Here is a 114,940-nt window from a genome sequence, read left to right as displayed (position 1 = left end):
ATCGCCGAGCCGCTCGGAATGGAGGAGTTCTGGTACCGGGTGCCGCAGGACCAGCGTCATCGCATCGCACGAGTCTTCCCCAAGATCAACTTTCTGCCCGCGCCGTGGGCCACCGCGGGTGCGGTGCTCGCCCGGACACCCGGTCTGCGTGGACTCGCTGAGGCCGGCATGGCCGAGGGATTCGACGAGTTGATGCGCAGCCCGCGAGCACACGATTCGGTGATGCCCGGCTGGAACGGTGTCTTCACCGCCCGCGCGCTCGCTCGGATGTACGCGGCGATCGCAGGCGGAGGAATGATCGACGACGTCCGTCTGCTGAAGAAGGACACCGTTGCCCAGTTGCTCGAAGTGCAGACCCGGCGTCGCGATTACGTGCTCGGAATCCGGGCCAATTGGCGACTCGGCTACCACCCCGCATGGGTCGCCCTGCGGCAACAGCCGTTGCGTTCCGTCGGCCATTACGGCTTCGGTGGCTCCGGTGCCTTCGCGGACCCCGACACGGGGTTGTCGGTCGCATTCGTCACCAACCGGATGGGCAACGCGTTCAGCACGCTCTCGGACGGGCGTTTTCCGCGGATCGGCGCCGCAGCGGTGACCGCTGCGCGCCGAGCCACGTGATCACACGTCGATACTCGGGCACTGCGATGCGGGCGGGACCTGTTCCGGCTTCGAATCGGAACCTCGGCCGCGCAGGTACTGCGCGCAGCGCGCTACCCGGCCGCGCCGGCGAAGCGCGCGGTCGGGTACCGGGACCGGTCCGTTCAGTGATCGCGGAAGCAGGCGATATGGAAGGGCCGGGCAGCAGGCTTACCGGTCGCGTCGTAGGTGTGGACCCTCATACGGTTCGGATCTTCGTCCAGTGACACCGTGATGAGTCCCGGTTCGACGGGCTCGGTCAGTGCGCTGCCGATGGTTCCCGCAAAGTTGGTTTTGGCCTCCCCTTGAAGTGGGACCTTCCAGGTCAGGATGTATTCGTTCTCCCCGACCAACTCACAGTCCGATATCAGGTAGCCACGTGCGATGCTGCCGTCTGCAGCGATCACGCAGGCGAGGCGGTTCTCGAATGTCATCGGTCCTCCGGCGGTTCGGTTGGGTGGTGCTTCCGGACATCGTTTTGCGGATCAGCGTTTTCGGGAGGCTCACCTACGTCCGCTGCTTTTGTCCGGGATGCCCAGGGCGCCCCGGCGCGGCGGTCGTACGGCTGTGGTACGTCGCCAAACGGGCGTACGACGCCAAATGCCCATATGTAACTGAGTTTTCGCAGATCCCGATAGGCTCCCCAGCTGGAACCCGGTGGCGGGATCGCGCTCTCTCTCCAACTCCCCGGCGAAAAGAGTCATGACCCGCCCGACCAATGACCGTCCTTGTCTCTCAACGGTTTCGTCGGCCTGCACCGATCTGTCGAGCATCGGTCTTGGCAACGATACTCGGGCCGAGTGCTCTTCGGGATGGAATCGTAAAGAGGCACAGATGCATTGACGATGTTCCTGATCGTGCCGTCGGTCCGCGTGAAAAAGGTGCGTCTACTCTCCCGCAAAGAGTTGAACGTTGGCGTGGGCACGCACATACACGGTGCCATCCATACCGCAGATCACCGTCTCGATCGAGGCGAGGCGGCGCCCGGCACGGGTCACCTCGGACTTGATGCGCACAGCAGGGCCCGGTGCGGCAGGGGAACGCAGGTAGTCGGCGCTGATCTGGAGGATCCGGTATCGCCCGCCGACACCGGTGAGGGTCTGTGCGGCCAGACCGGACACGATCTCCGCCATCGACATGAGCACACCGCCGTGAATGGATGCGATCGGATTCGCCATCCACGCGAGCGGGACGATCTCACCGTCCACGGTGCCGTGCCGGACGTCGGTCAGGGTCATGCCCAGCAGCCCCGCGAGCGGGCCGCGCGGCAACCTCCCCGCCGCGATTTCTTGGACGATCTCGAGACCCGCCAGTTCCGCGAGGACTCCCGTGTCGGCCCATCCCTCGGGCTCGACGTCGGTGATGGACGGGTGAGTGCTGTCCGGTGCACGCAGATCGTCGGACGGCGCGCGGCCCACCACGATCGATCGTCCGGTCAGGTGCATGACCGGGTTGCCGTCGTCGTCGAACATCGTTGCTTCGGCGAGCCCGGTGGTGTCGTCGAAGTACACACCCCGTCCGCGTCCCGACACGGAACCCTCGGTGGGGAATGCGTGCGCGGAGGACACCGTGATCTGGGACATCACCGTCTGCGGCCGTTCGCCGGTCGCGTGCAATCGCGCGACGGCGACAGCTGCGCCCACCGACACGTCGGTGAGCACGCCGACCGAACCGATCGTCGTCTGTCCACGGTGGTCGAGGAACTGTGGGCCGACGGGCTGGGATACCGCTATCTCGTTGTCGCCGACGATCGACAGGGCTATGCCCGTGAACGAGGTGGGCCTGTCGAGAGGGAAGGGTGCTGCGCCGGTGATCATGCCCCTTCTCTATCAGGGGCACCGATCGCCCCGCTTCGCGGGTGGCCGGTGTCGAGTCGTGTCGTCAGCGTAGGTCCGGCGGGAACGCCGGCAATCCGAAGCGGGCGAACAGGGCGCTGGTGTCATCGGCGAAGAAGGCAGTGGTGTGTGCGACCTTCCTGCCCACGATGTCGAGCACCTGCAGCTGAAAAGGGCGATGCAGCCCGTCTTCGCCACGCATGTAGAGCCCGAAAGCAGGCTGGCCGTTTGCGACCGTGCGGACCATGACCTGATCGCCAGGCTCCTTCGCCGGGCAATTGAGCTTGATGAGCCGGACGATGGCGTCGGCTCCCTGGTACCAGCCGTCGAACGGCGGCATCTCCCAGATGGCGTCCTTCGTGAGCATGTCGACGAGCGAGTCGATGTCGTACTTCTCGAAACCTTCGACCCACCGCTCGAGCAGCGCTTTCGCTTCCGCGCTGTCGGGTTCGGTCAGGTCGTCCGAGGTCACCTGCGCATCCTTGAGCTGCGCCCGAGCGCGCTGGAGCAGGCTGTTCACGGCAGCCGTCGACGTATCGAGGGCTGTTGCGACCTCGGCCGCACGCCATTGCAGCACGTCGCGCAGCAGCAGCACGGCGCGCTGCCGGGCGGAGAGATGCTGTAGCGCCGCAACGAACGCCAATCTGATCGAATCGCGTGATGCGACGATCGTCGCGGGGTCGGACGGGTCGTCGGAACGACCGTCGTCCGTGTAGGTGCCGGGGATGGGTTCGAGCCACGGAACCTCTTGGCGGATCACGAGATCGTCGGCAGGGTCGGAGCTCGGTGCGCCGAGACCGGTAGGCAAAGGACGGCGTTTGCGTCCTTCGAGCGCGGTCAGGCAGACATTGGTCGCGATGCGATGGAGCCACGTGCGAAGTGACGAGCGGCCACCGAAGTTGTCGTAGCCCCGCCACGCGCGGAGATAGGTCTCCTGCACGAGGTCTTCCGCATCGTGGAGCGACCCGCTCATCCGGTAGCAATGGGCGAGAAGCTCGCGCCGGAAGGGCTCCGCCAGTCCCATGAAATCGGTCTCGTCGGCGACAGTGCCGGGGGGACCGGGGAGAAGTTGTTCTGCCATACCGCACCCACTCTGATCGTCGGCCCGAACGACTACCCGTCAAAGGGTAGTCGGGGGCACCGACACAGAACACCCTAGAAATACCCCGAGAACTCACGTTCGAGAGTTCGTGCCTCTCGATCCTGCTGACCTCTCCGGGTAGCGTGCTCACAGCCGCGCCGTCGGGTGCGCGCATCGGTGAAGGAGTTGGGGGCACTCGGTGCAGAATCACACACTGCGCGACCAGGCATCGGAGGTCACCGTGGGGGCGGCGCAACTACCGCCTCGCGGACCCGTGGGGCCGTGCTCGGGTGGCCCGTCGGCCGAGGCGCTACGGGTGGACCGGCCGCCGCTCGACCGGTTCGGTCTCGCCGAACTCGGCCGCGCCGTGGTGGTGGGCGTGGTTCTCGTGACTTTCGTGCTGTGGGCGGTGCTTCGCTGGGTTGTGCGTCCGCGTGAGCGGGGCGTTGTCGCCGCGGCCGCGCACGGCACGGTCGATGCGTTCGAACATCTCGGCCCCACCTTCGTGAAGCTCGGTCAGCTCATCGCTTCGTCGCCCGGATTGTTTCCCGTGGCCCTCGCGGATGCGTGCCTGCGGATGCTCGACGACGTCCCGACGTTTCCTTCCGCGGAAGCGCGCGCGGTGATCGAAGCGGATCTCGGACACCGGATCGAGGAGATGTTCGCGTCGTTCGAGGATGTTCCGCTCGCGGCTGCCTCTGTCGCTCAGGTGCACGGGTGCGTGTTGCGCGACGGGCGCCGCGCCGTGGTGAAGGTGCAGCGCCCCGGAATCGCCCGGCGCATGCTCGTCGACCTGCGTGCCGCCTACATGGGTGCCCGGCTCCTGCAGGTGTTCGAGTTCTTCCGGATCGCCAACACACCCGCGATCATCCGCGACCTCTACAACGCGACCATGACCGAACTCAACGCCACGGTCGAGGCGGACCGGCAGGACCGGTTCCGGCGCAACATCGCGGCCTTCGGCGACAACAGATTCGTGACCGTCCCCGAGGTGTACTGGGACTGGTGCGGCCCGCGCGTGATCTGCATGGAGCGCCTCAGCGGCCGACCGCTCGACCGTGTCGTTCCGGGGCAGGACGGTATCGACACCGCGCTGCTGGTGCGGCGGGGAGTGAAGGTGTGGATCGAGGCGGTGCTGTGCCACGGGCCGTTCCACGGGGACGTGCACGCGGGAAATCTCTGGCTCCTCGACGACGGCCGGGTCGCGCTACTCGACTTCGGGATCGTCGGCGAGTTGCCCGAGAAATGGCGTGAGTTGCTCCGGTCGCTGTTCCGGGCCGCACTGCTCGAGGGAGATTTCACCGAGGTGGCCCGCAGTGTGCGGGCGCTGGGTGTCGCGGCGGATCTCGACGTCGACGATGTGGAGGTGGGCCGGCAAGTGGCCGAAACCTTCGGGCCGCTGCTCGGTCGGGATATGGGGGAGTTGCGGCTCAGCGAGTTGATCGGCGCTCTCGTGTCGCTCGGACGCAAATGGAACACCTCGAGCCCCGAGGAACTCGTTCTCTTCGGGAAACAGCTCGGGTACTTCGAGCGGTACGCCACGGCGCTCGCGCCCGGATGGGTCCTGGGCCAGGATCCGTTCGTGTTCCGCAACGTCTTTCCCGACGAAGTTCGCATACGAATCGCCGAATCGGGTATGAGTCTGCCCGACTGACCGGACACCCCTCGGGGTCTTTACAGTCACGTGCCCTGTCCGTAGTTTAACGATCGTTCGACCAAATCACGGCTCGAGCCACCTCGGCGACGGAAGGACCACGACCCCTATGACGACAGCGCAGGACGTCGTACTCAGTGAGCGCAACGGAAACGTCGTCACGTGGACGATCAACCTTCCGGATGCCCGCAACCCGATCTCGGGAGACGACGTCGTCGAGCGCCTCGTGTATCTGGTCGACGAAGCGAACAACGACATCGACACCCGCGTCGTTATCCTCACCGGTGCCGGAACCGCCTTTTCCGCCGGCGGCAACGTCAAGGACATGGACGAGCGCGCCGGAATGTTCGCGGGCGCTCCGCACGCGCTCCGGGAGGGTTACCGCCGCGGCATCCAGCGTCTACCCAAAGCGATCTACCACTGCGAGGTACCGATCATCGCTGCCGTCAACGGCCCGGCGGTCGGCGCGGGGTGCGACCTGGCGATGATGTGCGACATGCGAATTGCCTCCACGAAGGCGTTCTTCGCCGAGAGTTTCGTCAAGCTCGGCATCATCCCGGGCGACGGCGGCGCATGGCTGCTTCCCCGCGCGGTCGGTGCTGCCAGGGCCGCCGAGATGGCGTTCACCGGAGATCGTGTCGACGCCGCGACCGCACTCGAATGGGGCATGGTGTCGCAGGTCGTCGAACCCGAAGAACTGCTCGCGGCAGCGAACGCACTGGCCGCGCGGGTCGCGGTCAATCCGCCGAATGCCCTGCGCATGACGAAAAAGCTTCTCCGCGAGGGCCAGCGCGTGGATCTCGACACCCTGCTCGAACTCTCTGCCTCCCTGCAAGCACTGTCACACCACACCCAAGACCACCGTGAGGCCCTTTCCGCGTTCCTCGAACGCCGCCCCGGCAACTTCACGGGTAACTGACCCCGCCTCAGCGCCGTTCGAAGGACGCACCATGCATCGCACGATCATGACCGAAGAGCACGAGCAATTCCGTAAGATGTTGCGGGACTTCATCGAAAAGGAGGTCGTTCCCCACCGCGAGGAGTGGGACGAACTCGGACGTCCCCCGCGCGAATTCTTCACTCGACTCGGTGAACTCGGTGTTCTGGGCATCCAGGTACCCGAGGAATTCGGTGGGGGCGGAGAATCGAGCTTCGTCTACAACACGATCGTGTTCGAAGAGGTCGCCCTCGCCGGAGTCTCGTTCGGCTCGTACACCGTTCACGCGTGCCTGATCCTGCCGTACCTGCTCGAGTACGCCACCGAGGAGCAGAAGAGGCGCTGGCTTCCGGGCTTCGCGGACGGCTCGATCATGACGGCCATCGCAATGACCGAACCGGGCACCGGTTCCGACCTCGCCAACATCGCGACCACCGCAAAGTTGTCGGAAGACGGCTCGCACTACGTCGTCAACGGAGCGAAGACCTTCATCACGGGCGGGGTGACCGCCGATCTGATCCTCACGGTGTGCCGGACTTCGCCGTTCGACCCGGAGAACCGTCGAGGGGGCCTGTCGATCATCGCCGTGCCCACCGACACCGAAGGATTCTCCGTCGGGCGCAAACTCGACAAGATCGGCCTGCACCAACAGGACACGGCCGAACTGTCGTACAACGACGTCCGCGTTCCCGTCGAAAACCTTCTCGGCGAGGAGGGTGCCGGCTTCGGATACCTCACCCACAACCTGCCGCAGGAGCGCCTGAGTATCGCGCTCAACCAGGTCGGATTCGCTGAAGCCGCGATTGCGCACGCGCTCGAGTACACCAGGGACCGCAAGGTGTTCGGGAAGCCGGTCGCGGCATTCCAGAACACCAAATTCGTCCTCGCGGAGTGCTCCGCGGAGACCCAGGCCGCGCGCGTCTACGTCGACCACTGCCTCGAACTGCTCGACCGCAAGGAACTGAGCGTCGCCGATGCCGCCCGTGCGAAGCTGTTCTGCACCGAGGTCGCCGGGCGCGTGATCGACAAGTGTCTTCAATTGCACGGCGGCTACGGGTACATCACCGAGTACCCCATCGCCCGCCTGTATGCGGACACCCGAGTCACCCGAATCTACGGCGGCACCAGCGAAGTGATGAAGACGATCATCTCGAAGGATCTGGGGCTCTAGAGATGTACCCGGGCCGATACGCAGCCGCGGAACCGGATCGGCCCGCCGTGCACGACGTCGCGACGGGCCGGACGATCACCTACCGTCAGCTCGAGGACTCGTCGGTCCGGTTCGCGCATTGGCTCCGCGCCCACGGTGTCGGAGTCGGTGATCATATCGCCGTACTGTCGGTCAACGACGCGTCGGTATTCGAACTGTATTGGGGTGCCCTGCGATCCGGGGCGTACATCACGTTCGTCAACTCGCATCTGGCCCCCGCGGAGGCCGGGTACATCGTCGACGACTGCGGCGCGACAGTACTGGCGGTCTCGGCGCCGCTCGCACAACTCGCCGAAGAGATCGTCGCGCTCACACCCGAAGTGAAGCACCGGCTCGCCTTCTCCGGTCCGATCACGGGACACCTCGTGTACGAGGACGAAGTTGCAGGATTGCCCACAGAACCACCGGCAGATCAGCCGCGTGGTAGCGACATGCTGTATTCGTCGGGTACCACCGGACGACCCAAGGGCATCAAACCCCCGCTCACCGGTGCCCGGATCGAGGACGAGCCCGGTCCACCGCTCCTGAAGACGGTGCGCGGCTTCGGCTTCGGCGAGGACTCGGTGTACCTGTCGCCTGCGCCGATCTACCACTCGGCACCCTTGCGCTACAGCGTGTCGACCCAGGCGCTCGGGGGCACCGTGGTGCTCATGGAACGGTTCGATCCGGAGCTCGCACTCGAATGTATCGAGCGCTATCGAGTCACCCACAGTCAGTGGGTGCCCACGCATTTCGTACGGCTGCTGAAACTCCCCCGAGAGGTGCGTGACCGGTACGACCTGTCGTCGATGCGGTACGCGCTCCACTCCGCGGCGCCGTGCCCGGTCGAGGTCAAACAGGAACTCATGCGGTGGTGGGGTGAGATCGTCTACGAGTACTACTCCGCGACCGAGGCGATCGGCAGTACGGTGGTCACCCCGCAGGAGTGGCTCCGTAAACCCGGGTGTGTCGGCCGGACCGGGGGACCGGGCACCCTGGGGCTCGCACGGATCTGCGACGAAGCCGGTCACGTGCTCCCCGCAGGAGAGGTCGGGACCGTGTATTTCGAGCGCCGGGACTTCTCCTTCGAATATCACAAGGATCCGGTCAAGACCGAGTCCGCCCGACACCCCTTCCGAGAATCCTGGTATACGACAGGCGATCTCGGATACCTGGACGACGACGATGTCCTGTTCCTCGCCGGTCGTGAGAATTTCACGATCATCTCGGGTGGCGTCAATATCTATCCGCAGGAAGTCGAGAGCGTTCTGGCGCTGCACCCCCTCGTTCACGACGTCGCGGTCGTGGGCGTGCCCGATGCCGATCTCGGCGAGCGCGTCGAGGCGTTCGTGCAGCTTTCCCCGGGCGTTGCGTACACTGACGATCCCGAGCGCGAGATCATCGAGTTCTGCCGGAAACGATTGTCTCTCTTCAAGTGCCCGAGACAGATTCGCATCGTCGAGGGACTGCCGCGCACACCGACCGGAAAGATGGTCAAAGGTGAACTCCGCGACCTCATCGCGAGGTACGGCGACTCCGGGGTGCCGTCGTGAGAGCGCCGTCGCCGAAGCAACGGATCTTCATCGACGCCGGCCGGAGGGAGTTCGTTCGCAACGGGTACGGCTCGTCGTCGATCCGCACGATCGCGCACGAGGCCGGTGTAAGCCTGTCGGCGCTGTACTACCACTACAAGAACAAACAAGAGTTGCTCCTCGCCACGCTGATGGACGGTGTCGACACGTACGACGCCGTGTGCGATGCCGAACTCGCCGAGTCCGGTGACGATGCGATAGAGCAACTGCGCGCTTTCGTGCGCGGTAACGTCAAGTTCCGTACGCAGTTCCCTGATCACGGCCGGATGATCGCCACCGAGGTGCGCAACCTCGAACCGGAAGGCGCGCGACTGTACGAGGAACGACGACGGGCCGGTCGACGCCGGATCCGGGACATCATCGACGCCGGAATCGAGGAGGGTGTATTCACGACCCGTTACCCCGACGACTGCCGCCGGTCGATCCTGGCGATGACCTCCGCCATCGCGAACTGGTACGACCCCACCGGTCCGGATTCACCCGACGTCATCGCCGAACGATACGCAGAACTGTCCTTGAATCTGCTGTGCCCGGGTGGCGTTCCGGTGCCGGCGACCGACGGAAGAGATGAACCATGAGCACACGCTTGGTGCCACAGGCCGGACCCGAGGATGCCGCACTCACCGAACTGCGCGCCCAGGTCCGCACGTTTCTGAAAGAGCAGATCGATGCGGGCGTGTTCGTGCCCGGGATCGACACGTGGCTGACGCGCTGGGACAGCGACTTCACCCGTCGCCTCGCCGCGCAAGGATGGGTCGGCATGACGATCCCGGTGGAGTACGGCGGTCACGGGCGGACCTTCATGGAGCGTTTCGTCGTCACGGAGGAACTTCTCGCGGTCGGCGCCCCGGTCGCCGCGCAATGGGTTGCCGACCGGCAGGCTGCACCGTCGCTGCTGAAATACGGCACCGAAGAGCAGAAGCAACGGTTTCTTCCCGGCATCGCTGCGGGCGAGATCTGCTGGGCCATCGGCATGTCCGAACCCGAATCGGGCTCCGACCTCGCGAGCGTCAAGACGAGAGCCACACAGGTCGACGGTGGTTGGCGGATCACGGGAACCAAGCTGTGGACCTCCGGTGCGCACCACGCCGACGCCTTCTTCGCGCTGGCTCGATCCGCCCCGTTCGACCCGGCGCACCGGCACGACGGCCTGAGCCAGTTCATCGTGTTGCTCGATTCGCCGGGCGTGACGATACGGCCGATCCTGTCGATGTCCGGCGACCATCATTTCAACGAGGTGCAACTCGAGGAGGTCTTCGTCCCCGACAACCTCGTTCTGGGGCAGGTCGGTGCCGGCTGGGAGCAGGTGACGAGTGAACTCGGGTACGAACGGAGCGGACCGGAGAGATTCCTGTCCACCTTCGGTGTGCTCGACGGCCTCGTCCGGGCGGTCGCGGACTGTGCTCTCGAACCCGACACGAGGATCGGGGCCACGATCGCGCGCATCGTAGGTCTGCACTACATGTCCACCGCGGTGTCCGAGTCGCTCGAGCGCGGTGAGAATGCGGAACTCGCGGCGTCCGTCGTCAAGGTGCTCGGCACGAAGACAGAAGGAGACATCGCCGACCTCGCGGACGAGATCACCGGGTACACCGCCACCGATGATCAGCTCCGCAGTCTCGTCCGGACAGGCGTCATGCAACGGCCAGGCTTCACGCTGCGCGGCGGAACCAGCGAGATCCTGCGCGGGGTCATCGCACGAGGATTGGGAATGAGATGACCGAGCCCACCGAACTGCGCGACCTCGCGCAGATGCTGTCCGAAGTCTTCACGGCTGGAGACGACCACCGTGTCGGTGATGTCGTCGAGTTCGACCGCACCCTGTGGTCGACGCTCGGTGAACTCGGGCTGGACCGGTTGACCGGAAACGAATCCGACGGCGGCAGCGGCGCAGGCTGGACCGAGGCAGCGCTACTTCTCGGTGCTGCCGGTGGTTCCGCAGCGGCTGTGCCGGTCGCGGAGAACGACCTGCTCGCGGGGTGGCTGCTCGAACAGGCCGGTCTCCGAGCCGGCAGCGGGGTGCGCACAGCGGCCCTGCTGGACGAGAACGGCGGTGCCTGCCACGTACCGTGGGCACGCTTCGCCGACACGATCGTCGTGTTGTGGCCTGCCGCCGACGCATCGTGGCGAGTCGCGGAGGTTCCGGTCGCGGAGATCGAACTGACCGAAGACGTGAACCTCGCTTCCGAACCGCGCGACCACATTCGGGTCGATACCTCGGCGCTCGCCGGCACCGAGGTACCGGAAATGCTCGCCGAAGAGTTTCGCTACCGTGGCGCACTCGTGCGGGTTCTCGCGTCGGTCGGTGCGATGGACAGAATCCTCGAACTCGTCGTCGAGCACACCACCGCGCGCGTGCAATTCGGCCGTGCCATCGGAAAGTTCCAGGCAGTCCAAGCGCTGGTAGCCGACCTCGCGGCAGAATCGGCGCTCGCCCGTGCCGCCGCCGATGCCGCTGTCGCCGCTGTCGTCGACCACGGCTTCGACAGCGCCCGGACCCGGTTCGCCATTGCTGCCGCGGCGTCGTGTAGCGGACACGCAGCAGCGGTGATCGTGCGTAACGCGCATCAGGCTCTCGGCGCGATCGGCTTCACAATGGAGCACGAACTGCACCGCCACGCGAACAGAATCCTCTCCTGGCGCAGCGAGTTCGGAACGGTGGCGTCCTGGGACGCAGAGATCCTGTGCACCGCGGTCGGCTCGGACGACCTCTGGCCGCTCGTCACCGACGGTCCCGCCGGCTGACGCGTGGCCCCACGAAAGGACGTCTCTGTGACGAAGAATCGATCGGACCCGTCACGCGCGGGGGCCGCGGCCGAATTGCCGCTCGAAGGACTGACGGTGGTGAGCCTCGAGCAGGCCGTCGCGGCACCTCTGGCCACCCGGCACCTCGCGGATCTGGGCGCTCGGGTGGTGAAGGTCGAACGAGTGGGAGACGGCGATTTCGCCCGTGACTACGACAGTGCGGTGCTCGGCCTCGCCGCACATTTCGTCTGGCTCAACCGCGGCAAGGAGTCGTTCGCGGTGGATCTGAAGTCCCCGGCCGGTATCGACGCCGTCACATCACTGATCGCCGGTGCAGACGTGTTCCTTCAGAATCTCGCGCCCGGCGCCGCCGAACGTCTCGGACTCGGCGCCGACGTGCTCCGGGCCGGCCACCCGGAACTGGTCGTGGTGAACATGTCTGGGTACGGCGCCGAGGGGCCGATGCGCGACCGGAAGGCTTATGACCTGCTGGTCCAATCGGAGACCGGCCTGTGCTCGATCACGGGGACGCCCGAGACAGCCGTGAAGACGGGAATCCCGACCTCCGACATCGCCGCCGGAATGTACGCGTTGACCGCAATCCAGGCGGCTCTGCTGCGCAGGCATCGCACGGGGGTCGGCGCGACGATCGACGTGTCGATGTTCGACGCGACGGCGGAGTGGCTGGGCTACCCGATGTACCTGCAGATGTACCAGGACCGGCAGGTTCCCCGCATGGGCTTGGCGCACACGTCGATCGCCCCGTACGACAAGTACCCGACATCGGACGGCGAGATCCTCATCGGTGTGCAGAACGACCGCGGGTGGCGGACGTTGGTGACCGAGGTGCTGGGCATGCCCGAACTGGCACACGATCCGCGGTATTCCACGAACGTCGAACGCGTACGCCGCCGCCACGAGGTCGACAAGCTTGTCGGCGACGCGACGAGCTGTTTCGCGAGCGCCGACCTGGACGAGAAGCTCGCGGCCGCCGGCATTCCCGCCGCTCAGCTGCGGGACCTGCGCGGACTCATCGAACACCCGCAGGTCACCGCCCGGGATCGATGGCGCGAGGTGGAAACCGAGGCGGGCGTGGTGCGAGGGCTCCTGCCGCCGATGAACTTTCGCGATGTCGAACTCCCGATGCGGCCGGTGCCCGCACTCGGACAGCACACCGACACGGTTCTCGCCGGGCTGGGCCTGACGGGCGCGCAGATTGCAGGACTGCGCGAGGCGGGGATCGTCGGCTGACGGTGACGCGGTCGGTGTTCAGTGCTGGGCGGCGAGCGAGTCGATCGCGGCCTGCAGGCGTTTTCCGGCGTCCTCGGCGACAGGCTCGAGTTCGGGCTCTCCGGTGACCTGCACCATCAGCTGCGGGTTCATCGCTTCCACCAGGACAGCGCCTTCGACGGTCGGATCCTCGCGCACGATGACGTTGCAGGGCAGCAGCAGCCCGATCTGACGGTTCACCTCGACCGCGCGGTGCGCGAGCGGCGGGTTGCAGGCGCCCAGGATGAGGTAATGCTCCATGTCCTCGCCGAGCTTGGCCTTCAGGGTGGCCTGCATGTCGATTTCGGTGAGTACCCCGAACCCCTGTTCCTGCAACGCGGTTCGGGTCTTCTCGACGGCGTCGGCGAAAGTGGTCTGCAATGTGGTGGACAGTGCGAGGTTCATGATCGGTCTCCGTTCGCCCCGAAGGGCTGTTTCAGCAGGTTCGGGTGGTTGTCGGCGAGACGCGGCAGCCCGCGCGCTCCAGGCCGGCCTTCTCCATGATCAGGCTTGCGGGGCACCACCCGGCCGCGGAGTAGAAGACGAGGTTGGCGCCCACGAATCCGGTGAGAATCAGCCACCAGGGGGAGAAGGTCAGCGTCAGTGCCACGCTCAGCAGGACCATGACGCCGGCCATGAGCGGAACAACGCGTTCGACGGTCCAACCATCGTGATGTGGAAGGCTTGTCACGGGCATTCCTTTCTTGCATATTCGTCACGCGAGGGCGAGGAAGAGCTTCTCCAGTTCGGCTTCGCTCATGGGTTCCTTGCCGTCGTCGGGTTCCCCGGTGAGGCATTCGCGTAGACCGACGGCCACGATCTTGAATCCGGCCTTGTCGAGCGCACGCGACACCGCGGCGAGCTGTGTCACCACGTCGGTGCACTCGCGACCGTCCTCGATCATCGAGATCACTCCCGCGAGTTGCCCGTGTGCCCGACGCAAACGGTTGAGCACCAGTGCGATGCTCTCGTCGTTCCCCACCATCGCGACTCCCTTCAAATGTACTCCATTATACCCCAGGGGGTATGCGGTGGCGGGTTGACTCCCGCCACGCATACCTCGGGTCAGCTGTGCGAGAAACTGATGGCAGGCAGGATCCGGCGCAGCCAGGCCGGCGACCACCAGGCTGCGTGGCCGGTCAGGCGCAGCAGCACCGGGAGCAGCACGAGGCGGATGAGGACCGCGTCGAGCAGGACGGCGACACCGAGGATGATGCCCATCTCCTTCGGCGGCAGCGGTTCGGCGAAAGCGAACGTGAAGAACACCGCCACCATGACAGCCGCCGCGGCAGCGATGACCCTGCCGGAATGCGCCAGGCCCATGACCTGGGCGACCTTCGGGTCACCCGACTCCTCGTAGTGCTCCTTGGCGGTCGAGAGCAGGAACACCGTGTAGTCCATCGCGATGGCGAAGATCATCGCGAAGAAGAACACGGGTCCCCAACCGTCGAGGAAGCCCTGCGGGGTGAAGCCGAGAAGTCCGGCTCCGTGTCCGTCCTGGAAGATCAGCTTGGCAACGCCGAACGCCGCCGCGGTCGAGAGGAGGCTGACCAATGTGCCCAGGATGGCGATCAGCGGGGCCTGCAGCGCGACCAGCAGCAACAGGAATCCGAGGGCGAGGATGACGCCGACGATCACCGGAAGATAGTCGTTGAGCGCCTGCTGCAAGTCGAGGTTCTCTGCGGGTGCACCGCCGACCAGGGCCTCGGACGGCAGGTCGGAACGCAATCGATTTACGATCGAGCCCATCGCGTCGTCCGATGGGTCGACGTTCGGGACGGCCTGCAGCATCACGTAGTCGGAACCGTCCATCGCCGGCATCGGTGGGGTGACCATCGTGACGCCTTCGGTCGCCCGCGCCGTGGCCGCTGCCGAGTCGGCGTCGGCCGCCGGGCTGATGATCTGGAGCATTCCCGGTGCGCCGTCGCCCATCTGGGCCTGGACGAGTTCGTAGCCCTGGCGGACGGGCGCGTCGGTGGGAACGACCTGGATCGAGGGCATCGCAACCTTGAGCCCCAGTACCGGAATCGAGAGTGCGATCAGCACCAGAAGCGACCCGATGGCGAACGGCCACGGATGCTTGTGCAGCAGGTTGCCCCATGCCTCGAACTTCGGAGACCGGTGCTGCTGCCGCTTGGCGTAGGGGAGCGAACCGGCATTGACCTTCGCGCCGATCTTTCCCAGCACCGCGGGGAGCAACGTCAAGGTCGCGGCAAGGACGAACGTCACCGCAAGCATGATCCCTACGGCCATCGTCCGGACTGCGGGAGCCGGCACCAGGAGCACCGCGGACAGGCTCACCAATACCGTCAGGCCCGACAACACGACAGCCTTGCCGGCGGTGTCCATCGTCTCGGCCACCGCGGCGCGCGGGTCTCCGCTCTTGCTCAGTGCGTCCCGGAACCGCGCAACGATGAACAGGGCGTAGTCGATACCGAGCGCGAGTGCGAACATCATCGCGAAGTTCATGGCCCACACCGAGATCGGAGTGACCGTGTTGAGTAGGACCAGTCCACCCGCCGAGGCCACGAGCCCGGCCAGCGTCAGCAGCAGCGGCAGTCCCGCGGCGACGAGGGAGCCGAACGCGAGCACCATGATCGCGAGCGTCACGGGCCAGGAGAACAGTTCCGCCTTGATCATCGCGTCGTGGTTGGCCTCGTTGAAGTCACTCCAGAGCGCGGACGCCCCGGTCGGGTAGACCTCGATGCCGTCCCCGGACAGGGCGGTGAGTTCGGCCTTCAATTCGTCGACGGCCTTGACCATCCCGTCGGTGCTCGCGTTCGCGCCCGCGATCAGGATGCCGGTGTGCCCGTCGGGGCTGATCGACATCCCGGGTTGGGGTGCGATGACCGCGCCGAACCGGGGGTCGTCGGCGAACACCGCGGTGGCCTCGCCGAGGACTTGCTGGACAGCGGGATCGGAGACCTGCTCGGTGTCCGAGTGCACGACCACCTGGACCGCGGCAGAGGAGTTGCCGCCGAAGTGCTCCTGGGCGAGCTCGCGGACCTGCACGGATTCCGAGCCGTTCGCCTGCCAGCCGGCGCCGGCGAGTGAGCTGAACACAGTGGGGGCTGCGGCACCGAGTGCGATCAGGGCGATCAGCCACGCGCCGAAAACCCATTTCGCGTGCGTGGCCATGACCGCGCCCATGCGTGCCAGCACGCCGCCCGCCCCCTTCGGAGGGGCGGTCCCCGGCTTCTGTGTCGTTGTCCCCGGCGACCGATCGCCGTCGACAGCGTGCTTGCTGTTCATATCTTGCGAAGCTCCTTATACGGGTGGGGGTATTTATCCGAGCGCAGTGCACCCCGGGAAATTCGCAGGGGTCGACGCGGACGTCCTGGGGTGCTCGACTGCGGTCGCCGGTACGAGGGTATACCCCAGGGGGTAATTTAATGCCCCGGGGGGTACCCGGCGGGCGTGGGGGTCGGACGGCGCGAAGTCGACAGCGCGAAGGGGATGGGCCTCGGGACGAGAGATCGCGGGCCCCGGACAGTCCGGAAGGTTCACGGACTGTCGTCGGTGGTGTTGTGTGTTCCGGGGGCGGGTAGGGCGGCCCCCGCATCGGCGAGGCGGGGCCGCCCGATCGTCTTTACGTCGGTCAGCGACCGAAGAGTCGGCCGAAGAACCCGGGCGTGGAGTCGGTTGCGGCGTCCGTCGTGCATTCGCAGCGACGGGAGGCGGGAACGGACTTCATGACGCTGTCCACGTGCGCGCCACACCCGCCCCAGGTCGTCTTCTTACAGGTCGAGCAGGTGACGGGGTAACACACAGGGGCTCCTTCGAGGTTGGGGATCCGTTCCACCATACCCCCAGGGGTATCCTCGCGCGAGGTGTCTGTTGCCACAGGTGCTCCGTCCTTGAGCCCATTGCCCTCGCTGTGCGGCGCCCTGGCTTTTCCAGGGCCCGTGTCTGCGCGCCTGCGCCGTCAGCCGACGTTCGTGACGGGGATCAGCGCGCCCGTGACGGGCGAGCCCGCGTCGGAGATCAGGAACTCGATCACCTTGGCGACGTCGGCCGGCTGCGACCACTTGCTGGTATCGGCGTCGGGCATTGCCGCGCGGTTGGCAGGCGTGTCGATCACGACGGGCAGCAAGGCGTTGACCCGGATGTGGTCTTCGCGGTACTCGAGTGCCATCGTCTCGACGAGAGCGGAGACCGCTGCCTTCGAGGCGATGTAGGACGCGCCGCCCGGGAACGGGCTGCGCGTCGCGGCGGTGGAGATGCAGACGATCGATCCACCGCCGCGACGGATCAGGTGCGGCAGCGCAGCCTGGCTGACGGAGTACGCGGTCCGCAGGTTGAGGTCGAGCTGGGAGTCGAGGACCTCGATGGGTGTCTCGTGGACCTTCGGACCCGAGGCGAATCCACCGACGAGATTGACGACGCCGAACAGCGGCGCATCCGGATCTTCCCCGGCGACCGCCAGCGCATCTTCGAGTTGCTGGTCGTCGGTGAGGTTCGCCTGCACGAGATGCAGGTTGGGGTGGGTGCCGACGCGGCTGAGTTCTTCGCGCACGAGCCAGGGCACGACTACTCGCCACCCGCTATCGAGCAGGTGTTTCGTCACGGCTGCTCCGAGACCGCCGGTGCCGCCACTGACCAATACGGTGCGAGTCATGCCACCGCCCCTTCCTGACAGGTTCGCTCGGTCGCCGGGAGGCTCCGAAGTACTCTCGGCATCGGTCGCCGAGGTGATGAGAGCCACACTATCGCAAACGGAAATGGAATTCTCCAAATTTTTCCGGCGATGAGATCGGCATCGGCTCGGACTCCGTACGAAGATCGTCACGGGCCGGAGTTCCGGCCCGACACCGCGAAGGGACCATCCGTGACCGACATCGAAGCGAACTTCCTCCACGTCGGAGAACTGCGCGCCTACCTCGCCCGGCCCACCGGAGGCAGCACCGGCGCGATGCTGCTCCTGCCGATGATCACCGGTATCGGCGCCCAGGTCCGCGAATACGCCGAGGACATCGCGCGCGCCGGGGCCACGGCGCTCGTGTGGGACCCGTGGCACGGGCCGAGCGCCGACGACACCCCGCAAGACCGACTCGCCGAGATGATGGGCCGACTCGACGACGAGGCGTCCCTCGCCGAGATGGGAACGCTGCTGGACTACGCCTTCGACGAGTTGGGCGTGTCGAAGATCGGCGTGATCGGGTGGTGCCTCGGGGGCCGCCTCGCGCTGCTCCTCGCCGCACGCGACGAGCGGCCCGCCGCTGCGGTCGCGTATCACCCCTCCATCTGGGACGCGGCTCCGCCGAACCACACCCTCGATGCGGTCGAACAGGCCTCGACGATCACCGCGCCGGTCATGGTGCTGCACGCCGGCGCCGACACCGTGATGTCCGCGGAGACCTTCCGTGACCTGCAGCAAGCGCTCCAGCAGCGCGGAACCGGGGCAACCATCGTGCACGTCTACCCGGGTGCGGAGCACGGCTTCAGTGCGCGGTCACGACACGGCAACCAGGTCAATGCGGACGCCTACGCGCTCTCCTGGCCGCAGGTACTGCGCTTCGTCGCCGACACCACGCTCGGCTGAGCCGCGCGGCCGGCCGACACGCAGTTCGGGGCGGCCCGGACGAGAAAGTTCCGAGAACGGGTTGCGGAAATGCGCATGAAGACGACCATGGAGCACACCCGACCCCCAGCGCACGCCGGGGGAAGAAGGAGCCGACCGTATGACGTCGAGACCGACCGTCAGGAAGCTGGAACAAGTCGTCATCCGCATCGCCGGTGACTCCGGCGACGGTATGCAACTTGCCGGTGATCGCTTCACCGCCGAGGCCGCCGCGTTCGGCAACGACCTCGCCACCCAACCCAACTTCCCCGCCGAGATTCGCGCACCCCAGGGCACACTGCACGGCGTCTCGAGCTTTCAGATCCAGATCGCCGACTACGACGTCCTCACCGCGGGGGACCGGCCCGACGTGCTCGTCGCAATGAATCCGGCCGCATTGAAGTCCAACCTTGCCGACCTGCCTGCGGGTGGAATCCTCATCGTCAACAGCGACGAGTTCACCAAGCGCAATCTGAGCAAGGTCGGATACGACGGCAACCCGCTCGAGACCGACCTCGTCGAGCCGTTCGTAGTTCACGCGATCCCCATGAGTACCCTCACCGCAGGCGCGGTCGAGCCGTCCGGTGTCGGGAAGAAGGACGCCCACCGCGCCAAGAACATGTTCGCGCTCGGAGTGTTGTCGTGGATGTACGGGCGCCCACTGGCCCCTGTCGAGGAATTCCTCGAGCGTAAGTTCGCCGCGAATCCGGACATCGCGCAGGCCAACATCCTGGCGCTGCGCGCGGGATGGAACTACGGCGAGACCACCGAGGCGTTCGCCACCACCTACGAGGTGGGCAAAGCCGCGTTACCGCCCGGGCGATACCGGCAGATCACCGGAAACACCGCACTCGCGTACGGCCTCGTCTCCGCCGGACGGTCCGCGGGGATGGACGTGTTCCTCGGGACCTATCCGATCACCCCGGCGTCCGACATCCTGCACGAACTGAGCAAACTCAAACGGTTCGGTGTGCACACCTTCCAGGCCGAGGACGAGATCGCGGGGATCGGTGCTGCGATCGGCGCGTCCTACGGCGGATCCCTCGGCGTGACCAGCACGTCGGGCCCGGGTCTCGCCCTGAAGTCGGAAGCAATCGGCCTTGCAGTGATGACCGAGTTGCCGCTGATCGTCGTCGACGTGCAGCGAGGGGGACCGTCCACCGGTCTGCCCACCAAGACCGAGCAGGCCGACCTGCTCCAGGCGCTGTTCGGCCGCAACGGGGAATCTCCGGTCGCCGTCGTCGCGCCGCAGTCCCCGTCCGACTGCTTCGACGTGGCACGGGAAGCGGCGCGCATTGCCGTCACCTACCGGACGCCGGTGATGGTCTTGTCCGACGGCGCGATAGCGAACGGTTCGGAGCCGTGGCGCATTCCGGACGCCGACGCCCTCCCGGCCATCGAACCCGGATTCGCCACGCCGCCGGAGGACGGCGACGCCGGCCACCTGCCCTACGCGCGGGACCCCGAGACCCTCGCCCGGGACTGGGCGATCCCGGGTACCCCGGGCCGAGAGCACCGCATCGGCGGTCTCGAGAAGGCCAACGGCACCGGCGACATCTCGTACCACCACACCAATCACGAACTGATGACCCGGGTTCGGGTCGCCCGCATCGCGGGTATCGCCGTACCCGATCTCGAGGTCGACGACCCCGGCGACGACGCGGACATCCTGGTCCTCGGCTGGGGTTCGTCCTACGGACCTATCGGGGAGGCCGTCCGCAGGGCACGTCGCGGGGGCCATTCGGTGGCCCGGGCACACCTTCGTCATCTCAACCCGATGCCCGCGAACCTCGGTGACGTGCTCGGCCGGTACCGGCGGGTACTGGTGCCGGAGATGAACCTCGGTCAGCTGTCCATGATCCTTCGGGCACGGTACGACGCGGACATCCAGCCGGTGACCAAAGTTGCCGGCATGGCGTTCCGCGCCGACGAACTCCACGAGGCGCTGCTCGACGAGTTCGAGGACGGACTGCGCAGCGCCGAATCCGCAAAGACCCCAGCCGCGGTGGCGGCCGTCGTGACACGCTGACGCGCCACCGAAGATCGGAGATCCGACAGATGACGGGAACGATGCACAACGGCACGGCCCACGAGACCGGTGCGGTCGGAAGGGATCTGGGTCTCAGTGGCCTCGCCCATGTACCCCGCACCGACGTGCCGCAGAAGGCGAAGGACTTCACCACCGACCAGGAGGTCCGGTGGTGTCCCGGATGCGGCGACTACGTCATCCTCGCGACCGTGCGCAGCATGCTGCCGCAGTTGGGGCTCGCGAGAGAGAACATCGTGTTCGTGTCGGGTATCGGATGCTCGTCGAGGTTCCCGTACTACCTCGACACCTACGGCGTGCATTCCATCCACGGTCGCGCGCCGACACTGGCCACCGGACTGGCCGTCACCCGTCCCGACCTGTCGGTGTGGGTGGTCACCGGTGACGGCGACGCACTCTCGATCGGCGGCAACCACCTGATCCACGCGCTGCGCCGCAACGTGAACATGCGGATCTTGTTGTTCAACAACAGGATCTATGGACTGACCAAGGGTCAGTACTCACCGACCTCCGAGGTCGGCAAGGTCACCAAATCCACACCCATGGGCTCGGTCGACGCCCCGTTCAACACGATGTCGCTCGCGCTCGGAGCGGACGCGAGTTTCGTTGCCCGTGCGCTCGATTCGGACCGGGAAGGATTGACGGAAGTGTTGCGCGCCGCGGCGCATCACCGAGGTGCGGCGTTCGTCGAGATATTGCAGGACTGCCCGATCTTCAACGACGGGTCGTTCGACGTACTCCGGAAGGACGGCGCCGGCTCCCGGTTGATCCACGTGCGGCACGGCGAGCCGATCATCTTCGGAACCGACGACGAACTCTGCGTCGTGCGACGCGGTTTCGGTCTGCGAGTGGCGCAGCGTGCCGACGTGGACCCCGGCGACATCGTGGTCCACGACGCGCACACCGACGACCTCGAATACGCCTACGCCCTGTCGCGGCTGTCGGACCAGAATCTCGAGTACACGGTCACCGGGATCGTACGGGCAGGACGGCGGCCGGCATTCGACGACGGTGCGCGCGACCAGGTGGCGCGGGCGAAAGCCGAGGCGCCCGCAGACCTCCAGCAACTCCTCGACGGCCCCCACACCTGGACCGTGTCCTGACGACTCTCCCCACCTTCCGGCATCATCCGTGCACGACACGACCGCCGATGACGGTGGCACGCACCGTAGACGACGACGACGGCGCCGCGAGAACGTCGGCGAGAGGTGCGCGGAGGAGCACCACATCTCCGGGTCGCCCGATCCGGATCGTCCTCGGTTGCCCACCCGGATCGTCTGCGGCCGAGAGGAAACCGGCGAGCGCCTGGGAAGGATCGAGAATCTCGGGGTGTCCGAGGACCGCGCCCGACTCGGTCGTCCGTGTCGTGGCGGCCTCGATAATCCGCCACGGGTCGAGCGGCCCGTACGGGGCGTCGCTCGACAGCGCGAGAGGTACGCCCGCGTCGAGCAGGCTGCGGCATCGGTACAGGTCGCCGAGGTCCCGGGGGTCCACGTCGCGGAGGTAGCTGTCGCCACGATCGGCGAGGAACCCGGGCTGGGACACGACCCGCAGACCGAGCAGGCGCAGATCGTCGATCGATTCAGGGGGTATGAGAGCACCGTGCTCGATCCGGTCACCGGGACGGGCACCCACTTCGGTGAAGGCGGCAAGCAGGATTGCGAACGCTTCTCTGCTCACACAGTGCACTGCGACCCCGCGCCCGGCGGCGTGCACGCTTCGGATCGTCTCGGCGAGCGCGTGGAGGTCTGGGAGCCCGGAATCGGCGAGCACGATCTTGTAGGGACCGGAGGTGAGAGTGCCGCTGGGGGAGACGAAGCCGGACGGTGCACCGAGAAGATGCAGGCGCTGGGGGAGAGCACCGACGACGTGCGCGTCCGCGAGAGCGGTGAGCGAGCTCGGTGACAGGTCCGGTGTCGCGTCGGTGAGGCCGGTGACCCCGTACGCCGCGAGCTGGGCGCCGATCGCATCGAGCGGGGGTGGCGCGGTGGGGGGCAACCGGTCGCGTAACCAGGTATCGGCGCGCCACACGCGTCCAGTCGGGCGCCCGTCGCCGTACCGTTCGACGCCCGGATGGTCGGCGGTATCGAGTCGGGCGAGCGCCGCGGCCGCGGAGTTCAGGACCCAGAGTGCGCCGCTGCGATGCTGCACCCGCACCGGACGTTGCGCGTGCATCAGGTCGAGAGCCTCGGAATCGAGTTCTCCCGCTACGGATTCGAAGTAGCCGACTCCGCGGACCGAGTCACCCGGTGCCGTCCGCAACACTCGCGCGAGGTCGTCGGCGGTACGGACCTGCGGGGGTCCGCAGCGCACCGACAACCGTTCGGCAGCCGTTGCATGCAGGTGGATATGGTGGTCGTGCAGGCCCGGTACGAGTGCTCCGCCACCACCGTCGATCACGTCGGTGTTCTCGGCCGGTTCGAGCCCGATCCCCACCTCGGCGATCACCCCGTCCCGGATCACGACCGCCGAACCGGGAACACCGTCGAGTTCGACGTCGCGCAGCATCAGCGACGTCATCGACGGATTCCCAGTTCTCCCAGTAACTGTGCGGTGTCCCGTCCCGATCGAGCGGCCTCGCCGTGCGGTTCACGTGGGCACGGTGGGGCGATCTCCACCGGGTCCGTTTCCGCGTCCACCCACCACCGGTCGTCGCGCCGATATGCCTGCGGTGCAGGAGAATGCGATGCGTCCAACGTTGCTGCGACGACGGCGGACATCGACACGTCCCACAGCACGCCGGACCCGTCGGCGGGGGCCGACAGTGCAAGGGTTGCGGCGGTCAGTCCGGTGAGGGGATCGGCGAACGCATCACCCACGAAGACCGGACCGTGCGCGTCGTGGGCGACCAATCCGGCGCTCGCGGCGACATCGTCGCCGAAGCCGACGCGCATCGACCCGCGACCGTGCGCGGTGATCGACACCCACGTGCCGCCGCGCGCCACCACTGTCTCGGCGTCGAGCCCGAAACCGGCGAGGGCACGGGGACGCGACGCCTCGACGACGATGTCCGCAGCATCGACCAGGGCGGCCAGTTCCCGGCGTTGCCGGTCGTCGGACGGGTCCAGCACCACCGATTCGTGGCCCCCGTGCAACAGGCGATAGAACTCGGAGTTGCCGCGTCGTGCTCCGTCGGGCCGATCGGGCGTCTCGACCTTCACGACGCGTGCCCCCGCCAGTCCCAGCACGTGAGCGCACAGCGGACCGGCCCACAGAGCGCTGAAATCGACGACGAGCAGTCCGTCGACCGGCCGTGATTCCAGTGGCACGGGCGGCGTACCGGTGGGCGGCGTCACCGGTCCGGCGGCGATGCCGAGCAGTTCCGCGCGGTCGGCGAGTTCTGTGCCGGTGTGGCCGGCGAGCCACGCCGTGACGGCCGGCCATGGATCGTCGCCCACGTCGGCGCCGACAAGTGCGCCCAGAAGCAGGGGGTCGCCGGGACGTGCGCACGACACCGCTGCCCACCCGTCTGCGGTGGGCAACAACCGGCACGCTCCGCCCACCGACGTGGCGCCGGCCCTGCGGGCGCCGGTGAACGCGGCACGCTCGGACAGCAGGTGGGCGCCGTCGAATTGTACCGATCCGGCGGTGGCGGACGCGATCCGTGCCGTCAGTTCCCTCGCCGTGGTTGCCGCCCGGCCCGGTGGGATCAAGGGCGGACCCTCGAGTCTCCCGGTCAGAGAAGCAATTCCGCTCTCCGCCCAGTCCCTGACCGGGTCGTCAGCGGGGGAGGAGGGCATGAGCGTGATGCTACATTCCATCGCGAGGGGGCCGGAGTCGAGCGCGAAGGCACAAGATATGGACCCGACGACAGCCGTCACGATTTCCGTTGCCGATCTCGCGGACGGGGCAGCCGACGAGCCTTTCTTCGCGGAAGGGGGCACGGCCGACCGGCCGATGCTGATCGTCGACCTCGACGATGCTCCCGCGTCGGTGCTCGAGCGGGCGGCTCACCGGGCTGCGATATCCGATCGCCTGCTGGTCGGCCGGGCGACGATGCCACTCGATCCGGACGCCTTCGCTCCGCTGCTCGGCGCGCTCGACCTCACGTATGCCACCGGCCCCGATCCGGTGGCGACGACGGTGATCGGGACGCCCGATGCCGGTACGAGCGCCGCAACACTCCTCGGCGCTGTGACAGAGAATCCGCTGGCGGCGCTGGTGTTGCGGCAAGTGCTGCGCGCCGCCGACACCCTTGCGGTGTCCGGCGCGCTCGATGTCGAATCACTGGGGTATTCGACGTTGCAGGGCGGACCCGAGTTCGCGCGGTGGCTCGACGATCGGGGCCCCCGCCCGCTGCCCCCGCCCGCGTCCGGGGACCCCGTGCTCCTCGCGCGCGACGACGACACGCTGTACGTGACGCTCAATCGCCCGGAACGGCGCAACGCGTACGGCACGCAGTTGCGCGACGCGCTTGTCGGCGCGCTCCGGTTGCCTTTGGTCGACGAGAGCATCGAGCGTGTCGTGCTCGACGGTGCGGGACCGTCGTTCTGCGCGGGCGGTGACCTCGACGAGTTCGGGCGCACCCCTGACGCGGCGACCGCGCACCTGATCCGTACCCGTGGGGGCGCGGGACGACTCGTCGCACAACTCGCGGGCCGGATCGAGGTGCGTCTGCACGGTCACTGCGTCGGTGCCGGCATCGAGATTCCGGCGTTCGCGGGCAGAGTGGTGGCCCATCCGGCCACGGTGTTCCGGCTTCCCGAAGTGTCGATGGGGCTGATCCCCGGCGCAGGTGGCACGGTGAGCATCCCCCGTCGCATCGGGCGGTGGCGCGCGATGCATCTGTTCGTCACGGCGCTGCCGTTGGACGCGGAGCGTGCGTTGGCGTGGGGCTTGATCGACGAGATCCGCGCCGACTGACCCGTCCGTGACCGGTCAGGCCATGAGGACGGTGAAACGCCAATCCAGGACGGGCGCCGGCTCGGTGGTCGCACGGTGTGCGTACACGAGAGACCGCAGCGCGAGCACACCTCCGCCCTGCGGGAGCGGTTCGGCGGACTCGACGTGCAGGTCGCTGGTGAGGGTGTCGCCCTCGTGTACGGGACCGGTGTGGTCGCACGACCGCCACCCGAGCACGGTCACCATATTCGGCAGTGCACGCGTCGCCTGGGACAGTGCGAGCCCGATCGTGTGTCCGCCGTACACCAGTCGCCCCGCCGACCCGACGCGCTCGTCGTGGTGTGTCGCGGCGATATTGAGGCTCAGGCGCGCGAGTTCGGGTGCACCGGACACGACGTCTCCACTCGATCGCAGCACGGCACCGGCGAGCGCGGGATCGAAATGGGTTCCGGGGACTCGGCTCCGATACAGGTCGAGGTCCCAGTTGCCGGGCGAGGACCAGATCGGCTGGTCCCGAGGTCCGATAGCGGACAGGTCCTCCGCGTGGACGATCCGGCCGGGATCAGGAGTCTCGCTCAACGGCAGCATCGCACAGCGGTAGAAATCGAGTACTGTCCTGCCATCCTGGTCCACGGTGTTTACGCGCAGCGCCGCCAGGCCGGTGGGCCTACGACCCGGCTTCCCCGAATTCTCTTTCAGCCCCACTACTTCGGTGGTCGTGTAGAGCGTGTCGCCGATGAAGGGGAATCGGTGGAAACGTAGTCCTCGGTAGAACAGGTTGGCCTTGACGTGGTGGGTCACCAGCGTCGACTGGCCGATCGCGATGTCGGTGACGAAGCCGGCGTGCGCGAGCGCACCGCCCGCGACTGCGGTCGAGAGGTGCCGGTCGAGGGGAAGACGGAACCGGTCGCCGAGGATCGCCTGGTGGGTCGCCGCGAGCCCGTCGGTGAGGGTGACTGCGGGTGCGGTGTCGAAGACGCGGCCGACAGTGAGTTCGTCGAAGTAGGGGCCGCCGACGGAAACGGGATTCGTGGTCATGTCAGGCTCCGGCTTTCGACAGGGCGCGGCGGGAACGGCTCGCCGTCGGAGGAGTGTGGCTCGGACGTCACGGAGAACCTCGTGGATTTCGGGACAGCGGGGGAACGCGGTGAATGTACGGCCATTGTGGGGTGCTGCGCCAGCGTTATAGGCAGATGTAGCCACACGTATTGCTGAAAACTCTGGATTTTCGGGAGGATTCGAGTGCTCGACCATTGACACGGCTGTGCATGGTCCACAAAATGGCCGTACAAAGTTTGGTCGGGTTGCCACCCGGCACCGATCGAAGGATCCGCGTGAGCACTCTGAACGACGAAGAGACTTTTCTGATCGAGACGGTCCGCGACTTCGTCGACCGCGAGGTCAAGCCCACCGTGCAGGAAGTCGAGCACGCCAACGAGTACCCGGAACGCTGGATCGACCAGATGAAGCAGATCGGCATCTACGGTCTCGCGGTGCCCGAGGAGTACGGTGGATCCCCGGTGTCGATGCCCTGCTATGTGCAGGTGACCGAGGAACTCTCGCGCGGCTGGATGAGTCTTGCGGGTGCGATGGGCGGCCACACCGTCGTCGCGAAACTGCTTGCGCTGTACGGCACCGAGGAGCAGAAGCGAAGGTATCTGCCCAAGCTTGCCACCGGAGAGATCCGCGCGACGATGGCGCTCACCGAACCGGGCGGTGGCTCCGACCTCCAGGCGATGACGACCACCGCGAAGCGTGACGGTGACGATCTGGTCATCAACGGCGCGAAGACCTGGATCACCAATGCGCGACGCGCGGGACTGATTGCGCTGCTGTGCAAGACCGATCCGCAGGCCACCCCGCGGCACAAGGGCATCTCCGTCGTTCTCGTCGAACACGGCCCCGGCCTGACGGTCTCACGGGATCTGCCCAAACTCGGCTACAAGGGCGTCGAATCGTGCGAACTGAGCTTCGACAACTACCGGATTCCGGCCGAGGCGATCCTCGGAGGCGAGCCGGGCAAGGGTTTCGGGCACATGATGAAGGGCCTCGAGACAGGCCGTCTGCAGGTCGCCTCCCGCGCGCTCGGTGTCGCGGCCGCGGCGCTCGAGGATTCGCTGGCCTATGCGCAACATCGCGAGAGCTTCGGGGTGCCCATCTGGAAACACCAGTCGATCGGCAACTACCTCGCCGACATGGCCACCAAACTGACCGCCGCTCGGCAGCTCACCCGCTATGCGGCAGAAAAGTACGACAGCGGCGAACGATGCGACATGGAAGCGGGCATGGCGAAGCTGTACTGCTCGGAGATTGCGATGGAGATCGCCCTGAACGCGGTCCGCATCCACGGGGGCTACGGGTACTCGACCGAGTACGACGTCGAGCGCTACTTCCGTGACGCACCCCTGATGATCGTCGGTGAGGGCACCAACGAAATCCAGCGCAACGTGATCGCGAGCCAACTCGTGGCCCGCGGCGGAATCTGACCGGTACCACCGGGGATCGGCGGTCATGGACGGCAGAGCACGAGAGACGGAACCGGCCTACGCGCAGCTCGCCCGGCGGCTACGGGACGAGGTGGAGGCCGGCCAGTACAGCAACGGGACGCGCCTGCCGACCGAAGCCGAACTGGCCGAGCAGCACCGGGTGAGCAGGCAGACGGTTCGGCGCGCGTTCCAGGATCTCGTGGCGGACGGCATCGTCTACCGCGTCCCGGGGCGCGGCACGTTCGCGAACGAGTCGGGCAGGCGCTACCGGCGGCAACTCGGGTCGATCGAGGATCTTCTCGCGTTGTCGGCCGACACCGTCATGGAGATCGTCACCCCGCTACACAGGGGGGTCGACATCGATGCGGCGAGCCGGTTGCGGCTCGACACCGATCTGCTCTACTCCGTCGTGCTCCGGCGCGTGCACGGGTCCACCCCTTTCGTGCTCACCACCATTCATCTCCCCGACGAGATCGCGGCGCACGTGCTCGACGCGCCCGCGTTGCGGGCGGGCGCGTCGAGCCGCAACACCGTGATCGGCCTGCTCGAACCTCATCTCGACAGCCCGATCGTCGAAGCTGCACAGTCGATCACCGTGGCACCGGCATCCGAGCAGGTCGCGGCCGAGTTGAACTGTGCGGTAGGGCATCCGCTACTGAGAGTGGACCGCCTCTACTCGAACGCCGAGGGGCTTCCGGCGGAGCTGTCGGTGAGTTACTTTCTGCCGGAGCACTACACGTATCGCGTCACCCTCAGGCGGGCCGGGCATTGACCGCCACATCAACCCGAACAGGAGCAGAAATGCGAGTTTTCCACGGAATCGACGAGGTCGAGAAGGCCGTCGGGGAGGACCTCGGTCGCAGTGAGTGGATGGAGATCACGCAGGAGCGCGTGAACCTGTTCGCCGACGCCACCGGTGATCACCAGTGGATCCACGTCGATCCGGACAAGGCGAAGAGCGGCCCGTACGGCACGACGATTGCACACGGGTATCTGACCTTGTCGCTGCTGCCGGTCCTCGGTGCGAAGATCTTTTCCCTCGACGGCGTGACGATGAAGATCAATTACGGCGCGAACAAGGTGCGTTTTCCCGCGCCGGTGCCCGTCGGTTCCAGGATCCGTGCGGGCGCCGAGTTCACGTCGTTCGAACGCACCGCGAAAGGCGCGAACCTGGTGGTGAACTACACCGTGGAGGTCGAGGGTGGAGCCAAGCCGGCGCTGGTCGCCGAGACGGTCGTCGTACTCGTTCCCTGACCGGTCTCAGGATATTTCGACGCGCAGGATGCGATCGTCGTCGTCGCCGGGCTGCCCGCGGCCGTCCCGGTTCGAGGTGGTCAACCACAGCGAACCGTCCGGCGCGGCGGCGACGGTCCTGAGCCGCCCGTATTCGCCGACGAAGAATTCCCGCGCCGATACCGTGTCGTCCGGCCGGATCGTGATGCTCCACAGTCTTTCTCCGCGGAGGGCGGCCATCCAGAGCCGGTCGTCGGCGAAGGCGAGCCCGGACGGGGACGCATCGGCCACCGGCCAGGTCGTGATCGGGTCGACGAATTCCGGAGCGCCGCCGGCCCCTTCCACGTCGGGCCAGCCGTAGTTCGCCCCGGGAGTGACGAGATTCAACTCGTCGACGTCGTTCTGGCCGAACTCCGATGCCCACAGGCGGCCTTGTCCGTCGAACGCGAGTCCTTGCACGTTGCGGTGGCCGAGCGAATAGACCGGCGATGCGGGATCGGGGTTGCCCGGAGCCGGCGCGCCGTCCGGCGTAATCCTGAGGATCTTGCCGCCGAGCGACGCAGGGTCCTGAGCGAGTTCGGCGTCACCGGCTTCGCCCGTCGCCGCGTACAACATGCCGTCGGGGCCGAAGACCAACCGTCCGCCGTCGTGGATCCGTGCGGCGGGAATGCCGTCGACGATCACGGACGGTTCCGACAGCGCCGTGCCGTCGTAGACGGCGCGCAGGATGCGGTTGTCCTCGCCGGTCGTCGCGTACAGGAAGACGTGGCCGTCGGCATCGAAGGTCGGGGAGACGGCGATGCCGAGCAACCCCGATTCACCCTGCGCGACCACATCGCCGATGCGGCCCACCTCACGGATCGTGCCGTCGGGGGCGATATCGAGTACCCGTCCCGAGTCACGTTCGGTGACCAGCGCGGAACCGCCGGGCAGGAACGCGATCCCCCAGGGAGTTTCGAGCCCGGATGCGACGGTGCCGGTGACACGCGGGTCGCCCGCGCCGGGTACCGGCGACTCGATCGTCGCGGGGGTCGCCCGGGTGGGTTCCTCGTCGATCGCGGGAGTGGACGGCGACGCGCACGCCACGAGGGGCACCGCCACAGCGGTGACGGCGAGACGAGCCAGGAAAGTTCTGGTCACGTCGTTCATCCTCTCGCGGCGCGCGCGATTCCGCCGGGTCAGGACGAGAAACGGATGCGGGCTTGCGTCTTCCCGAGGACCGTCCGGCCCGCTGCCGACACGGTGATGTCGACGCGTGCCACGCGCTCCACGTCGTCGAGGCGGGCGACCTTCGCGGAGATCGACAGGTCGGCCCCGTCCACGGGGTCGACGACCACCGGCCGCGTGAAGCGCGCTTCGTAGGAGATCACCGAGGTGGGATCCCCGACCCAGTCGACGACGGCCTGCAGCCCCAGTGCCGCTGTCAGCATTCCCTGGCACAGCACGCCGGGCAGACCTTCCCCGGCTGCGACCGCGTCGTCGAAGTGGATCGGGTTGAAGTCGCCCGACGCGCCGGCGTAGCGAACCAGATCCGCCCGAGTCACCTTCACGTCCGACTTCGCGACGATCGCCCCGAGTTCGAGATCGTCGAATCGTGGTGCCGTGCTTCGCGTCATGCGTCGCCTCCCCGGTGCAGCAGTGTCGATGTGATCGTTGCGACCGGATCCCCGGCGGTGTCCCGGATCTCGCACACCGTGGCGAGGATGGAACTGCCGGCGCGTTCGGTGACGTCGGTGATCGTCAGTGTGGTGGCCAGGTCGTCGCCGGCGACGATCGGGCGGTGATACTCGATCTTCTCCGAGCCGTGCACCATCCGATGTATCTCGAGGCCGGTGCCCGGAGTTTCCAGAAGTTGCACGACCGCCGGATTCTGGACGACGGTGGTGAAAGTGGTCGGTGCGACGACGTCTGCGAAACCTGCGGCACGAGCGGCATCGACATCGTGGTGGATCGGATTCTTCGATCGCACGGCACGAGCGAACTCGCGGATCTTCTCGCGTCCGACGAGATACGACGTCGCAGGGAAGACCCGTCCGTTCAGATCGGGATTCAACGGTGGCATGCACGGAGCGTAACGGTGAACGGCGGACGGGTCAGGTGGTGCATCCCCGCGCTGCGACCGGCCACTTGCCGACCACCGCGTCGCCGGAGACCGCCACCAACTCGTCGACCAGGTTCACGGCGTTGCAGGCGTGGTTCGGCACCACTCGCACCCGCTCACCGAGCGCGGGTGGGGAGGTGTGACCGGGCCACTGCACGGTCGCGTGGTGTTCGGACAGCGCGACGATCCGGGCGTCGGGCGTCCCGAGAATACGGCCGTACCCGGTTGCCCACGACGCGCGGTCGGCACCGAGAATCTTGCTCCCGGCGTCGAGGACCACGACGTCGCCGCGTGCCGAGACCACCGTGGCCAACGCGGTGAGCGCGAGGTCCTGTTCGGTGATCGCCTCGAGTTCGAGTTGTTGCGCATCGCCGAAGACATATACGCCCGGCCGCAATTCCGTGGCTTCGGTCGGGGTCTCGATCATCACGGTGGGTGAGGAGCCGCCGCTGATCACCGCCGGTTCGATGCCCACTGCGCGCAGCGAGGCGGCTGCAGCCGCGAGCGCAACCGATTCTTCGGCGGCGGCCACCGGCGGAACGCCCGGACCATACGAGTGACCGGGAAAGGTGAAGACGCCGAGTACCTCGAGGTCCTCGTCGCGGGCAGCCGCGGCAACCGCGCCGGCCCGCTCGGGAGGAACTCCGGTGCGGTGATGCCCGCTGTCGATCTCGACGAGCACACCGACGCCGGTGCCGGCATGCGCCGTGAGAGCCCGGACGCCGGCGGTGGACTCGACCCCGACCGTGAGCCGGACGCGTGCGGCGAGTGCCCGAAGCCGGGCGCCGCGGGCAGCGTCCACCCACAAGGGGTACGCCACGAAGAGGTCGTCGGCACCCGCGTCCGCGAATACCTCGGCCTCGGACACGGTCGCGACCGTCAGCCCACGGGCACCTGCGGCGAGTTGACGCCGAGCGATCTCGACGCACTTGTGTGTCTTGACGTGTGGCCGCAGGTGAAGCCCCCGCGCGTCGGCCGACCGGGCCATCCGCGTGAGGTTGCGCTCGAGGACATCGGTATCGACGACGAGAACCGGAGTCGCGTCGAGGTCGGGGAACGAGGTCATTTCCGCAGCCTATCGGGGGTGTGTGTGGTCCAGGGGGAGCACATCGGGATTTGGAGAGTGCGCAACCTCTATTTGGGGTTACACTCGGCCGCATGAGTGGTGTGGATCACAAGAACGAGGATTTCGACGTCGTCGTGCGTGGCGGCCTGTGGTTCGACGGAACGGGTTCGCCCGGCGCCGTCCGCAACCTCGGCATCCGCCATGGTGTCGTCGCTGCCGTGACGTCGGACGACCTGCCCGTCGGGGCCGGCACCGAGGTGGTCGAGGCGGCCGGCCGCTGGGTCATGCCGGGCTTCGTCGACACCCACACGCACTACGACGCCGAGGTGCTCGTCGGCCCGGGCCTGCCCGAGTCGGTGCGACACGGCGTCACCACGGTGCTGATGGGAAACTGCTCGATCTCCACGGTGTACGTTCCGCCCGTCGACGCCGCCGACCTGTTCAGCCGCGTGGAGGCACTGCCCCGCGAACACGTGCTCGCGGCACTCGAGCGCTCCAAGACGTGGAACTCGCCGCGTGAGTACATCGACACCCTCAACGAACTGCCGCTCGGCCCCAACATCACCGCATTCGTAGGACACTCGGACATCCGTGCCTCGGTGATGGGTCTGGGGCGTTCGACGGACGGCGCCAATCGGCCGACCCGCGACGAACTCGCCGCGATCGACGCACGGGTATCGGAGGCCCTGGACGCGGGCTTCCTCGGCGTTTCCACGATGACGAATCCGTGGGACAAGATGGATGGCGACCGCTACCGCTCCCGCACATTGCCCTCGACGCACGCCTCGTGGTCGGAATTCCGCCGCCTACACAGGATCCTGCGACGGCGTGGACGCGTGCTGCAGGCCGTCCCCAACCTCAACACCAAGTACGACGTGGCGTTCTTCGCGGCGGCGAGCACCGGACTCGGGCGCAAGCCGATGAAGACCTCCGTCCTCGCAGCCGCCGACACGAAGGCGGAGCGGTGGGTCAATCGAATCTTCGGCCCGATCGCCTACGCGGCCAACAAGATCGGTAAGGGCGCGTTCCGGTGGCAGCACCTGCCGACAACCTTCGAAGTTTATTCCGACGGGATCGACCTCGTCGTGTTCGAAGAGTTCGGTTCGGGGCGGGCGGCACTGCATCTCCAGGAGGAGATGGGGCGCAACGACCTACTGCGGGACGAGGCCTATCGTCGCTGGTTCCGTCGCGATTTCGAGAAGAAGTTCTCGCCGAGGGTCTGGCACCGCGACTTCGACGACACCCGCATCGTGGAGTGCCCCGACGAGTCGCTCGTCGGCCGGTCCATCGGTGACGTCGCGCGGGAGCGGAAGCTGCATCCGGTGGACACGTTCCTCGACCTCGTCGTGGAATACGGCCGGGAATTCCGCTGGCACACCGTGATCGCCAACGATCGGCCCAAGGTGGCCGACCGGCTCATTCGCACGGACGGCATCACCCTCGGTTTCTCCGACGCCGGTGCACACCTGCGCAACATGGCGTTCTACAACTTCGGTATCTGCCTCCTGCGACGGATCCACGAGGGAGAGCAGCGCGGAAAGCCGGTGCTGCCGTTGCACACCGCCGTCCACAAGCTCACCGGCGAACTCGCCGACTTCTACGGGATCGATGCCGGGCATCTGCGGATCGGTGATCGTGCCGACTTCGTCGTGATCGACCCGGCGGGCCTCGACGAGGACACCGATCGCTACCACGAAGCGCCGCTGGAAGAATTCGGCGGTCTCCGAAGAATGGTCAACCGCAACGACAGAGCGGTCACCGCGACCGCCGTGGCGGGCAAGGTCGTCTTCCGTGACGGTGAGTTCGTGGACGGATACGGGCGCACCGTCGGAACGGGCCGCTTCCTGAAGGCGGGTGTGGAGGAGCGCGGTCCCGCGCCCGCACGAACAATGGAGGCGCCGGTCGGGTGAGAACGCCTGCCCTGCAGAGCGATCGTTCGCCTCGCCTTGGCCGGAAGCCTCGCCGTACCCAGAAGCAGCGGCGTGACGAAACGATCGGCAGAATCCTCGACGCCACGATCACGGCACTCGCCGAACACGGCTACACCTCCACCACGATCGGAGAGGTGTGCCGGCGTTCGGGCGTGTCGTCGGGAGGTGTGTTCCGGCACTTCCCCACACGCCTCGATCTGATGGTCGCGGCCGCCGAGGAGGTGAGCGAACGCCAGTTCGTGAACTTCCGGGCCGGGCTCGAGGTGCTCGGAGGGCTCGAGGAGCGCAGCGGCGCCGACGCCACAGTCCGGGTCGTGCGGGCTTGTCTGCTGTTGTTGCGGAAGGCATGCCGTGCACCGATGAACGCCGCCTGGTACGAATTGCTCGGCGCCGCGCGTACCGACCCCGCGCTCCGCGATCACCTTGTCCCGATGGCCGCCCGCTACCACGCGCAGATTGCCGACTTCGGCAGGTCGCTACCCGTGGCAGACCGTCTGCCGCCCATCCAGTTCGACGCGGTCCTGTTCTCACTCGTGCACATGTTCGACGGGGAAGCAGTGGCGTCGACCGTGCACCCCCAACCCGAACTCGAGGATCCGAGAATCGAAATCATGGCCCGGATGCTTGCGAACGTCACATCTCGCATAAGTTCGGATGATGAGCGTTGACGAAGCTGCTCCACGATGGTTCACCGATGCACTCGCGACACCCGTCGACAAGGGCACGGTCGAGGTGGACGGTGCGACCATTGCCTATCGGGCGTGGGGTGATGCGGGGAACCCCGGTGTGGTGCTCGTACACGGCGGGATGGCGCACTCCGGCTGGTGGGATCACATCGGACCGCAGCTCGCGGCGGGCCGCCGGGTCGTCGCCCTCGATCTGAGCGGACACGGGGACAGCGCGCATCGCTCGCATTACTCTCTGGAATCGTGGTCCGCAGAGGTGCTTGCCGTAGCCGAAGCCGGCGGGATAGACGGGCGACCGGTCCTGATCGGGCACAGCATGGGCGGGATCGTGTCGTTCGCGGCCTCACACATGCAGGGCGACCGGCTTCACGGGGTGGTGATCCTCGATTCGCCGATCCGCGACCTGACGCCCGAAGAAGTCGAGATGCGTACGAAGATCGCCGCGAATGCCGGGCCGCCGAAGGTGTATCCGTCGGTCGACGCGGCGGTGGCGCGGTTCCGTCTCGTCCCGCCGCAGGACACAGCCGAGCCCTTCGTACTGGAACACATCGCTCGCGAATCCCTGAAGCAGGTCGAGGGAGGGTGGTCCTGGAAATTCGACAATCTGCGTATGGGCCGCGAAGGGCGCGGCAGCCTCGAATCGATGGCGCCCCGGTGTCGGGTGGCATACTTCCGATGCGAGCGCGGCATTGTCGACGGCGCCCTCGCGGCGCGGATCGGTCGGCAACTCGGACCGGACACCCTCATGGTGGAGCTGCCCGCGGCGGGCCACCATCCCATGATCGATCAGCCACTGGCCGTGGTCACCGCTGCGCGCACCGTGCTGGCCACCTGGGAGAGATAGCGTCGTGAATCCTTTCCGGCCGATCGCGATCCGAATCGGTGCGCTGCCGTGGCTTCCCCGTTACTCGCGCCCGATCATTGCCGTGGACAACACGATTCAGCGCGTCACGCGCGGAAAGTTCACGCTCCTGAAGATCGCGGGCTTGCCGTCGCTGGCGCTGACGGTGCGTGGACGGAAAACCGGTGAGCCACACACCACTCCGCTGCTGTGTGTGCCGCACGACGGCGGCTGGCTCGTCGTCGGCTCGAACTGGGGCCACCCCAGGCCTCCGGTCTGGGCACTGAACCTGAGCGAGGCAGACGAGGCGGTCGTGCTGTTCGAGGGTCACCGGATTCCGGTGTCGGCGCGGGTCGCCGACGGTGAAGAGCGTGAACGGTTGTGGCCGGTGTTGCTGAAGACGTGGCCGAACTACGACCTGTACGCGCGCCGGACCGACCGGACGCTGCCTGTGTTCGTGCTGACCCCGGAACCCGGGTAGGGGCAGTCGCTCACGCCGCACTTGCCATGGTGCGCTTCTCTTCCCGCGGCGCGAGGACCCGGAAACTGACACCCGCGACGACGAAGGTGCCCAGAGTCCCGATCGCTGCCGCGACGCCGGCAGACCCGGGCCGATCGCCCACCGTGTACCCGGCGAGCGCACTCCCGGCGAAGCGGTGTTCTTCGACCCGGCGTGCCATGCATTCGCCGGTATCGGTGTCCGGGCCCCGCGTGCACCCCCGCAGAGTCGCCGCTTCCAGCGCATCGGGTCCGGACGCACCGAGCGGGGAGACGAGGCCCGCGATCACCAGTGCCGCGAATGCCAGCCCGGCGAGCAACACCCCGCGCGGCTTTCCGGCAGGGCGGGCCGCCACGGACTGCTCTCGCAACAGGAAAACGGAAGCCGGGTGGACCAGGACCACGGCGACGACCACGAGGGCAGCCACCAACCCGTCGACGAGAGCGACCGGGATGTGCACCGCAAACAGATACGCCACATTCTCCACAGGCGTGGCGGTGGCGCCACCGAGCGCGTATTCGACGACGAACCCTGCGGTCGCGGCGAACACGGACACGAATCCCGCGGCGAGGGACACGAGCGCCGGCGTCAGGAGCGGCGAGCGAACCTCGCGACGTGCAAGAAGCGCCCGCGCGGCCACCGCGACCACGAATCCGGCGGCGACGGCGGCGAGCGCCATGTTGGTGACGTTCGCACCGAGTGCGGAAAGCCCACCGTCCGCGAAGACGAACGCCTGCACCGTGAGCACGATGGCCATACTCAGTGCGCCGACGAAGGGGCCGAGCAGGATGGCGGCGATCGCCGCGCCGACGACGTGTCCGCTCACGCCGGGCAGGATCGGGACGGCAACCGTGTGCAGAGCGAAGATCAGCGCCGTGAACAGCGCGGCGAAGGGCACCGTCCGCACGTGGAGATCGCTGCGCGCGCACCATGCGGCGAGGCACACGCCGATCGCCGCCACGACATAGAACAAGACGGAGGCACGCGGATCGATCAATCCGTCGCTCATGTGAAGTGCCACGACATCCACTTCGAGACCTCCCCGGCAGCGTGTTCGGGACGAAACAGTAACCCCGGCTACCCGCCGTCCGGGTGGGTTTCGGGGAGGCTCCAGCCGACGCGGAGCATATACAGAAACCGGAACGTGTTCTATATTTCGGAGATGTACGAGTGGTCAGATACAGACCTCATGTTCCGCGATGCACTGCGCGGATTCATCGAGAAGGAACTTCGTCCGCATGTCGACAGACTCGAGTCGGGTGAGTTGCCGCCCTACGACATCATTCGCAAGTTGTACTCGACGTTCGGCATCGACGAGATGGCGCGGGAATCGCTCGAACGCGCACTCGCGAAGGAAGAATCGGGTGAGAAATCGTCCGGATCGGGCGGCATGGGCGGTTCTCCCGGTATGGCGGCATTGCTGAATATCGAGATCGCGGGGGTCAGCCTCGGTCTCGTGGCGTCTCTCGGCGTCAGCCTGGGCCTCACCGCCGGCACGATTCGCAGCCGCGGAACGCTCGCACAGAAGAAGCGGTGGCTGCCCGAACTCGTGACCTTCGAGAAGGTCGGCGCCTGGGCGATCACCGAACCCGATTCCGGGTCGGACGCCTTCGGCGGAATGAAGACCACGGTGCGCCGGGACGGTGACGACTACATCCTCAACGGGCAGAAGACGTTCATCACCAACGGGCCGTACGCCGACGTCATCATCGTCTACGCGAAGCTCGACGAAGGGAACGCCTCCGTCGACCGGCGCGATCGCAAAGTACTGGCGTTCGTGCTCGACAAGGGAATGGAGGGGCTCACCCAGAGCCCGCCGTTCAAGAAGATGGGCATGAACTCCTCGCCCACCGGCGAATTGTTCTTCGACAATGTGCGCATCACCCGGGATCAGCTCCTCGGGGAGACCGAGGACAGTGGCAAGAGCGACGGCAAGGACAGCGCGAAGGAATCGTTCGCGGCAGAACGCATTGGGATCGCCTACCTGTCGCTGGGCATCATCGAACAGTGTCTGAAGCTGTGTGTCGAGTACTCCAAGTCGCGCACGCTCTGGGGCAGTGAAATCGGCCGGTTCCAGCTGATCCAGCTCAAGCTCGCCGAGATGGAGATCGCGCGGGTGAACGTGCAGAACATGGTGTTCAGTGCCATCGAACGCGCAGAGGCCGGGAAACCTGTGAGCCTGTCCGAGGCATCGGCGATGAAGCTCTACTCGTCGCGCGCCGCGACCGACGTCGCGATGGAGGCGGTGCAGTTGTTCGGCGGAAACGGTTATATGGCCGAGTACCGCGTGGAGCAGCTCGCCCGCGATGCGAAATCACTGATGATCTACGCGGGGAGCAACGAGATCCAGGTGACGCACATCGCGAAGGGATTGCTGTCCAGGTAATTTCGCTGGTTTCGACTACGACACTTCGGGCATTCTCAAATTCGCCCGGCGTGTCGTCTATTCTCGGCACTACAACAATCCGGCCACCGACGAGGGGAGTGGCCGGTACATAGTTATCGAGCGGAAATCGGGGGAGCGATGTACGCGTACGATATGGACACCGGAATCAGGCCACCAGGCCATGTCGACGGGCGGGCGGCACGTGCCGAACGCACGCGGCAGGCCGTGATCGATGCGCATATTGCGCTGATCCGTGCCGGTGAACTCAAACCCACAGGAGCGCAGATCGCGGCGCGCGCAGGTGTGTCGTTGCGGTCCCTGTGGGGTCATTTCGGAGATCTCGAGAAGCTGTTCGAGGCGACCGGCGCCGAACTCTTACGCCGCCAGGACGACGCGTACGAGCCCGTGGATCCGTCGTTGCCGCTTTCCGAGCGGATCGATGCGTATTGCCGCCAGCGGGCCGAACTGCTCGAATTCATCGCGCCGTTCGCCCGATCGTCGGAGATCCGGGCGCCGTTCTCGCGGGAACTCCAGCACAATCGCCTGCGCTACTTCGAGCGTGCGGCGTTCGAAGCGCAAGTGTTGTTCGCGCGGGAACTCGAAGGTGTGGGAAGCGAAGTGCGCTGCCAGATCGAGAGTTCGATCGCGATCAGCACGACGTGGCCCATGTGGGTCTCGCTCCGCGACGTGCTGCGTCTTCCCGTGCCCGATGCCGTCGAAGTGATGAAGCGTGCGGTCAAGGCGCTCATCTGCGAAGCGATGGCTACCCGTCGTCCCGCAGCCGTGAGCTGAGCGCGAAGCCGGTCAGCGCACTGTCCGGGCCTCGAGAAACGGCTCGATGACGGAGAGAACCTCGGGTAGCGCCGCCACCGTCGTCGCATGGTCGAACCCGCGCAGCACGGCCAGGCGCGCGCCCGGGATCGCGCGCGACATCGCGCGCGTGTCGTCCACACGCATGTGGTCCTCCGACCCGGCGACCGCAATCGTCGGAACGTCGAGTGACGCGAGCGCCTCGTCGTCGATCCCGGGCTCGAGGTCGGAGCGCCGGAAGTACGCGGCCAGCGCGAGTGGGTCGTTCGCGAGGAACGCCGCCCGCGTGGCCGCGTCCACCGGTTCCTGCCGCTGTCGTTCCCATTCGCGGACGAAACCCTCCATGCCGTCGCGCTCGAGCACGTCGACGCAGCCGCGAAAGAACATCGCGTCCATCGCCCCGCGCTGTGGTCGTGCGCTGCCACCGAGCAGGACCAGGCCGGCGACCCGTTCCGGAGCGGCCAGGGCCAGCGCCAGGCCCGCCCTCGCACCGAACGAGTACCCGACGTAGTGCACGCGCTCGACGTCCGCGGCGTCGAGCACGGCCAGCAGATCGCCGACGATGCGATCCATCGCGTACGCGTCGGGCTCGTGCGGGGTGTCGCTGCGGCCGTGTCCGCGCAGGTCCGGAAGGATCAGCCGGTACCGGTCGCCGAGTGCGCGTACATACCCGAAACCTCGCCACACCGAGGAGGACAGCGCGCTTCCGTGCACGAGCATCACGTCGGGAACGTTCTTCTCGTCCGAACCGGCAGTCGAGTACGAGAGCCGGATTCCGTCGGCGGGGTTGGTCGTGACACTCATGTGCCCAGTGTGACCGACCGGGTGATACCGATGTCGTCGAGGAACCGCTTGTCGTGCGAGACGACTACGAGCGCGCCCGCGAATCCGTGCAGCGCCTGCGTCAGATGATCGAGACTCGGCAGGTCCAGGTTGTTGGTGGGCTCGTCGAGCAGCAGCAGTCGGGGCGGCGGATCTGCCGCGAGGACGATCGCGAATGCGGCCCGCAGCCGTTCTCCGCCCGACAGCGCACCGACCGGCACGTCACCGTCGCTGCCCCGGAACAGGAACCGGGCCAGTCGCGCCCTGATCTCCTGTGGCGGCAGGTGAGGTGCCCGCTGTTCTGCGTTCCCCACCACCGACAGCGCGTCGTCGAAGATGTCGAGTCGCTGGGGGAGGAGCGCGAACGGCACAAGAGGGCCGGCCTCGACGATGCGGCTGAGCAGTGTCGTCTTGCCGGATCCGTTGGGGCCACCGAGAGCGATACGCTCCGGTCCGACGATCTCGAGTGGCCCTTCCGCCACGCGACTGCCCGGGTGCACGGTGGTTTCCGGAAGATCTACTCGAATCTCCCGGTCGTCGCGCACGGCGTCCTGCGCGTGCGCGAGTTGCGCTCGCGCGGAGTCGAGATTCGCCTCGTGTTCACGGCGGTACCGACCCGCCGATTCCTGAGCCTGCCGTTTACGCGCACCCATGATGATCTTCGGTTCGCGCTTCTGCTCGAACATCTTGCGTCCGTACCGTTGTCGTTGCGCGAGAGTCGCCTGCGCGGCTGCGAGATCCCGGGTTTGCCGCCGGACGTCGTTGCGCGCGTCGCGCACGGCGGCACGTGCCGCCTCCTGTTCCGCAGCGACTATCTGCTCGTATTCGCTGTAACCGCAGCCGAACAACCGGAGTTGCCCGTCGCGAAGTTCGCCGATCGTGTCCATCCGGTCCAGAAGGTCGCGGTCGTGACCGGCGACGACGACGGTGCCGGCGAAACGGTCGAGGGCCTCCTGCAGTCGCGCGCGTCCTTCTGGGTCGAGATTGTTGGTCGGCTCGTCGAGCAACAGCACGTCCGGCTCGTCGAGCAACCGTGCAGTGAAGGCGAGCAGCATCGTCTCTCCCCCGGAGAGGCCGCCCACGGTGCGGCCGAAGTCGCTCTCATCGTGCAGGATTCGTCCCAGACCGAGCCGGTGCACGAGTGCGAGCGCGCGCTCCTCGATGTCCCAGCGGTCGCCGACGATGCCGAAATCGACGGCGTCCCCGCCGCCGGATTCGATTCGCCGCAGGGCACTTCGAATCTCCTCCAGCCCGAGTACCGCCGCGACGGTTACCGACGGATCGAGAGTGACGTCCTGCTGGAGAAAGGCGACTCTGCCACGGACGGTCAGCGAACCGCTCCGCGGTCGGAGGTGCCCGGCGACGAGACGGAGAAGTGTGCTCTTCCCGCTTCCGTTGCGCCCGACGAGACCGGTGCGCCCGAGTGTGAATGTCGCGTCGAGTTTCTCGAAGACGCGGGTGCCGTCGGGATGGTCGTACGTGACGCCGGACAGGGTGATGCCCGAGAAGGAAGACATGAGTGCTCCTGGGAGGTGGATCGATCGCGGGTGTGCCGCGTGGTCGAAAACCACTACCGGAGCAACGCAGTTCTCCGCTCGTTCGGTGACAGGGCCGAGTACCACGGTAAGTGTGTGACGACGGCCGTGCAACCGAATATCGACACCCAGACTGCAGCGACCGTTGTCGTCAGGAAGCGTCTGGGTGGGTGCATCGTGAACCTCTCGGGTGAAGTACGGAAACAAAAGGAAATCCTGGGATGTGCACGACTGGTGATGAAGCCGGTTGTGCACATCCCAGGGACGTACTCGATGCGTGATGAGCTACCGAACCGCTGGATGCAGCGAGGGGAGGCGGCGGCCGCAGTGGCGAGTGGCCACCGGTTACAGGTACCAGCCGCCGTTGACGCCAATGATCTGGCCTGTGATGAATCCTGCGCCGTCCGAACACAGGAATGCGCACGTGGCACCGACGTCGTCAGGTGTTCCCGCTCGCCGTACCGGTGTCATTCCGGCAATCGCATCGAGGTCGAGAGTTCCTTCCCTGACCGAATTTTGGGCCATCGGGGTATCGATGATCGACGGAGGAATGGTGTTGACCGTGATACCTCGCGGAGAAAGTTCGAAGGCGAGGGCTTTGGTCAGGGCGATCACCCCTCCTTTGGAGGCTGCATAGTGGGCTCGGTCGGGCGCGCCGGATTGAGCACTCATGGAGGAGATGGTCACGATCCGGCCCCAGCCGGCCTCGAGCATGTCCGGTACGGCGGCTTGGATGCTGTGGAAGGTGCCGGTGAGGTTGACCTCGAGTAGTCGATTCCAGTCCTGCACCTCGAGGTCGACGAACGGCGCGCTCGCTTCGATGCCGGCGCTGGTGATCATCACGGACACCGGTCCGAGTTCGCGACGCACCGTGTCCAATGCGGTGTCGATCGCGGCCCGGTCGACGACATCGACTTCGTGGGCGCTGACGTGGGCACCGTGATCGCGGAGGTCTGCTGCGGCTTTGTGCACGACGTCGGCGTTTCGGTCCAGCAGGGCAACGGGGTGCCCCGATGCGGCAAGATGCCGGGCGATTCCGAGTCCGATCCCGGACGCTCCACCTGTGATGACGGCGACGCGTTTGACGGCGAGGCTGTCGGAATTACAGCTGTTCATGAGACCTTCTTTTCTGCGCGTTCCACTGGTTTCACGGGGCAGGGGTGAATTCCAGGTGGAGTTCGGTGAGCGCACGCATGGTGTAGCTCGGCTCGTAAGTGAAGCGGCGTGCGTCTGACGGACCGTGTACCGCTTCGGAAATGGTGATGTCGGTCGTCCGGTCGAGCCAGTAGTTGATGGAGACACGTGCTTCGACTCGCGCGAGCGGACCACCCGGGCAGGCATGGATGCCACGTCCGAAAGCGATGTGGTCTTTCGCGTTCGGTCGGTCGAGCCGGAAGTCGTGGGGATTCTCGAACACCAGCGGATCGCGGTTCGCGGCCGAGGGGTGAACGTTGAGGGTGGTACCGGCAGGGATGTCCACCCCCCCGAGTCGGGTCGAGACGAGAGCCAGGCGAAAATCGCTCTTGACCGGCCCCTCCATGCGGAGGAGTTCTTCGATGAAATTCGGAATGAGGTCCCGGTCGTCGCGGAGCTGTTTCTGGAGCTGCGGATCCTCGGCAATGATCCGCAGACCGGCTCCAATCACCGTGGCGGTAGTGTCCAGACCTGCTCCGAACAGGAAGGCTGCCAGCCGGACCAGTTCGATCACCTCAGGCATTCGCCCATCCGGATAGGTCGTCTGGGCCAATGCCGTGAGTATGTCCCCGCGGGGGTTACGCCGACGGTCCTCGATGTAGCCGCCGAAGGTTTCTTCGAGGAACTCGAGCGGGTTGGATGTGTAGGCTTTGTCCTCGTCCATCGCACCTGGTATCTGCTTGCCGAGTTTGGCATGGAAGATCCCGTGGTCTTCTTCCGGAACACCGAGCAGGTCCGCGATGGTCAGCAGGGCGAACGGCTTGGCGTACGCCGACAGAACTTCGCATCTGCCCGAGTCGAGGATCGGCGCGAGTGTGTCCACTGCCAGTTTCTGGATGAACTCTTCGTTCTCACGGAATCGCTGGGGTGTGAACAATCCTGCGAGGAGCCTTCGGGTTTCGGTGTGCTGGGGCGGGTCCATGGTGACCAACCACTCGTGGAGCGGGAACTCAGTGCGATGTTCGTTGACTTGATCGGTGATGTCGTCGCCCTCTGGGGTGAAAGGCAGTTCGGCGAACGGACCGATCGGTGCAGTGATGCTCGAATACGTAGTGGCACGACGAAGGACCTCCATGGACTCCGCGTGTCCGGTCACCGCAACAACGCCACGGGGTTGTACATGCTGAACCGGACACTGCGAACGCAGGTGGTCGAAGTATGGGTGGGGGTCGGGGATGAATGACTCGTCGGTGAAGAAGTCCTTCGAATCGAAGTCGTTCATTGCAGTCTCCTGTGATTGCGTGCGCGGCAGACGCCACACGGAGGCGGTGAGGGGACGAACGTTCGAGAAGTCCAAGATTTGGGGCTGCTAAGCACGTGCTTAAAACGCGCTGATCACATGATTAGCACGCGCAGCTCGATGTGGTCAATATCACATCTGGGTCAACGCTACGATTTCGGCAGTGCCAGAGTGGCGTCGAAACCTTGGAGATGAACGCATGGCATCACGTCGGAGGATCGGACCCCCGGACGCGGAGAAGCGCGGGTTGCTGCTCGACGCGGCAGAGCAACTCATGGTGGAAGAGGGCTACGCCGCGGTGAGTTCACGTCGCGTCGCCGACAAAGCCGGCCTCAAGCCCCAAATTTTCTTCTACTATTTCCGCACGATGGACGAGTTGTTCCTAGCCGTGTTCCGGCGACGCGCCGACAAGGGCCTCGAGCAATACGCGGCGGCATTGGAATCTGCGCGACCGTTGTCGGCCTTGTGGACATTCGCTGCCGATTCGGCAGGGACGCGGCTGAATACGGAGTTCCTCATGTTGTCAAATCACCGCACCGAACTGAAAGCGGAGATTGCGCACTACTCCGAGCGGTTTCGCCGCATGCAAACCGAAGCCGTCTCGGGACTTTTGGAGCGTCGCGAAATCGACGTAGAGGAGTTCCCGCCGGTCGTCATATCGGTGCTGCTGACAAGCCTTTCGCGCCTACTCGTCATGGAGAATGCGCTCGGTTTCTCCTCGGGCCACCCCGAAACGGTCGAGTTCATCGAGCGTTACTTTCGCAAGCTGGAGGGTGAGCCGGAAGGGGTCTGACCGGAACGCTGGGTGTTCCCGGCGACGACTCGATCGACACACCGGTCAGGTGCGGGAGCAGAACCCGCAGGCGGTGGGCGCGCCCCCGAAGGACGGGACCAGCAGTGGCACCCGTGGCAAACCTCCTGAATAGAGGAACAAGCGGGCGCGCAGCCGATGCGCTCAGGCAGCGAGCAGTTCCCGGCGCGCGACGGCGGTCAGTTCGATGCCGAGCGCATCCGCGCGGTCGACACGAGCACCTTCTGCCAGACGCAGATCGGCGAAGCGGCCGTCGCCGTCGCTGCCACTTGCCGGAGAGGATGAAGAACTCGTCGAGCGTCCCGACGCTCCCGGCGGCGTGTGCTGCCCGGCACATCGTCGAGAATCCGGGCATGATCGATGCCGTGCGTAATCGACGGCAGTGGGTTTTTGCAGGCGTGGCACCGGTCCTCGTGCTCGTGACGGCGGGATGCGGATTGTTGGGGCCCGACCAGCCGGAGACGGTGGCCGCGGAGTTCGCATCGGCGCTCGACGCGGGCGATGTGCAGGCAGCGGCCGCGCTCACCACCGACCCCCAGGCCGCGGCCGCCGCGATCACCGGCTTGTTCGACGGCCTCGGCACCAGCGATCCGGTGGTCGGCGTCGTGGGCACGGGTGACGGCAACACCTTCGACCTCGATGTCTCGTGGAATTTCGGGGAGGGACGCGACTGGGCATATCGGACGACGGGATCGGCTGTGGAGGACTCCGACTCGTGGCGGGTGCGCTGGGACCCGGCTGTGCTCTCCCCCGAACTCGTGGACGGGGCAGCAGTGCGTCTGGTGACCACCGCGGGTGCGCCGCCGACGATCTACGACCGGGCGGGCGGCACTCTGTTCAGCGAGCAGGTCGTCACGCTCGTGAATCTCGACGCGAACGCCGATCCGGCGGCGGTCGCACCGCTGCTCACGCCCGTTGCCCCGACGATCACTGCCGAGTCTCTCGCCGCCGATCGTGCGAAAGCGCCCGGACAGTCGCTGACCGCGATCTCGCTGCGCGAGGACGACCTGGCGCCGATCGAACAGCAGCTGACCGCCCTGCCCGGCGTTACGCTCGTTCCGCAATCGAGATTGCTGGTCGCAGACCGGGCGCTGGCCTCGCCGGTGTGGTCCGGACTGGTGGAGTTGTGGGAACAGGGGCAGGCCGAATCCGCGGGGTGGGTGATCCAGCGGGTCCGGCCGGACGGGACCGCGCAGCAGGTGGCCGGCGAGACAGGGCCCGAGGCGCCCGACCTGTCCACCACGATCGATCCGCAATTGCAGATCGGGGCGGAAGCTGCGCTCGCATCCCTCGACACTCCCGCGGTGATCGTTGGCATCGAGCCCTCGACGGGCGCCGTGCGCACAATCGCGCAGAACGCGGCCGCCGACAGCGAAGGTCCGCTCGCGCTCACCGGTCTGTATCCGCCGGGCTCCACCTTCAAAGTCGTTACCACGTCGGCCGCGCTTCAGGCCGGGCTTGCGGACCCGGACACGGTCCTGCCCTGTCCCGGAGTGGCGACGATCGAGGACCGCACGATCCCGAACGACGAGAGCTTCGATCTGGGGGCGGTGCCACTGCACACAGCGTTCGCGTTCTCGTGCAACACCACGATGGGACAGCTCGCCGTGAACCTGCCTCCGACCGCGCTGACGGATGCGGCTCGTCAGTTCGGGCTCGGCGCCGACTATGTCACGCCCGGACTTGTGACCGTCACCGGATCGGTACCGGAAACGGACACTCCCGCAGCCCGCGTCGAATCGGCAATAGGACAGGGACAGGTCACCGCGACACCCTTCGGCATGGCCCTCGTCGCCGCGGCCGTGGCGAACGGGAGCGCTCCGCTGCCGGTACTCGTCGAGGGGCGTGCGACGACCGTGGACGAGGAATTCGCTCCGGCGCCCGCCGAGGTGACCGCTGCGTTGCGAACGATGATGCGCGAGACGATAACCGGCGGTACAGCGAGTATGTTGCGAGACATCCCCGATCTGACGGGGAAGACCGGGACCGCGGAGTACGGTGAAAACGACGGGGCGCACGGATGGTTCATCGGATCACGCGATAATCTGGCCTTCGCAGTGTTCGTGGCAGGGGCGAACGGTTCGGCTCCCGCAGTCGAAGCCGCCGGCAGGTGGTTGAGGGGGTAGACCGGACGTGTGGCGTAATTGTGATTCGTTCGTAGGCACGCCGTGCTTGTTCCTCCTGTGGCCGAAGTGAAGGTTGGTTGTCATGGGATTTCGTGAGTGGCGACGCAGAGGGCGGATGCGCGTGCTCGCCCTCACAGCGGTCGCCGTTCTGGTTGTCGCGGTGGCGGTCACTGCCTTCGTGGTCACCGGCTCACGGACCGACGCGCGTGGCCTGGTCGACGATTTCGTCGCCGCTCTCGACGCCCGCGATCCTGCCGCGGCGGCCTCGCTCACGTCGTACCCGAGCGCAGCAGAAAGCACCATCGGGCAGATGTTCGACGGCCTGTCCGACGGCACGGTCGACTACGAGGTCTCGCAGTTCGTCGAACTGAACAGTGAGTCCGGGTATTTCACGCTTTCCGCCGCATGGAATTTCGGCGAGGGCATGGACTGGGGCTACCAGGTCGACGGTGCGGTCAGGAAACTGGGCGTGGGCTGGCGAGTGTCGTGGGACCCGGACATCATCGTGCCCGACCTCGGCGGCGGACGAACCGTTCACCACGTCCGTACCGACGCCGCGCCGCCGAAGATCTTCGACCGCACGGGCCGCCTCCTCATGGAGGAACAGACGATCAACGCCGTCGTGCTCGATCCCGCCGCCATGCCCGACCCCGGCGCGACCACCGCCCGGTTGGCCGAGGTACTCGCACCTGTCGCGCCGGTCATCACCGCGCAACTGATGCAGGACCGGCTCGCGAGCGACCCCGGCAACCGGATCACCGCCGTCAAACTGCGCGACCAGGACTATCAGTTCCTCGGAAGCGACATCGAGTCGATCCCCGGTGTCGAGGTGATCCAGACTCCGACGCTGATCAGCGCCGACCGAAGGATCTCCACGCCGTTGCTCGATACGTTGCGCTCGGCGTGGCAACTCGAGCGCGACCGCACCGCGGGATGGGCGGTCACCCTCGAAGATCCCGAGGAAGGTCCGATCCAGGTTGCGGGCTTCCAGGGGCCGCCACCCCCGGACCTCAACGCCACGGTGGACTCGAAGGTACAGCTCGCCGCAAAGGAAGCGGTGGTCACCGCGGGAACGCCCACCGCGCTCGTCGCGATCCAGCCGTCCACGGGCGGCGTCCTCGCGGCCGACGTGAACAACTGGGCGATGGAACTCGGTCCGGTCGCGACCCACGGCATGTACCCGGCCGGAGGCACGCTCGACCCGGTCCGGTTGGCCGCCGGACTCGACAAGGGCATCGACCGCGCCGATGTGAGCTCGGAAGATCTCGCGGAGACGGCCCGCCGACTCGGACTCGGCCTCGACGTCAGCGTGCCCGGCTTCGATTTCGAGACCGGCCAGATCGGTAATACGCGATCCGGAGTGGTGCAGTTCGCCGGATCCGACAACGACGACGCGCTGATCAGCCCCCTCGGGGCAGCTGTTCTGGCTGCATCCGTTGCGCGCGGCGAGGCTGTGGCGCCGTCGATCGTGCAGGGCCAGCCCGCGACGATCAACGACCCGGTCGACGCATTGCCCCCGCACGTCGTCGATGCGCTGCGCGGCATGATGGCCGACAACGTGCAGAAGGGACCGGCGTCCTTCCTGCGCAAGTACGCGGGCCTGTCGGGAGTCGCCGCCGCGAGCGGGGACGACCGGTGGTTCTACGGTTACAGCGGCGATATCGCCTTCGCGGTATTCGTCGCCGACGCCGACGGGGGAGACCGCGCGATCAAGGTCGCAGACACGTTCCTCAGCAAACTCGCGCAGCCGGACGACGCTTTCTGACCTCGCCCGGCGACCGTCCCAGCGGAATGCCCGTCCGGGCGACCGGGCGCGGCAGGCGGTAGGTTCAGCGATCGTGACGGTCCTGGAACTGCTGCTGCTCGTGGTGGCGGGTTTCTTCGCAGGGGTGGTCGGATTCGTCACGGGGCTCGCATCACTGGTGTCGTATCCGGCACTGCTCGCCGTCGGTCTGCCCCCGGTCGCGGCGAACGTGACGAACACGGTCGCGATGGTCGGCGTCGGCGTCGGAGCGCTCACCAACTCCGCCCGCGAAGTCGTCGATACCGGGCCGCGGGTGTGGAGGTGGACGGCATACGCGGCGGTGGGCGGCGCGATCGGTGCGGGGGTGCTGCTCGCCGCACCGGCCGGTTCGTTCGAGGCCGTCGTCCCGTATCTGGTGGCGCTCGCCTCGCTCGCATTGCTGCTTCAGCCCCGTATCCGCGCGTTGGCGCACGGCCGCGACCTGCCGCGTGCGTACGCGGCTGCGTTGTTCGTCGTTGCCGTATACGGCGGCTACTTCGGTGCGGGCGCCGGCGTCATGATCCTGGCCGTGACTTTGATCTGCACGTCCGAGAGCATATGGCGGGCCAGCATTCTCAAGAGCTATCTGCTCGGTACCGCGAACCTCGTCGCCGCGATCGGATTCGCCGTGTTCGGGCCGGTGCACTGGCCGGCGGCCCTCGCGATGGCTCTCGGCGCGTTCGTCGGCGGCTGGTGCGGACCGCCGCTCGTCGCGCGGATCCCGCCGACCGCGCTTCGCGTGGGTGTCGCCACGGCCGGATTCGGTCTCGCCGCGTGGCTCGCGCTCACGTGAGTCGCGTCCGTGGCGACGCGGCGAGACCTCTGGGCAGCACTCAGTTCACGCCGTGCATCAGCTTCTTGATCCAGGGCGAACCCACGGCGAGGGCAACGCCGACCGCGATCGAGGCGCCGCCGATCCACAGGTAGTAGGGCACTTCGTTGGTCTCGTCGTAGAAACCCGCCAGCGTGCCGGCCATGGCGCTGCCGAGGGCGACCGACAGGTAGAACAACGCGACCATCTGTGTATGGAAGCTCTTCGGGGCGAGTTTCGTGGTCAGCGACAGGCCGACCGGCGAGAGCAGCAACTCGGCGAAGGTGAAGAGCAGCAGGATGCCGACCAGACCGAGCAGCGGTGCACTGTTGGCACCGCCACCCGCCATCGGGATGAAGCACAGGAACGCGATGCCCATGATGATCGTGCCGGCAGCGAACTTGATCGGCGACGACGGCTGACGCGGCCCGAGCTTGGTCCACACAGCCGCGAAGACACCGGCGAACGCGATGATGAACACCGGGTTGATGGACTGGACCCACGAGGGCGGGAACTCCCACCCGAACAGGTCGCGGTTCAGGCGGGTATCGGCATACACCGCGACCATCGTGAACTGCTGTTGGAACAGCGACCAGAACACGGCGCTCGCCACGAACATCGGGATGAAGGACAGCACCCGGCTGCGTTCGACCGAGGTGATGTTCTTGCTCGAGAGGATGACCACGAAGTAGGTGATCGCCGCGATGACCGTCAGGGTGACGACGATGTCGGAGAGACTGTTCGCGGAGATGATGCGGGTGGAGGCGAGGATCCCGACCAGAACGAGCGCGGCCAGGGCGATTCCGCCGACACGCATCCGGCTTTCCGTCGGCAACGGGTTCGGCGGAACCTTGCCGATATCACCGAGGTGCTTGCGGTAGAGCGTGTACTGCAGCAGGCCGAGGAACATGCCGATCGCGGCGAGTCCGAATCCCCAGTGGAACCCGTATCGGACCTGCAGGAACCCGGTGAGCAGCGGACCGACGAGGGCGCCGATGTTGATGCCCATGTAGAAGATGGAGAATCCGGCGTCGCGGCGCTGGTCCTTCTCGTCGTAGAGGTCACCGACGATCGAAGTTGCGGTCGCTTTGAGCCCGCCGCTGCCCACGGCCACGAGGACGAGGCCCACGCCGACACCGACGAAGCCCGGCAGCAGCGCGAGCGCGATGTGGCCGAACATGATCAGGATCGCGCTGTAGAACAGTGTCCGCTCGGAGCCGAGGAGACGGTCGGCGATCCATCCCCCGAGGATCGTCGACAGATAGACCGTGCCGCCGTACGCGCCGACGATCGAGGTTGCGGCGGCATTGCTGATCCCCAGACCACCCTCGGCAACCGAGTAGTACAGGTAGTAGATGAGGATGCCCTGCATGCCGTAGAAGGAGAATCGCTCCCACATCTCGACGCCGAACAGGTTCGCCAACGCCAGTGGCTGGCCGAAAAACCTCGTATCGGATCGCGACTCCGGCACTGAAGCGGTGTCAGTCATATATCCACTGTTTCACCGTGGGACGCCCTCGAGCCAATCGATCTCGAAAAAATACACAGTGGTTGTTCTCACCCCACCCGCGTATCGGAGCGTCGGACCACACGGGCGAGAAGTCGCCAGCCGATCAGAGTCACGCCGAGGAAACCGGTGGCGACGAGAATGAATGCGGTGGCGGTTCCCTGCCCGGTCGCCGCGCGAAGCAGCATGCCGCCGACAAGCGTGCTCACCCAGATGAGCAGGCCGGTGGGTGCTGCGGCGAACGCGTCGAACTTGTCGCGGTAGAGCCACACGACGAGGAACCAGCCGACGGTCAGACCGCCGAGGAACGGCCACGCGGTGCGTGCCAGACCGACGAGATCGAGGACTTCTTCGTGGCTGGATCGGCCGAGGGCTGCGAACACGAGGATCAGAACCACGTCGGCAACCAGCGCGGGGGCGTACTTTTTCACGGCTTCAGGGTAGCGCCGTGGGAAATGTGTCCGAGCGCACCGACGGGCGTCCCTCTGTGCGGAGGGACGCCCGTGGCGATGTCGGGAGGATCAGGCCTGCAGGCCGGCCTCGATCTCGAGGTGGAGAGTGATCTTGTCACCGACGACGGCGCCGCCGCCCTCGAGCGGCATGTCGATGGAGATGCCGAAGTCCTTGCGGTTGATCACGGTCGTGGCGTCGAACCCGGCGACCGGGCCGTTGCCCATTCCGGCGTTGACGCCGTTGTACTCGAGGCGCAGCTCGACCGGCTTGGTGACGCCGCGGAGCGTGAAGTCGCCGTCGACGATGTAGTCGTCGCCGTCCGCGCGGATACCGGTGGAGACGAAGGTTGCGACCGGGAACTGCTCGGCGTCGAAGAAGTCGGCCGATCGGATGTGGGCGTCGCGATCGGCGTTCTTCGTGCTGATCGACGCGACGTCGATGTCGGCGCGAACCGATGCGGTGCCGTCCTCGGCGACGGTGATCGCGCCGGAGAAGCTCTCGAAGCTTCCGCGAACCTTGCTCACCATGAGGTGACGGACGGTGAAGCCGACGTTGGAGTGGACCGGATCGAGGGCCCAGATCCCTGTGGTGAGGCCGGGGAAGGTGGTGGTGGCGGTCGTCATCGTGATGTCTCCTCGTAGATTATTGAAACTTCAACTTGATGCGACAACGATGGCACGACTTTGTTGCGCGCGCAACTACTGGGTGGCGCAGATCACAGAAGATCGGTGTTGTCCGCGGTGTCCGCAGGCTTGCGCCGCCGCGCGACGGCGCTGCGATCCTGCTCCTCACGTTCGGCCGCAGGGTCGATGTCCTCGCCCGCGTTGCCCCCGCGGTACATCGCCGCGATCGTGCCCCAGCCGGTGAGTGCGACGAAACCGAAACTCACCGCGCGGTACACGAACACCGCGGCCAGCGACTGGGGAGCGGTCAGACCCGCCGCAGTGAGCGTTGCGATGAGTGTTCCGTCGACGAATCCCAACCCGCCGGGCGCCAAGGGCACGCTGCCCACCGCCTTGGCAGCGGCGAATGCGATGCACAGACCCGCGAGGGACGGTGAGCCTCCCACCGCCCAGCACGCGAGACCGAGGCATGCGACGTCGAAGACCCGGTGCACGGCCGACCACGCGATCGCCGCGACTGCGTCGCGTCGCGCGAGTTCGACAGCCTCGAGTTGGGCGAGCACCCGATCGAACATGCCGAAGCCGGTATCCACGGGCTTTCCGGACATCCTGTTGACACGGGCGAGCACCCAGGTGCCGGCTGACTCGATCGACGACGGGTTACGGGCGACGTACCGCAGCCCGTAGAACATGGCGATGAGGCCGGCCAGCGACAGGACGAGCGTCACCGGACTGATCCGCGTGCCCACCGCGAACGCCCCCGCGACCCCGACGGAGGCCAGCGTGGCCGCCGCGATGACACCGGATACTGCGAGCTGCCAGGACGCCACGACGGGGGTCGCGCCCCACTTGCGGGTCTGCCTGTAGGTGAACGCGGTCGAGAACACCGGGCCTGCCGGCAGCGTGACCGCCATGGCGGTACTGCCGTAGATCACCGATGCCGAGCGGAAGTGACCCACTCGTACACCGCCGGCGTGCAACAGCCGCTGCTGGACGCCCGCGAAACCGCTCAGGGAGATCATCTGAGCAGCGACACATGCCGCGAACCAGCCCCAGTGGATGCCGGTGAGCGCCTTCCAGGAATCGCTCATCGTGGGCCACAGGTAGATGGCTTCGACGGTGAGCAACGCGATCAGAGCCGCCGCGACCAGCCACTTGATCCACAGGAAACGGCCCCGGCGCGGTGTGGCGTCGGGGCCAGAGAGGTCGTCCTGCGGCTGCGCCACGCCATTCACCGTAACCGACGCAGGTATGTAGGTGGCGCAATTAGCGTCCGCCCGTGACGTACCTCCCTGTGCTAACCCACCCGATCCGCGGAGTCGTCACCCGCACGGGGCCCGCTCGGATAATGGACGGGCGAGGCGAGCTGCGTGACCCTGCGCCGCCCGCGAAGCTGCACCTCGTCGCCGAGTTCCCAGTGCCCACGCTCTTCGTCGTCGGCGAAATAGAGTGCGCTCGACGACGCGAGAACGCGGCTCGGGCGGAGCTTGGCCAGTTCCGTCAGGCGCGACGCCTCGTTGACCGGGTCGCCGATGACGGTGTATTCGAAGCGTTCGGCCGCGCCGATGTTTCCTGCCACCGCGAGTCCGGCCGACACACCGATACCGACGTCGAGACCGGTGATGTCGTCGAGCGCGAAGCGCAGTTCGCGTGCTGCGCCGAGCGCAGCGGTGGGTGCATCGGGCCGGTCGAGCGGCGCCCCGAAGATCACCAGGGCAGCGTCGCCCATGAACTTGTTGACGAAGCCGTGGTGCCGATCGACGACCTCCACCACGACCCGGAAGAACTCGTTGAGGAGATCGACGACCTCGTTGGGGGGACGCTCGGCTGCGGTGGCGGTCGACCCCACCATGTCCACGAACAGCACGGCCACGTAGCGGGTCTCACCGCCGAGTTCGGTGCCGTACTGCAGCGCCCGCCGGGCCACGTCTTCGCCGACGTGCTGACCGAACAACTCGCGGAGCCGGCGGCGCTCGTCGGCCTCCGCCATCATCCGGTTGAAGCCCACTTGCAGGCGTCCGATCTCGCTGCCGTCGAACACCTCCACCTGCACGGCCGACGCACCGCGCTGCACGCGTTCGATCGCCCAGCGCAACTGCTTGATCGGGTCGGAGATCTGCGCCGACGTCAGCAACGACAGCACGAGGGCCAGCAGGATGGACGTCACCGCGAGCGCGAGCACCGCGTAGGCGAGCGCGTCGGACGAGAACGCGGAGTCGGTGGTGATCTGGGTGACGCAGAGCAGGACGATGCCCGCGACGGGCATCAAGGTGCCCAGACCCCACGTCATTGCGAGACGCGTGCCGACGCCCGGAGCCATGGTGCGATCGAAGTTGCCCTCGCTCAATGCACGGGCCGCGACGGGGCGCAGAATCCGCTCGCCGAGCATGTAGGTGAATCCGAACGTGCTCGTCGCGGCCATCGCCACGGTGATCGCGACCGCCACTGCGAGGGAGGGCGTCTCCCCGGCGGTGAGGAACACGAACAGGACGCCGCCGAGCAACCACAAACCGAGGTGCACGATCGCCTGACGCAACGGCGCGTGCAGTGCCGCCATCTGCTCGGCCCGGGTCGGGGGGCCGCCGCGGAGTTGCCAGCGCACCACCGAACGAAGCATCAGCGCCGCCGCGGTGAGACTCACGATGCCGGCGAAGACGAGGTACACCGCGAACACGGTGAAGTTCTGAACCCGGTCGACGGTGTCGAAGTCGTCGTCCGCGAACGGAACGCCGTACCGGACGAACGCGAACACCAGCATGGCGCCGAACAGGTTGGAGGCGCCCATCGAGGCCATATAGAGCGGCCAGCGACTACGCAGTGTCGCGGCGACGGCTCGATAGGACCTCAGCACGACTTCAGATCAAACCACTGTATGGACGGTCACAGCGCGTCGTGGTCACCTTCGACGCCACCGGGAGGTGAGAAGTCGCTCGGCGCGGCAGCACTTGCCGTTCCGCGATCCGGCAGGAGACCGCGCGCTTCCGGTCGGGACGAAGAGTGTCACAGATCCTATTCTGTACGTATGGACCCGAAGGATCTACGCGTTTCGGACGCTGAACGCGAACATGTGGGCGAGCTTCTCCAGCGAGCCGTCGGACAGGGAATGCTCTCGCTCGGCGAGTTCACCGAACGGATGGACACCGTCCTGGCAGCGAAAACGCGTGGTGACCTCAATCAGGTCCTCGTGGACCTGCCCGGCATCCAGATACGGCCCGAGTACCTCCCGCAGACCGCACCGGCGTTCCTGCCCCAGCCGCAGGCGAGCGCCGCTCCCGCGTACCCGGCGACCGGGCCGGGAGGTCCGCTCGTGCTCAAGGGACGGCTGTCGTCCCTGACCCGCAAGGGCCGATGGGAGGTCGCGCCTGTCCTACGGCTCGATACGTTCGCGTCCTCGGTCAACCTGGACTTCACCGAGGCGGTGATGCAGACGCAGGTCGTACGAATCGAGGTGAACGACTCGTTCAGTTCGATCTCGATCCTGCTGCCCGCCGAAGCCACCGCCGACATCAACGGTGTCGAGACCGTCGCGTCGAGCGCCACCACGAAAGTGCGCGGCGGCGCGCCGTTCGGCCCGTTACACGTCGTTGTGGTCGGGAAGATCTTCTGCGGCAACCTCAACGTCACGCACCCGTTCGCCATGCGGCTGCGCAAGTTCATCAACGGCGCGTAAAACCCGCCCGCGCCGCCGTTCCGTCCGGCTCAGGGCTGCTGCCGGCGTGCGATCAGTTCACTCACACTGATCGACCCGCCGGTGTCGCTGCCGTGCCGCCGACGGTGCGGATCGTTCGGATCGTCCGCGTGATCGGGCTCCGAATCGGTGGGCGCCTCGGGCGACCGTTCCGTGGCACCGTTCCGCGGCACCGGCCGCTGAGGTGGCTGCTGCGAATACTGGCCGGGTTGCGGGCGCTGCTGCGGGTTCGGCGGCTGCTGCGGGTACTGCCCCGCATGGGGACGTGGCCCGGCCTGTGGGTGTTGTCCCGCCGGTGGGCGCGGTCCCGACTGCGGGAATTGCCCCGCCGGTGGGCGGGGACCCGGCTCCGGCCGCGGACCGGCTTGCGGGCGCGGTCCCGACTGCGGGAACTGCCCTGCCGGTGGGCGGGGACCCGGCTCCGGCCGCGGACCGGCTTGCGGGCGCGGTCCGGTTTCCGGCGCGCGTTGCGCGTGCTGTCCCGACCCGGGAGCAGCTCGGCGCAGCTGCGACAGCCAGCTCTCGATCGCCTGCGGATCGCGTGCCCGCCCGGCACCCGTCGACGTCTCTCCGTCCTGCTGCGTTCCCTCGGCACCGCCGTTCATCGGCGGGTTGCCACCCGGATCCGGGTTCGTGGCGGACGGCCGCACGAAGTTCTGCGGCAGCGGCGGGGGAACGTCGCCCCGTCGGCGTCGGGGGAGCGGTGGCATGGCCGCCGTGGGCGGCTGGGACTCTGCCGTGGGCCGGCCCTGCGGCGGCTGTGCCTGCGCCGGATCGACGGGAGGCGTTTCTGCGCCCCGTCGCTGCGGCATCGGCGGAAGCTGATCCGGAACCTGGCCCTGCGGTGCCCGGGGGCGCCGAGGGGGCAGCGGCGGACCCTGACGTTCGTCGCCCGCACCGGCCGGACCCTGCGGCCGACGCTGCGGCGGCAGTTGCTGCGGGGAGCCGTGGCCCGGAGCCGACGGATCGCCTGCGCGCGGCATCGGGCGTCCGTCGACAGCCCGGTGACGCGGGTCGCCGGCCCGCTGCTGATCCGGACGTGGCCGCTGAGCCGGGGGACGAGGCACCGGACGCCCGGGGCCCTGGCGACGCGGTTGCGGCGTGAGATCGCGGAACTTGCGCTGCTCGGACGCCGGTCGCGGCGCCGCGATCTTGGGCAGCGGCTGTGTGAGGTCGGTTGCGTCGCCGAACATACCTGCCGGGAAACGATGTGAACCGGTGGCCGAGACGGTCGCGGGACCGAACATGCCGACGGTGATGAGTTCAGGCACGTCCTCGGGCATCAGTTCGTCGGCGAGAATCGGTTCGGCAAGGCCGGCCTTCTCCTGGATCCGCTTCATCCACGCAGGTGCCCACCAGCAGTCGTCGCCGAGCAACTTCATCACTGCCGGTACGAGGAACATACGGATGACCGTCGCGTCGATGACGAGAGCGGCGATCATGCCGTAGGCGATGTACTTCATCATCACCAGTTCCGAGAACGCGAACGCACCGGTGACGACGATCAGGATCAGCGCGGCGGCGGTGATGATGCGGCCGGTGTGCGACGTGCCCACGCGGATGGATTCGGTGGTGCTCGCGCCCTGTGCCCGGGCTTCGACCATCCGGGAGAGCAAGAAGACTTCGTAGTCGGTCGACAGCCCGTACACGATCGCGATGATCAGCACGAGCACCGGAGACATGATCGGTCCCGGCGTGAAGTTGAGTAGATCAGCGCCGTTGCCGTTGATGAAGATCCAGGTGAGGATGCCGAGTGTCGAGCCGAGACCCAACGCGCTCATGAGAACGGCCTTGATCGGCAACACCAGCGATCCGAAGGCCAGGAACATGAGAACGATCGTCAGCGACACCACGACCAGCACCATCAGTGGCAGCGTGTCGAGGAGGGCGGCGATCGAATCCTGCTCGATGGCCGGCGTACCGCCGACGAGCACTTCGACGCCCTCGGGCCACTCCGCGGAATGCAGGTAGTCGATGGTCGGAGCGGTCTCGTTGCGGTCCGTGAGACCGGCCTTCAAGACGCGCACGCCGTCCTTGGCCGGGCCCGTGATCGTGAAGTCCTCGACGAGACCCGGAGCGGCGTTCGCCGTCTCCATGATCTTGTTCAGGTCGCCGCCCTGGGCGCCCTGGATCACCAGTCGCACGGGTTCGGCACGCTGTCCCGGGAACAACTCGTCGAACTGTTCCTGCGCGACGCGGGTCGGATGGTCGGGCGGCAGGTAGGTCTCGTTGATGCCGCCGAACTTGATGCCGGTGAGCGGAGTGATGAGCAGCAACAGGCCGATGACCGTCGGGATGGTCACCTTCATCGGATTGAGCATCACCCAGCGGGTGAGCCGTCCGATGTAGCTGTTCTCGACCTGTTCGTTCGACTGGATCTGGCCGAACTTCTTCATGCCGAACTTGTCGATGCGCTTGCCGAGGATGCCGAGAATGGCGGGCAGCACCGTCACCGACAGCAAGGCGGCGAGAGAAATCGCAGCGATCGCGCCGTAGGAGACGGATTTGAGGAAGCCCTGCGGGAAGAGGAGCAGACCGCCGAGGCTCGTGACCACCATCGTCGCGGAGAAGATGACGGTGCGCCCGGCCGTCATGACGGTGCGCCGGACGGCCGCGGGGGTGTCGTAGCCCTCGGCCAGTTCTTCTCGGAAACGCGACACCATGAACAGGCCGTAGTCGATCGCCAGACCGAGTCCGATCAGCGAGACGACGGGTGCGACGAACGAGTTGACCTCGGTGAAATTGGTGATCAGACGCACGACGCCGTTTGCGGCCACGATCGTCAGGCCACCGGTGATCAGCGGCAACGCTGCCGCGATGACGCCACCGAAGACGAAGAACAGGAGGATGCCGACGGCCGGGATCGCCAGGATCTCCATGCGCTTGATGTCGTTGGCCATCGTGTCGTTGAGCGCGCCGGAGATGGGCTGCAGACCGGCGAGTTGGACGTCGACACCGTCGATGTAGAACTTGTCCTTGACGTCGCGGAAGTTCCCGGTCAGTTCCGTGTCGTTCGCACCGGCGATAGCGACCGACGCGAGGGCGTGCTGACGTGACTCGTCGGCCAGGCTCGGCAGCGACGGCGCGGTCTCGGTGGGCCAATACGCGCCGTTGATCTTGAGAATGTGTTCGGGATTCTCGGAAACCAGAGCGTTGAGGCTGTCGGTGACCTTCGCGGCGAACTCCGGGTCGTCGACGGTCTTGCCCTCGGGCGCCGTGTACAGAACCAGCACGTCACCGTTGGTGTCGCGGCCGAACGTGCCGTCTGCCAGCTTCGCCGCGGCGACAGATTGCGAGCCCGGATCATCCCAGCCGCTCTGGCTGAGATGGTCGTTCAGACTCAGTCCGTACCCGGCGAGCCCGAGCAGCGCCGCCACCATCACCGCAATCACGGTGAAGCGCGCGCGATAGACGAGCTCTCCCCAACGGTCGAACACTAGATCTCCTATTCGGCGACGCTCTTGCGCCCCACGAGGAGGGCGGACAGCGGTCGGAACGGCTGCAGCCAGGCTCCTTCGTCGGGCAGCGATTCCAGGCTGACGCGGGGCAGCGGTTCACGGAACACCCCGGGGATGTCCTCGAGATCGACGAAGTCGAGGATCTCGGACGTGACCGCCCAGCTGGCGTGCTCGCGGAAACCCAGCACCTGCACCGCGATGCCCGCAGCTGCGAGCTCTTCGAGAGGTTCGCGGAACGCCTGCCCGTCTGCCGACGCCACCATGACGCCGGCGAGGCCGTCACGCCGGCGCAACTCGATGTGCTCGAGCATATCGGAGTCGACGTCGCTGTCTTCGTCGATCTTGGGCTTGGCGAACACCGCGAAGCCCACGTTGCGCAGGGCTTCGACCCACGGGCGCACCACGTCGGCGCTGCCCGGCGCGATGTTGGTGAACACCGTCGCCTCGGGTTCGAGCGGCGCTCCGACGCGTCGCGACAGGTCGGCGGTGCGGCCGAGAAGCCAGCGGCCGAGGGCGTCGAAACGGGGGCGGTACGCCGCGGTGGGCCGGCCTCCGAGAATGGCGCCGAGACCCATGTCGAGGTTGGGAGCGTCCCACACGAGAAGGACGCGACCGGGCTGGTCGCTGCTGCCGACAGGACCGCTCTCGATTGCGGTGGGGTCGGTCATACCGGACAGCTCTTCGTGGACACTCATGCTCCGATCTTCCCCCAGACCATTTCGGAGATGCTGCTGCCCACCTGCTGCGCCTTGCCCTCGAACTTCGTCACGGGCCGATCGTGGCTGATCGGAGACTCCCATGACAGGGGGGTCAGCAGCGGTTCGGCGTCTCCGGCTTCCCGGATCGCTTCGGCGTACTCGGCGTGGTCGGTTGCCACGTGCAATACACCGCCGGGCTTCAGCCGATCGGCGATCAGGGCGAAGGTCGGTGCCTGCAGCAGGCGGCGCTTGTGGTGCCGGGCCTTGGGCCAGGGGTCCGGGAAGAACACCCGCACGCCGGTCAGCGACTCGGGCGCGAGCATCTTCTCGAGTACCTCGACAGCGTCGCCCCGGAGGATGCGGAGGTTCGTGACGGGGGTGTCGGTGTCCAGGGTGCGCTCGATGCGTTGCAGAGTCTGCGCGAGGCCCGGCCTGTAGACCTCGACGGCGATCAGATTCACGTCGGGCTCGGCCCGGGCCATCGAGACGGCCGCGGTTCCTGTTCCCGATCCGATCTCGAGCACCACGGGCGCTGAACGGCCGAACCACGCGTCGAGGTCGAGCTGGTCGTCGCCCACATCCCGGCCGAGCTGGGGCCAGAGGCGGTCCCACGTCTGCTGCTGGGGCTCGGTCAACGCTCCCCGTCGGGACCGGAAGCTCGTCACCCTCGGGTAGAGGCGATTCCCGCGGGTGGGCTGCTCGTCGAGCAGCTCGGTCGTGTCTTGATCGGCGTCGTTCACCCGACCATTGTCACGTATCCGGCGAGTGGGTGGCAGGAGTGACTGAAGGGACCACAGTGTTTTCTCAGGCTTGTACCGGGATTTTTAGCGTCCGAGCCGCTTTTTCCCGGGATTTTGCACAGTTTTCCGGCCTCCGGTCGCTTTTCTTCCCATCGAGGTTCCCTCACATTCTCAGAATTGCGTCGAGTGTTACCCCTGCACGACAGGGTGTGTTCTGACACAATCCGCGCCGACGATCGGGGGATGTCGATGACGGGGGACCTGTGGCACCGGCTCGCAGGAGACGTGGAGCGCCTCGACAGCGTCGCCGGCCGCGCTCTGCACGGCGTGGTGCGCGACCGCGCCGCACCGCTGCGGATCCAGGTTGCCGGACGAGTCGGCACCGGATTCCGGTCCGTCCGGGACGCCGTCCGGACCTCGGTCGCTGCCGACAGCACCGTCGAGGTCGAGGGTGTGGCCGTCGACGTGCCCGACACAGCCGATCCCGTGTTCGACGGTGACGTCGTCGTCTACGTCCTGCCGGTACGGCTCGATCCCGCGTCCGTGCATCCCGCCGACCGGTCCGCCCTGTCTCACGTCGACGCTCGACGCGCCGTCGTAGTGGTCGTCGGCGGCACGGACGAACATGTCGATCCGATCGCCGCGACTCTCGGCCTCGGCGCGTTCGCCGTCGGTGATCCCGCGCTCACCGACGCGGTTGCAGCACGACTGGCCGCGGCCTCCCACCTCCGCGACGAGCATCTCGTGCGCGTGGTCGCGGGAATCGCTGCCACACCCGCCGCCCGCGACCTGATCGAGGCGACACTCGACGCGGCGAACCTCTCGCGCCGGGTCTCATGACGACCGGTGCCGACGATGTGGTGCGCCGCTGGAACCCCCAGGGCTGGGCGCGGCTCCACGAGCCCTCGCCGCGCGTCGTGCGCGTCGTCGGTGTCGAGGGGTCGGGAGTCGGAGCACTGTGCGACGAACTCGGCCGGGTCTGCGATGTGGACGTGGTCCGCGACGGGCCGGCGTCGGTGGTGCTGGTGGTGCTCGACCCGTCGGCGGTGATCGGGCGCACCGAACTGGAGATGATCGCCGACGCTGCCGCCACCGCCACCGAGGTGGTGTGCGCCCTGACCGGTACGGACCGGTATCCGGGGTGGCGCCAGGTGCGCGACCGCGATGTGGCCCTGTTGCACCGGCACGCGACGTACCTCCCTCGCGTCACCGTCCTCCCGGTATCGGCGGAGATGTCGCGCCGCGCGCGGGAGGTGGGCGGCGACGCGGGTTCGGTGCTGTTGCTGGAAGCCGGAATCGTCGAGCTACGCGATGTGCTCGCCGCCGCGGTCGACTCCGCGAGCGACCCTCGACGTGCGCGCGGAGCTGTCGTGACGCAGACCCGCCGCATGATCTTCGACGAGATGGACGCGCTGCGTGCCGGTGACGACACAGCAGGTCTCCGCGCCGAGCGGCAACGACTTGCGCTGACGCCCACGCCCACGGTCCCACCGGCGGATCTCCAGCGCGTGCGGGTCGAACTACTCCAGGACGTCGCGAAGGAGATCCGGAGAGTGGCCGCGTCGATCCGTGATGTCCTCGACGACACCGGACGGCCCGCCGACGACGTCGCCGGTGCACTGGACGCGCACCTCGAGGAAGTGCGCGCCCGCCTCGCCGCCGCTCTCGCCTCGCGGACCGGCGCGGACCTGCGCGACAGCGACGGGGTACCGCCCGAGTGGACACGTTCACCGCTGCCGGAGCCCGCGCGCACCTTCGAGGAACGGCTGACACTGGTGGTCGGCGCCTCGGCCGGTGCGGGCCTCGGGCGGCTGCTCGTCACACCGTTCGGTGAGGTTCCCGGCGTGGCGGTGGTGGCCGTTGCGCTCGGCGGTGCGGTGCCGGCGGGGTGGTGGCTCGTTCACGCCCGGCGCCGGATCGCGCACCGCGAACGCGTGCGGCGCTGGGCGGGTGAAGAGCTGGCGACCGCACGTGCCGACCTCGAGGCATGGGTGCGCGCGTGCACTTACGAGGTGGAGTCACGTGCCCTGTCGGCCGCCCGGAGCGCACACGACGCAGGGACGACCCTGCGCCGGGAACGCGTGTCCGCACTCGACGACGAGATACGACGGCTCACCGGCGAACGGCGCGCGCGGATTGCGGCGTGCGAAAGAGACCTCGCGGCGCTCGGGCAGCCGAGGGAACCGGGAGAGCGTGCGGTGCGTCGAACCGATCGGACGGCGAATCGGCCGGGAGCGACCGTGCGGGGGATGGGGGGATCGGATGATGGAAACGTTTCCGGGTGACGACGGCCCGGGTCGGCCGATGCCGGAGGTGTTCGACCCGGTGGCAGCGTCCGTCTGGGCGGACGGCACTGAGCCCGCCGCGGATCTGGACGGGGATGGAATCTTCGACACCGTGATCTTCGGCAGCGAGGTGTTCGACAGTGGCCTGTCCGAAGGTGGAGCGCTGGTCGTCGCCACCGATACCGACCTCGACGGGCACACCGACAGGCTGACCGCTGTGGAGGACGACGGCGACTACGGCGTGTGGGAGTTACACCGCGAGCTCGACGGAACAACACGCTGGACACTCGTCGACCAAGGTAATCTGGAGGGCGATGTAGATCACGGAAAAGGTGGCGAGTGAGCTGTGCCGTCTGTACGAGGGGGGGTGGATGAAGGTATTCTGCGCGCTCTCTGAATCGTTCATGTGACATTTCCGACCGGCCCCGAGTGTTACCGGTAGGACATCCCCAGTTAGCCTCTACGAATAGGACTTCCGGCGCCCGCTTCGCCGTCCGGCCACGGATGAAGCTGGTGGTACCCCTGCCGAGAGGGGAAAAGCCCGGGTCTGCCACTGTCCCTGCGTCATCGGCGCAGGTCGGGGGAGGGATCCGGTTCCGGGCACACCCCAGGAGAGTTTGATGACCTCAGCGACCATTCCCGGTTTGAACGGTACCGACGACAAGCTCCCGACCCAGCATGCCGAGCTGCTTGCCTGGGTCCAGGAGGTTGCCGAGCTCACCCAGCCCGATCGCGTCGTGTGGGCCGACGGATCCGACGAGGAATGGGACCGGCTGACCGCTCAACTGGTCGAGGCGGGAACGTTCATCCGTCTCAACGACGAGAAGAAGCCGAACTCGTTCCTCGCGAACTCCGACCCGTCGGATGTGGCGCGTGTCGAGTCCCGCACCTACATCTGCACCGAGGACGAGATCGGCGCCGGCCCCACGAACAACTGGATGGCGCCGGACGAGATGCGCGCCCTCATGACGGATCTGTACCGCGGCTGCATGCGCGGACGCACGCTCTTCGTGGTGCCCTTCTGCATGGGTCCGCTCGGTGCCGACGACCCGAAGCTCGGTGTCGAGCTCACGGACTCGGAGTACGTCGTCGTCTCCATGCGGATCATGACCCGCATGGGCACCGCCGCGCTCGAGAAGCTGGGCACCGACCGCCCCTTCGTGAAGGCGCTGCACTCCGTCGGTGCGCCCCTCGAAGCCGGACAGCAGGATGTCGCGTGGCCGTGCAACGACACGAAGTACATCACCCACTTCCCGGAGACCCGCGAGATCTGGAGCTTCGGTTCCGGCTACGGCGGCAACGCGCTCCTCGGTAAGAAGTGCTACTCGCTGCGTATCGCGTCGGCCATGGCCCACGACGAGGGCTGGCTCGCCGAGCACATGCTCATCCTCAAGCTGATCTCCCCCGAGAACAAGCCTTACTACGTGGCCGCGGCCTTCCCGTCGGCATGCGGTAAGACCAACCTCGCGATGATCCAGCCCACCATCCCGGGCTGGCGCGCCGAGACCCTCGGCGACGACATCGCCTGGATGCGCTTCGGCGAGGACGGCCGCCTCTACGCGGTGAACCCCGAGTTCGGTTTCTTCGGTGTCGCACCCGGCACGAGCGCCGACTCCAACCCCAACGCGATGGCCACCATCGAGGCCGGCAACACCATCTACACCAACGTTGCCAAGACCGACGACGGCGACATCTGGTGGGAGGGCATCGGCGGCGAGACCCCGTCGCACCTGACCGACTGGCTCGGCAACGACTGGACGCCCGAGTCCGGCACCAAGGCCGCGCACCCGAACTCGCGGTACTGCACCCCGATGTCGCAGTGCCCGATCCTCGCCCCGGAGTGGGACGACCCGCAGGGTGTGCCGATCTCCGCGATCCTGTTCGGTGGACGTCGCAAGACCACCGTTCCGCTGGTGAGCGAGTCCTTCGACTGGCAGCACGGCACCTTCCTCGGCGCGACCCTGTCGTCGGAGCAGACCGCTGCCGCCGAGGGCAAGGTCGGAACCGTCCGCCGCGACCCGATGGCGATGCTGCCGTTCCTCGGCTACAACGCCGGCGATTACCTGAACCACTGGATCAACCTGGGTAAGAACGCCGACGAGACCAAGCTCCCGAAGATCTTCTACGTCAACTGGTTCCGTCGCGGCGAAGACGGCCGCTTCCTGTGGCCCGGTTTCGGCGAGAACTCGCGCGTCCTGAAGTGGATCGTGGACCGTATCGAGCACAAGGCCGACGCGCAGTCCACGCCGATCGGGTACGTGCCCACCGCCGCCGACCTGAGCCTCGAAGGACTCGACGTCGACGCCGCCGATGTCGACGAGGCACTGAAGGTCGACGTCGAGGAGTGGAAGCAGGAACTGCCGCTCATCGAGGAGTGGTTCGAGTTCCTCGGCGAGAAGGTGCCGTCGGGTATCCGCGACGAGTTCGAGGCACTGAAGCAGCGCCTCGGCTGAGTCGGTTCCCCCGCAGAAGACAGTTCACGCCGGATGCCGCGTGAGGTCGGTTCAACCGATCTCACGCGGCATCCGGCGTTTCTGGCCCTGCATCAGGCGTTCTGCGTGGCCGACCACTCGTCGAGCCGACGCTTGGCTTCGCCGGGAGACACCTCTTCCACCCGTGTCATGATCGCCCAGCGGTGGCCGAAGGGATCGAGGATCGACGCGAAGCGGTCACCGGTGACGAACGTCGACGGTTCCTCGAACACGTGTCGCGCCGAAGGCGTCGCGGTAGTAGTCGATGGCGCGTGCTCCGTCCTCCACGACAAGGAACGGGGTCAGCGAGGTGTAGCCGTCCGGAATCGGTTTCGTTGTCTTTGTCATGGACGCCAGTGTCGACCCGAGCGCCACGCGAGTATTGAACGAATCCGTCATCGGCCGAACCGGACCTGCGCTCGGTCGGGTCTTGCCTTCGAGATCGTCGCCGGACTCCAGGGAGAGTCGGATGACCCCGCCGGGAATAATGCCGACTAGCGGATACGTTCGTACTTCGATGGGACCTCCGCGTCCGCATGCGGCGACGGGATGGTGCAATAGACCACAAGCTAGATCGATACGGCCGCAGCAGTGGCCACGAGGAGGACTCCACTATGGGGATCTACAACAATGTGACCGAGCTGGTCGGCCGCACGCCGATCGTGCGCCTGAACCGGCTGACCGAGGACGCCGGTGCGACCGTCGCCGCGAAGCTGGAGTTCTACAACCCGGCGAACAGCGTCAAGGACCGCATCGGTGTCGCCATCATCGACGCTGCCGAGCAGTCGGGTGAGCTCCAGCCCGGCGGCACGATCGTCGAGGGCACGTCCGGCAACACGGGTATCGCGCTCGCCATGGTGGGCGCTGCGCGCGGCTACAACGTCATCCTGACGATGCCGGAGACGATGTCGACCGAGCGTCGCGTCATGCTCCGCGCCTACGGTGCGCAGATCGTGCTCACCCCGGGTTCCGAGGGCATGAAGGGCGCGGTCGCCAAGGCCGAGGAGATCGTGGCGAACACGGAGAACGCGATCCTCGCGCGCCAGTTCGGCAACCCCGCCAACCCGGCGATCCACGAGCGCACCACCGGTGAAGAGGTCTGGAACGACACCGACGGCGCCGTCGACATCTTCGTCGCGGGCATCGGTACCGGCGGCACCCTCACCGGCGTCGGCCGCACCCTCAAGGCCCGCAAGCCGGGAGTGCAGATCGTCGGCGTCGAGCCCGCCGATTCGCCTATCCTCACCGGTGGCGAGCCCGGACCGCACAAGATCCAGGGCATCGGCGCGAACTTCGTCCCCGACGTTCTCGACCGCGAAATCTACGACGAGATCATCGATGTCAAGTTCAACGACGCGATCGACGTCGCACGCAAGCTCGGCACCGAGGAAGGCATCCTCGGCGGCATCTCGGCAGGCGCCAACGTCTGGGCCGCCCTCGAGATTGCGAAGCGTCCGGAGAACGCAGGCAAGCTGATCGTCGTTGTCGTGCCCGACTTCGGCGAGCGCTACATCTCGACCCCGCTGTTCGAGCACATCCGGGACTGATTCCGTGCTCGGTATTCTCCGCACCGTTCGTGAAGATCTGCAGGCTGCGCGCGGACAGGACCCGGCCGCGCGCAGCAACGCGGAGAACGCAATCGTCTATTCCGGCCTGCACGCGATCTGGTCGCACCGGATCGCCCACAGGATGTGGGCGGTGCCTGTCCTACGTGGCCCCGCTCGGGTTCTCGCGCAGATCACCCGGTTTCTCACCGGCATCGAGATCCACCCGGGGGCGACGATCGGGCGACGCTTCTTCATCGATCACGGGATGGGCGTCGTCATCGGCGAGACGGCGGAGATCGGCGACGACGTCATGCTGTACCACGGCGTGACGCTCGGGGGACGTGCGCTCGTCAAGGAGAAGCGCCACCCCACGCTGGGCAACCGCGTGACGGTCGGAGCCGGGGCGAAGATCCTCGGACCCGTCGTCATCGGGGACGACAGCGCCGTCGGCGCGAATGCCGTCGTCACGCACGACGTGCCGGCCGATTCCGTCGCGACCGGTATTCCGGCGACGGTGCGGTCGCGGCGGCAGCACGAGCCGCTCGTCGATCCGACGACGTTCATCGATCCCGCGATGTATATCTGACTGCTGCTCCGGTTTCCGCCGAAGCGAGAAGGGTGGCACCCGGTCTTCCGGCCGAGTGCCACCCTTCTGCTTTGCGCAGTGCCGCGCGGATCAATCCTGTGCGGATCAGTCCTGGTATCCGGGCGGGTAGAGCACAGACTTGGTCTCGCAGAACGCCTCGAGGCCCTCGGGCCCGTTCTCCCGTCCGATGCCCGAGTTCTTGTACCCACCGAAGGGCGAACCGGGATCGAATGCGTACCAGTTGATTCCGTACGTGCCGGTGCGCACGCGCGATGCGATGTCCAGGCCCTTCTCGACATCGGTGGTGTACACCGACCCTGCCAGCCCGTAGTCGGAGTCGTTGGCGATCTTCACGGCCTCGTCGACGCTGTCGTAAGGCAGCACGCACAGGACGGGACCGAAGATCTCCTCGCGGGCGATCGTCATGGAATTGTCGACGTCGGCGAAGATGGTGGGCTCGACGAAGTATCCCGTGTCGAGTCCGGCGGGGCGGCCGCCGCCGAGAACGAGGCGCGCACCTTCTTCGAGGCCCTTGGCGATGTAGCCCTCGACGCGTTCACGCTGCTTGGCTGAGATCAGCGGGCCGAGTTGTGCGCTGTCGTCGGACGGCGGCCCGACAGGGAAGAACGCTGCGGTGGCGACGATCTTCTCGACGACTTCGTCGTACCGGGATCGCGGCGCCAGGATCCGGGTCTGGCCTACGCATGCCTGTCCAGTGTTCATCAGCCCCGACATCACGAGCATTGCGATGGTGGAGTCGAGATCGGCGTCCTCGAGGATGATGGCCGCGGACTTGCCGCCGAGTTCGAGCGAGCACCGCTTGAGGTTGCGTGCGGCGATCTCGCCGATGTGCTTGCCCACGGCCGTCGAGCCGGTGAAGGTGATCTTGTCGAGGTCGGGGTGCGAGACGAGGTACTCGCCGGTCTCGGCGCCACCGGGGACCACCGACAGGACGCCCTCGGGAAGCCCTGCCTCCGTGAAGATCTCCGCGACGACGTTGACGGCCAGGGGAGATTCGGGTGCGGGCTTGAGGACCACGCTGCAGCCCGCGAGCAGGGCGGGGCCGAGTTTGTTGGCGCACAGGAACAAGGGCACGTTCCATGCGATGACGGCGCCGACGACGCCGACGGGTTCGCGGGTGACACGCGAGCGGCCGAACGAACCGGTCCGCTCGTCGGTCCACTGGAACGTCTCGGCGAGTCCTGCATAGTAATTGAGCGTCGCGAGGGACGGCGTCATCTGCATCATCTGGACCGACGCGGCCGGCTGACCCATTTCGGACGAGACGAGCGACGCGAGGTCGGCGGCGCGTTCTTCCATCAGCTTCGCGGCCTTCGCGATGACCTGGCCGCGTTCGGCCGGGGACATGCGGGGCCACGGCCCGTCGTCGAACGCGCGGCGAGCGGCGGCGACTGCGGCGTCGACGTCCTCGGGCCCTGCGACGGGAACCGATCCGACGCGTTCCTCCGTGGCAGGGGAGAACACCTCGAGCTTCTCGTCGGTCGACGGGTCCACCCATTGGCCGCCGATGAACAACTTGTCGTAGTCGGTCATGTCCGCTTCCTCACCAGTTGCTGTTCGCTCATGTAAAGGCAGGTTCGTGGTTCGGTGCCGACGATCCCGCGGGCCCACCTGTGACCTCGAACACTAGAACAGGTTACAGGTTTTTGGAAAGGGTGCGGGCGGCCGGTGGCGGGAATCGGTTGTGATGACCACACTGGAGAGTGCCTGGGGTCACGCGACGGACGGTCACGGGCCATGACGCTCGGTCACGGGCCAACGGTCAGGAGACAAAGCAATGGCGGAGAACAACCCCTTCGGATTCGATCCGGACGACCTCGACCGTGTGGTCCGTGAGGCCGGTGAGGAGCTACGACAGCTCAAGGACCGGGTGCTCTCGTTCCTCGACGCACCGGAACAGCCACGCTCCCCTCGGAGCGCACCCACCCCCGAGACGACGGGCGACACCGGGGCCGGTGTGTGGGTCGTCTACACCTGCGACGAGGACGGCGTGGTGCGGGTCGACCAGGTCTACCCCGCCGAACTCGACGCACTGCGTGCGCTCAAGGGCAACACCGATCCGACGAGGTCGGTGCGGTTCCTGCCGTACGGGATGAGCGTGAGCGTCCTCGACAGGCCGAACAAAGCCGCATCGGACGACGACACGGAGAATCCGGCTGACGAAGATTCCGGCCTGTAACAGGCTCAACCTCGGTGGATGTACGACTCGAGCTGGTCGCGCTCGGCTTCGAGTTCGTCGAGGCGGCTCTTGACCACGTCACCGATGCTGACGATGCCGACGAGGCGACCGCCCTCGACCACGGGTAGGTGCCGCACCCGCCTCGAGGTCATGGTTTCGGCCAGGCTGTCCACCGTGTCGGTGGGCAGGCAGGTCGTCACGTCGGTGGTCATGAGGTTCCGCGCCTGATCGGCGAGGATGGACGGCCCGCGGTGGTTGAGGCTGCGCACCACGTCGCGCTCGGTGATGATGCCGACCACCGCCCCGTCCTCGACCACGACCATCGCCCCGATGTTGTAGCGGGCGAAATCTCCGAGCAGTTCACAGATCGGCGTCTCGGGTGGGACGGTGCAGACTCCCGAACCCTTGTTCCGCAAAATCTCAGCAATCCGCATCCCGGTACCGCCGATCGATCCGCTGGGCAGAGTGGTACGTCAGAGGGTAGGGCAGTGTCCCGCGCGCACAGGCTTTGGTTATCTAGTCGTGACCTGCGGCGAGGAGCGACGCACCGGCCAGCGTGCCCAGAGGGCCGAGTTCGGCCGGCACGACGCGCACCTCGCGCAGGAAACCGAGTCGAGCGTGCCGCGTCGTCGACGCCAGCAACGGTCGCCACAGGTGCGTTCCGGACTGTGCGAATCCGCCACCGACCACGACATGCGAGACGTCCGTCAGGGCCACCGCCGACGCGATGACCTGGTCCAGTGCGGTTCCCGCGCGTTCGAGTGCGGCTGCCGCCACCCCGCTGCCCGCCTGTGCGTCGGCGGCGAGGGCGGTGCCGTCGGATCCTTCCCAGCCGTGCAGCCGCGCCCACCGCACCGCTGCCGGCCCGCTCGCGACGGTCTCGATACATCCGACCCCGCCGCACGCACACACCGCGGTGCCGTACGCCGAGACCATGTGTCCGATGTGGCCGGCGTTGCCGGTGCGGCCCGTGACGATTCTGCCGCCGAGCACCAGCCCGCCTCCGATGCCGGTACCGACTACGACACCGAGCAGGTCGGCCACGCCGCGTCCGGCACCGAAACGCTGTTCGCCCAGCGCGGCGGCGGCTCCGTCCATCGCCAGTCGTACTCGGGCACCCGGGAACAGGCTGCGGACCGCATCGGCCAGCGGGAACCCGCTCGCCCATTCGGTGATGTTGATGGGGGACACCGTGCCCCGCGCGGTGTCGACCGGGCCGGCCGCGGCGATACCGACCGCCGTGACCGGCTCCGTACCGGCGACCTCCCGCAACAATGCTGCGCACGTCTCCCACACCCCTGTCGCGGGCACGGGTACGGACTGCGGTTCGAGGGGTGTCGCGTCGTCGGCGACGGTGGCCGCGGCAAGTTTGGTGCCGCCGACGTCGAGTGCCAGTGCGGTCATACCGTGACCCTAGGGGATGCCGGTAGGTCCCACCGGGGCGTCACCGGCGCTGCATCACGAGAACCAGGTTGCTCACAAGGATTTCGCGGATCCACGGCACCTTCACGAGCCACCACGCCCACCGGGGGTGATACCGCGGGAAGGCGGCGAGCAGGGTGCCTTCGGTACTCGAGCGCGCCCAGCGCAGACCGTCGGCCGCTCCCACTTCGAACAAGGACTGCCCGTACCGGTTCTTCGGTTCGCGGCCGTGTTTGCGCGCATACCGGCGTGCCGCGTACTCACCGCCGAATGCGTGCCACGGCCCGGTCTCGTGGCCTCCGAAAGGTCCCCACCACAACGTGTACGACAACACCATCAGCCCGCCCGGACGCGTCACCCGCAACATCTCGTCGGCCATCACCCAGGGGGTCGGGACGTGCTCTGCGACATTCGACGAGAAGCACACATCCACCGACCCGTCGCGCAGCGGCAACGCCAGCCCCGAGCCGCGGATCGCGCCGCCCACCCGGAGGCCCGCCGCGTGCATCTCGGACGGGTCGGGTTCGATCGGAACGTAGCGTGCCCCGACGGCGTTGAAGGCGTCCGCGAAGTATCCGGGTCCGCCGCCGACGTCGACGACCGTCGTGCCGGCCAGTCCGGTGCCGGTCGCGCCGGTGTGCAGATCGCCGATCAGATCGACGGTGTCGCGGGCGAGCCCGCCGTAGAACTTGTCGGGCGCGGACTGCTCGAAACGAAAGCTGCTCAGCAGTCCGGCCGACCGTCGCAGCGTCGCGCGTCGTGCGAAGAGCCGGGTCACGCTGGAATCGGGCGCGGTCGGAGAAGGCACGTCGAGACACCTTAGTGTGAGGCCGCGGCACGCTCTCCGTACCTATGCCGCGGCGTACCCGTTAGGGTGTTCGTTGTCATACTCAGGCCCTCCCGGGTCAATACCGGTCCCTTCGGGCCGCCGCAAGATATTGGGGGCTCCGCGTGCAGGAGGTACTGCTGCTCTGCTGGCGTGACACCGGACACCCTCAAGGGGGTGGCAGTGAGCGGTACCTGGAGCAGGTAGGAGCCCAGCTCGCCGCGCGCGGGATCAAGGTCACGCTGCGTACGGCGTCGTATCCCGGTGCCCGGAGCCGCGACAGCATCGACGGTATCGACATCAGTCGCGGTGGTGGCCGGCTGACCGTGTACCCGCGAGCGCTGGCCGCGATCCTGGCCGGCCGGTTCGGTGTCGGCCCGCTGGCCGGTATCCGGCCCGACGCGGTCATCGACACCCAGAACGGCATCCCGTTCTTCGCCCGGGTTGTCGCCGGCGCCCCGGTCACCCTTCTCGTGCACCACTGCCACCGTGAGCAATGGCCCGTGGCGGGACGCCTGATGGCCAAGCTCGGATGGTGGATCGAATCGTCGCTGTCACCGCGCGTGCACCGCCGCAACCAATACCTCACGGTGTCCCTGCCGTCCGCTGACGAACTGCGCGCGCTCGGCGTCGACCGGGAGCGCATCGCGGTGGTGCGCAACGGCGCCGACGCGATCCCTGCCGGGGTCGCACCCGGCGACGACCACACCCGTACCGAGCACCCGAGCCTGTGTGTGCTGTCCCGGCTCGTACCGCACAAGCAGATCGAAGATGCGCTCGGTGCTGTCGCGGCGCTGCGCGGCCGAATCCCCGGTCTGCATCTCGATGTCATCGGCGGCGGATGGTGGGAGCAGAACCTGCGCGATGCCTCCGCAGACCTCGGGATCGCGGACGCGGTGACGTTCCACGGCCACGTCCCGGAGGATCGCAAGCACGAACTCCTCTCCCGCGCATGGCTCCACGTCATGCCCTCCCGAAAGGAGGGGTGGGGTCTGGCGGTGGTCGAAGCCGCCCAGCACGGTGTGCCCACCATCGGCTACCGCAGTTCCAAGGGCCTGACCGATTCCGTGATCGACGGGGTGACGGGGTTGCTCGTCGACTCCCCGGCCGAGTTGACCGAGGCCGTCGCCGACCTTCTCGAGGACCGCGGGCGCCTGCGTCAACTCGGCGCGAAGGCACGCATCCGGGCCGGAGAGTTCTCGTGGGAGGCGACCGGCGACGGAGTGTTCGACGTGCTTGTCGGTACCACCCGTGGTCAGCCCGTATCAGGACTGTTTCCGAGGACGGGCGAACCGCTGCACCAGCACGCCCACCACGCCGCAGGCTGAGAGCAGCAACCACACCACGTGTGCCGCTATCGCGGATGTGCGGTGCGGCGACGCGTCGGTGGTCACGCCGTCCACGCGGTAGAGACTCAGATCGTCGTCGCTGTAGACCGGTTCGAGCGTGGCCAGGGTGCGCTGCGACTCGCCCCGATCTCCGGGGGTGCGGTGCTCGACGAGCACCCATCCCACTCCCTCCGCGGCGAGCGTGTCGGGACCGGCGCCGGTGAGCAGGAGTCGTTCCACTTCTTCCGCACGGTGTCCCTCACCGGCCACCGTGCCCCCGGCCACCAGCAGGGTCCCGGTCTGCAACACGTCCGCGCGCACCATGCGCGGGGCCGGATCCAGCACGGCGACCGGACCGGCGAAATCGAAGATCCGGAACATGCCACCGGGTAGCACGGCCACGTCGCCGTCGCGTGCGGTCACGCACTCGGTGACCTTCTGCCACCCGTCCGGGTAGCGGACGGGCCGGACCTGCCCGGAGACGCCCCACGCGAGATCAGGCAGTGCGAGGACGAGTCCCGCGACCACCACGGCCGCCCAGACCGGGGCCGGACCGGAGAATCGTCGTTGCAGTGCCCCCACGCCCGCTGCTGCGGCGAGCGCGTAGCCGGGCATCGCCAGCGCCACCCACTTCTGGGTGTCCCGGAGCAGCCCCACGCCGGGCACGTTCGCCATCGACCATTCGCCGGCCGCGAGCCCGGGGCCCGTCGCAGCCAGGGCAGGTCCGAGCACCGCGACCGCGGCGAGCACACCGGCGGCGACGACCACGGGATGACGACGACGTCGCCACAGCGCAGGCACACCGCACGCGACGACGCCGAGCAGCAGCAACGTGCCGACGAGCGCCCACGGCGTGGTGCGGGAGCCCGGCACGGCGTCGCCGTTCCAGATGCCGCCGAGTCCCGCGAGGGAACCGAGGGTGCCGAGGAGCGGTTCTGCCCGCGCGGCGAACGCACGAACACCGGCCGGGTCGGCTTCGGTTCCTCCGCCCGCCAGGAGCGTGGCGGTGAGCCACGGCAGCGACGCCAGGACGGTGAGGGCAGCGGCGGCCGCCATCCGCACGACCGTCGAACCCCGGCCCCCGGGCACGGCAAGAACGGCGAGTGCCACCACGGCGGCGAGCAGCACCCCGGTGGGTGTCAGCCCCGCCGCTGCCAGGCACACCGCCAGCGCGGGCCATCCACCGCGCTGCCGACGGCGGATCGAAACGGCCGCACACATCGCCCAGGGCAGCGCCGCGTATCCGGCGAGCAGGCTCCAATGACCTTGCAGCAGGCGCTCCGCCACATAGGGATTCCAGATGGCGACCGTCGCCGCTACCAGCTGGGCTGCCACCCCCGCCCGCGGCAGGACGACGGCGACGAGGCGTGCCGCTCCCCAGCCCGCTGCCCACACCGACAGCGTGAGGATCGTGCTCACCGCGACCCCGCCGTCCACCACCGTGGTCACCCACGCGAGCAGCGCATCCTGGGGGACCGCGCGGGCTGCCGCGTCGGACAGCCCGAGGGACGAGTCGGTGAGGAAAGACCGCGGCGTGCTCACCGCGTCGCGCAGCAGCAGGTAACCGGGTGAGGTGAGGAGCGGGCCGAGCACGACGAACGTCAGGAGCAGCGACCACAGCGCCGGCGCCGACCGCACCGGCAACACCGGTGCGACCGAGCGCGAGGACACCGGCGTCAGCATGGCGGCAGAATACGGGGTCCGTACTGATGCGAGGATGGGCGGATGCCTCGACCCGAGACCACGCGCCGGTCGGCTGCCGCTGGAATGACGATGGTGACCGTCGGGGCGATGACGGCCAACATCGCGGCCTACCTGCTGCACCTGCCCGCGGGCCGATGGCTCGGCCCCGCCGGGTACGGCGAGTTCGCGAGCCTGCTCGCCGCCCAACTCGTGCTGGCGGTCCCCGCGCTTGCGTTGCAGACGGTCGTGGCCCGGGAGGCCGTGCACGGCAGCAGCGTCGCGGTGTTGCGGCGCCTGGGCTACCGGTGCGCCGCCTGGGCGGGCCTTGCCGCGCTGGTTCTCGTTCCGGTGGTGGCGTGGGCACTCGACACCAGCGTCGCCGGTGCATTCGGATCTCTCGTGACCGCGCCTCTGCTCGTCCTTCTCGCGGCCGAACAGGGTCTTCTGCAGGGTCGTGGGAGGTTCGCGGCGCTCAGCGTCGTGCTGGCCACGGCGGGCGTCGCCAAGGTCGCCCCGGCGGTCGTCGTGCTCATGCTGGGCGGCGGACCCGGGGCGGCGCTGTTCGCCGGTGCTGTGGGGACCGGCATCACCGCGGTTTTCGCGGCCGTGCTCGTCGGGCGCACCGATCCGGCAGACGCGGGGTCCTCCTGGGCGCCGTCCGCGGGTGCGGTCCTGCGCGCTTCTCAGGTGCAACTTGCGCTGATCGCACTGACCTCACTCGATCTGCTGCTCGCCCGGGTGGTGCTGGACCCGGAGTCCGCAGGCCTGTATGCCCTCGGTGCTGTGGCGACGAAGGTGGCGTTCTGGCTGCCGCAGGCCGTGGGTGTGGTGCTTTATCCACGAATGGCCGATCCGGCGGAGTCCGCGGCGGCGGTGCGGTCTGCGTTGACGGTGCTCGTGGCGCTGGGTGCGGCGCTCGTGGCGGCAGCAGCCTTGTGTGCACCGCTCGTCCCGTTGCTCGTGGGAGACGCGTACCGGCCCGTGCAGTCCCTGCTGTGGATGTTCGCCCTCCAGGGAGCGTGCCTGGCGGTGCTGCAGGGCGCGCTGCTGTCGGCGATCGCGGGGGAGCGCACGCACCTGGCACTGGTCGCGTGGGCCGGTCTTCTCGTCGAGGTGATCCTGATGGTGACGGTCGCGGCGACGATCGAGCAGTTCGTCGGCGTCGCGGTGGGGGTGGCGGCCGCGACAGCCGCGGTCGTCGCAGTGCTGGCCGTACGAACCGCCGCGGCATCCGCCCCGGGCCCGGGCGCCGGACTCACGCTCTGACCCGGCCACAACAACAGGGCAGGCACAACAAACCGCCCCCACCGTGAACGGTGGGGGCGGTGTTGTTGTTCTTTGTTCTTTGCGCTGCGCGTGACTACTGCTGCGGAGGCTTACGCAGGTCGGTGCGCGGGATCTCCTGCGTCTGATCGGTGGTCCAGTCACGCTGCTGCGTGTCCGAGCCCCGGTCGTTCCGCGGGATGACCTCGGTCCTGTCGTCGGTGTAGTCCCGCTGCGGCGACGTGGAGTGCGCCGGTCCCACCGTCGTGGTGGCCGGGCCGGCCGGCGACGGTCCGGTGGCGGCAGCGGCACGACGGCCACCGTTCTGCCCGCCACGGAGACCGAGCACGATGCCCGCGATCAGCAGGATCGCGCCGAGGATGCCGAGGATGATCGGCACGGTGCGACCGAACAGGGAGAGCTGATCCTGTCCGTCCTTGGCCTGACCGATCTGGTACTCGACGGTTTCCTCGTCGAACGGCAGAGTCACATCGAGAATCGTTATCTCGGGGGTGTCGGCTTCGCGTGCGTAGTACTGGTTCTGTACTTCCTGGCCCTTGACCACGACACCCGTGATGGGGTCGACCCACAGGTCGCGGACGTTGTTGTACCAGCGGGTCATCGTGATCGGCTCGTCGCCCTCACCGACACCCCACGTGGAGGCGGGCAGGGCCAGCTTGTAGGTCGGGACCTCGGGATCGGCCTCCGACAGGTCGATCGGTCCGACTTCCTGGCTGAAGTGGTAGACCGCCATGCCGTTGACCTCTTCCTCACCCTTGAACTCGAGGGGGAAGGTCTCGCGCGCGTTGATGTCGTAGTAGGGGTACGACTCCTGTTTGACATCGAACGGGAACTTGTACTGCAGGCCACCGCGGTCTCCGAGATCGGTGGGCGGCGCGTCGGCAGTGGACTGCACCGTGCTCACCCGATCGGCGAAGTCCTCGGACGACACGGGCATCGACGTGTCGCGGTCGATCGTGACGCGGTCGACGGTCGCCGACACCAGTCCGGTATCGCCCTGCATGTCGAGCCGACGCACCGTCTGACCCGCCTGGAGGGTCATGATGTCGCCATCCGCGGGATCCTCCACCGTGACGTAACGCTGCGCCACGATCGGGACGTCCCTGTCGACCTGAGCATTGCCCGCGAGCAATGCTCGGGAATTGAGGATGTCACCCGTGCCTTCGGCAATGGTGGTCACCTCGAGGTCAAGGGGTGTAGTCGCCAATTTGCCGACAGTGTAGGTCGGTACGAGAATTGCGATTACCAGGAGGAACGCCCCCAGGCCTATCAGAATCAACGCAAGTATCCGGCCGGAGCTCGAACGCTCAGCCATGCTGTCTCTCCTCACTCAACGGGTTGTCATCGAGTACCCCCACCGGCAGCAGGGCTGCACGGATCGCCTTGGCATCCGACCCGCGAACGCCACGTGAGCCAAGACACTAACAGTCCGCGGTGCACGGATGCTCGTGGCTCGTGACGAACCCGCATTTACGCGGGTGTGCCCGGGCGGGCACACTGGTCGCCGATGAGTAGTACAAGGGCCTCCGACCCCGGCGTGAACGGGTTTCTCCCAGCGCTGGAGGGCATGCGCGGGCTGGCATCCGTCGCAGTGGTGGTGACCCACGTCGCCTTCCAGACCGGTGCCGTGCACGAGTCGGTGCTCGGACGCGTGTGGGGCCGGCTGGACCTGGCAGTCGCCCTGTTCTTCGCCTTGTCGGGATTTCTGCTGTGGCGTCCGCACGCTGCCGAGGCCCGCGATCTCGGTCCGCGGCCGTCTGCACGGCGGTATCTGGTGTCGCGCGCGACGCGCATCCTGCCCGCCTACTGGATCGCGGTGATCCTGGTGCTGTGGCTGCTTCCCGGTGCCGGCGGCGGAGCCACGGTGTGGTGGGCCAATCTGACGTTCACGCAGGTCTTCGTGCCGCTCACCCTCACCGAGGGGCTCACCCAGATGTGGAGCCTGTCGGTGGAGGTCGCGTTCTATGCGGCGTTGCCGCTGATGGCGCTCGCGGTCTGCCGGTTGCGGGGCCCGTCCGCACGGTTCCGGATTCCGCTCCTGCTCGGGGTGAGCGTGCTTGCGCTGCTGTGGGTGTGGTTGCCGGTGCCGACTCCCGAGCACATCAACCACGAGAATTGGCTGCCCGGGTACCTGCCCTGGTTCGCTGCCGGGATGTTGCTCGCCGAACTGGTGACCGGTTCCAGGACCTGGGTGCATCGACTCGCGGAGCGCCGGTACCTGATGTGGGGGGTCGCAGCGGTCGCATTCGGTCTGGCGACGACACCGCTTGCCGGACCGAAGACGCTCACCGACCTCGAACCGTGGGAGTACAGCAACAAGATCGTGCTGGGCGCGATCATGAGTTTCGCGCTGCTCGCTCCGCTGGTCCTTGCCCCCCGCGCCCACCACGGCTTCCTCGCGAGCCCGCCGGCGCTTGCGGTGGGGCGCTGGTCCTACGGCTTGTTCCTCTGGCATCTCGCGGTGATGGCGATCATCTTCCCCGTCTTCGGGATCGCGCCCTTCCAGGGGCATTTCTGGCCGGTGCTGGCCGTGACCTGCGTGCTCAGCATTGCGATCGCGTCGGCCAGTTACGCGCTCGTGGAGGTACCCGCGCGCGATGTCTTCCGGCGTTGGGACCGGTCTCGCAAAGGCAGGGCGGCGAGGCCCACCGCGACGAGCCCCACCAGCGCCGCGAGCTGAATCAGGTACGAGTGCCCGACGTAGCCGTCGGGTGAGCGCCACGGCCCGGTGGACAACAGGGCCATCGCGAGCACGGTGGCACCGCCGGCAGTTCCCACGAGCAGACGCGACGCAGCCCGCCGACCCCACCGGCGGGTCGCGGCGACGAGCCCCAGGGCGCCGAGGACCACCACGACGGCACCTGCACCGCCGGCCACGACGACGGCAGCGGCGAGGACACCGGCAAGTCCGGCGACCGGCGACCGCCATGTGCGCGGCGCGGGACCGGGATCGGAGGCGCGCCGACGAGACAGTGGCCACAGGGCCAGCGCGAACAGTGGCACCAGCAGCGCGAGGCCGCCGAAGATCCCCAGCCGGTACCAGCGGTCGGTCGTGAACTCGAGCGTCAGTGTGCTGTCCGGTCCGGCAGGCAGTATCCATCCCTGCTGCCACCCGTCGACGACGACAGGGGTGGGTTCGAGACCGTCGGTGCTGCTGCTCGCCGCCCAGCCGATGTTGGTGCTTTCCGGGATCACGACCAGCCGGTCCTCGTCGCTCGCGGGCACGGTCAGCTCCCGCAGGCCGGCGGACCAGGCGCCGGTCTCCGACTCCACCGGGGACACGGCCGGGGTGTCGGCGCCCGGCACCGTCAGTTGCAGGCGGGACACGATGAACGCGGTTCCCGGCGACACGTCGATGTCGACGCGACCGGCGTTCATGCTCACCGCATCGCTATCGCAGAGCGTCGCGGGAACTTCGGCCCCGGCAGCGAGATCGGCGACGCTTGCCGTCACCGACGTGCGGTAGGGCTGCCCGTCGATCGTGACCACGGGTCCGTCGTCGCAGCCGACCGTCACCTCCCGGTCGTAGATCCGGTCCTGCGCACCGATCGGGCCGTCGTCACCGCGAACGGTCACCTCGGCGATACCCGGAGGCGCAAGCTTCGAGAATCCCAGCACCGTGCGGTCGAGGACGTCGTCCCAGCGGAGAACGGTCAGCGTGATCCGGTCGGTAACATGCGGAGCGAGGTCCAGCGTGGTGGTGCCTTCGCTCAGCTCCCGTACCTGTGGACCGTTCCCGAGGTTCACCGCGACCGCGCGCGGCGCGACGGGGAGCACTCCCAGCGACGTTGCGATGTCGAGGCCGGTGACCCGTTGCGGTGACGGCAGGTCCAGCGTCAGCGTCGGGCGGGGCCCGCCGGGTTCGAGGGAGCGTTCGTCGGCCGCCCACGACGTGCGCGGGTCCCCGTCGGTCGCGGCGAACGCCGACCCCTGCAGATCCACGACCTCCGCGTCACCGCGGGCGACAACGCGATCGGTGCGGTCGATGACGTCGTCGAGTGCAGGCCCGGGGCGCACGCGCAGCCACAGGTCCGGTTCGACGACGGTCGCGGCAGGAACCTCGAGCGTCCGCGTGAAGAGGTTGGGTTCTTCTGTCGACGTCGCGAGTCCCCGCGCGCAGCGCACCCGGTCCGGAGTGTCGACGCAACTGCCGCGTCCGGGGAACTCCTGTCCGAGATCCCAGCCGCGCACCGCGACACCCTCCGCGGGACCCGGAACGACGATGCGGCGCCGGATGTCGAGGCGCTCGGGGTTGCGTCCGTCGGTGAATTCGTCGACCGCAATTTCGGCGAGCCCGAATTGGTTTCCGCGCGAACCGCTTTCGGTGTGGGTCGAAGTGATGCGGATCCACGACGTGGTGCCCAGCGGCAACGCGACGGTCTGAGGGCGGCCGGGCTCCTCGACCCGCACGGCGGTACTGCCCCGCTCGGTGGTCACTTCGAGCCACCGGACGGGATCGCCGAGCGCACCGGAACTGGTGGTCAGTTGCAGCATGCCGGAGTGGACCGGGGTGTCGAGATCGAGTTGCAACCACTGTCCGAGGGCGGATTCGAGGCCGTTGCTGTGCCAGCCGGTGGTGGGATCTCCGTCGACGACGGCTGCGGGCCCGCTGCCCACTGCGGTGCCCCCGAGTTGCGTGGCGTCCGACGCGGCGCTTGACACGGTGATCCGTGCGCCTTCCCATTCGGCACGGACGAGTTCGGCGCCGGGCACCGGATAGTCGGGCACGGCGTTGCGGGTGCGTCGTGGGTCGTCCGCGGCGCGAATCGCCGAAGAGTGATGATCGACCTGGCCGTAGTCTGTTTCCCGGTCGGTCGGGGTGTCGGTGACGGTGACCTCGTCGACGGGCAACCCCGCGCGGGCAGCGTCGGCGGAGAGAAGCGTGGGCCCGACCAGATCCGGGTCTCCCGCGTGGAGGTTGAGCAGCGATTCGGGACCGCCCTGGACGACGGGCACATCGGCCGCGTCCACCATGTACGGCCCGATCGGCGTCGCTTCGGTAGCCGCGACCTTGTAGATCTCGACTGCGGGATATGCCGGCCGCAGGTCCGCGTCGGTCACGAATCCGTCGGCGTTCGCCGGCACGATGTCGTTGCCGAACCGGGCGACGCGCTCGATCCCGGGCGACTCGTCGAGGGCTCGATGGACGAGCGCGGGTCGCGCGGACGGGGACGTCTCGGGATCGAGGTCGTTGCGCACCACGAGGAACCCGATGCCCTGGCCACGCAAGGTTGCGGCGAGTCCCGGCGAAGGGCGGCCGTCCGCGATCTGCCGCTGCACCGAATCGAGGGCGCGGATCGCTCCGGGCGGGACGAGGGGCACGGCGTCGCGCGACGCCCAGGGCGTGGTTGCGAGCGCCTGCAGCGGCTCGTCTCGCGTCAGTCCCCAGATCTGGCTGCCGAACGGTGCCCCGGGCACGATCAGAGCACGTTCGCCGCGCTCGTCGGTGTTCTCGTCGAGCCATGCAGCGGTGGCGTGCCAGTAGTCCGGAACCTCGTCGTAGGCGCCGCGCGGCGCGAGCTTGCCTGTCCACGCCAGCGACGTCGCGAGGGTGAGGGCGACAAGGATGAGCGTGGCGAACGCGACCATCGGGTTGCGTTCGGGGTGGGCGAATGCCGTCCGGGTGCGCGCCCACGGCACCGAACCGGGGAGCGGAACCCAGCGCAGCAGGTGCGCGAGACCGAGCACGAGCGGCAGCCGCACCAGCGGTTCCAGTTTGTGTACGTTGCGCAGTGGCGCGCCTGTGGAGTCGAGGAATGCGCGCACCTGATCGGCGACCGGCGATCCGAGCTCCCCGGCGTATCCGGCACCGAGACCCGCGATTCCGACGAACAGGATCAGTGTGAGCCGGCCACGTGCCGGCATCGAGCGCATCGCGAGCCCGGCCAGTCCGGCGGCGGCGATCGCACCGGTGACGAGCACGGCGGCGGGCTGTGTGACCAGTACGGCGCCGGCGATGCGTTCGGGTGAGACGAACGGCGTCCAGCTGCTCGTCCCGCGAAGGACTTCCGCGAGCGACGTCCACTGGGTGGTTACGCCCGACGATTCGATGAAGTCGAGGAACGGCGGGCTGACGCGGCCGAGCAGGAGCAGCGGCACCATCCACCACGTCACGGCGACGAGGCACAGCGGTAGCCACCATGCCGTGAACCGCCACCATCGGCGGTTCGGCTTGTGCGCGGCCCACCACAACGCTGCGATCAGGCATGCAGCGGCCGTCGCGACGGCGTTGATCGCGCCCATGAGCGCGACCGCCGCCGCCGATTGCGCCGCGAGCCTGCGCGGTGAGCCCACGTACCGAGTGCTCAGATACCGCACCACCGGCAGGAGCACCCACGGGGCGAGCATCATCGGATGCGCTTCGGACGAGATGGATCCGAGCGTGGTCAGGACGCGGGGGGAGAGAACGAACACGGCCGCCGCGACAACGCGGGAACCGCGGTTCCCGACTCCGAGGGCCTCGGCAAGCCGCACGATTCCCCAGAACCCGACGACAAGCAGCACCGCCCACCAGGCACGCTGCGTGATCCACGGCGGGATGTGCAGCAACTGCCCGGCGGCGAAGAACGTGCCGTGAGGAAAGAAATAGCCGTACGCCTGGTTTTGTACCTGTCCCAGCGGTGCGGTGCTACTCCACTGGTGAGCGGCGCGCGCGAGAAATCCGAGAGGATTCTGTGTCAGGTCGTACTTCGTGTCGGCGACGACCAGGCCTGGAACCTGAGCGAACGACAACAGCACTGCCACCACGGTGGCGCCGAACAGCCACCGGCGGGACAGGGGTTCGGCGGACGGAGTGTCCGTCGCGCCTCGGTACGTGAGTGAACTCGAAGCGTTGCCGGAGCCGTCAGCGGCTGCCGTACTCAACCTGGTTCAGGAGGGAGGATTCGGCGTTTCCGGTGCGGTCGATCTGGGGACGCGTGTTCTCCTGCACTGCGGCAGTTACTCCGAACACCGCGACGACGCCGAGAACAGCACCGATTACCGCGCTGCCCAGGCCCGGACCCAGGAACTTCGCCATACCAATCTCCCCATCGTTCGTAACGCATGTCATATTGCTCGCGCCAAACTATCACCCCGGCGTGCGATGTCCGACCGCCTGCACCCGGAGAAGGACCTAGACCCCGAGCGAACCCAGCAGCGTGCGCAGTTTCGCGGTGGTTTCGTCGAGTTCCGCGTGCGGATCGGAATCGGCGACGATCCCTCCCCCTGCCCACGCGACCGCCCGCCGGCAGTCCGAACTCAGCTCGGCGCAGCGGATCGCGACGAACCAGTCGCCGTCACCGTCGGCGTCGCACCAGCCGACCGTGCCGCCGTAGAATCTGCGGTCGCCCTCGACCCGCGCGATGGCGTCCATGGCCGCTTCGGTGGGCGTACCGGCCACGGCGGGGGTGGGGTGCAGTGCGGCCGCGAGGGTGAGAGCGTCCGTCTCCGGGTCGCGCAGTGTCCCGGTGATCGGGGTGGCGAGGTGCCACACATCCGGCGTGGAGGTGAGCTCGGGGGTTTCGGGAATCTGCAGGTCGCGGCACAGCGGCGCGAGACGGGCACGGATCCACTCGACGACGTACCCGTGCTCGGCCAGGTTCTTCGCCGACCCCAGCAGTTCCTTACCGGCGCGGCGGTCGTCGTCGGGGTCGTCGCGCCGCGCTGCCGTCCCGGCGAGCGGCCGGCACGTGACGGTGTCCCCTCGGCGGCTGACGAGCAGTTCGGGGCTCGCGCCGACCAGGGTGTGTCCCCAGAATCGTTCCCCGGCCGCACTGAGATCGACCGCGAACGTCGCCGCGTCGGGATGCCGCTCGATCATGCGGGCGGCGAGGGTGAGCGGGTCGATGGGTGCGTCGGCCTCGAGTGCGACCTTCCTGGCGGCGACGACCTTGTCGAATTCGCCGAGTTCGAGCCGTTCCACCAGTGCGCGGACCCGCGCGACGTGCACGCGCGGCAGCGGAAGCTCGGTCGTCCGGTAGACGTCCGGAAGGTCGGGGAGGTCGTCCGGCGCGGCCCACGGTCCGTCGGTGACGGCGGTGTGTTCCGGTTGGGCCAGCGCGACCGGTCGTGTCGGATCGAACGGCAGGGCGCCGACGACGATGTCGGCGTCTCCGCGGTGCAGGGCACGAGACGCGGAGGCGACATCGTCGAAGAGACGACGCGTGCCGGTGGCGTGCACGGTGCGATCGGCGCGGGAAAGCAGAAAACCGTCCATGGTGATTCGACGATATTCCTGCGCGCGCCGCGCTCAGCGTCCAGGTGGCACGATCAGCACGGGACGGTGACTGTGGCGCAGGACGTGGTCGGCCACCGAGGACTGCAGCAGCGAGCGCAGGCCCGTGGTGCCACGCGTGCCGGCGACGATGATGTCGACGTCGAGTTCGTCCGCCGCTTCGACGATGGCCGCCCACACGGCGTTGACCACCTCGACGGTGCGACCCTCGGCCTGCAGCCCGAGGGAGTTGGCGAGTGCGAGTCCTTCGTCGTTGGTGACCTTCGCATCGGTCAGCGCGATGTCCTCACGGTCCTCGTCCGGAACCCATTCCGGTTGCATGACGCCGGAGAGTCCCGACATGCGCGCCGCCTGCCGCACCATCGGCTCCCAGGCTGTGACGACCACCGCTCGGCACGACTCGAGGAACCGCCCCGCGTACTGCACGGCGCGCTTGGAGTTTTCGGACCCGTCGTAGGCGATCAGGATCAGATCTGCGGCCACCGGGCACCTCCTGTGTCGAGTGATACGGGGTCGAGTGAGTCCGGGTCTGCCCGGGAAGGCCTCTACGACTGCGGGATGCGGCACGAATGCTCGGGTGCACCTTAGCGTGCGACGACCGGCTGCGGGAGGGTTCGTCGCGGCGGTCCGCTACCGTCGGAACGATGCGGACCCGCCACACGCTCGCCGTCGTTCTCACCGCTGCACTCGCAGCCGCGGGATGCGGCGCGAACGACACCTCCGATGTTTCGACCACCACCGGAGCGGATGACACCGCGACGTCCGAGTCGAGGACGGCCACCTCGTCCACGGAGACCCTGCCGACAGCGCCACCGGCGTGTGGCGACGATCTGCTCGCCTCGCTCACGGGCAGGCAGAAGCTCGCGCAGTTGCTCAATGTGGGAGTCACCGGAGCGGACGACGCGCTTGCGGCCGTGCAGTCCGAACAGATCGGCGGCATTTTCATCGGTAGCTGGACCGACCCCGCAATGCTCGCCGAACGGCAGGTTCAGGGTGTCGCGGCGCAGAGCACGCTGCCGTTGATGGTCACCATCGACGAGGAGGGCGGACGGGTGTCGCGTGTCGGGGCGCTGCTGGGCCCCGATCCGTCGGCGCGCGTCACCGCCGAGACCATGACGGTCGAGCAGACCTATCAGATGGCCCTCGAGCGTGGACGGGAGTTGCGCGAACTCGGTATCACCGTCAATTTCGCTCCCGACGTCGACGTGAGCAGCCAGCCCGACGACTCGGTCATCGGCGATCGTTCGTATTCGTCCGACCCGCAGGTGGTCGTCGAATACGCCGGCGCCTACGCACAGGGTCTCCGCGATGCGGGCATCATGCCGGTGCTCAAGCACTTCCCGGGGCACGGGTCGGCGTCGGGGGATTCGCACACCGGTGCTGTCACTGCTCCGCCGCTCGAGCAGCTGGAGCAGAGCGATCTCGTGCCGTACCGCGCACTGGTCTCGCCCGATGTCGCAGTCATGCTCGGGCACCTCGATGTTCCGGGCCTGACCGGCGGGTTGCCGGCCAGTATCAGCCCGGAAGCGGTGGAACTGCTGCGGTCGGGCTCGTACGGAGCACCCGAGTTCGACGGGGTGATCTTCACCGACGATCTGTCGGGAATGCGGGCGATCACCGATACCTACGGCATCACCGAAGCGGTCGAGGCTGCGCTGGTGGCCGGCGTCGACCAGGCGTTGTGGCTGACCACGGACGAGGTCCCCGAGGTCCTCGACCACCTCGAGGGCGCTGTGGCGTCGGGTGAACTGCCGCAGTCCCGGGTGGACGACGCCGTCCGTACGGTCGCTCGGGCGAAGGGCGCCCTGGACTGCTGATACGCATGTTCGCGCCTGTGCACAGACTTCCTTACCGTAGAGTAAGAAACCGATTCGAGGAGGTGGAGAAGGTCCATGGCCGGCGGAACCAAGCGATTGCCGCGAGCGGTACGGGAGCAGCAGATGCTCGATGCCGCGGTGGACGTTTTCTCCGAGAACGGTTTCCACGACACGTCCATGGATGCGATCGCAGCGCGGGCATCGATCTCGAAGCCGATGCTCTACCTCTATTACGGCTCGAAGGACGAGTTGTTCGCGGCGTGCATCAGCCGTGAGGGGCAGCGTTTCGTCGAAGCGCTCACCCCGGCCGGCGATCCGTCGCTGTCGCCGCGTGAGCAACTGCGGGTCGCGCTCGAGTCGTTCCTCGGCTTCGTCGACCAGCACCGCAGTTCGTGGATGGTGCTCTACCGCCAGGCGCTTGCGCAGCAGGTCTTCGCCGGACAGGTGAGGGGCAGCCGGGATCGGCTCATCGAACTCACCGCACATCTGCTCGAATCGAGCACCCGGGACCCCGAACCGGGGACGGACTTCACGATCATGGCTGTCGCGCTGGTCGGTGCGGGAGAAGCGGTCGCCGACCGGATCGCGGGCGGCGAGATCGACGTCGAGAAGGCCGCCGAACTCCTCGACAACCTGGCATGGCGCGGTCTCGCAGGCAGAAAACGCTCGGATCCGCCGGGCTGAAACACCGCCGGACGTCGAAGGACAGGTGCCGGGACGCCCCCATCGCGTCCCGGAACCTGCCCTCCGATTGTCAGCGCAGTGTCGCGGTGAGGTGCGGGTAGAGCTTCTTCGGATGGCGAAGCGCGATATCCCAGCCGTCGGCGTCGCGCCGCGCGTAGAGATTCACGGTTGCCGGAAGAAGTACCGGTTTACCGAATTTCACCGCGTAGGTCACTGCCCCGGGGACCTTGCCCTCGACGGCGCGTAGTGCTGCCGCCGCACTCCACATTCCGTGGGCGATGGTCTTCGGGAAACCGAAGGCCTTGGCGCCCAGGGTCGAAACGTGAATCGGATTCCGGTCTCCGGATACCGCAGCATACCGGGAGATGACCTTCTGATCCACCCTCAACGTGGAAGTCGGGACCGGCGGAATCTGCTCCTCCGGTGGGTCCTGCTTGGGCTGCCCCGACAGTGAAGTCCGTTGCTGATGAAGGAACGTGGAGGTCTGGCGCCACACCGGTTCCCTGCCGACCGCGACCTCGCTCACCACGTCGACCAGCAGGCCCTTGCGGTGTTCGCGCATGTTCTCCGCATGTACCCGCACATCGAGCGGCTCGGTGACGGAGATGGGCCGGTACTGTTCGATCACGTTCTCGGCGTGTACCGAGCCGACGGCTGCGAACGGAAACCCTTTGGACACCATGAGTTTCATGACGACCGGGAAGGTGAGCATGAACGGGTAGGTGAGCGGCAGGGTGTCGCCGAACGTCAGCCCGCACACCTTCGTGTACTCGGCGAGGTTGTCCGGATCCACCCGCAGTCCACGCAGGACGAGCGTGTCGTCGGGCAGCGTGTCGCCCTTGGCTCCCACGACCGGAAGTGCTGACAGCACGGCCCGGCCGTAGACGCCGAGAATCGAAGGGCTCGAATCGAGTTCGATGACCGCCATCAGGCCCCCAGCATGGACTGACCGCACACGCGGACGACCTGGCCGGTCACGGCGCTCGACGCGGGGCTCGCGAACCACGCCACGGTTTCCGCGACGTCGACCGTCTCGCCACCCTGCTGCAACGAACTCATCAGTCGTCCGCCTTCGCGGGTCGCGACCGGGATGGCCGCGGTCATCGCGGTCTCGATGAAGCCCGGGGCGACGGCGTTGATCGTGATGTTCTTCTCTGCGAGGACCGGAGCGGTGGCCTGGACCAGGCCGATGACCCCGGCCTTGGATGCACCGTAGTTGGTCTGGCCACGGTTGCCGGCGATCCCCGCGATCGAGGAGACATCCACGACGCGGCCACCCTCCTTGAGTGCGCCCTTCTCGACAAGGACGTCGGTGATCTTCTGGGGTGCAACCAGATTCACGCCGATGACGGCGTTCCACCGGGCGTCGTCCATGTTCGCGAGCAGCTTGTCGCGGGTGATGCCCGCGTTGTGCACGATGATGTCCGCTCCACCGTGGCGTTCGAGAAGGTGCGCCGCGAGCTTGTCGCCTGCGTCGGGCGCGGTTACGTCGAGTGCGAGAGCCGTGCCGCCGACCTTGTTGGCGGTCTGCGCGAGCGCTTCCCCGGCCGCGGGGACGTCTGCCGCGACGACCGTGGCGCCGTCGCGCGCAAGGACCTCCGCGATGGTGGCGCCGATGCCGCGCGCCGCGCCGGTGACGACGGCGACCTTTCCGGCGAGGGGCTTGTCCCACGACGCCGGAGCGGTTGCGTCACCTTCGCCGATGCGGATCACCTGACCGTCGACGAAGGCAGATTTCGCCGAGAGCAGGAAACGCAGAGTCGATTCGGCGCCGGACAGTCCGGTCGACGCCTTCGGCGAGACATAGACGAGCTGAGCGGTCGCGCCGCGGCGAAGCTCTTTCGCGAGGCTGCGGGTGAATCCTTCGAGCGCGCGCTGCGCGATGCGTTCGTCCACCGACGAAGCGTCCTCGGGCGTGGTGCCGAGAACGACGACGCGACCGCTCGGGGCCACGTTGCGGATCGCGGGCTGGAAGAAGGTGAAGAGCTGTTCGAGGCCCGCGGCGTCGGTGATGCCCGTAGCGTCGAAGACGAGTCCGCCGAACGACGTGTCGGCGGGGTCGGCGATCGGGTAGTCACTCAGCAGCGACCGGATCGGCTCGATCAGCCGGCCGTTGCCGCCGATGAGGAGCGGCCCGGGGAGTGCGGGTTCGCCGGGCTGGTAACGCCTGAGCTTCTCCGGCTGCGGCAGGCCGAACTGCTTGGCGAGGAAAGATCCGGGTGCGGACGAGATGAGCTGGGCGTAGAGCTTGGGAGCGCCCTTGGCTTCTGCCACGGTTCCACCTTCTTCTTTTCGGTCGTCGATGCAGTGGTCGACAACAAACTTACCCGTGAGTAAGAATAGTAACCAGAATTCGAGTCCATCTGAATCCGGGAGACACCAGTGACCACCAAAGCCCGTTCCACGCAACAGCGCCGTGTCGCCGTCCTCGGGGGCAACCGGATCCCGTTCGCACGGTCCGACCGCAAGTACGCGCGCGCATCGAACCAGGACATGTTCACCGCGACACTCGACGGTCTCGTCGGTCGCTTCAACCTCCAGGGCGAACGCCTCGGCGCGGTCGTCGGTGGCGCCGTTCTCAAACACAGCCGAGACTTCAACCTCGTCCGGGAGTCGGTCCTGGGCAGCGCACTCAGCCCGTACACGCCCGCATGGGACCTCCAGCAGGCCTGCGGCACGGGCCTTCAGTCGATCATCTCGGTGGGAGACGCAATTGCAGCCGGCCGCATCGAGGCCGGCATCGGCGGTGGCGTCGACACCACCTCCGACGCACCCATCGCGGTGAGCAACGAACTCCGCGAATTCCTGCTCTCGCTGAACCGGGCACGCGGCACCGGAGCCCGCGCCAAGCTGCTCGGCAACGTACGCCCGTCGATGCTCGGCATCGAGATCCCCCGCAACGGCGAACCCCGCACCGGTCTGTCGATGGGCGAGCACGCCGCGATCACCGCCAAGGAATTCGGGATCCGGCGCGAGGATCAGGACGAACTGGCCGTCGCGAGCCACCGCAACATGGCCGCGGCCTACGATCGCGGGTTCTTCGACGATCTCGTCACCCCGTTCCTCGGCCTCACCCGCGACGACAATCTGCGGCCCGATTCGTCGGTCGAGAAGCTGTCGACGCTCAGGCCTGTGTTCGGGAAGAAGCTCGGCGACGCCACCATGACGGCGGGCAACTCCACTCCTCTCACCGACGGCGCCTCCGCGGCGCTTCTGTCCAGCGAGGAGTGGGCGGCGGAACGGAAGCTTCCGGTCCTCGCGTACCTGGTGGACTCCGAGACGGCCGCGGTCGACTACATCCACGGCGGCGACGGCCTGCTTATGGCCCCCACCTACGCGATTCCGCGTCTGCTGCAGCGCAACGGGCTGACGTTGCAGGATTTCGACTTCTACGAGATCCACGAGGCATTCGCGTCCGTGGTCCTCGCCACGCTGCAGGCGTTCGAGTCGGAGGATTACTGCAAGGGCAAGCTCGGACTCGACGCACCGCTGGGATCGATCGACCGCAGCAAGCTCAACGTCAACGGTTCTTCGCTCGCGGCCGGGCATCCGTTCGCGGCGACCGGCGGGCGCATCGTGGCGGCGCTCGCCAAGATGCTGCACGAAAAGAAGCAGGAGACCGGGCGGCCGGTCCGCGGCCTCATCTCCATCTGTGCGGCCGGCGGCCAGGGCGTGACCGCAATTCTCGAGGCATAGACGACACCGAACAAAAAAATCCGGTAGGCCTGTAACGCCCCGGCGAGCACAGCGATAGACCGGTCGACCCCGTGTTGCTGCCTGACCCCCGACCTGGTAGCAACACGGGGTTTCTGCATTCCGGCCGCAGCACGATGAAACCGGGGAACTACTCTGGGTGTGGTAACCGGCGCAAGGGGTTCCGTCCCCGGCGCGCCCAGTTGGTGAAGGGATTTGGGTGAGCGGCACACACGGGACCGACGGCTCCGAACACGAGAACGACGACGTTCGACCGGTCGAGCCCGATTCGCGGGGTTCGTCGGCAGCCGAGGCAGACAGCTCGTCGGCTCCGACCGAGCAGTTCGCTGCTTTTTCGGCGCCGCAGATCCCCGAGACCCCCCGTGAAGAGCCTGCCGATACCGGCACCGAGCCGCAGGAGCCCGCGACGCCCCAGTCAGGGACGCCCCAGTCAGGGACGCCGCAGTCCGGGACGCCGCAGTCCGAGACGCCAAAACTCGAGACCGCACGGCCCGAGGCACCGCGCCCCGAGACACCGCGCCCCGAGACACCGCGCCCCGAGACACCGCGCCCCGAGACACCGCGCCCCGAGACACCGCGCCCCGAGACACCGCGCCCCGAGACACATCCGTCCGAAGCGACCACCGCGGTGATTCCGGTGGTGACGCAAGACGGTCGCGGAGACGCGTCCACCGCCCGTATCCGCTCGTCGGATGCCTCGGCCCCGAAGCCCGCCGGAAGCACACCACTGCCCTCTTCGGCTCCGGATTCCCGCAACGCGCAGCCCCCGGCGTCGCCTCCTACTCCGCCGCCGGGGTCACCGCCCCCGGTCGCGCCTCCGCCCGGTGGCAACTCCGGGTCGTCGGGCGACGGATCGGGCTCCTGGTGGTCGGGCGTGCCGAAGCGAACGGTCGCGCTCGTCGTCGGCGGAGTCGTCGCCCTGCTCGCCGTGCTGTACGTCGCAGACCTCGCAGTCAGTTCCGGCAAGGTGCCGCGCGGCGTCACCGTTGCCGGCATCGAGATCGGCGGAGAGTCGCTCGACGAGGCGGAAGCGCACCTGCGTCAGGTGCTCAGCGAGCGCCTCGACGAGCCGGTCCCGGTTGTCGCCGGAGAGACGAGCGGTGAAATCGTGCCCGCTCAGGCAGGGATCGGTATCGACTGGGACGCGACGCTCGACCGCGTCGGATCCCAGCCCCTGAACCCCTTCACGAGACTGGCCTCCTTCTTCGGCAACGAGGAGATCGGTGTCGTCTCCACCCGAGACGACGCAACGCTCGCCGTTGCCATCGACGAGTTCACGGCGGCCGCCGCGTATTCCCCGCGCGAGGGCAACATCGTGTTCGAGGGCGGCACCCCCGTCCCAGTCACCCCGCAGCCCGGTCAGCAGGTAGATGTCGCTGTCGCATCCGACGTGTTCGTCGAGCGTTGGGCATTCGGTGAAGTGTCGCTGCCCGTCGAGCAGGTCGATGTCACGGTCACGCGTGAAGGCCTGGATCGCGCACTCGCCGACATCGCGGTTCCGGCGGTCTCCGCCGACCTCGTCGTGCGCGGCAAAGACGGGACGACGGCGACCCTCGCTCGCGACCAGATCGGTGCGGTGCTGTCGTTCGTGCCGGACGGTAAAGGCGGATTGACGCCCGAATACCACCCCGAGGCGGCCGTCGAGATTCTCGCTCCCCAGCTCCGGCCGACGGAAACCGAGCCCCGCGACGCCCGGATCGAGATCCAGGGTGGACGTCCCGCGGTGGTGCCCGGTGTGAAGGGCGAACTCGTCGACTGGACGAAGACGCTCGAAACGTTCCCGGAACTGCTCGCAATCACCGACGACCGGGTCGTCGAGGCGGTCTACCAGCCCGTGGACCCCGCGCTCACCACCGAGGCAGCCGAGAAGTTGGGCATCAACGAAGTCATCGGGGAGTACACGACCGGCGGTTTCGAATACGCGTCCGGTGTCAACATCCGTCTGGCCGCCGCAGAGATCAACGGTGCGGTCGTGAAGCCGGGGGAGACCTTCTCCCTCAACGGGTACACCGGGCCCCGCGGCGCGGCCGAAGGCTACGTCGAGTCGGGCATCATCGAGGCGGGACGCCCCGGCAAAGCAGTCGGCGGCGGCATCAGCCAGCTCGCGACGACGCTCTACAACGCGTCCTACTTCGCGGGCATGGAGGACGTGGCCCACACCGAGCACAGCTACTACATCTCCCGGTACCCCGCCGCTCGTGAGGCCACCGTCTTCGAGGGTGCGATCGACCTGCAGTTCCGCAATCCGTTCGAGACGGGCGTGCTCATCCAGACGATCACCACCAGTTCCGACGTCACGGTGCGTTTCTGGGGAACCAAGACCGTGGACGTGCAGTCGATCACGGGCGAGCGGACGAACTTCACCACGCCGAACACCATCACGCTGCCTGCCGGCCCCGGCTGCATCGCGTCGAGCGGAGCCCAGGGATTCACCGTCTCCGACACTCGCGTCGTGACCGACGCAAGGACGGGTGCGCAGATTTCGAACACGACGCGCACGGTGCGCTACGACCCGGTGCCGATCGTCAAGTGCGTCGAGCCCGACGACAAGGACGGTGCGGACTCCGAAGGTGATCAGGGCACAGGGGGCGACGCACCCGCTCCGGCGAGCCCGGAGCCGACACCGGCGTCGTCGACGCCCGCGAGCGCTCCGGCGGGAGAAGCACCCGCGCAGGCGCCCGCGGAGGGCACTGTCTCCGATGCGGCCGAGCCGATCGCGAACCCGGAAGCGGCGCCGGCGCGGAGACAGCCCGAGTCCGTGACTGCACCCGAGAACTGAGATTCGTCCGGTCTCGCTGAGCGAGATCCCACGTCGAGGAGTGTGACGCCGCTCATAGCCTCGGCGGTATGACCACACACATCAGCGCGGAGTCTTCGGCCGGCGAGCTTCTCGCAGATCAGCAGGCCGAGTTCCGTTCCCGTCGGACGAGTTCTCCGGCGGAACGCCGGGCCCGCATCCAGCGGGTGATCGACATGCTCGTCGCCCGCTGCGACGAACTCGTCGCGGCGATCGACGCCGACTTCGGTGGACGTCATCCGGGCTACACGACCGTCAACGACGTGCTCGGCTCGGTGACCGCGCTGAAATACGCGCGCGATCACCTCGACGGCTGGATGCAGCCGGAGCAGCGGACGGTGTTCGCGCCCTACGACCAACTCGGTGCCACCGCCGCGATCCACTTCCAACCCAAGGGTTCGGTCGCGATCATCGGAACGTGGAACGCTCCCGTCTACACGCTGATGAGCCCTCTCGCCGGTGTCCTGGCTGCCGGCAACCGTGCGGTGCTCAAGCCGTCCGAGGTGGTCCCGCGCACCGCGCAGGTGCTGGCCGAGGCGGCCGCCGAGTTCCTCGATCCCGTCGACGTCGCGGTCGTCACCGGTGGCCCGGACATCGCGCGGTCCCTCACATCGCTGCCCTTCGACCACATCGTGTTCACCGGTGGTGTGGCCGCCGGTCGCTCGGTGCTCGAGAACGCCGCCCGCAATCTCGTCCCGGTGACCCTGGAACTGGGCGGGAAATCGCCGGTGATCATCGGGCGCTCCGCCGACCTCGACACGGCGGCGTTCCGCATCGCGGTCGCCAAGGCCACCAACGGAGGTCAGCTCTGCGTCAACGCCGACACCGTGTACGTGCCCGCCGAATTCCTGGAGTCGTTTGTTTCGTCGGTAACCCGGTCGTACGCGGAGTTGCTGCCCACGGTGGCCGGAAATGCGGACGCGATCGCGATCGTCACCGACCGGCATGCCGCACGGATCGACGGATACATCAGCGAGGCAGCAGAATTGGGCGCTCGTATCGAGGTTGCTCCGGACGAGCCGATCAGCACCGGTGAGCGCCGCCGGCCGCTGCGCCTGGTGCTCGACCCGCCCGAGTCTGCGGCGATCTCGCGGGAAGAGATCTTCGGACCCGCCCTGGTGGTGCGGACGTACGACGATCTCGCGCACGTCCTCGACACGATCAATTCCGGACCGAAGCCCTTGGCGCTGTACTACTTCGGGAGGGACGCCGACGAGCAGCGCACCGTCGTCGACGGCACCACGTCCGGCGGCGTCACGATCAACGACGTGATGATGCACGCGGGGATGCTCGACGCGCCGTTCGGCGGTATCGGTGAATCCGGGATGGGGCACTACAACGGTCGCGAAGGATTCCTCGAATTCAGCCACGCCCGAACAATTTTCGAGTCACCGAAACACGATCCGCGCCGCGAGTGGGGAATGTTGCCGCCGTACGGCGAGGGATACCGCGCCGCGATGGCGGCTCAGGTCACCCCCTGACGACCGGTTACCCCACGCTCGCCCCCCAACCCGAGGAGAACACCTGATGAAGACCCGCGGCGCGATTATTCGCTCAGCACCCGGTACCTACGAGATCGCCGACCTCGAGTTGGACGAACCGCGCCACGGCGAACTGATGGTCCGGATGGTGGCCGCCGGGCTGTGTCATTCCGACGACCACATCGCCACCGGTGACCACGCGGTCGGCAGTTACCCCATCTGCGGTGGCCACGAGGGTGCCGGTGTCGTGGTGCAGGTCGGACCCGGAACCACGGGATGGAGCGAGGGCGACCATGTGGTGTTCTCGTTCCTGGCTGCGTGCGGACGGTGCCGGTGGTGCGCGAAAGGCCTCCAGAACCTGTGCGATCGAGGTGCGGCGATCATGACCGGCAGCCGTCCCGACGATCCGGCGAGCTTCCGGCTGAGCCTCGACGGCGTCGAGGTCGCACAGACATGCGGGCTGTCCACATTCAGCGAATACACCACCGTCAGCGTCGATTCTGCGATCAAGGTCGACAAGGATCTCCCACTCGACAAGCTGTGCCTGCTCGGCTGCGGTGTCGGCACCGGATGGGGTGCGGCGGTCAACTCCGCGGAGGTGTATCCCGGGCAGACCGTCATCGTGCAGGGAATCGGCGGAATCGGCATCAACGCCGTGCAGGGAGCCGCGCACGCCGGCGCGGCCCACATCATCGCCGTCGACCCCGTGGAGTTCAAGCGCGAGAGTGCCCTGCGCTTCGGTGCGACCCATGCCGTCGCGGGTATGGCGGAGGCCACCGAGATCGCGCGTTCGTACACCAACGGGCAGGGCGCCGATGCCGCGATCGTCACGGTGGGCGTGACAACCGGCGAGCACATCGCGGAGGCGTTCTCGTCGATCCGGAAGGCCGGTACCTGTGTGGTGACCGGTCTCGGCAAGATGACCGACTTCGGGATCCCTATCAGCGCCATGGAATTGGTGCTGTACCAGAAGCGACTCCAGGGCTCGTTGTTCGGCGCATTCGCACCGACCGCCGACATCCCCTGGATGATCGACCTCTACACCTCCGGCAAGCTCATGCTCGACGAGCTGGTGACGTCCACCTACAAGCTCGACGACATCGCCCAGGGCTTCACCGACATGCACGAGGGCAGGAATCTGCGAGGAGTGGTCGTCTTCTGACCGTGCGGTAACGAGACGACAGTGGCTCCCGCCGATATCGGCGGGAGCCACTGTCGTGTCACGTTGTGTCCCCGGGTGTTACGTGGGGATCAGAATGCGGCTTCGTCGAGCTCCATGATGTCGAGGTCGACGTTGGCGATGACGTTGCGCGACGTGGTCAGCTGCGGCAGAACGTTCTTGGCGAAGAACGACGCTGCGGCGACCTTGCCTTCGTAGAAGGCCTTGTCCTTGGCGTCCGCACCGGCGTCGAGCGCGGTGAGCGCGATCTCGGCGTGCTCGAGCAGCAGCCAGCCGATCATCAGGTCACCGAACGACTCGAGGAAGCGGACAGACCCGAGACCGACCTTGTACAGCTCGGTCGGCTGCTCCTGCGCACCCATGAGGAACTGGGTGAGCGTCGCGACCATGGCCTGCGTGTCGTCGAGTGCGGTGGCGAGCAGTGCACGCTCCGCCTTGAGACGGTCGTCGCTGTTCTCGCGCTCGAGGAACTTCTTGATCTGTCCGGCCACGTGGGCGAGAGCGACACCGCGATCGCGGGCGATCTTGCGGAAGAAGAAGTCCTGCGCCTGGATGGCGGTGGTGCCCTCGTACAGCGAGTCGATCTTCGCGTCGCGGATGTACTGCTCGATCGGGTAGTCCTGGAGGAAGCCGGAACCACCGAAGGTCTGCAGCGAATCGGTCAGGTACTCGTACGCCCGCTCCGAGCCACAGCCCTTGACGACCGGCAGAAGCAGGTCGTTGATGCGGTGGGCGAGGCCCGCGTCGGCGCCGGAGACCTGCTCGGCGACAACGTCGTCCTGGTGTGCCGCGGTGTAGAGGTACACCGCGCGCAGGCCCTCGGAGTACGCCTTCTGCATCGCGAGCGAGCGGCGCACGTCGGGGTGGTGCAGGATCGACACGCGCGGGGCGGTCTTGTCGGACATCTGGGTCAGGTCGGCGCCCTGGATGCGGTCCTTGGCGTACGCCAGAGCGTTCTGGTAGCCGGTCGACAGGGTGGCGATGGCCTTGGTGCCGACCATCATGCGAGCGTGCTCGATGACATCGAACATCTGCGCGATGCCGTTGTGGACCTCACCGACGAGCCAGCCCTTGGCCGGGACGCCGTGGCCACCGAAGGTGAGCTCGCAGGTCGCGGAGGCCTTCAGGCCCATCTTGTGCTCGACGTTGGTGACGAACACGCCGTTGCGGTCGCCCATCTCGCCCTTCTCGAAGTCGAAGTGGAACTTCGGGACGAAGAAGAGCGACAGGCCCTTGGTGCCGGGGCCGGCACCCTCGGGGCGGGCGAGAACGAGGTGGAAGATGTTCTCGAACAGGTCGTCGGAGTCGGCCGAGGTGATGAAGCGCTTGACGCCCTCGATGTGCCACGAGCCGTCGTCCTGCTTGATCGCCTTGGTGCGGCCCGCGCCGACATCGGAACCGGCGTCCGGCTCGGTGAGCACCATGGTGGCGCCCCAGCCGCGTTCGACACAGGTGGCGGCCCACTGCTTCTGCTCGTCGGTGCCGTTCTCGAACAGCACGCCGGCGAAGGCGGGGCCTGCTGCATACATGAATGCGGCGGGCTGCGCGCCGAGCATCATCTCGTTGACTGCCCACAGGAGCGCGCGCGGCGACTCGGTGCCACCGAGCTCCTCGGGGATGCCCATGGACCAGTAGCCGGCATCCCACCACGCCCGGAACGCCTTCTTGAAGCCCTCGGGGATGGACACCGAGTGGGTCTCCGGGTCGAAGATCGGAGGAGTGCGGTCGGTTTCCGCGAAGGCCTCGGCAGCGGGACCTTCGGCAAGCGCCTTGACCTCGGAAAGGATGCCGCGCGAGGTGTCCTCGTCGAGGTCGCCGAACGCACCGGTTTCGAGGACCTTCTGAATCTGCAGGAACTCGAAGAGATTGAACTCGAGGTCGCGGAGGTTGCTCTTGTAATGGCCCATGTCTGATGTCTCCCGGGGGTGTGGTGCGGTCCAGCTGGATCAAGTACCGCCCAAGTTATTACTCGTCGGTAACATCTCTATGTTACTCGTCGGGCAACTAACTTCCAAGACTGACTTTTCGCGCCACCACCAAGGCGTCGACGGCAGTTCCCGCTTCCGTTTCGCGGTGCCTGCGTTCGGCTATCTCGATATCGAGTCGTCCGTCGATATCGTTCACGATATCTGTTGGCGTGTAGAGGATCTCGGGATCCTTGGGGCCACCGACGCCATGCTGGAGATTTGTCGCGTCGTGGCCGAGAAATATGAGGATTCCGTCAGGTTTCAGCGAATTGATCGCTTTGTCGACGAGGGCTCTCCGTTGCGACGGAGGGAAGTGCAGGAATACAGAGAGAATCAAGTCATAATCGCCATCGAAGGTGTCGGAAATCACATCAAGAAGCTGGTATCGCAACCGGTCGCGCGATCTCTTGGGCGCCTGCGCCGCGATTCGGCGGGCCTTGTCCAGTGCGACGGCCGAGAAGTCGGTGCCGACCACCTCCCAGCCGCGCGTCGCGAGCCACAACGAGTGACGGCCCTCCCCGCAGCCGAGGTCGAGCGCGCGCCCGTGCGGCAGCGACGTCGCGAACTCCACCACCACCGGGTTGGGCGGAGCGCCCCACACCAGTTCCGAGGCTTCGTACCGCTCATCCCAGTCCTGTGCGTCCATACCGGCACGGTAGCCGCCGGTGCGCGATACCGGCTCCGACGAGGTGCGATACCACGCGGCGGGGCCTGCCTGGACCCCGTGCTGTGACATCCTCGTAACCCGCGCTACCGTGTCTCGATGCGGCGCACTGATGAGCAGTGCCCGAGGAGGAGGAGTTCGCCTGATGGGTGCACAGATCGCCGTCCCCGCCACGCTGAGGAACAGCGCGCTTCTCGGGTTGGGTGTGCACAGGCCCGAGCGGGTCGTCACCAACGCGGAGATCTGTGAACAGATCGATTCGAGCGACGAGTGGATCCAGTCGCGCTCCGGTATCAAGGAGCGCCGTTTCGCGAAGGCGCACCCCGAAGAGACGATCGTCGACATGTCCGTCGGTGCCGCTTCGAAGGCGCTCGACGCGGCCGGACTGAGCGGCGCGCAGATCGACACCGTCATCATCGCGACCTCCACCTACGGCTTCCAGACGCCCCAGGCCGCCGCGCTCGTCGCGGACCGCCTCGGTACCGGCGGCGCCGCCGCCCTCGACCTCCAGGCCGGCTGCGCAGGCTTCTGTTACGCGCTCGGTGTCGCATCCGACATGGTGCGCGCGGGGACCGCCGAGAAGGTGCTCGTCGTCGGCGTCGAGCGAATGAGTGACGCCACCGAACCCACCGATCGCTCCGTGCGCTTCATCTTCGGTGACGGTGCGGGCGCCGTCGTGGTCGGTGCCTCCGACGAGGTCGGTGTCGGCCCCACGGTGTGGGGATCGGACGGCTCGCAGGGCAACGCCATCCGCCAGGAGCCCGACTGGGTGGACTTCGCCCAGAACCCGCAGCAGAAGCGCCCCTGGATCATCATGGAAGGCACCGCGGTGTTCCGCTGGGCAGCCTTCGAAATGAGCAAGTACGCCCGCCAGATCGCCGACAAGTCCGGCGTCGCTCTCGCCGACCTCGACGCATTCGTGCCGCACCAGGCGAACCTGCGCATCAACGACGTCATCGTCAAGCAACTCGAGCTTCCCGAGTCCGTGCAGGTGGCCGACGACATCATCGAGACCGGCAACACCTCCGCCGCGTCGATTCCGCTGGCGATGGAGAAGATGCTGCGCACCGGTCAGGTCCAGCCGGGCGATACTGCCCTTCTGCTCGCGTTCGGTGCCGGCCTGTCCTACGCCGGCCAGATCGTGAAGATGCCTCCGCTGGCGCAGTAGTACATGGCCCGTACAGGACAGCCGTCGATCCCTCGATGGCTGTGGATTCTGTGCTTCATCGCGGTCTCGATCGCGGTCGTCGTCCTCGAACCCGTCGTCACCGACGAGTCGGGGGCTGCGGAGCCGCCGGCGGGGATTTCGACGGGAGGCGACCCCACAGCGGTCCTCGCGGCGCTCTCGGCGCTGCCGGTGCGCCCGGCCGATCCTCAGGACGGCTACAGCCGTGAGCTCTTCGGGCCTGCCTGGACCGACAACGTCACGGTCGGGTTCGGCCGCAACGGCTGCGACACCCGCAACGACATTCTCAAGCGCGACCTCGTCGACATCTCGCTCGAGCCCGCGACGAAGGACTGCACCGTCCGGACCGGCACCCTGCGGGATACGTACACGAACCTGGAGATCTTCTTCCGACGCGGCACCGACACGTCCTCCGCGGTGCAGATCGACCACATCGTGGCGTTGTCCGACGCCTGGAAGAAGGGTGCCCGCTACCTCGACGACCAGGCGCGTCGCAACCTGGCCAACGACCCGCGCAATCTGCAGGCGGTCGACGGCCGGACCAACCAGTCGAAAGGCGACTCCGACGCCTCCGCCTGGCTGCCGCCCAATGCCGGCTACCACTGCGACTACGTGTCGCGGCAGGTCGAGGTGAAGATCGAGTACCGGCTGTGGGTCACCCCGGAAGAGCGCGACGCCATGGCCCGCGTTCTCTCGTCGTGCTGAGAAACGATCACGGGGCCTGGAGAATTCGCCAGCAGATAACGCTCTGTCCCGGCCTGCAGGGTTACCGGGCGCCGTCGACCAGGAGTCCGGACAACCGTGCGGGATCGGCGATGACGCTCACTCGGTGGATCGTGTCGGCACGGAACTCGAACAGGTAGAGGGCGTGCACGACGCCGTCCGAGACGTAAGCGGCCCCGGGGACTCCGCCGATGTGGATCGGCGTTGCGAGTTCGGCTCGCCCGGCGAACGCTCTCGCTACGGCGTCTGCCCCCGAGATTCTGCGACCGAGGAGCGGCGCGCCGTGGTCGGCGCCTTCAGCTGCCAGGTGTACGGCGGTGTCGTCGCTGCGTAGTTCGATGTCGGAGTCGAGGAGCTGCAGGAGTGTCCCGAACTCTCCGTTACGCGCCGCGTCGAGAAATGCGGTGATCGCCGATTCTCGTTTCTCCCGAACACTGTCCACGTCGACCGAGCGGACACGCGCTCGCGCACGGGACGCGAGCTGGCGGGCAGTTGCAGGGGTTCGTTCGACGATAGGTGCGATGTCGTCGTACGACAGTGCAAATACGTCGTGCAGAACCAGGGCCAGTCGCTCGAGGGGGCCGAGTGTGTCCAGCACGACGTGCAGAGCCAAGGCGAGGTCTTCGGACAACAGCACGGCGCTTGCGGGCTCGCGCTCCGCAGGGGTGCCGGTCCCTGATCCGGCTTCGCCCGAGTGGTCGTGACCCAGTTCTTCCCGCCACGTGGCGCGCCGTCGAATCATGTCGATGCACACCCGGGAGACAACCGTCGTGAGCCATGCCTCGAGATTCCGGATCCTCCCGATATCGGCTTGCTGGAGGCGTAACCAAGTCTCTTGGACGGCATCGTCCGCGTTCCACGGAGAGCCGAGCGTCCGCTGTGCGATCGCATGGAGCTTGGGTCGTTGTACAACGAATTGCGCTGCCAACCCGTCCAGAGTCGGTGCCGACCGATCCCGTTCCATGGGGGCTCCTCAGGGGCTGCTCGTCACGTTTCGATCGTCACGCTCGACTCGATAGTGAGGCGGACACCCCGATCCTGCCTCGCATCTACGACATCGAGCGAGGAGTCACCATGAGTATCCTGCGGGCTGCGACCGTCGGAAAGTTGAGGGCAAGTGTTCGGGGCCGGGTTCACCTTCCGGCCGATTCAGGCTTCGAACCGGCGCGACGTCCCTGGAATCTCGCCGTCGAGCAGGACGTCTGTGCGGTGGTGGAGGCGGCCGATGCCGACGACATCGTCGCACTCGTGAGATATGCGCAGTCACAGGGCTTGTCCATCGCGGTGCAACCCAGCGGTCACGGCGCGACCGGTCGGGCTCGCGGTTCCGTCCTGTTGCGCACGACTCGACTGGAATCCATCGATATCGATCCGGCGCGGAGGACGGCGAGGGTCGGAGCAGGTGTACGTGCCGGTGATCTTCAGCGTGCCGCCGCTGCACACGGACTCACGGCACTGCCGGGAAGTTCTCCCGTCGTCACAGTGACCGGTGCGGCACTCGGGGGTGGTCTGAGCTGGTTCGGACGCTCGTTCGGATGGATGGCCGACAGTGTTCTCGCCTTCGAGATCGTCGCGGCAGACGGCACGAGACAACATGTCACTCCCGAGACCGACCCGGAACTGTTCTGGGCGTTGCGAGGAGGCGGAGGCGATCTTGTCATCGTCACCGCGATGGAATTGCAGTTGCATCCTGCGCCCCGGGTTTTCGGTGGACGGCAACTGTGGTCGGCCGCTTCGGCACGACAGGTGGCCGAGGTCTACCGATCGATGACGGAGACTGCACCGGACGCACTCACGCTTTGGTTCGAGGTGCTGAACTTTCCCGGAGCCGATCCGATGGTCGCCATCGACGTGACGTTCCTGGGGAGTGAAACCGACGCCCGCCGGCTCATGACCGAGGTCGACCGTTTACCCGCGCCGATTGTGGACACCCGTTCGCCGATGAGCGCCGGGGATCTGGGAACGATCACGGCGGAGCCGACCGCCCCGAGTCCCGGGCGGGCACGCGGTGAACTCCTCACCGCATTCGACGACGACGTGTTCGCTTCCTTGATCGACGAACCGATCGCTCCTCTCCTGACCGTGCAACTCCGACACCTCGGAGGAGCACTGGCACGCCCCAGCGACTCCCCGCACGGGGCACTCACCGAGCCGTACGCCGCATACATGTTCGGTGTGCCGTCGACCGATGCGATCGGAGATGCCATCGCGTCGAAGCAAGCGACACTGGCGCACTCCCTGCCTGTCAGCGGTCGAAAGCCGATCACATTTCTGAATCCGTCCGAAAAGCTGTCCGCTGCACTGGGTTCCGAGTCCATTAGTCGGCTTTGTCGACTCAAGGGGGAACGGGATCCCGCGAATGTCATTCGCGGAAACTTCGGGACATCGGATGGTTGATCCCGACTCGCACAGGCGGTGGCTCGATTTCCCGTCGGCGTTTACCTGGCGCGGAGGTTGATCGGCCCTCCGTCGTCGGGAAACGGCAGAGACGTGAAGTTCATCGGCGCGACGTAGTCGGCGGGCACGTCCCACTCGTACCGGAGCAGCAGGTGGTGCAGTACCGACTTGATCTCGGCGCCGGAGAAGTGCTGCCCGAGACAGCGGTGCACGCCTCCGCCGAAGGGCGTCCACGCGTGAGGATGGACGCGGTCCTCCCGGCGTTCGGGGGCGAACCGCCCGGGATCGAAACGTTCGGGATCGGGCCACAATTCGGCCATGTGGTGGCTGTAGTGGACGCCGACGTTGACGAGCGTGCCCTTGGGGATGAAATGCCCCAGGATCTCGGTGTCGGCCCCTGCCCGGCGCACGACACCGGGTACGGGCGTGACCAGCCGCTGGCACTCCTTGATCACCAAATCCAGTGCGGCGAGTTCATCGAGCTGCGCGAAGCTGGGCGTCGAAGTGCCGAGCGCTTCGGATTCTTCGCGACACCGCTGCTGCCACTCGGGGTACTGGCCGAGGTATTGCATGGCCGTCGACAGCGTGATGGTGGAGGTGTCGTGTGCCGCCATCATCAGGAAGATCATGTGGTTGACGACGTCGTCGTCCGAGAACCGTTCTCCGTCCTCGGATTCCACGTGACAGAAGACCGAGAAGATGTCGTTGCCCTCGGTTGCGCGCCGTGCGGGCAGGTAGCGACGGAAGAACGCCTCGAGCCGCTTGCGTCCCTGGATGCCCTTGCGCCACCTGCTGCCGGGCAACGGATACCGGACGATCGCGGTCGCCGCCTGCACACACCCGATGAAGGCACGGTTGACCTCGCGCATCTCCCGGGCCGACGACCCCTCGGCGCCGCCCATGAAGATTTCGGTGGCCAGGCTCAGGGTGAGTTCCTTGATTGCGGGGTAGGCCCGGAAGCCGTCACCGGGGACCCACGTGTCGAGTGTGCGTTCGATCGATGGGTGCATCGCGTCGGTGTAGAGCGCGAGGCGGTCGCGGGTGAAGGCTTTCGCCATGATCCGGCGGTGTGCGGTGTGTTCGTCGCCGTCCATGAGCATCAGGCCGCGGTCGAAGAACGGGCCGATCAACGCGCGCCATCCCGGGCCGCTCTGCAGGGCGCGGTCGCGGTTCTGCAATGCCGCGCCGACGGCGTCGGGCCCGATGAGCACGACCCACGGCCGTCCGGCGAATCGGAACCACGACACCGGACCGTGCTGGTGGAAGCGCTTGTCGTAGGCCTTGATCGGATCCCGCATGTAGTCCAGCGCATAGCCGATGTACGGCAGGCCGCTGTCGCCGGGGACGGGTTCCAGACCGGGCGGCGGGGGAGCGAGCATCTTCGTCACGGGGTGAATCTCCCGTCGGGGTCGGGATCTGACTCTGTCTGTGGTCAGATTACTGTAACCCGCATCACACCGAGTGTGGACTTCGATCGATCTCCGCGTGCGACCCCCAGTACTCCGGGCACGATCAGCCGGCTTGGTCGGAGGGGCGGAGAAGGATTTCGTTGATGGTCAGATGACGGGGCCTGGTGAGCGCAAAAACGATCACTTCTGCGATGTCGGGTGGTTCGACCGTGGAGGTGTCGTATCCCTGTTGCACGACCTGCCGGGTCGCGTTGTCGGTGATGTGGGTGGGTAACTCGGTGTCGACGATGCCCGGCTCGATCAGCATGACGCGCACGTCGGGGTGCAGTTCCTGGCGGAGCGATTCGGACCAGCCGTTGAGCCCCCATTTCGTGGCGGCATAGACGCCGTCGGAGGGGTGGGCGGTGCGTCCGGCGACCGACGAGATGTTGACGAGGTCCCCGCCACCGTCCCGGAGCTGATCGAGGAAGACCTCGGTGGTTGTGATGGCTCCGAGCAGATTGACCTCGATCATCCTGCGGTAGTCGTCGTGAAGCTGCGACGAGAACGGCCCGAGCAGCATGATGCCGGCATTGTTGATCAGTACATCGGCACCGCCGAACTCGTCCTGCACCCGCTGAGCAGCGGCGACGAGGGAATCACGGTCGGTCACGTCGGCCCGGATCGCGAGCGCACCGCTGCCCAGGTCGGCCGCAAGGGCTTCGATCCGGTCGAGGCGGCGTGCGAGCAGCGCGACGCGGAAGCCCGCGCCCGCGAGGGCACGTGCGGTCGCGGCACCGATGCCGGACGACGCGCCGGTTACCACCGCCACGCGGCCCGAGTTCGAGGATTCGGTCATGAATCGGTCCCTTCGTGGGTGACGCTTCCATCAGACCACCGTCCGGGCGCCGAGGTTTGCGAAATCGCCCGGCCGACGCACACCGCGTCGGAGATGTACGTGACCGCCGACACATGCCATGCTGACGCGCATGGACGTCGAACGACCGAAGCTCGAAGGTACGGTCGCGGTCGGAAACGGCCGCCGTCTCGGCTTTGCCGAGTTCGGATCGGCGCAGGGACGCGCGGTGTTCTGGCTGCACGGCACCCCCGGGGCACGGCGCCAGATCCCCGTCGAAGCGAGAGCCTTCGCCGAACGCGAGGACATCCGGCTCATCGGGATCGACCGGCCGGGCATCGGCTCGTCCACCCCGCACCTGTACGAGAACGTCCTCGCGTTCATCGACGATCTGGAGACAGTTGCCGACACGCTGGGCGTCGACCGGATGGCGGTCGTCGGCCTGTCCGGTGGCGGTCCGTTCACGCTCGCCGCCGGGTACGCGCTCCAGGACCGGGTGGTCGCGGCCGCGGTCCTCGGCGGGGTCGCCCCCGTCGTCGGTCCCGAGGCGATCAGCAGTCCTTTGATGAAGCTGGGAACGTTCCTCGCGCCGGTGCTGCAGGTGGCGGGTGGGCCCATCGGTACCGCACTCAGCGCATGCATCCGAATGGTGCGGCCATTGGGGTCGCCGCTCATCGACCTCTACGGGCGCCTGTCGCCGGAGGGCGATCGCCGTCTGCTCGCGAGGCCGGAGTTCAAGGCGATGTTCCTCGACGACCTGCTCAACGGCAGCCGGCACAGCATCGCCGCGCCTTTCGCCGACATCGTGGTCTTCACCCGCGACTGGGGTTTCCGCGTGGCAGACGTGAAGATTCCGGTGCGATGGTGGCACGGCGACAGCGACCACATCATTCCGTTCGAGCACGGCCTGCACATGGTGGACCTGCTCCCCGACGCGGAATTCCACCACCTGCCGGGCGAGAGTCACCTCGCCGGCCTCGGCGCCGCCGAGCAGATTCTCACAACCCTGATGAAACTGTGGGACGACACGGACGCCGACAGGTAGGGCGTCCCGGACAGGCGCCTACCGAGACTTTTCGAGAACGTCGAGCAGCGCTCGCAGTTCCGATGCGTCGACCTGCCCGGGCGCCGACGCCGCGCCCACCATGCCGAAGGTCGCGGCGGAGCCGAAGACTTGACCGGCGATCCGGGAGATCACGCCGAGCCCGCCCATCGACATCGTGATCAGCGGCCGTTCCGCGTGGTCCTCGTACATGATGCGCGTCGCGTCGAGCAGTGTGAGCACATCGGCGGCGGACCGCGGCATCACGGCGATCTTGCAGACGTCCGCTCCGAGGACCTGCATCGTGCGCAACCGCGCGATGATCTCTTCCTTCGGGGGCGTGGCGTCGAAATCGTGGTTGGACGCCACCACCGCGATGTTCCGGATGTGGGCCGCCGCGACGATCCTTTCGACCTCGCGACCGCCGCGACGGTATTCGACGTCGACCAGATCCACGGCGCCGCACTCTGCCAGGGTTACGACGAGGTCGGCGTAGGCGTCATCGTCGATCCTGGCCTCTCCGCCCTCCTCGGACGTGCGGCACGTCGCGAGCAGCGGCTTGCCGCCGGCGAGGGAAGCGAGGGTGCCGGCCTGATCGATGACCGCCGTCGTGTCGTCGAGGGAATCGAAGAAGTCGACGCGCCACTCCACGATGTCCACCGGACGGCCCGACAGTGCCTCGACCTGCGCGAGCAGTTCGCCGGGGGTCCGTCCGGTGATCGACACGATGATCTTGGGTGCGCCCTCCCCGATGGTGACGTCCTTGACCCGCACCGGTGTGATGCTCCGACCCATGTGCCGCCTCCCGTCGCCCGGCCGTCACCACGACGTGCCGGTCCCGTCCATTCGACCACGTGGGGTTCCGCGCGCTGCGCAGGACTCCGTCGCTCGGCGCGCGGGACCGGCCGCTACGAGCCGTGGGACGCCGGTGGTTCCCTCCGGTCGCCCGAGACGGTCATCGCCACGGTGTCGGGTTCGGCGGACGCCGTGCGTGCTGCCTCCGCATCCTTCGCACTGATTGCTTCGCCGCGCGCCACCATGCCGGCTTCGTCGGAGAGTGGGATCTCCTTCAGGAAGCAGGCCAAAATGATGGCGATGATCAGGAACGGGATGAGGTACCAGAAGACGGGGGCGAGCGAGTCCGCGTAGGCGTCGACGACGCCCTGCCGCACTTCGTCGGGCAGCGCCTTCATGATCGCGGGGTCGAGGGTGGCGGTGGCCTGTCCGGCCTGCTCCGGATCGGCGCCCGCGGCGGTGAACACGTCGGTGAGCTTCACGGAGAGCTGGTTGGTGAAGATCGTGCCGAAGATCGCGACACCCAGTGCGGCGCCGACCTCGCGGAAGTAGTTGTTCGAGCTCGTGGCGGTACCGATCTCGTCGATCGGCACGGCGTTCTGCACGACGAGGATGACCACCTGCATGATCAGGCCGAGACCGAGTCCGAAGACGAAGAGCATCGAGCAGATCACCCACAGTGGTGTGCTGCCTTGCAGGGTGGTCAGCCACAGCATCGCCAGCGCCGTGATCGAGGCCCCGGCGATCGGGTACATCTTGTAGCGCTGCGTCTTGGTGATCGCGAGGCCCGAGCCGATCGAGGTGATCAGGAGGCCGACCATCATGGGCAGCAGCAGCAGGCCCGATACCGCTGCGGAGGTGCCGGACGACATCTGCAGGAACGTGGGCATGAACGCGAGGGCTGCGAACATGCCGAGGCCGAGCACGAAACCGATCGCGGTGGCGTTGACGAAGATCGAATTGCGGAACAGCGACAGCGGGATGATGGGGTCTTGTGCCCGGGATTCGACGAGCACGAACAGGCATGCCATGGCGAGCAAGCCGATACCGAACGCCCAGGTGAGCGGGTCGCTCCAGCCGCGGTCCGCGTCACCGCCGAAATCGGTGAAGAAGATCAGGCAGGTCGTCGCGAGCGACAGGGTGATCACACCGAGGATGTCGATGCGCTTGGTGGGCTTCTTCGTCGGCAGGGTGAGCATGAACCACGAGATCAGCAGCGCGATGATGCCGACGGGAATGTTGATGTAGAAGCACCATTCCCACGTCAGGTGATCGACGAAGAACCCGCCGAGCAGCGGGCCACCGACGGCGGAGAGGCCGAAGATGGCGCCGAGCGGGCCCATGTATTTGCCACGTTCGCTGGCGGGAACGATGTCGGCGATGATGGCCTGCGACAGGATCATCAGGCCGCCGCCTCCGGCGCCCTGCAGCGCGCGGAAGACCACGAATGTCCAGAAGTCGTCGGTGAACGCGCAGCCCGCCGACGCGAGGGTGAAGATCGCGATGGCGATCATGAACAGGTACCGGCGGCCGAAGACGTCGCCGAACTTGCCGTAGATGGGCATCACGATCGTGGTGGCGAGCAGGTATGCGGTGGTGATCCACGCCTGGTGCTCGACGCCGCCGAGCTGGCCCACGATGGTGGGCATCGCGGTGGAGACGATCGTCTGGTCGAGGCTCGCCAGCAGCATGCCGGCGATCAGGGCCGAGAAGATGATCCAGATTCGGCGCTGGGAGAGAACCAGTGGTTCTGCGGTAGAGGTCACCGTATTCCTGTCGGGTCGTGGAGGTCGAGAGGGTGTTCGAGCAACCGCTGGGCGCATCCGATGTCGCGCTCGAGCAGGTCGCGGAACGGTGGGCTGTCGGCCGTGCGGAAGAACTCGTCGACGGCGTCGTGGACGAGACCGGCGACGTATCGCACGGTGACGCGGACGAAGGGGTCGTCGGCGGACAACCCTTCGCGTGCGGCGATCAATTCGGCGAAATCCTGCTGGTGGGACTCGCCCAACGACATCATCCGAGCGAGCAACTGCGGCTCGCTGCGCACGATGTCGCAGTGGAGTCGGTGTTGTTCGCGAGTGAAATCGTTGCGTTCGAACAGCGCAACGGCGAGCCGGGCGATATCGCGCAGCAGGGTAGGCGAGGGGCCTGGCCCGGTGCGGTCGCCACCCGCCACGAACTCGTCCCGGTCTTCCGGGGTGAGGGCTGCGGGCGGGTTGCCGAGAACCGCATCTTCTTTCGAGGCGAAGTAGTTGAAAAAGGTTCGCCGCGACACCCCGACGTGTTCGCACAGTTCCTCGACGGTGAAGCCGGCGAGACCCCGACGGGCGGTGAGTATGCGTGCGTGTTCGACGAGCGCGGCGCGGGTGCGCTGCATGCGACGGGTCCGGGCACCCTCGTCGGTAAAAATTGCACTCTTGGGCACGGAGTGCATTTCTACCACCTGCGCCCCGCGGTCGCACACGCGCGTTACTCGAGCCAGGACCTGACCGGGGGCTTGACCCACATGATCTTCTCGTCGGGATGCGTGCGCGTCGCCGCAGGATGGTCCGGGTGCTCGTGCGCCCATGCGGTCTTCTCGTCCAGCAACTGCGCGACGAGCGCCCACGTTTCCATCGTGCGCGGTGGGTGGGCGTCGGCGGCTCGTGCCAGCCGCCTGCGCGTGTCGTCGGACATGGCCAGCAACTCCGCGCCGGAGACGCCGCGGTTCCAGGTGTAGCGGGCGAGGCCCACCGCCTTCTCCCGGCGATTCTTCTCGGCGCGGTCGGTGTGGGCGAAGTCGGCGCTCGTCATCCACCCTCCTGCTTTTCCGTGTTCGGTGGCCGGACTGCCACGATGGTCCCGTCCAGTCTGCATATTCTCGCGCACCGGTGACACCTCACCGCCCTTGACAGACCTCACGCACGCGGCCCACGCTCGACGGACGGCACACCGAGGGGGTGGCCCCGTGTCCGCACAGACCGCGTTGCCGGAGGGAACGCCGGACTCTGTCGTGGAACAGGCCCGGCGCTCTCCCCGCCCGCCCGTCTTCGATCCGACCGCCGGTATCGCTGTCGACCGCCTGTCCTCGCGCGGGATTCCGCCACATCGGCTGGTCGCCGTCGGCGACTCGCTTCTCCAGGGATTCCAGAGCGGTGCGATCTACCGGACGGAGGTGTCGGTACCCGCGATCGTCGCCTACGAACTGGGCACCCTGGCGAACTTCCGGTATCCCCGCTTCGGGGGACCCGGTGGGCTGCCGCTCAACGTCGAATTGTTGTTGCGTCGGCTCGAGGATCGCTACGGGGGCCGTCTCGACGTGTGGGAACTCCCGACGGCATTGTTCGCCGTGCGCGGGTTCATGGACGAGGTCGAGGACTACTGGGAGCGCGGCCCGGGGGCCGAGGCGCCGATCGCGGGCGGCTACAACCACAATCTCTCGTGCTACGGATGGGATCTGCGGGACGCGCTGGAGAAGACCGCGGCGTACTGCGAACGTGCCCTCGCGACCCCGCGCGACAACCTCGTCGACCAGATCGTCGAGAACAATGCCGAACGCGCCGCCCTCAGCGTCTATCCGCGCTGGGACGAGCAGCGTCGTCACGAGACCGTGTTCGACGCCGCGCGGGCGCTCGGGGCCGAGCACGACGCCGGCACCGATGCCGGTATCGAGACGCTGGTGGTCTTCCTCGGCGCCAACAACGCCTTGCGCGCCGCCACCGAACTGAGGGTCGTGTGGAGCGGTGAGGACTTCCGGCAACTCGGGCACACCCGCGACGCCACGATCTGGACACCGGAGCACTTCGACGCCGAATTCGCCGAGGTCGTCACGCGACTCGGTACGGTCGAGGCTCGCCACGTCATCCTGTGCACCGTCCCGCACGTCACCATCGCCCCGATAGCCCGGGGGATCGGCACGAAGTCGGGGTCGCCGTACTTTCCGTACTACACCCGGCCCTGGATCGACGAAAGCCGCTTCGACCCTGCTCGCGACGAGCACCTCACCGGTGCGCAGGCGTACGCGGTCGACACCGCGATCGACCTGTACAACATCACCATCACAGGCGCAGTCGCCGATGCTCGCCGGGCCGGTCTCGACTGGTACCTGCTCGACTCTGCGGGAATCCTCGACCGGCTCGCCGCCCGCCGCTACGTCGATGATCTCGCGGCGCGCCCCGAGTGGTGGACTCCGTATCCGCTGCCTCCGCCACTCGCCGATCTCAGGCCCGTCCCGGATACCCGGTTCCTCTCCGCGGACGGGAACGGTGGCCGCGCCACGGGCGGCTTGTTCTCCTTGGACGGCGTGCATCCGACGACCGTCGGCTACGGCATCCTCGCGCAGGAGATCGTCGACATCATGGTGCGAGCCGGCGTCGAGTTCCGGTACCCCGGCGGTGCGGTGCGCGAGGGTCGCGTCGAGGTGGATTTCGCCCGGTTGCTCCGGAACGACACCCTGGTGCAGGCGCCTCCGCAGAACGTCGACTCGTCGCTGTCGGTGCTTGGTTGGGCGGACCAGGTTCTCGATCTGTTCCGGATTCGGTGGAACCTGGGGATCTGACCGGTCAGGTCAGATTCACGACGTGTTCCTGTGCCGCGAAGGCGGACTGTAACTTTTTGCGGGACAATCCTTTCGGTCCGCACGCGCATCCGGACGGAATGCCGTCGTCCTCGTACCGAGTCGCCTCGAGTGTGTCGACGAACTCGGAATGGAGTTTGTCGCCGTGGTGACCGGTTGCTTCACGGTCGCGGTTGCCACGCCCGCCCGGTCCGCTCTTGGACACGACCACCGGGCCCTCGGAAGTCTCGTACACGGCCGCGATGGTGTGGCCTGCGGGACACCGGACCTTCAATGCCGCCTTTTCCGTGCGATTGGGACCTAATTCCTTCACAGCCGCCAACGCCAGTTTCCGGCGTTCGGTGGGGGATGTTGTGGCGATATCCATGCTCCTATTGCACCTCAGATCCATTCGTTCCACAGGGCTTCCGGTCAATCGGACGGGCCGAACTCAGATGATCTCGTCGGTGAGGTGGTGGAGGGCGCCGAACCTGTGTGCCGTGATCGATACCGATTGTTCGAGAAGGAAGGGCAGCATCTCCACGCGGCCCGACTCGGTAACGGGGTGATCCCAGACCGACACGTCGCAACGGCCACCGAGGCGCTCTGCGACGGTGTCGGGGTCACCACCGATCATCCGGACGCGCACCGAGTCGCCGGAGCAGATCCGGTCCAGCCACTCCGCGTCGGTTTCGGTGACGCTCTTGTCGATCATCTGCCCGGTTGCCGACAGGGCAGCGGGTGGAATCTCAAGAGCGGAGGACACTTCCACTCGCGCACCGGTGCGTGCCGCCGCGCCGAGTACCCTGACGAAATCCACCGGGTTTCCGTCCTCGGCGAGTCGGACGCACACCCGCGCCGGGAGGTAACGGAACAGGTTTCGCTCCACGACGAGGCCGCTGACATCCTTCGGGACGCCGAACTCCGAACGCCAGACGCGGGCGTCACCGGCGAAGGCCCGGCGCAGCATCGACGAATCGGTGCCGGTCCATTCGCGGGACGCAGTCAGGAGACGGTCGACGACCACCTCGGTGGTTCCGTCGGCAGAAACATCGTCGATGGCCTTGTGCGGCAGTGGTTCCCATGAACCGAACCCGAACAGGTACTGGGGACCACCCGCCTTGAATCCCGCGCCGACCGACGACTTCTTCCAGCCGCCGAACGGTTGCCTGCGCACCACAGCACCCGTGATCCCACGATTGACGTACACGTTCCCGGCCTCGACACGGCCCAGCCAGCGGGCGATCTCCGCGGTGTCGAGCGAATGGAGACCGGCGGTGAGCCCGTATTCGACCTCGTTCTGGATGTCGATCGCTTCGTCGAGGTCCGCCGCGGTCATGATTCCCAGGACGGGACCGAAGAACTCGACCAGATGCGTGCGCGACCCGCGTTGCACGCCGACGCGCACCCCCGGAGTCCACAACCTGCCCTCGTCGTCGAGCCGACGCGGTGCCGTCAACCACGATTCGCCCGGTTCCAGGGTGGTGAGGGCGTCGAGCAGCTTCCCGTGCGCAGGTTCGACGAGCGGTCCCATCCGGGTGCGCGGGTCGTGCGCCGGCCCGACAGTCAGCGACGTGACGGCGTCGACCAGCTGGTCGCGGAACCGCCGTGACGATGCCACCGATCCGACGAGAACGACGAGCGACGCAGCCGAGCACTTCTGCCCCGCATGGCCGAACGCCGACTGCACGATGTCGCGCACCGCTGCGTCGGGGTCGGCGCTCGGTGTCACCACGATCGCGTTCTTGCCGCTGGTCTCGGCCATGAGCCTCAGTCCGGGGCGGAACGATCGAAACTGCTCTGCGGTCTCGTAGGCACCGGTGAGGACGACCCGGTCGACGCGAGGGTCCGAGATCAGTTGGGTGCCCAGGGAGTGTTCTCCCAGGTGCACGAGGTGGAGTACGTCGCGCGGCACCCCGGCTTCCCACAATGCCTCGGCGAGTACGGAGCCGCAGCGTGCGGTCAGGGCGGCGGGCTTGAGCACGACCGCCGACCCCGATGCCAGCGCCGCCAGCGTCGACCCTGCCGGAATCGCCACCGGAAAGTTCCACGGCGGCGTGACCACGGTGAGCGCCGAGGGCACGAAGCGGGCTCCGTCCACGGCTGCGAGATCGCGTGCCCGGTCGGCGTAGTAGCGGGCGAAGTCGATCGCCTCGGAGACCTCCGGGTCGGACTCGTCGAGAGTCTTGCCGCCCTCGGCCGCCATGATCTCCAACAGGTCGGCGCGACGCGCCTCGAGTCTCCGCGCGACACGTTCGAGCACCGTTGCCCGGTCTGCGGCACTGCGCGCCCCCCAGTCGCGCCCGGCGTCCGACGCCGTCGCCACGATGGCGTCGAGCCGGTCGGACGACGTCACCGTGTGCGTGCGAACGAGGTCCATGCCGAGGCGGGAGGAGGGAACCCGTTCGAGGATCGCCCGCCCCCAGGCCAGGTTCCGGGGCAGCGACGGGTCGGTGTCCGCGGTGTTGAAGAAGCCCTCGTTCTCCGCGGTGTCCGGAACCTCGTGGCGGTCCTGCCGCCGATTCGGCTCAGGGACTCGTTCGTCGAGCGTGGCGACCGAATCCCGGAATCGCTGCGCCTCCCGCTCGAACAGCGACGGATCGTCGCGCAGATCGAACACGGCCGACATGTAGTTGTCCTGGCCCGCGCCTTCTTCGAGCCTGCGCACCAGGTACGCCAGCGCGACGTCGAACTCCTCGGGGTGCACGACCGGTGTGTAGAGCACCAGACCACCGACGTGGCGGCGCACCACGTCGGCCTGGTTCTGCGCCATGCCCAGGAGCATCTCGAAATCGACACCGTGTCGCACGCCGTGCCTGCCTGCCAGGAGCCAGGCGTAGGCGATGTCGAACAGGTTGTGCCCGGCGACCCCGATCCGGACGTTGTCGATCCGTTCGGGTGTCAGTGCGTAGTGCAGCAACCGCTTGTAGTTCGTGTCGGTGTCCTGCTTCGT

General features: G+C 67.2%; 99 protein-coding genes and 1 pseudogene (2 of these 100 cut by a window edge). 48 read left to right on the top strand and 52 right to left on the bottom strand.

Annotated features, from left to right (window positions below):
* Nucleotides 1-618 carry the 3' portion of a serine hydrolase domain-containing protein gene (locus ACFWU2_RS12470; RefSeq protein WP_378606093.1) on the top strand. Its footprint begins 567 nt before the window's first position, so 618 of the gene's 1,185 nt are visible here — the last part of the coding sequence; its start codon lies off the left edge, out of view; the stop codon is at nt 616-618.
* A gap of 143 nt (nt 619-761) precedes the next feature.
* On the opposite strand, the gene ACFWU2_RS12465 is transcribed toward ACFWU2_RS12470, so the two are convergent.
* The 3 genes from ACFWU2_RS12465 to ACFWU2_RS12455 form a co-directional block, all read right to left on the bottom strand.
* Entirely contained in the window at nt 762-1,070 is a 309-nt protein-coding gene (locus ACFWU2_RS12465; RefSeq protein WP_378606090.1) for a hypothetical protein, read from the bottom strand.
* A gap of 453 nt (nt 1,071-1,523) precedes the next feature.
* Nucleotides 1,524-2,453 carry a PaaI family thioesterase gene (locus ACFWU2_RS12460; protein WP_378606087.1) on the bottom strand — a complete coding sequence of 310 codons (930 nt, stop codon included), beginning with the start codon at nt 2,451-2,453 and terminating at the stop codon, nt 1,524-1,526.
* Nucleotides 2,454-2,517: 64 nt separating this feature from the next.
* Nucleotides 2,518-3,552 (bottom strand): sigma-70 family RNA polymerase sigma factor, encoded by a 1,035-nt coding sequence (locus ACFWU2_RS12455; RefSeq protein ID WP_378606084.1) that lies wholly within the window; start codon nt 3,550-3,552, stop codon nt 2,518-2,520.
* A 199-nt stretch (nt 3,553-3,751) separates the two neighbouring features.
* On the opposite strand from ACFWU2_RS12455, the gene ACFWU2_RS12450 reads away from it, so the two are divergent.
* From ACFWU2_RS12450 to ACFWU2_RS12415, 8 genes are all read left to right on the top strand, one after another.
* Nucleotides 3,752-5,206: an ABC1 kinase family protein gene (locus tag ACFWU2_RS12450; RefSeq protein WP_378606081.1), complete on the top strand. Its 1,455-nt coding sequence runs from the start codon at nt 3,752-3,754 to the stop codon at nt 5,204-5,206.
* Nucleotides 5,207-5,315: 109 nt separating this feature from the next.
* Entirely contained in the window at nt 5,316-6,125 is an 810-nt protein-coding gene (locus ACFWU2_RS12445) for a crotonase/enoyl-CoA hydratase family protein (protein WP_378606074.1), read from the top strand.
* A 31-nt stretch (nt 6,126-6,156) separates the two neighbouring features.
* Nucleotides 6,157-7,314 carry an acyl-CoA dehydrogenase family protein gene (locus tag ACFWU2_RS12440; protein ID WP_378606071.1) on the top strand — a complete coding sequence of 386 codons (1,158 nt, stop codon included), beginning with the start codon at nt 6,157-6,159 and terminating at the stop codon, nt 7,312-7,314.
* 2 nt (nt 7,315-7,316) lie between these two features.
* Nucleotides 7,317-8,885 carry an AMP-binding protein gene (locus ACFWU2_RS12435; protein ID WP_378606068.1) on the top strand — a complete coding sequence of 523 codons (1,569 nt, stop codon included), beginning with the start codon at nt 7,317-7,319 and terminating at the stop codon, nt 8,883-8,885.
* Nucleotides 8,882-9,502 (top strand): TetR/AcrR family transcriptional regulator, encoded by a 621-nt coding sequence (locus ACFWU2_RS12430; RefSeq protein WP_378606065.1) that lies wholly within the window; start codon nt 8,882-8,884, stop codon nt 9,500-9,502. Before ACFWU2_RS12435 ends, ACFWU2_RS12430 begins: the two co-directional genes overlap by 4 nt.
* Nucleotides 9,499-10,644: an acyl-CoA dehydrogenase family protein gene (locus tag ACFWU2_RS12425; protein WP_378606062.1), complete on the top strand. Its 1,146-nt coding sequence runs from the start codon at nt 9,499-9,501 to the stop codon at nt 10,642-10,644. Before ACFWU2_RS12430 ends, ACFWU2_RS12425 begins: the two co-directional genes overlap by 4 nt.
* Complete coding sequence (locus tag ACFWU2_RS12420; protein ID WP_378606060.1) at nt 10,641-11,669, top strand: acyl-CoA dehydrogenase family protein; 1,029 nt, start codon at nt 10,641-10,643, stop codon at nt 11,667-11,669. Before ACFWU2_RS12425 ends, ACFWU2_RS12420 begins: the two co-directional genes overlap by 4 nt.
* A gap of 27 nt (nt 11,670-11,696) precedes the next feature.
* Nucleotides 11,697-12,920, top strand: a complete 1,224-nt coding sequence (locus tag ACFWU2_RS12415) for a CaiB/BaiF CoA transferase family protein (protein ID WP_378606055.1) — start codon at nt 11,697-11,699, stop codon at nt 12,918-12,920.
* Between the two features lie 18 nt (nt 12,921-12,938).
* Here the strand turns inward: ACFWU2_RS12415 and ACFWU2_RS12410 are convergent, their stop codons facing one another.
* The 5 genes from ACFWU2_RS12410 to ACFWU2_RS12390 form a co-directional block, all read right to left on the bottom strand.
* Entirely contained in the window at nt 12,939-13,343 is a 405-nt protein-coding gene (locus tag ACFWU2_RS12410; RefSeq protein WP_378606052.1) for a DUF302 domain-containing protein, read from the bottom strand.
* 31 nt (nt 13,344-13,374) lie between these two features.
* Nucleotides 13,375-13,629, bottom strand: a complete 255-nt coding sequence (locus ACFWU2_RS12405; protein WP_378606049.1) for a DUF2892 domain-containing protein — start codon at nt 13,627-13,629, stop codon at nt 13,375-13,377.
* A 24-nt stretch (nt 13,630-13,653) separates the two neighbouring features.
* The gene (locus tag ACFWU2_RS12400; RefSeq protein ID WP_378606046.1) at nt 13,654-13,923 is read right to left on the bottom strand and encodes a metal-sensitive transcriptional regulator; all 270 of its coding nucleotides are present in this window, start codon (nt 13,921-13,923) and stop codon (nt 13,654-13,656) included.
* 80 nt (nt 13,924-14,003) lie between these two features.
* Nucleotides 14,004-16,190 carry an MMPL family transporter gene (locus ACFWU2_RS12395; RefSeq protein WP_378606043.1) on the bottom strand — a complete coding sequence of 729 codons (2,187 nt, stop codon included), beginning with the start codon at nt 16,188-16,190 and terminating at the stop codon, nt 14,004-14,006.
* 673 nt (nt 16,191-16,863) lie between these two features.
* Nucleotides 16,864-17,556, bottom strand: coding sequence for an SDR family NAD(P)-dependent oxidoreductase (locus ACFWU2_RS12390; protein ID WP_378606040.1), 693 nt, complete (start codon nt 17,554-17,556; stop codon nt 16,864-16,866).
* A gap of 210 nt (nt 17,557-17,766) precedes the next feature.
* Here ACFWU2_RS12390 and ACFWU2_RS12385 point away from each other — a divergent pair, with 210 nt between their 5' ends.
* The 3 genes from ACFWU2_RS12385 to ACFWU2_RS12375 all read left to right on the top strand — a co-directional run bounded on the left by ACFWU2_RS12385 (nt 17,767) and on the right by ACFWU2_RS12375 (nt 21,648).
* Nucleotides 17,767-18,480 (top strand): dienelactone hydrolase family protein, encoded by a 714-nt coding sequence (locus ACFWU2_RS12385; protein ID WP_378606037.1) that lies wholly within the window; start codon nt 17,767-17,769, stop codon nt 18,478-18,480.
* Between the two features lie 139 nt (nt 18,481-18,619).
* On the top strand, nt 18,620-20,527 hold the full coding sequence (locus ACFWU2_RS12380; protein ID WP_378606034.1) for a 2-oxoacid:acceptor oxidoreductase subunit alpha: 1,908 nt from the start codon (nt 18,620-18,622) through the stop codon (nt 20,525-20,527).
* A gap of 29 nt (nt 20,528-20,556) precedes the next feature.
* Nucleotides 20,557-21,648: a 2-oxoacid:ferredoxin oxidoreductase subunit beta gene (locus ACFWU2_RS12375; RefSeq protein ID WP_378606032.1), complete on the top strand. Its 1,092-nt coding sequence runs from the start codon at nt 20,557-20,559 to the stop codon at nt 21,646-21,648.
* A 22-nt stretch (nt 21,649-21,670) separates the two neighbouring features.
* Here the strand turns inward: ACFWU2_RS12375 and ACFWU2_RS12370 are convergent, their stop codons facing one another.
* Nucleotides 21,671-23,065, bottom strand: coding sequence for an amidohydrolase family protein (locus ACFWU2_RS12370; RefSeq protein WP_378606030.1), 1,395 nt, complete (start codon nt 23,063-23,065; stop codon nt 21,671-21,673).
* Nucleotides 23,062-24,285 carry a CoA transferase gene (locus ACFWU2_RS12365; RefSeq protein WP_378606027.1) on the bottom strand — a complete coding sequence of 408 codons (1,224 nt, stop codon included), beginning with the start codon at nt 24,283-24,285 and terminating at the stop codon, nt 23,062-23,064. The genes ACFWU2_RS12370 and ACFWU2_RS12365 overlap by 4 nt, the downstream gene beginning before the upstream one ends.
* A 58-nt stretch (nt 24,286-24,343) precedes the next feature.
* Between ACFWU2_RS12365 and ACFWU2_RS12360 the strand changes: the two genes are divergently transcribed.
* On the top strand, nt 24,344-25,408 hold the full coding sequence (locus tag ACFWU2_RS12360; protein ID WP_378606282.1) for an enoyl-CoA hydratase/isomerase family protein: 1,065 nt from the start codon (nt 24,344-24,346) through the stop codon (nt 25,406-25,408).
* A gap of 15 nt (nt 25,409-25,423) precedes the next feature.
* On the opposite strand, the gene ACFWU2_RS12355 is transcribed toward ACFWU2_RS12360, so the two are convergent.
* Nucleotides 25,424-26,425 (bottom strand): MaoC family dehydratase, encoded by a 1,002-nt coding sequence (locus ACFWU2_RS12355; RefSeq protein ID WP_378606024.1) that lies wholly within the window; start codon nt 26,423-26,425, stop codon nt 25,424-25,426.
* 296 nt (nt 26,426-26,721) lie between these two features.
* Between ACFWU2_RS12355 and ACFWU2_RS12350 the strand changes: the two genes are divergently transcribed.
* From ACFWU2_RS12350 to ACFWU2_RS12340, 3 genes are read left to right on the top strand one after another with little or no spacing between them, the layout of a single operon-like run.
* On the top strand, nt 26,722-27,873 hold the full coding sequence (locus ACFWU2_RS12350; protein ID WP_378606021.1) for an acyl-CoA dehydrogenase family protein: 1,152 nt from the start codon (nt 26,722-26,724) through the stop codon (nt 27,871-27,873).
* A gap of 25 nt (nt 27,874-27,898) precedes the next feature.
* The gene (locus ACFWU2_RS12345; protein ID WP_378606018.1) at nt 27,899-28,645 is read left to right on the top strand and encodes a GntR family transcriptional regulator; all 747 of its coding nucleotides are present in this window, start codon (nt 27,899-27,901) and stop codon (nt 28,643-28,645) included.
* Between the two features lie 29 nt (nt 28,646-28,674).
* On the top strand, nt 28,675-29,127 hold the full coding sequence (locus ACFWU2_RS12340) for a MaoC family dehydratase (RefSeq protein ID WP_378606015.1): 453 nt from the start codon (nt 28,675-28,677) through the stop codon (nt 29,125-29,127).
* 6 nt (nt 29,128-29,133) lie between these two features.
* On the opposite strand, the gene ACFWU2_RS12335 is transcribed toward ACFWU2_RS12340, so the two are convergent.
* The 4 genes from ACFWU2_RS12335 to ACFWU2_RS12320 are packed head-to-tail and all read right to left on the bottom strand — an operon-like array spanning nt 29,134 to nt 32,273.
* On the bottom strand, nt 29,134-30,255 hold the full coding sequence (locus ACFWU2_RS12335; protein ID WP_378606012.1) for a PQQ-dependent sugar dehydrogenase: 1,122 nt from the start codon (nt 30,253-30,255) through the stop codon (nt 29,134-29,136).
* Nucleotides 30,256-30,284: 29 nt separating this feature from the next.
* On the bottom strand, nt 30,285-30,722 hold the full coding sequence (locus ACFWU2_RS12330) for a MaoC/PaaZ C-terminal domain-containing protein (protein WP_378606009.1): 438 nt from the start codon (nt 30,720-30,722) through the stop codon (nt 30,285-30,287).
* On the bottom strand, nt 30,719-31,168 hold the full coding sequence (locus tag ACFWU2_RS12325) for a MaoC family dehydratase N-terminal domain-containing protein (RefSeq protein ID WP_378606006.1): 450 nt from the start codon (nt 31,166-31,168) through the stop codon (nt 30,719-30,721). The genes ACFWU2_RS12330 and ACFWU2_RS12325 overlap by 4 nt, the downstream gene beginning before the upstream one ends.
* Before the next feature lie 31 nt (nt 31,169-31,199).
* On the bottom strand, nt 31,200-32,273 hold the full coding sequence (locus tag ACFWU2_RS12320; protein ID WP_378606003.1) for an alanine racemase: 1,074 nt from the start codon (nt 32,271-32,273) through the stop codon (nt 31,200-31,202).
* 92 nt (nt 32,274-32,365) lie between these two features.
* Between ACFWU2_RS12320 and ACFWU2_RS12315 the strand changes: the two genes are divergently transcribed.
* Genes ACFWU2_RS12315 through ACFWU2_RS12300 form a run of 4 tightly spaced genes read left to right on the top strand, consistent with a single transcriptional unit; the run spans nt 32,366 to nt 36,212 of the window.
* Nucleotides 32,366-34,183, top strand: a complete 1,818-nt coding sequence (locus ACFWU2_RS12315; RefSeq protein ID WP_378606000.1) for an amidohydrolase family protein — start codon at nt 32,366-32,368, stop codon at nt 34,181-34,183.
* The gene (locus ACFWU2_RS12310; protein WP_378605997.1) at nt 34,180-34,872 is read left to right on the top strand and encodes a TetR/AcrR family transcriptional regulator; all 693 of its coding nucleotides are present in this window, start codon (nt 34,180-34,182) and stop codon (nt 34,870-34,872) included. The genes ACFWU2_RS12315 and ACFWU2_RS12310 overlap by 4 nt, the downstream gene beginning before the upstream one ends.
* Nucleotides 34,862-35,734 (top strand): alpha/beta fold hydrolase, encoded by an 873-nt coding sequence (locus ACFWU2_RS12305; protein WP_378605994.1) that lies wholly within the window; start codon nt 34,862-34,864, stop codon nt 35,732-35,734. Before ACFWU2_RS12310 ends, ACFWU2_RS12305 begins: the two co-directional genes overlap by 11 nt.
* A 4-nt stretch (nt 35,735-35,738) precedes the next feature.
* The gene (locus ACFWU2_RS12300; protein WP_378605991.1) at nt 35,739-36,212 is read left to right on the top strand and encodes a nitroreductase family deazaflavin-dependent oxidoreductase; all 474 of its coding nucleotides are present in this window, start codon (nt 35,739-35,741) and stop codon (nt 36,210-36,212) included.
* Between the two features lie 10 nt (nt 36,213-36,222).
* On the opposite strand, the gene ACFWU2_RS12295 is transcribed toward ACFWU2_RS12300, so the two are convergent.
* Nucleotides 36,223-37,239, bottom strand: coding sequence for an energy-coupling factor ABC transporter permease (locus ACFWU2_RS12295; protein WP_378605988.1), 1,017 nt, complete (start codon nt 37,237-37,239; stop codon nt 36,223-36,225).
* Nucleotides 37,240-37,392: 153 nt separating this feature from the next.
* Between ACFWU2_RS12295 and ACFWU2_RS12290 the strand changes: the two genes are divergently transcribed.
* On the top strand, nt 37,393-38,616 hold the full coding sequence (locus ACFWU2_RS12290) for an acyl-CoA dehydrogenase family protein (protein ID WP_378605985.1): 1,224 nt from the start codon (nt 37,393-37,395) through the stop codon (nt 38,614-38,616).
* Between the two features lie 138 nt (nt 38,617-38,754).
* On the top strand, nt 38,755-39,408 hold the full coding sequence (locus tag ACFWU2_RS12285; RefSeq protein ID WP_378605982.1) for a TetR/AcrR family transcriptional regulator: 654 nt from the start codon (nt 38,755-38,757) through the stop codon (nt 39,406-39,408).
* Between the two features lie 12 nt (nt 39,409-39,420).
* Here ACFWU2_RS12285 and ACFWU2_RS12280 read toward each other — a convergent pair whose 3' ends face one another.
* The 4 genes from ACFWU2_RS12280 to ACFWU2_RS12265 all read right to left on the bottom strand — a co-directional run bounded on the left by ACFWU2_RS12280 (nt 39,421) and on the right by ACFWU2_RS12265 (nt 44,199).
* The gene (locus ACFWU2_RS12280) at nt 39,421-40,230 is read right to left on the bottom strand and encodes an alpha/beta fold hydrolase (RefSeq protein WP_378605979.1); all 810 of its coding nucleotides are present in this window, start codon (nt 40,228-40,230) and stop codon (nt 39,421-39,423) included.
* The gene (locus ACFWU2_RS12275) at nt 40,227-41,765 is read right to left on the bottom strand and encodes an ABC-F family ATP-binding cassette domain-containing protein (protein ID WP_378605976.1); all 1,539 of its coding nucleotides are present in this window, start codon (nt 41,763-41,765) and stop codon (nt 40,227-40,229) included. Before ACFWU2_RS12275 ends, ACFWU2_RS12280 begins: the two co-directional genes overlap by 4 nt.
* A 363-nt stretch (nt 41,766-42,128) precedes the next feature.
* Nucleotides 42,129-42,899 (bottom strand): SDR family NAD(P)-dependent oxidoreductase, encoded by a 771-nt coding sequence (locus tag ACFWU2_RS12270; RefSeq protein ID WP_378605973.1) that lies wholly within the window; start codon nt 42,897-42,899, stop codon nt 42,129-42,131.
* 31 nt (nt 42,900-42,930) lie between these two features.
* A complete protein-coding gene (locus ACFWU2_RS12265; RefSeq protein ID WP_378605970.1) occupies nt 42,931-44,199 on the bottom strand; it encodes a cytochrome P450 in 1,269 nt (422 codons plus the stop codon).
* A 217-nt stretch (nt 44,200-44,416) separates the two neighbouring features.
* On the opposite strand from ACFWU2_RS12265, the gene ACFWU2_RS12260 reads away from it, so the two are divergent.
* From ACFWU2_RS12260 to ACFWU2_RS12245, 4 genes are all read left to right on the top strand, one after another.
* Nucleotides 44,417-45,010: a TetR/AcrR family transcriptional regulator gene (locus tag ACFWU2_RS12260; RefSeq protein WP_378605967.1), complete on the top strand. Its 594-nt coding sequence runs from the start codon at nt 44,417-44,419 to the stop codon at nt 45,008-45,010.
* Nucleotides 45,011-45,381: 371 nt separating this feature from the next.
* Nucleotides 45,382-47,154, top strand: a complete 1,773-nt coding sequence (locus ACFWU2_RS12255) for a penicillin-binding transpeptidase domain-containing protein (protein WP_378606279.1) — start codon at nt 45,382-45,384, stop codon at nt 47,152-47,154.
* A gap of 115 nt (nt 47,155-47,269) precedes the next feature.
* On the top strand, nt 47,270-48,919 hold the full coding sequence (locus ACFWU2_RS12250; RefSeq protein WP_378606276.1) for an NTF2-like N-terminal transpeptidase domain-containing protein: 1,650 nt from the start codon (nt 47,270-47,272) through the stop codon (nt 48,917-48,919).
* Nucleotides 48,920-48,992: 73 nt separating this feature from the next.
* Nucleotides 48,993-49,730 carry a sulfite exporter TauE/SafE family protein gene (locus ACFWU2_RS12245; protein WP_378605964.1) on the top strand — a complete coding sequence of 246 codons (738 nt, stop codon included), beginning with the start codon at nt 48,993-48,995 and terminating at the stop codon, nt 49,728-49,730.
* Between the two features lie 40 nt (nt 49,731-49,770).
* Here the strand turns inward: ACFWU2_RS12245 and ACFWU2_RS12240 are convergent, their stop codons facing one another.
* From ACFWU2_RS12240 to ACFWU2_RS12220, 5 genes are all read right to left on the bottom strand, one after another.
* Nucleotides 49,771-51,237, bottom strand: coding sequence for a peptide MFS transporter (locus ACFWU2_RS12240; RefSeq protein ID WP_378605961.1), 1,467 nt, complete (start codon nt 51,235-51,237; stop codon nt 49,771-49,773).
* A gap of 68 nt (nt 51,238-51,305) precedes the next feature.
* Nucleotides 51,306-51,686 (bottom strand): DUF3054 domain-containing protein, encoded by a 381-nt coding sequence (locus tag ACFWU2_RS12235; RefSeq protein WP_378605958.1) that lies wholly within the window; start codon nt 51,684-51,686, stop codon nt 51,306-51,308.
* Nucleotides 51,687-51,776: 90 nt separating this feature from the next.
* On the bottom strand, nt 51,777-52,331 hold the full coding sequence (locus ACFWU2_RS12230; protein ID WP_378605955.1) for a YceI family protein: 555 nt from the start codon (nt 52,329-52,331) through the stop codon (nt 51,777-51,779).
* A 92-nt stretch (nt 52,332-52,423) separates the two neighbouring features.
* Nucleotides 52,424-53,557 (bottom strand): YbhN family protein, encoded by a 1,134-nt coding sequence (locus ACFWU2_RS12225; RefSeq protein WP_378605952.1) that lies wholly within the window; start codon nt 53,555-53,557, stop codon nt 52,424-52,426.
* 71 nt (nt 53,558-53,628) lie between these two features.
* On the bottom strand, nt 53,629-55,125 hold the full coding sequence (locus ACFWU2_RS12220) for an adenylate/guanylate cyclase domain-containing protein (RefSeq protein ID WP_378606273.1): 1,497 nt from the start codon (nt 55,123-55,125) through the stop codon (nt 53,629-53,631).
* Between the two features lie 228 nt (nt 55,126-55,353).
* On the opposite strand from ACFWU2_RS12220, the gene ACFWU2_RS12215 reads away from it, so the two are divergent.
* Nucleotides 55,354-56,001, top strand: coding sequence for a DUF1707 domain-containing protein (locus tag ACFWU2_RS12215; protein WP_378605949.1), 648 nt, complete (start codon nt 55,354-55,356; stop codon nt 55,999-56,001).
* A 29-nt stretch (nt 56,002-56,030) separates the two neighbouring features.
* Here the strand turns inward: ACFWU2_RS12215 and ACFWU2_RS12210 are convergent, their stop codons facing one another.
* From ACFWU2_RS12210 to trmB, 3 genes are read right to left on the bottom strand one after another with little or no spacing between them, the layout of a single operon-like run.
* Nucleotides 56,031-59,456 (bottom strand): MMPL family transporter, encoded by a 3,426-nt coding sequence (locus ACFWU2_RS12210; RefSeq protein WP_378605946.1) that lies wholly within the window; start codon nt 59,454-59,456, stop codon nt 56,031-56,033.
* Nucleotides 59,457-59,464: 8 nt separating this feature from the next.
* The gene (locus ACFWU2_RS12205; protein ID WP_378605943.1) at nt 59,465-60,172 is read right to left on the bottom strand and encodes an NYN domain-containing protein; all 708 of its coding nucleotides are present in this window, start codon (nt 60,170-60,172) and stop codon (nt 59,465-59,467) included.
* Entirely contained in the window at nt 60,169-60,915 is a 747-nt protein-coding gene (gene trmB, locus ACFWU2_RS12200) for a tRNA (guanosine(46)-N7)-methyltransferase TrmB (RefSeq protein WP_378605940.1), read from the bottom strand. Before trmB ends, ACFWU2_RS12205 begins: the two co-directional genes overlap by 4 nt.
* Nucleotides 60,916-61,164: 249 nt before the next feature.
* Here trmB and ACFWU2_RS12195 point away from each other — a divergent pair, with 249 nt between their 5' ends.
* From ACFWU2_RS12195 to ACFWU2_RS12180, 4 genes are all read left to right on the top strand, one after another.
* Nucleotides 61,165-61,755 (top strand): hypothetical protein, encoded by a 591-nt coding sequence (locus ACFWU2_RS12195; protein ID WP_378605937.1) that lies wholly within the window; start codon nt 61,165-61,167, stop codon nt 61,753-61,755.
* Nucleotides 61,752-63,200: a hypothetical protein gene (locus ACFWU2_RS12190; protein ID WP_378605934.1), complete on the top strand. Its 1,449-nt coding sequence runs from the start codon at nt 61,752-61,754 to the stop codon at nt 63,198-63,200. Before ACFWU2_RS12195 ends, ACFWU2_RS12190 begins: the two co-directional genes overlap by 4 nt.
* Nucleotides 63,181-63,543 carry a DUF6802 family protein gene (locus ACFWU2_RS12185; protein WP_378605931.1) on the top strand — a complete coding sequence of 121 codons (363 nt, stop codon included), beginning with the start codon at nt 63,181-63,183 and terminating at the stop codon, nt 63,541-63,543. The genes ACFWU2_RS12190 and ACFWU2_RS12185 overlap by 20 nt, the downstream gene beginning before the upstream one ends.
* A 277-nt stretch (nt 63,544-63,820) precedes the next feature.
* The gene (locus ACFWU2_RS12180; protein WP_378605928.1) at nt 63,821-65,653 is read left to right on the top strand and encodes a phosphoenolpyruvate carboxykinase (GTP); all 1,833 of its coding nucleotides are present in this window, start codon (nt 63,821-63,823) and stop codon (nt 65,651-65,653) included.
* Nucleotides 65,654-65,745: 92 nt separating this feature from the next.
* Here ACFWU2_RS12180 and ACFWU2_RS12175 read toward each other — a convergent pair.
* A pseudogene (locus ACFWU2_RS12175) lies at nt 65,746-66,019 on the bottom strand (VOC family protein).
* A gap of 266 nt (nt 66,020-66,285) precedes the next feature.
* Between ACFWU2_RS12175 and cysK the strand changes: the two are divergent.
* Both cysK and epsC read left to right on the top strand, forming a co-directional pair.
* Nucleotides 66,286-67,218 carry a cysteine synthase A gene (gene cysK, locus ACFWU2_RS12170; RefSeq protein ID WP_378605925.1) on the top strand — a complete coding sequence of 311 codons (933 nt, stop codon included), beginning with the start codon at nt 66,286-66,288 and terminating at the stop codon, nt 67,216-67,218.
* A 4-nt stretch (nt 67,219-67,222) separates the two neighbouring features.
* Nucleotides 67,223-67,804, top strand: coding sequence for a serine O-acetyltransferase EpsC (gene epsC / locus ACFWU2_RS12165; protein ID WP_378605922.1), 582 nt, complete (start codon nt 67,223-67,225; stop codon nt 67,802-67,804).
* Nucleotides 67,805-67,909: 105 nt separating this feature from the next.
* On the opposite strand, the gene ACFWU2_RS12160 is transcribed toward epsC, so the two are convergent.
* A complete protein-coding gene (locus ACFWU2_RS12160) occupies nt 67,910-69,358 on the bottom strand; it encodes an aldehyde dehydrogenase (RefSeq protein ID WP_378605919.1) in 1,449 nt (482 codons plus the stop codon).
* Between the two features lie 244 nt (nt 69,359-69,602).
* Here ACFWU2_RS12160 and ACFWU2_RS12155 point away from each other — a divergent pair, with 244 nt between their 5' ends.
* A complete protein-coding gene (locus ACFWU2_RS12155) occupies nt 69,603-70,004 on the top strand; it encodes a hypothetical protein (RefSeq protein ID WP_378605916.1) in 402 nt (133 codons plus the stop codon).
* Between the two features lie 5 nt (nt 70,005-70,009).
* Here the strand turns inward: ACFWU2_RS12155 and ACFWU2_RS12150 are convergent, their stop codons facing one another.
* The 3 genes from ACFWU2_RS12150 to ACFWU2_RS12140 all read right to left on the bottom strand — a co-directional run bounded on the left by ACFWU2_RS12150 (nt 70,010) and on the right by ACFWU2_RS12140 (nt 72,204).
* Nucleotides 70,010-70,438 (bottom strand): CBS domain-containing protein, encoded by a 429-nt coding sequence (locus tag ACFWU2_RS12150; RefSeq protein ID WP_378605913.1) that lies wholly within the window; start codon nt 70,436-70,438, stop codon nt 70,010-70,012.
* Nucleotides 70,439-70,520: 82 nt separating this feature from the next.
* Nucleotides 70,521-71,408, bottom strand: a complete 888-nt coding sequence (locus tag ACFWU2_RS12145; RefSeq protein ID WP_378605911.1) for an ROK family protein — start codon at nt 71,406-71,408, stop codon at nt 70,521-70,523.
* Between the two features lie 40 nt (nt 71,409-71,448).
* Nucleotides 71,449-72,204 carry a class I SAM-dependent methyltransferase gene (locus tag ACFWU2_RS12140; RefSeq protein WP_378606270.1) on the bottom strand — a complete coding sequence of 252 codons (756 nt, stop codon included), beginning with the start codon at nt 72,202-72,204 and terminating at the stop codon, nt 71,449-71,451.
* A 173-nt stretch (nt 72,205-72,377) separates the two neighbouring features.
* Between ACFWU2_RS12140 and ACFWU2_RS12135 the strand changes: the two genes are divergently transcribed.
* Nucleotides 72,378-73,580 carry a glycosyltransferase family 4 protein gene (locus ACFWU2_RS12135; protein ID WP_378605908.1) on the top strand — a complete coding sequence of 401 codons (1,203 nt, stop codon included), beginning with the start codon at nt 72,378-72,380 and terminating at the stop codon, nt 73,578-73,580.
* Here ACFWU2_RS12135 and ACFWU2_RS12130 read toward each other — a convergent pair.
* Nucleotides 73,518-75,263, bottom strand: a complete 1,746-nt coding sequence (locus ACFWU2_RS12130; protein WP_378605905.1) for a hypothetical protein — start codon at nt 75,261-75,263, stop codon at nt 73,518-73,520. The two genes, ACFWU2_RS12135 and ACFWU2_RS12130, sit on opposite strands and share 63 nt — an antisense overlap.
* A 42-nt stretch (nt 75,264-75,305) precedes the next feature.
* On the opposite strand from ACFWU2_RS12130, the gene ACFWU2_RS12125 reads away from it, so the two are divergent.
* Nucleotides 75,306-76,529 (top strand): polysaccharide biosynthesis protein, encoded by a 1,224-nt coding sequence (locus ACFWU2_RS12125; RefSeq protein WP_378605902.1) that lies wholly within the window; start codon nt 75,306-75,308, stop codon nt 76,527-76,529.
* Nucleotides 76,530-76,623: 94 nt separating this feature from the next.
* Here ACFWU2_RS12125 and ACFWU2_RS12120 read toward each other — a convergent pair whose 3' ends face one another.
* Nucleotides 76,624-77,862: a DUF3068 domain-containing protein gene (locus ACFWU2_RS12120; protein WP_378605899.1), complete on the bottom strand. Its 1,239-nt coding sequence runs from the start codon at nt 77,860-77,862 to the stop codon at nt 76,624-76,626.
* 192 nt (nt 77,863-78,054) lie between these two features.
* Between ACFWU2_RS12120 and ACFWU2_RS12115 the strand changes: the two genes are divergently transcribed.
* The gene (locus tag ACFWU2_RS12115; RefSeq protein WP_378605896.1) at nt 78,055-79,227 is read left to right on the top strand and encodes an acyltransferase family protein; all 1,173 of its coding nucleotides are present in this window, start codon (nt 78,055-78,057) and stop codon (nt 79,225-79,227) included.
* Here the strand turns inward: ACFWU2_RS12115 and ACFWU2_RS12110 are convergent.
* The 4 genes from ACFWU2_RS12110 to ACFWU2_RS12095 all read right to left on the bottom strand — a co-directional run bounded on the left by ACFWU2_RS12110 (nt 79,116) and on the right by ACFWU2_RS12095 (nt 85,245).
* A complete protein-coding gene (locus tag ACFWU2_RS12110; RefSeq protein WP_378605892.1) occupies nt 79,116-83,411 on the bottom strand; it encodes an alpha-(1->3)-arabinofuranosyltransferase family protein in 4,296 nt (1,431 codons plus the stop codon). The genes ACFWU2_RS12115 and ACFWU2_RS12110 overlap by 112 nt on opposite strands.
* On the bottom strand, nt 83,392-83,565 hold the full coding sequence (locus ACFWU2_RS12105) for a DUF2613 domain-containing protein (RefSeq protein ID WP_378605889.1): 174 nt from the start codon (nt 83,563-83,565) through the stop codon (nt 83,392-83,394). The genes ACFWU2_RS12110 and ACFWU2_RS12105 overlap by 20 nt, the downstream gene beginning before the upstream one ends.
* 96 nt (nt 83,566-83,661) lie before the next feature.
* The gene (locus ACFWU2_RS12100; protein ID WP_378605886.1) at nt 83,662-84,744 is read right to left on the bottom strand and encodes an isochorismate synthase MenF; all 1,083 of its coding nucleotides are present in this window, start codon (nt 84,742-84,744) and stop codon (nt 83,662-83,664) included.
* Between the two features lie 33 nt (nt 84,745-84,777).
* Nucleotides 84,778-85,245: a universal stress protein gene (locus ACFWU2_RS12095; protein WP_169622147.1), complete on the bottom strand. Its 468-nt coding sequence runs from the start codon at nt 85,243-85,245 to the stop codon at nt 84,778-84,780.
* Between the two features lie 161 nt (nt 85,246-85,406).
* Between ACFWU2_RS12095 and ACFWU2_RS12090 the strand changes: the two genes are divergently transcribed.
* On the top strand, nt 85,407-86,579 hold the full coding sequence (locus tag ACFWU2_RS12090) for a glycoside hydrolase family 3 N-terminal domain-containing protein (protein ID WP_378605882.1): 1,173 nt from the start codon (nt 85,407-85,409) through the stop codon (nt 86,577-86,579).
* A 75-nt stretch (nt 86,580-86,654) separates the two neighbouring features.
* Complete coding sequence (locus tag ACFWU2_RS12085) at nt 86,655-87,263, top strand: TetR/AcrR family transcriptional regulator (protein WP_378605879.1); 609 nt, start codon at nt 86,655-86,657, stop codon at nt 87,261-87,263.
* A gap of 70 nt (nt 87,264-87,333) precedes the next feature.
* Here the strand turns inward: ACFWU2_RS12085 and ACFWU2_RS12080 are convergent, their stop codons facing one another.
* Entirely contained in the window at nt 87,334-88,191 is an 858-nt protein-coding gene (locus ACFWU2_RS12080) for a MaoC family dehydratase (RefSeq protein WP_378605876.1), read from the bottom strand.
* Nucleotides 88,191-89,537 carry a 3-oxoacyl-ACP reductase gene (locus ACFWU2_RS12075; protein WP_378605873.1) on the bottom strand — a complete coding sequence of 449 codons (1,347 nt, stop codon included), beginning with the start codon at nt 89,535-89,537 and terminating at the stop codon, nt 88,191-88,193. Before ACFWU2_RS12075 ends, ACFWU2_RS12080 begins: the two co-directional genes overlap by 1 nt.
* 108 nt (nt 89,538-89,645) lie before the next feature.
* On the opposite strand from ACFWU2_RS12075, the gene ACFWU2_RS12070 reads away from it, so the two are divergent.
* The 4 genes from ACFWU2_RS12070 to ACFWU2_RS12055 all read left to right on the top strand — a co-directional run bounded on the left by ACFWU2_RS12070 (nt 89,646) and on the right by ACFWU2_RS12055 (nt 96,417).
* A complete protein-coding gene (locus tag ACFWU2_RS12070; RefSeq protein ID WP_378605870.1) occupies nt 89,646-90,959 on the top strand; it encodes an acetyl-CoA C-acetyltransferase in 1,314 nt (437 codons plus the stop codon).
* Nucleotides 90,960-91,176: 217 nt separating this feature from the next.
* Nucleotides 91,177-93,756: a VanW family protein gene (locus ACFWU2_RS12065; RefSeq protein WP_378605867.1), complete on the top strand. Its 2,580-nt coding sequence runs from the start codon at nt 91,177-91,179 to the stop codon at nt 93,754-93,756.
* A 68-nt stretch (nt 93,757-93,824) separates the two neighbouring features.
* Entirely contained in the window at nt 93,825-95,255 is a 1,431-nt protein-coding gene (locus ACFWU2_RS12060) for an aldehyde dehydrogenase family protein (protein WP_378605864.1), read from the top strand.
* A gap of 46 nt (nt 95,256-95,301) precedes the next feature.
* On the top strand, nt 95,302-96,417 hold the full coding sequence (locus ACFWU2_RS12055; RefSeq protein WP_378605861.1) for an NDMA-dependent alcohol dehydrogenase: 1,116 nt from the start codon (nt 95,302-95,304) through the stop codon (nt 96,415-96,417).
* A gap of 89 nt (nt 96,418-96,506) precedes the next feature.
* Here ACFWU2_RS12055 and ACFWU2_RS12050 read toward each other — a convergent pair whose 3' ends face one another.
* Together ACFWU2_RS12050 and ACFWU2_RS12045 are read right to left on the bottom strand one after the other, a co-directional pair.
* Entirely contained in the window at nt 96,507-98,342 is a 1,836-nt protein-coding gene (locus ACFWU2_RS12050) for an acyl-CoA dehydrogenase (protein ID WP_378605858.1), read from the bottom strand.
* A gap of 97 nt (nt 98,343-98,439) precedes the next feature.
* Nucleotides 98,440-99,048: an SAM-dependent methyltransferase gene (locus tag ACFWU2_RS12045; RefSeq protein WP_378605855.1), complete on the bottom strand. Its 609-nt coding sequence runs from the start codon at nt 99,046-99,048 to the stop codon at nt 98,440-98,442.
* Between the two features lie 163 nt (nt 99,049-99,211).
* On the opposite strand from ACFWU2_RS12045, the gene ACFWU2_RS12040 reads away from it, so the two are divergent.
* Together ACFWU2_RS12040 and ACFWU2_RS12035 are read left to right on the top strand one after the other, a co-directional pair.
* Nucleotides 99,212-100,234: a beta-ketoacyl-ACP synthase III gene (locus ACFWU2_RS12040; protein ID WP_378605852.1), complete on the top strand. Its 1,023-nt coding sequence runs from the start codon at nt 99,212-99,214 to the stop codon at nt 100,232-100,234.
* Between the two features lie 3 nt (nt 100,235-100,237).
* Entirely contained in the window at nt 100,238-100,957 is a 720-nt protein-coding gene (locus ACFWU2_RS12035) for an HNH endonuclease family protein (protein ID WP_378605849.1), read from the top strand.
* Nucleotides 100,958-101,018: 61 nt separating this feature from the next.
* Here the strand turns inward: ACFWU2_RS12035 and ACFWU2_RS12030 are convergent, their stop codons facing one another.
* The gene (locus tag ACFWU2_RS12030; protein WP_378605846.1) at nt 101,019-101,939 is read right to left on the bottom strand and encodes a sigma-70 family RNA polymerase sigma factor; all 921 of its coding nucleotides are present in this window, start codon (nt 101,937-101,939) and stop codon (nt 101,019-101,021) included.
* A 110-nt stretch (nt 101,940-102,049) separates the two neighbouring features.
* Here ACFWU2_RS12030 and ACFWU2_RS12025 point away from each other — a divergent pair, with 110 nt between their 5' ends.
* On the top strand, nt 102,050-103,372 hold the full coding sequence (locus ACFWU2_RS12025; protein WP_378605843.1) for an FAD-binding oxidoreductase: 1,323 nt from the start codon (nt 102,050-102,052) through the stop codon (nt 103,370-103,372).
* 41 nt (nt 103,373-103,413) lie between these two features.
* On the opposite strand, the gene ACFWU2_RS12020 is transcribed toward ACFWU2_RS12025, so the two are convergent.
* Together ACFWU2_RS12020 and ACFWU2_RS12015 are read right to left on the bottom strand one after the other, a co-directional pair.
* Entirely contained in the window at nt 103,414-104,760 is a 1,347-nt protein-coding gene (locus ACFWU2_RS12020; protein ID WP_378605840.1) for a cytochrome P450, read from the bottom strand.
* Between the two features lie 124 nt (nt 104,761-104,884).
* Nucleotides 104,885-105,619, bottom strand: coding sequence for an SDR family oxidoreductase (locus ACFWU2_RS12015; protein WP_378605837.1), 735 nt, complete (start codon nt 105,617-105,619; stop codon nt 104,885-104,887).
* Between the two features lie 130 nt (nt 105,620-105,749).
* On the opposite strand from ACFWU2_RS12015, the gene ACFWU2_RS12010 reads away from it, so the two are divergent.
* Nucleotides 105,750-106,661, top strand: a complete 912-nt coding sequence (locus ACFWU2_RS12010; RefSeq protein WP_378605835.1) for an alpha/beta fold hydrolase — start codon at nt 105,750-105,752, stop codon at nt 106,659-106,661.
* Between the two features lie 18 nt (nt 106,662-106,679).
* Here the strand turns inward: ACFWU2_RS12010 and aroD are convergent, their stop codons facing one another.
* From aroD to ACFWU2_RS11990, 4 genes are all read right to left on the bottom strand, one after another.
* Nucleotides 106,680-107,453, bottom strand: coding sequence for a type I 3-dehydroquinate dehydratase (gene aroD / locus ACFWU2_RS12005; RefSeq protein ID WP_378605832.1), 774 nt, complete (start codon nt 107,451-107,453; stop codon nt 106,680-106,682).
* Between the two features lie 113 nt (nt 107,454-107,566).
* Nucleotides 107,567-109,219 carry an MDR family MFS transporter gene (locus ACFWU2_RS12000; protein ID WP_378605829.1) on the bottom strand — a complete coding sequence of 551 codons (1,653 nt, stop codon included), beginning with the start codon at nt 109,217-109,219 and terminating at the stop codon, nt 107,567-107,569.
* Nucleotides 109,216-109,878, bottom strand: a complete 663-nt coding sequence (locus ACFWU2_RS11995) for a TetR/AcrR family transcriptional regulator (protein WP_378605826.1) — start codon at nt 109,876-109,878, stop codon at nt 109,216-109,218. Before ACFWU2_RS11995 ends, ACFWU2_RS12000 begins: the two co-directional genes overlap by 4 nt.
* A gap of 44 nt (nt 109,879-109,922) precedes the next feature.
* The gene (locus ACFWU2_RS11990; protein ID WP_378605823.1) at nt 109,923-110,246 is read right to left on the bottom strand and encodes a hypothetical protein; all 324 of its coding nucleotides are present in this window, start codon (nt 110,244-110,246) and stop codon (nt 109,923-109,925) included.
* Nucleotides 110,247-110,400: 154 nt separating this feature from the next.
* On the opposite strand from ACFWU2_RS11990, the gene ACFWU2_RS11985 reads away from it, so the two are divergent.
* The gene (locus tag ACFWU2_RS11985; RefSeq protein WP_378605820.1) at nt 110,401-111,990 is read left to right on the top strand and encodes a hypothetical protein; all 1,590 of its coding nucleotides are present in this window, start codon (nt 110,401-110,403) and stop codon (nt 111,988-111,990) included.
* Nucleotides 111,991-111,994: 4 nt separating this feature from the next.
* On the opposite strand, the gene ACFWU2_RS11980 is transcribed toward ACFWU2_RS11985, so the two are convergent.
* Entirely contained in the window at nt 111,995-112,375 is a 381-nt protein-coding gene (locus ACFWU2_RS11980; RefSeq protein ID WP_378605817.1) for a hypothetical protein, read from the bottom strand.
* A 63-nt stretch (nt 112,376-112,438) separates the two neighbouring features.
* On the bottom strand, nt 112,439-114,940 hold the 3' portion of the coding sequence (locus ACFWU2_RS11975; protein ID WP_378605814.1) for a proline dehydrogenase family protein. It continues 942 nt past the right edge of the window; 2,502 of the gene's 3,444 nt are visible here — the last part of the coding sequence; the start codon falls outside the window, past its right edge — the gene reads right to left on this strand; it ends in the stop codon at nt 112,439-112,441.

This window comes from Rhodococcus sp. NPDC058639, assembly GCF_042717545.1.
In the GTDB taxonomy this organism is placed as follows: Bacteria; Actinomycetota; Actinomycetes; order Mycobacteriales; family Mycobacteriaceae; genus Rhodococcus.
This window is presented reverse-complemented; position numbering and strand designations above follow the sequence as displayed.

Coding starts and splice junctions, on each gene's coding strand:
- ACFWU2_RS12465 (WP_378606090.1), bottom strand. CDS start 1,070: ATGACATTCGAGAACCGCCTCGCCTGCGTGATCGCTGCAGACGGCAGC.
- ACFWU2_RS12460 (WP_378606087.1), bottom strand. CDS start 2,453: ATGATCACCGGCGCAGCACCCTTCCCTCTCGACAGGCCCACCTCGTTC.
- ACFWU2_RS12455 (WP_378606084.1), bottom strand. CDS start 3,552: ATGGCAGAACAACTTCTCCCCGGTCCCCCCGGCACTGTCGCCGACGAG.
- ACFWU2_RS12445 (WP_378606074.1), top strand. CDS start 5,316: ATGACGACAGCGCAGGACGTCGTACTCAGTGAGCGCAACGGAAACGTC.
- ACFWU2_RS12440 (WP_378606071.1), top strand. CDS start 6,157: ATGCATCGCACGATCATGACCGAAGAGCACGAGCAATTCCGTAAGATG.
- ACFWU2_RS12435 (WP_378606068.1), top strand. CDS start 7,317: ATGTACCCGGGCCGATACGCAGCCGCGGAACCGGATCGGCCCGCCGTG.
- ACFWU2_RS12425 (WP_378606062.1), top strand. CDS start 9,499: ATGAGCACACGCTTGGTGCCACAGGCCGGACCCGAGGATGCCGCACTC.
- ACFWU2_RS12420 (WP_378606060.1), top strand. CDS start 10,641: ATGACCGAGCCCACCGAACTGCGCGACCTCGCGCAGATGCTGTCCGAA.
- ACFWU2_RS12410 (WP_378606052.1), bottom strand. CDS start 13,343: ATGAACCTCGCACTGTCCACCACATTGCAGACCACTTTCGCCGACGCC.
- ACFWU2_RS12400 (WP_378606046.1), bottom strand. CDS start 13,923: ATGGTGGGGAACGACGAGAGCATCGCACTGGTGCTCAACCGTTTGCGT.
- ACFWU2_RS12395 (WP_378606043.1), bottom strand. CDS start 16,190: ATGAACAGCAAGCACGCTGTCGACGGCGATCGGTCGCCGGGGACAACG.
- ACFWU2_RS12390 (WP_378606040.1), bottom strand. CDS start 17,556: ATGACTCGCACCGTATTGGTCAGTGGCGGCACCGGCGGTCTCGGAGCA.
- ACFWU2_RS12380 (WP_378606034.1), top strand. CDS start 18,620: ATGACGTCGAGACCGACCGTCAGGAAGCTGGAACAAGTCGTCATCCGC.
- ACFWU2_RS12375 (WP_378606032.1), top strand. CDS start 20,557: ATGACGGGAACGATGCACAACGGCACGGCCCACGAGACCGGTGCGGTC.
- ACFWU2_RS12370 (WP_378606030.1), bottom strand. CDS start 23,065: ATGACGTCGCTGATGCTGCGCGACGTCGAACTCGACGGTGTTCCCGGT.
- ACFWU2_RS12365 (WP_378606027.1), bottom strand. CDS start 24,285: ATGCCCTCCTCCCCCGCTGACGACCCGGTCAGGGACTGGGCGGAGAGC.
- ACFWU2_RS12360 (WP_378606282.1), top strand. CDS start 24,344: ATGGACCCGACGACAGCCGTCACGATTTCCGTTGCCGATCTCGCGGAC.
- ACFWU2_RS12355 (WP_378606024.1), bottom strand. CDS start 26,425: ATGACCACGAATCCCGTTTCCGTCGGCGGCCCCTACTTCGACGAACTC.
- ACFWU2_RS12345 (WP_378606018.1), top strand. CDS start 27,899: ATGGACGGCAGAGCACGAGAGACGGAACCGGCCTACGCGCAGCTCGCC.
- ACFWU2_RS12340 (WP_378606015.1), top strand. CDS start 28,675: ATGCGAGTTTTCCACGGAATCGACGAGGTCGAGAAGGCCGTCGGGGAG.
- ACFWU2_RS12335 (WP_378606012.1), bottom strand. CDS start 30,255: ATGAACGACGTGACCAGAACTTTCCTGGCTCGTCTCGCCGTCACCGCT.
- ACFWU2_RS12330 (WP_378606009.1), bottom strand. CDS start 30,722: ATGACGCGAAGCACGGCACCACGATTCGACGATCTCGAACTCGGGGCG.
- ACFWU2_RS12325 (WP_378606006.1), bottom strand. CDS start 31,168: ATGCCACCGTTGAATCCCGATCTGAACGGACGGGTCTTCCCTGCGACG.
- ACFWU2_RS12320 (WP_378606003.1), bottom strand. CDS start 32,273: ATGACCTCGTTCCCCGACCTCGACGCGACTCCGGTTCTCGTCGTCGAT.
- ACFWU2_RS12315 (WP_378606000.1), top strand. CDS start 32,366: ATGAGTGGTGTGGATCACAAGAACGAGGATTTCGACGTCGTCGTGCGT.
- ACFWU2_RS12305 (WP_378605994.1), top strand. CDS start 34,862: ATGAGCGTTGACGAAGCTGCTCCACGATGGTTCACCGATGCACTCGCG.
- ACFWU2_RS12295 (WP_378605988.1), bottom strand. CDS start 37,239: ATGAGCGACGGATTGATCGATCCGCGTGCCTCCGTCTTGTTCTATGTC.
- ACFWU2_RS12290 (WP_378605985.1), top strand. CDS start 37,393: ATGTACGAGTGGTCAGATACAGACCTCATGTTCCGCGATGCACTGCGC.
- ACFWU2_RS12285 (WP_378605982.1), top strand. CDS start 38,755: ATGTACGCGTACGATATGGACACCGGAATCAGGCCACCAGGCCATGTC.
- ACFWU2_RS12280 (WP_378605979.1), bottom strand. CDS start 40,230: ATGAGTGTCACGACCAACCCCGCCGACGGAATCCGGCTCTCGTACTCG.
- ACFWU2_RS12275 (WP_378605976.1), bottom strand. CDS start 41,765: ATGTCTTCCTTCTCGGGCATCACCCTGTCCGGCGTCACGTACGACCAT.
- ACFWU2_RS12270 (WP_378605973.1), bottom strand. CDS start 42,899: ATGAACAGCTGTAATTCCGACAGCCTCGCCGTCAAACGCGTCGCCGTC.
- ACFWU2_RS12265 (WP_378605970.1), bottom strand. CDS start 44,199: ATGAACGACTTCGATTCGAAGGACTTCTTCACCGACGAGTCATTCATC.
- ACFWU2_RS12260 (WP_378605967.1), top strand. CDS start 44,417: ATGGCATCACGTCGGAGGATCGGACCCCCGGACGCGGAGAAGCGCGGG.
- ACFWU2_RS12255 (WP_378606279.1), top strand. CDS start 45,382: ATGATCGATGCCGTGCGTAATCGACGGCAGTGGGTTTTTGCAGGCGTG.
- ACFWU2_RS12250 (WP_378606276.1), top strand. CDS start 47,270: ATGCGCGTGCTCGCCCTCACAGCGGTCGCCGTTCTGGTTGTCGCGGTG.
- ACFWU2_RS12240 (WP_378605961.1), bottom strand. CDS start 51,237: ATGACTGACACCGCTTCAGTGCCGGAGTCGCGATCCGATACGAGGTTT.
- ACFWU2_RS12230 (WP_378605955.1), bottom strand. CDS start 52,331: ATGACGACCGCCACCACCACCTTCCCCGGCCTCACCACAGGGATCTGG.
- ACFWU2_RS12220 (WP_378606273.1), bottom strand. CDS start 55,125: ATGGCCTCGATGGGCGCCTCCAACCTGTTCGGCGCCATGCTGGTGTTC.
- ACFWU2_RS12215 (WP_378605949.1), top strand. CDS start 55,354: ATGGACCCGAAGGATCTACGCGTTTCGGACGCTGAACGCGAACATGTG.
- ACFWU2_RS12205 (WP_378605943.1), bottom strand. CDS start 60,172: ATGAGTGTCCACGAAGAGCTGTCCGGTATGACCGACCCCACCGCAATC.
- ACFWU2_RS12195 (WP_378605937.1), top strand. CDS start 61,165: ATGACGGGGGACCTGTGGCACCGGCTCGCAGGAGACGTGGAGCGCCTC.
- ACFWU2_RS12190 (WP_378605934.1), top strand. CDS start 61,752: ATGACGACCGGTGCCGACGATGTGGTGCGCCGCTGGAACCCCCAGGGC.
- ACFWU2_RS12185 (WP_378605931.1), top strand. CDS start 63,181: ATGGAAACGTTTCCGGGTGACGACGGCCCGGGTCGGCCGATGCCGGAG.
- ACFWU2_RS12180 (WP_378605928.1), top strand. CDS start 63,821: ATGACCTCAGCGACCATTCCCGGTTTGAACGGTACCGACGACAAGCTC.
- cysK (WP_378605925.1), top strand. CDS start 66,286: ATGGGGATCTACAACAATGTGACCGAGCTGGTCGGCCGCACGCCGATC.
- ACFWU2_RS12160 (WP_378605919.1), bottom strand. CDS start 69,358: ATGACCGACTACGACAAGTTGTTCATCGGCGGCCAATGGGTGGACCCG.
- ACFWU2_RS12155 (WP_378605916.1), top strand. CDS start 69,603: ATGGCGGAGAACAACCCCTTCGGATTCGATCCGGACGACCTCGACCGT.
- ACFWU2_RS12150 (WP_378605913.1), bottom strand. CDS start 70,438: ATGCGGATTGCTGAGATTTTGCGGAACAAGGGTTCGGGAGTCTGCACC.
- ACFWU2_RS12145 (WP_378605911.1), bottom strand. CDS start 71,408: ATGACCGCACTGGCACTCGACGTCGGCGGCACCAAACTTGCCGCGGCC.
- ACFWU2_RS12130 (WP_378605905.1), bottom strand. CDS start 75,263: ATGCTGACGCCGGTGTCCTCGCGCTCGGTCGCACCGGTGTTGCCGGTG.
- ACFWU2_RS12125 (WP_378605902.1), top strand. CDS start 75,306: ATGCCTCGACCCGAGACCACGCGCCGGTCGGCTGCCGCTGGAATGACG.
- ACFWU2_RS12120 (WP_378605899.1), bottom strand. CDS start 77,862: ATGGCTGAGCGTTCGAGCTCCGGCCGGATACTTGCGTTGATTCTGATA.
- ACFWU2_RS12115 (WP_378605896.1), top strand. CDS start 78,055: ATGAGTAGTACAAGGGCCTCCGACCCCGGCGTGAACGGGTTTCTCCCA.
- ACFWU2_RS12105 (WP_378605889.1), bottom strand. CDS start 83,565: ATGGCGAAGTTCCTGGGTCCGGGCCTGGGCAGCGCGGTAATCGGTGCT.
- ACFWU2_RS12100 (WP_378605886.1), bottom strand. CDS start 84,744: ATGGACGGTTTTCTGCTTTCCCGCGCCGATCGCACCGTGCACGCCACC.
- ACFWU2_RS12090 (WP_378605882.1), top strand. CDS start 85,407: ATGCGGACCCGCCACACGCTCGCCGTCGTTCTCACCGCTGCACTCGCA.
- ACFWU2_RS12085 (WP_378605879.1), top strand. CDS start 86,655: ATGGCCGGCGGAACCAAGCGATTGCCGCGAGCGGTACGGGAGCAGCAG.
- ACFWU2_RS12080 (WP_378605876.1), bottom strand. CDS start 88,191: ATGGCGGTCATCGAACTCGATTCGAGCCCTTCGATTCTCGGCGTCTAC.
- ACFWU2_RS12060 (WP_378605864.1), top strand. CDS start 93,825: ATGACCACACACATCAGCGCGGAGTCTTCGGCCGGCGAGCTTCTCGCA.
- ACFWU2_RS12055 (WP_378605861.1), top strand. CDS start 95,302: ATGAAGACCCGCGGCGCGATTATTCGCTCAGCACCCGGTACCTACGAG.
- ACFWU2_RS12050 (WP_378605858.1), bottom strand. CDS start 98,342: ATGGGCCATTACAAGAGCAACCTCCGCGACCTCGAGTTCAATCTCTTC.
- ACFWU2_RS12045 (WP_378605855.1), bottom strand. CDS start 99,048: ATGGACGCACAGGACTGGGATGAGCGGTACGAAGCCTCGGAACTGGTG.
- ACFWU2_RS12040 (WP_378605852.1), top strand. CDS start 99,212: ATGGGTGCACAGATCGCCGTCCCCGCCACGCTGAGGAACAGCGCGCTT.
- ACFWU2_RS12035 (WP_378605849.1), top strand. CDS start 100,238: ATGGCCCGTACAGGACAGCCGTCGATCCCTCGATGGCTGTGGATTCTG.
- ACFWU2_RS12030 (WP_378605846.1), bottom strand. CDS start 101,939: ATGGAACGGGATCGGTCGGCACCGACTCTGGACGGGTTGGCAGCGCAA.
- ACFWU2_RS12025 (WP_378605843.1), top strand. CDS start 102,050: ATGAGTATCCTGCGGGCTGCGACCGTCGGAAAGTTGAGGGCAAGTGTT.
- ACFWU2_RS12015 (WP_378605837.1), bottom strand. CDS start 105,619: ATGACCGAATCCTCGAACTCGGGCCGCGTGGCGGTGGTAACCGGCGCG.
- ACFWU2_RS12010 (WP_378605835.1), top strand. CDS start 105,750: ATGGACGTCGAACGACCGAAGCTCGAAGGTACGGTCGCGGTCGGAAAC.
- aroD (WP_378605832.1), bottom strand. CDS start 107,453: ATGGGTCGGAGCATCACACCGGTGCGGGTCAAGGACGTCACCATCGGG.
- ACFWU2_RS11990 (WP_378605823.1), bottom strand. CDS start 110,246: ATGACGAGCGCCGACTTCGCCCACACCGACCGCGCCGAGAAGAATCGC.
- ACFWU2_RS11980 (WP_378605817.1), bottom strand. CDS start 112,375: ATGGATATCGCCACAACATCCCCCACCGAACGCCGGAAACTGGCGTTG.